This window comes from Vibrio sp. 11986-1-5 (assembly GCF_963878025.1).
GTDB lineage: Bacteria > Pseudomonadota > Gammaproteobacteria > Enterobacterales > Vibrionaceae > Vibrio > Vibrio injensis.
Genome location: NZ_CAWNVW010000011.1, coordinates 1 through 115343, shown reverse-complemented (window position 1 = coordinate 115343; position 115343 = coordinate 1). Strand labels below are relative to the sequence as shown.

103 protein-coding genes, 17 tRNA genes and 2 rRNA genes (1 of these 122 running past the window's edge) are annotated in these 115343 nt (G+C 43.4%); 42 read left to right on the top strand and 80 right to left on the bottom strand.

The genetic code is table 11. The annotated features are described in order from the left end of the window. The 13 genes from AACS00_RS03490 to AACS00_RS03430 form a co-directional block, all read left to right on the top strand. Positions 1 to 10, top strand: a tRNA-Gln gene (locus AACS00_RS03490); it begins 65 nt to the left of the window's first position. Positions 11 to 91: 81 nt separating this feature from the next. After that, positions 92 to 168: transfer RNA gene (locus tag AACS00_RS03485), tRNA-Met, on the top strand. Positions 169 to 211: 43 nt separating this feature from the next. Continuing rightward, positions 212 to 296, top strand: a tRNA-Leu gene (locus AACS00_RS03480). Positions 297 to 322: 26 nt separating this feature from the next. Next, positions 323 to 407, top strand: a tRNA-Leu gene (locus tag AACS00_RS03475). A 37-nt stretch (positions 408 to 444) separates the two neighbouring features. Further along, positions 445 to 519: transfer RNA gene (locus tag AACS00_RS03470), tRNA-Gln, on the top strand. Between the two features lie 43 nt (positions 520 to 562). Further along, positions 563 to 649 (top strand) — tRNA-Leu (locus AACS00_RS03465). A 13-nt stretch (positions 650 to 662) separates the two neighbouring features. Then, a tRNA-Gln gene (locus tag AACS00_RS03460) sits at positions 663 to 737 on the top strand. 45 nt (positions 738 to 782) lie between these two features. Then, positions 783 to 867 (top strand) — tRNA-Leu (locus AACS00_RS03455). Positions 868 to 900: 33 nt separating this feature from the next. After that, a tRNA-Gln gene (locus tag AACS00_RS03450) sits at positions 901 to 975 on the top strand. Between the two features lie 44 nt (positions 976 to 1019). Next, a tRNA-Leu gene (locus tag AACS00_RS03445) sits at positions 1020 to 1104 on the top strand. Between the two features lie 12 nt (positions 1105 to 1116). Further along, positions 1117 to 1193: transfer RNA gene (locus AACS00_RS03440), tRNA-Met, on the top strand. A 66-nt stretch (positions 1194 to 1259) separates the two neighbouring features. Next, positions 1260 to 1334: transfer RNA gene (locus AACS00_RS03435), tRNA-Gln, on the top strand. Between the two features lie 45 nt (positions 1335 to 1379). Then, positions 1380 to 1464: transfer RNA gene (locus AACS00_RS03430), tRNA-Leu, on the top strand. Positions 1465 to 1516: 52 nt separating this feature from the next. On the opposite strand, the gene AACS00_RS03425 is transcribed toward AACS00_RS03430, so the two are convergent. The 15 genes from AACS00_RS03425 to AACS00_RS03355 form a co-directional block, all read right to left on the bottom strand. Next, a complete protein-coding gene (locus AACS00_RS03425; RefSeq protein ID WP_072669952.1) occupies positions 1517 to 2650 on the bottom strand; it encodes a flagellin in 1134 nt (377 codons plus the stop codon). Between the two features lie 487 nt (positions 2651 to 3137). Next, positions 3138 to 4277, bottom strand: a complete 1140-nt coding sequence (locus AACS00_RS03420; RefSeq protein ID WP_072669954.1) for a flagellin — start codon at positions 4275 to 4277, stop codon at positions 3138 to 3140. A gap of 491 nt (positions 4278 to 4768) precedes the next feature. After that, the gene (gene flgL / locus AACS00_RS03415; protein ID WP_004394718.1) at positions 4769 to 5962 is read right to left on the bottom strand and encodes a flagellar hook-associated protein FlgL; all 1194 of its coding nucleotides are present in this window, start codon (positions 5960 to 5962) and stop codon (positions 4769 to 4771) included. A gap of 12 nt (positions 5963 to 5974) precedes the next feature. Beyond that, positions 5975 to 7900 carry a flagellar hook-associated protein FlgK gene (gene flgK / locus AACS00_RS03410; protein ID WP_110166532.1) on the bottom strand — a complete coding sequence of 642 codons (1926 nt, stop codon included), beginning with the start codon at positions 7898 to 7900 and terminating at the stop codon, positions 5975 to 5977. Positions 7901 to 8164: 264 nt separating this feature from the next. Continuing rightward, a complete protein-coding gene (gene flgJ / locus AACS00_RS03405; RefSeq protein ID WP_072669956.1) occupies positions 8165 to 9091 on the bottom strand; it encodes a flagellar assembly peptidoglycan hydrolase FlgJ in 927 nt (308 codons plus the stop codon). Between the two features lie 10 nt (positions 9092 to 9101). Then, positions 9102 to 10187, bottom strand: a complete 1086-nt coding sequence (locus AACS00_RS03400) for a flagellar basal body P-ring protein FlgI (RefSeq protein ID WP_110166531.1) — start codon at positions 10185 to 10187, stop codon at positions 9102 to 9104. An 82-nt stretch (positions 10188 to 10269) separates the two neighbouring features. Next, positions 10270 to 11049: a flagellar basal body L-ring protein FlgH gene (gene flgH, locus AACS00_RS03395; protein WP_110166775.1), complete on the bottom strand. Its 780-nt coding sequence runs from the start codon at positions 11047 to 11049 to the stop codon at positions 10270 to 10272. Positions 11050 to 11076: 27 nt separating this feature from the next. Continuing rightward, positions 11077 to 11865, bottom strand: coding sequence for a flagellar basal-body rod protein FlgG (gene flgG / locus AACS00_RS03390; protein ID WP_040904110.1), 789 nt, complete (start codon positions 11863 to 11865; stop codon positions 11077 to 11079). A 16-nt stretch (positions 11866 to 11881) separates the two neighbouring features. Next, positions 11882 to 12631 (bottom strand): flagellar basal-body rod protein FlgF, encoded by a 750-nt coding sequence (gene flgF, locus AACS00_RS03385; protein ID WP_072669959.1) that lies wholly within the window; start codon positions 12629 to 12631, stop codon positions 11882 to 11884. A gap of 273 nt (positions 12632 to 12904) precedes the next feature. After that, complete coding sequence (gene flgE, locus AACS00_RS03380) at positions 12905 to 14209, bottom strand: flagellar hook protein FlgE (protein ID WP_072669960.1); 1305 nt, start codon at positions 14207 to 14209, stop codon at positions 12905 to 12907. 28 nt (positions 14210 to 14237) lie between these two features. Further along, a complete protein-coding gene (locus tag AACS00_RS03375) occupies positions 14238 to 14945 on the bottom strand; it encodes a flagellar hook assembly protein FlgD (RefSeq protein ID WP_004394710.1) in 708 nt (235 codons plus the stop codon). A 16-nt stretch (positions 14946 to 14961) separates the two neighbouring features. Further along, positions 14962 to 15378, bottom strand: a complete 417-nt coding sequence (gene flgC / locus AACS00_RS03370; RefSeq protein WP_004394709.1) for a flagellar basal body rod protein FlgC — start codon at positions 15376 to 15378, stop codon at positions 14962 to 14964. 4 nt (positions 15379 to 15382) lie between these two features. Further along, entirely contained in the window at positions 15383 to 15778 is a 396-nt protein-coding gene (gene flgB / locus AACS00_RS03365; protein WP_072669961.1) for a flagellar basal body rod protein FlgB, read from the bottom strand. A 377-nt stretch (positions 15779 to 16155) separates the two neighbouring features. Next, entirely contained in the window at positions 16156 to 16983 is an 828-nt protein-coding gene (locus tag AACS00_RS03360; RefSeq protein ID WP_110166530.1) for a protein-glutamate O-methyltransferase, read from the bottom strand. Positions 16984 to 16993: 10 nt separating this feature from the next. Then, on the bottom strand, positions 16994 to 17920 hold the full coding sequence (locus AACS00_RS03355) for a chemotaxis protein CheV (protein ID WP_110166529.1): 927 nt from the start codon (positions 17918 to 17920) through the stop codon (positions 16994 to 16996). Positions 17921 to 17977: 57 nt separating this feature from the next. Here AACS00_RS03355 and flgA point away from each other — a divergent pair, with 57 nt between their 5' ends. The 3 genes from flgA (at position 17978) to AACS00_RS03340 (ending at position 19646) form a co-directional block, all read left to right on the top strand. Beyond that, positions 17978 to 18745 carry a flagellar basal body P-ring formation chaperone FlgA gene (gene flgA, locus AACS00_RS03350; protein WP_072669963.1) on the top strand — a complete coding sequence of 256 codons (768 nt, stop codon included), beginning with the start codon at positions 17978 to 17980 and terminating at the stop codon, positions 18743 to 18745. 103 nt (positions 18746 to 18848) lie between these two features. Further along, complete coding sequence (gene flgM, locus AACS00_RS03345) at positions 18849 to 19172, top strand: flagellar biosynthesis anti-sigma factor FlgM (protein ID WP_072669964.1); 324 nt, start codon at positions 18849 to 18851, stop codon at positions 19170 to 19172. 48 nt (positions 19173 to 19220) lie between these two features. Beyond that, complete coding sequence (locus AACS00_RS03340; protein WP_110166528.1) at positions 19221 to 19646, top strand: flagella synthesis protein FlgN; 426 nt, start codon at positions 19221 to 19223, stop codon at positions 19644 to 19646. Positions 19647 to 19781: 135 nt separating this feature from the next. Here the strand turns inward: AACS00_RS03340 and flgP are convergent, their stop codons facing one another. Together flgP and AACS00_RS03330 are read right to left on the bottom strand one after the other, a co-directional pair. After that, positions 19782 to 20219 carry a flagellar assembly lipoprotein FlgP gene (gene flgP, locus AACS00_RS03335; RefSeq protein WP_110166527.1) on the bottom strand — a complete coding sequence of 146 codons (438 nt, stop codon included), beginning with the start codon at positions 20217 to 20219 and terminating at the stop codon, positions 19782 to 19784. A gap of 9 nt (positions 20220 to 20228) precedes the next feature. Continuing rightward, complete coding sequence (locus tag AACS00_RS03330; protein WP_004394702.1) at positions 20229 to 20864, bottom strand: FlgO family outer membrane protein; 636 nt, start codon at positions 20862 to 20864, stop codon at positions 20229 to 20231. Between the two features lie 160 nt (positions 20865 to 21024). Here AACS00_RS03330 and AACS00_RS03325 point away from each other — a divergent pair, with 160 nt between their 5' ends. The 3 genes from AACS00_RS03325 (at position 21025) to AACS00_RS03315 (ending at position 22999) form a co-directional block, all read left to right on the top strand. Beyond that, entirely contained in the window at positions 21025 to 22170 is a 1146-nt protein-coding gene (locus tag AACS00_RS03325) for a flagellar assembly protein FlgT (RefSeq protein WP_110166526.1), read from the top strand. A gap of 98 nt (positions 22171 to 22268) precedes the next feature. After that, positions 22269 to 22345: transfer RNA gene (locus tag AACS00_RS03320), tRNA-Arg, on the top strand. Positions 22346 to 22492: 147 nt separating this feature from the next. Then, positions 22493 to 22999 (top strand): Fe3+-citrate ABC transporter substrate-binding protein, encoded by a 507-nt coding sequence (locus AACS00_RS03315; protein ID WP_072669968.1) that lies wholly within the window; start codon positions 22493 to 22495, stop codon positions 22997 to 22999. Positions 23000 to 23047: 48 nt separating this feature from the next. Here the strand turns inward: AACS00_RS03315 and AACS00_RS03310 are convergent, their stop codons facing one another. Together AACS00_RS03310 and gltX are read right to left on the bottom strand one after the other, a co-directional pair. Beyond that, complete coding sequence (locus tag AACS00_RS03310) at positions 23048 to 24031, bottom strand: OmpA family protein (protein WP_072669969.1); 984 nt, start codon at positions 24029 to 24031, stop codon at positions 23048 to 23050. A 391-nt stretch (positions 24032 to 24422) separates the two neighbouring features. After that, entirely contained in the window at positions 24423 to 25847 is a 1425-nt protein-coding gene (gltX, locus tag AACS00_RS03305; protein WP_072669970.1) for a glutamate--tRNA ligase, read from the bottom strand. A gap of 176 nt (positions 25848 to 26023) precedes the next feature. On the opposite strand from gltX, the gene AACS00_RS03300 reads away from it, so the two are divergent. Continuing rightward, positions 26024 to 28534, top strand: coding sequence for a heavy metal translocating P-type ATPase (locus tag AACS00_RS03300; RefSeq protein ID WP_110166525.1), 2511 nt, complete (start codon positions 26024 to 26026; stop codon positions 28532 to 28534). Positions 28535 to 28589: 55 nt separating this feature from the next. Here the strand turns inward: AACS00_RS03300 and AACS00_RS03295 are convergent, their stop codons facing one another. Continuing rightward, positions 28590 to 31244 carry a beta-N-acetylhexosaminidase gene (locus AACS00_RS03295; protein ID WP_110166524.1) on the bottom strand — a complete coding sequence of 885 codons (2655 nt, stop codon included), beginning with the start codon at positions 31242 to 31244 and terminating at the stop codon, positions 28590 to 28592. Between the two features lie 431 nt (positions 31245 to 31675). Between AACS00_RS03295 and AACS00_RS03290 the strand changes: the two genes are divergently transcribed. After that, a complete protein-coding gene (locus AACS00_RS03290) occupies positions 31676 to 32563 on the top strand; it encodes a TraB/GumN family protein (RefSeq protein WP_258306831.1) in 888 nt (295 codons plus the stop codon). Between the two features lie 37 nt (positions 32564 to 32600). Here AACS00_RS03290 and AACS00_RS03285 read toward each other — a convergent pair. Further along, a tRNA-Pro gene (locus AACS00_RS03285) sits at positions 32601 to 32677 on the bottom strand. A 712-nt stretch (positions 32678 to 33389) separates the two neighbouring features. On the opposite strand from AACS00_RS03285, the gene smrA reads away from it, so the two are divergent. Then, the gene (gene smrA, locus AACS00_RS03280; RefSeq protein WP_110166522.1) at positions 33390 to 33968 is read left to right on the top strand and encodes a DNA endonuclease SmrA; all 579 of its coding nucleotides are present in this window, start codon (positions 33390 to 33392) and stop codon (positions 33966 to 33968) included. Positions 33969 to 34050: 82 nt separating this feature from the next. Further along, positions 34051 to 35058, top strand: coding sequence for a 23S rRNA pseudouridine(2604) synthase RluF (gene rluF / locus AACS00_RS03275; RefSeq protein WP_110166521.1), 1008 nt, complete (start codon positions 34051 to 34053; stop codon positions 35056 to 35058). 62 nt (positions 35059 to 35120) lie between these two features. On the opposite strand, the gene upp is transcribed toward rluF, so the two are convergent. Further along, complete coding sequence (upp, locus tag AACS00_RS03270; protein WP_072669975.1) at positions 35121 to 35747, bottom strand: uracil phosphoribosyltransferase; 627 nt, start codon at positions 35745 to 35747, stop codon at positions 35121 to 35123. Between the two features lie 167 nt (positions 35748 to 35914). On the opposite strand from upp, the gene purM reads away from it, so the two are divergent. Both purM and purN read left to right on the top strand, forming a co-directional pair. Beyond that, entirely contained in the window at positions 35915 to 36955 is a 1041-nt protein-coding gene (gene purM, locus AACS00_RS03265) for a phosphoribosylformylglycinamidine cyclo-ligase (RefSeq protein WP_110166520.1), read from the top strand. A 3-nt stretch (positions 36956 to 36958) separates the two neighbouring features. Continuing rightward, positions 36959 to 37597 (top strand): phosphoribosylglycinamide formyltransferase, encoded by a 639-nt coding sequence (gene purN, locus AACS00_RS03260; RefSeq protein ID WP_072669977.1) that lies wholly within the window; start codon positions 36959 to 36961, stop codon positions 37595 to 37597. Between the two features lie 56 nt (positions 37598 to 37653). Here purN and AACS00_RS03255 read toward each other — a convergent pair whose 3' ends face one another. Further along, the gene (locus AACS00_RS03255; protein ID WP_072669978.1) at positions 37654 to 38499 is read right to left on the bottom strand and encodes a class II glutamine amidotransferase; all 846 of its coding nucleotides are present in this window, start codon (positions 38497 to 38499) and stop codon (positions 37654 to 37656) included. 65 nt (positions 38500 to 38564) lie between these two features. Next, positions 38565 to 39140: a D-sedoheptulose 7-phosphate isomerase gene (gene lpcA, locus AACS00_RS03250; protein WP_110166519.1), complete on the bottom strand. Its 576-nt coding sequence runs from the start codon at positions 39138 to 39140 to the stop codon at positions 38565 to 38567. Between the two features lie 299 nt (positions 39141 to 39439). On the opposite strand from lpcA, the gene fadE reads away from it, so the two are divergent. After that, positions 39440 to 41884 carry an acyl-CoA dehydrogenase FadE gene (fadE, locus tag AACS00_RS03245; RefSeq protein WP_110166518.1) on the top strand — a complete coding sequence of 815 codons (2445 nt, stop codon included), beginning with the start codon at positions 39440 to 39442 and terminating at the stop codon, positions 41882 to 41884. Between the two features lie 125 nt (positions 41885 to 42009). Here fadE and AACS00_RS03240 read toward each other — a convergent pair whose 3' ends face one another. Continuing rightward, positions 42010 to 43263 carry a TIGR03503 family protein gene (locus AACS00_RS03240; RefSeq protein WP_110166517.1) on the bottom strand — a complete coding sequence of 418 codons (1254 nt, stop codon included), beginning with the start codon at positions 43261 to 43263 and terminating at the stop codon, positions 42010 to 42012. 8 nt (positions 43264 to 43271) lie between these two features. Beyond that, positions 43272 to 44012, bottom strand: a complete 741-nt coding sequence (gene dnaQ / locus AACS00_RS03235; RefSeq protein ID WP_110166516.1) for a DNA polymerase III subunit epsilon — start codon at positions 44010 to 44012, stop codon at positions 43272 to 43274. A 56-nt stretch (positions 44013 to 44068) separates the two neighbouring features. Between dnaQ and rnhA the strand changes: the two genes are divergently transcribed. Beyond that, on the top strand, positions 44069 to 44530 hold the full coding sequence (gene rnhA / locus AACS00_RS03230) for a ribonuclease HI (RefSeq protein ID WP_072669983.1): 462 nt from the start codon (positions 44069 to 44071) through the stop codon (positions 44528 to 44530). Positions 44531 to 44611: 81 nt separating this feature from the next. On the opposite strand, the gene AACS00_RS03225 is transcribed toward rnhA, so the two are convergent. Further along, positions 44612 to 45346, bottom strand: a complete 735-nt coding sequence (locus AACS00_RS03225) for a class I SAM-dependent methyltransferase (RefSeq protein WP_110166515.1) — start codon at positions 45344 to 45346, stop codon at positions 44612 to 44614. Between the two features lie 36 nt (positions 45347 to 45382). On the opposite strand from AACS00_RS03225, the gene gloB reads away from it, so the two are divergent. Together gloB and AACS00_RS03215 are read left to right on the top strand one after the other, a co-directional pair. Continuing rightward, positions 45383 to 46141: a hydroxyacylglutathione hydrolase gene (gene gloB / locus AACS00_RS03220; protein ID WP_110166514.1), complete on the top strand. Its 759-nt coding sequence runs from the start codon at positions 45383 to 45385 to the stop codon at positions 46139 to 46141. A 72-nt stretch (positions 46142 to 46213) separates the two neighbouring features. Further along, a complete protein-coding gene (locus AACS00_RS03215) occupies positions 46214 to 47794 on the top strand; it encodes a LysM peptidoglycan-binding domain-containing protein (protein ID WP_110166513.1) in 1581 nt (526 codons plus the stop codon). Positions 47795 to 47950: 156 nt separating this feature from the next. On the opposite strand, the gene AACS00_RS03210 is transcribed toward AACS00_RS03215, so the two are convergent. Further along, a complete protein-coding gene (locus AACS00_RS03210; protein ID WP_072669987.1) occupies positions 47951 to 48376 on the bottom strand; it encodes a phosphate-starvation-inducible protein PsiE in 426 nt (141 codons plus the stop codon). Between the two features lie 322 nt (positions 48377 to 48698). On the opposite strand from AACS00_RS03210, the gene AACS00_RS03205 reads away from it, so the two are divergent. Continuing rightward, a complete protein-coding gene (locus AACS00_RS03205; protein WP_110166512.1) occupies positions 48699 to 49898 on the top strand; it encodes an acyl-homoserine-lactone synthase in 1200 nt (399 codons plus the stop codon). Continuing rightward, positions 49891 to 52437 (top strand): quorum-sensing autoinducer 1 sensor kinase/phosphatase LuxN, encoded by a 2547-nt coding sequence (gene luxN / locus AACS00_RS03200; RefSeq protein ID WP_110166511.1) that lies wholly within the window; start codon positions 49891 to 49893, stop codon positions 52435 to 52437. Before AACS00_RS03205 ends, luxN begins: the two co-directional genes overlap by 8 nt. Positions 52438 to 52525: 88 nt before the next feature. Here the strand turns inward: luxN and AACS00_RS03195 are convergent, their stop codons facing one another. From AACS00_RS03195 to rpsB, 20 genes are all read right to left on the bottom strand, one after another. Further along, entirely contained in the window at positions 52526 to 53368 is an 843-nt protein-coding gene (locus AACS00_RS03195) for an endonuclease/exonuclease/phosphatase family protein (RefSeq protein ID WP_072669990.1), read from the bottom strand. Positions 53369 to 53460: 92 nt separating this feature from the next. Further along, entirely contained in the window at positions 53461 to 53799 is a 339-nt protein-coding gene (glnB, locus tag AACS00_RS03190; protein WP_004394677.1) for a nitrogen regulatory protein P-II, read from the bottom strand. Between the two features lie 121 nt (positions 53800 to 53920). Further along, a complete protein-coding gene (gene tilS / locus AACS00_RS03185) occupies positions 53921 to 55267 on the bottom strand; it encodes a tRNA lysidine(34) synthetase TilS (RefSeq protein WP_110166509.1) in 1347 nt (448 codons plus the stop codon). A gap of 128 nt (positions 55268 to 55395) precedes the next feature. Next, complete coding sequence (gene accA / locus AACS00_RS03180; protein ID WP_110166508.1) at positions 55396 to 56355, bottom strand: acetyl-CoA carboxylase carboxyl transferase subunit alpha; 960 nt, start codon at positions 56353 to 56355, stop codon at positions 55396 to 55398. Between the two features lie 44 nt (positions 56356 to 56399). Beyond that, complete coding sequence (gene dnaE, locus AACS00_RS03175) at positions 56400 to 59879, bottom strand: DNA polymerase III subunit alpha (protein WP_110166507.1); 3480 nt, start codon at positions 59877 to 59879, stop codon at positions 56400 to 56402. A gap of 96 nt (positions 59880 to 59975) precedes the next feature. After that, entirely contained in the window at positions 59976 to 60593 is a 618-nt protein-coding gene (gene rnhB, locus AACS00_RS03170; protein WP_110166506.1) for a ribonuclease HII, read from the bottom strand. Between the two features lie 4 nt (positions 60594 to 60597). Continuing rightward, a complete protein-coding gene (gene lpxB, locus AACS00_RS03165) occupies positions 60598 to 61740 on the bottom strand; it encodes a lipid-A-disaccharide synthase (protein WP_110166505.1) in 1143 nt (380 codons plus the stop codon). 85 nt (positions 61741 to 61825) lie between these two features. Further along, a complete protein-coding gene (lpxA, locus tag AACS00_RS03160; protein WP_110166504.1) occupies positions 61826 to 62614 on the bottom strand; it encodes an acyl-ACP--UDP-N-acetylglucosamine O-acyltransferase in 789 nt (262 codons plus the stop codon). A 1-nt stretch (position 62615) separates the two neighbouring features. Continuing rightward, positions 62616 to 63047 (bottom strand): 3-hydroxyacyl-ACP dehydratase FabZ, encoded by a 432-nt coding sequence (gene fabZ / locus AACS00_RS03155; protein WP_181397476.1) that lies wholly within the window; start codon positions 63045 to 63047, stop codon positions 62616 to 62618. A 308-nt stretch (positions 63048 to 63355) separates the two neighbouring features. Next, positions 63356 to 64390, bottom strand: a complete 1035-nt coding sequence (lpxD, locus tag AACS00_RS03150; protein ID WP_110166774.1) for a UDP-3-O-(3-hydroxymyristoyl)glucosamine N-acyltransferase — start codon at positions 64388 to 64390, stop codon at positions 63356 to 63358. 12 nt (positions 64391 to 64402) lie between these two features. After that, positions 64403 to 64915 (bottom strand): OmpH family outer membrane protein, encoded by a 513-nt coding sequence (locus AACS00_RS03145; protein ID WP_004394665.1) that lies wholly within the window; start codon positions 64913 to 64915, stop codon positions 64403 to 64405. 12 nt (positions 64916 to 64927) lie between these two features. Continuing rightward, positions 64928 to 67333, bottom strand: a complete 2406-nt coding sequence (gene bamA / locus AACS00_RS03140; protein ID WP_110166503.1) for an outer membrane protein assembly factor BamA — start codon at positions 67331 to 67333, stop codon at positions 64928 to 64930. Positions 67334 to 67381: 48 nt separating this feature from the next. After that, positions 67382 to 68737 carry a sigma E protease regulator RseP gene (rseP, locus tag AACS00_RS03135; protein WP_110166502.1) on the bottom strand — a complete coding sequence of 452 codons (1356 nt, stop codon included), beginning with the start codon at positions 68735 to 68737 and terminating at the stop codon, positions 67382 to 67384. Then, positions 68734 to 69942, bottom strand: coding sequence for a 1-deoxy-D-xylulose-5-phosphate reductoisomerase (ispC, locus tag AACS00_RS03130; RefSeq protein WP_072669999.1), 1209 nt, complete (start codon positions 69940 to 69942; stop codon positions 68734 to 68736). The genes rseP and ispC overlap by 4 nt, the downstream gene beginning before the upstream one ends. A gap of 48 nt (positions 69943 to 69990) precedes the next feature. After that, positions 69991 to 70833 carry a phosphatidate cytidylyltransferase gene (locus AACS00_RS03125; RefSeq protein ID WP_072670000.1) on the bottom strand — a complete coding sequence of 281 codons (843 nt, stop codon included), beginning with the start codon at positions 70831 to 70833 and terminating at the stop codon, positions 69991 to 69993. A 16-nt stretch (positions 70834 to 70849) separates the two neighbouring features. Next, complete coding sequence (gene uppS / locus AACS00_RS03120) at positions 70850 to 71602, bottom strand: polyprenyl diphosphate synthase (RefSeq protein ID WP_072670070.1); 753 nt, start codon at positions 71600 to 71602, stop codon at positions 70850 to 70852. A gap of 92 nt (positions 71603 to 71694) precedes the next feature. Continuing rightward, positions 71695 to 72252 (bottom strand): ribosome recycling factor, encoded by a 558-nt coding sequence (frr, locus tag AACS00_RS03115; protein WP_110166501.1) that lies wholly within the window; start codon positions 72250 to 72252, stop codon positions 71695 to 71697. Positions 72253 to 72288: 36 nt separating this feature from the next. Next, on the bottom strand, positions 72289 to 73020 hold the full coding sequence (gene pyrH, locus AACS00_RS03110) for a UMP kinase (protein WP_072670002.1): 732 nt from the start codon (positions 73018 to 73020) through the stop codon (positions 72289 to 72291). Positions 73021 to 73202: 182 nt separating this feature from the next. Beyond that, positions 73203 to 74045 (bottom strand): translation elongation factor Ts, encoded by an 843-nt coding sequence (gene tsf / locus AACS00_RS03105; RefSeq protein WP_072670003.1) that lies wholly within the window; start codon positions 74043 to 74045, stop codon positions 73203 to 73205. 121 nt (positions 74046 to 74166) lie between these two features. Further along, the gene (gene rpsB / locus AACS00_RS03100; protein WP_004394656.1) at positions 74167 to 74895 is read right to left on the bottom strand and encodes a 30S ribosomal protein S2; all 729 of its coding nucleotides are present in this window, start codon (positions 74893 to 74895) and stop codon (positions 74167 to 74169) included. Between the two features lie 615 nt (positions 74896 to 75510). Here rpsB and map point away from each other — a divergent pair. From map to AACS00_RS03085, 3 genes are all read left to right on the top strand, one after another. Beyond that, positions 75511 to 76353 carry a type I methionyl aminopeptidase gene (gene map, locus AACS00_RS03095; protein ID WP_072670005.1) on the top strand — a complete coding sequence of 281 codons (843 nt, stop codon included), beginning with the start codon at positions 75511 to 75513 and terminating at the stop codon, positions 76351 to 76353. A 101-nt stretch (positions 76354 to 76454) separates the two neighbouring features. Beyond that, on the top strand, positions 76455 to 79091 hold the full coding sequence (glnD, locus tag AACS00_RS03090) for a bifunctional uridylyltransferase/uridylyl-removing protein GlnD (RefSeq protein WP_110166500.1): 2637 nt from the start codon (positions 76455 to 76457) through the stop codon (positions 79089 to 79091). Positions 79092 to 79126: 35 nt separating this feature from the next. Further along, complete coding sequence (locus tag AACS00_RS03085; RefSeq protein ID WP_072670007.1) at positions 79127 to 79519, top strand: DUF3461 family protein; 393 nt, start codon at positions 79127 to 79129, stop codon at positions 79517 to 79519. A 71-nt stretch (positions 79520 to 79590) separates the two neighbouring features. On the opposite strand, the gene pgpA is transcribed toward AACS00_RS03085, so the two are convergent. The 14 genes from pgpA to AACS00_RS03015 all read right to left on the bottom strand — a co-directional run bounded on the left by pgpA (position 79591) and on the right by AACS00_RS03015 (position 92131). Then, on the bottom strand, positions 79591 to 80097 hold the full coding sequence (pgpA, locus tag AACS00_RS03080; RefSeq protein ID WP_110166499.1) for a phosphatidylglycerophosphatase A: 507 nt from the start codon (positions 80095 to 80097) through the stop codon (positions 79591 to 79593). Next, positions 80094 to 81068 carry a thiamine-phosphate kinase gene (gene thiL, locus AACS00_RS03075; RefSeq protein ID WP_110166498.1) on the bottom strand — a complete coding sequence of 325 codons (975 nt, stop codon included), beginning with the start codon at positions 81066 to 81068 and terminating at the stop codon, positions 80094 to 80096. The genes pgpA and thiL overlap by 4 nt, the downstream gene beginning before the upstream one ends. A gap of 176 nt (positions 81069 to 81244) precedes the next feature. Beyond that, positions 81245 to 81715 (bottom strand): transcription antitermination factor NusB, encoded by a 471-nt coding sequence (gene nusB / locus AACS00_RS03070; protein WP_004394650.1) that lies wholly within the window; start codon positions 81713 to 81715, stop codon positions 81245 to 81247. After that, entirely contained in the window at positions 81715 to 82185 is a 471-nt protein-coding gene (gene ribH, locus AACS00_RS03065) for a 6,7-dimethyl-8-ribityllumazine synthase (RefSeq protein ID WP_004394649.1), read from the bottom strand. Before ribH ends, nusB begins: the two co-directional genes overlap by 1 nt. Positions 82186 to 82324: 139 nt before the next feature. Further along, positions 82325 to 83434 carry a bifunctional 3,4-dihydroxy-2-butanone-4-phosphate synthase/GTP cyclohydrolase II gene (ribBA, locus tag AACS00_RS03060; RefSeq protein WP_110166497.1) on the bottom strand — a complete coding sequence of 370 codons (1110 nt, stop codon included), beginning with the start codon at positions 83432 to 83434 and terminating at the stop codon, positions 82325 to 82327. 40 nt (positions 83435 to 83474) lie between these two features. Beyond that, positions 83475 to 84131 (bottom strand): riboflavin synthase, encoded by a 657-nt coding sequence (locus AACS00_RS03055; RefSeq protein WP_072670011.1) that lies wholly within the window; start codon positions 84129 to 84131, stop codon positions 83475 to 83477. Positions 84132 to 84142: 11 nt separating this feature from the next. After that, positions 84143 to 85249, bottom strand: a complete 1107-nt coding sequence (gene ribD, locus AACS00_RS03050; RefSeq protein ID WP_110166773.1) for a bifunctional diaminohydroxyphosphoribosylaminopyrimidine deaminase/5-amino-6-(5-phosphoribosylamino)uracil reductase RibD — start codon at positions 85247 to 85249, stop codon at positions 84143 to 84145. Positions 85250 to 85263: 14 nt separating this feature from the next. After that, entirely contained in the window at positions 85264 to 85713 is a 450-nt protein-coding gene (gene nrdR / locus AACS00_RS03045) for a transcriptional regulator NrdR (RefSeq protein ID WP_072670012.1), read from the bottom strand. Between the two features lie 156 nt (positions 85714 to 85869). Next, on the bottom strand, positions 85870 to 87120 hold the full coding sequence (locus AACS00_RS03040) for a glutamate-5-semialdehyde dehydrogenase (protein ID WP_110166496.1): 1251 nt from the start codon (positions 87118 to 87120) through the stop codon (positions 85870 to 85872). Positions 87121 to 87131: 11 nt separating this feature from the next. Continuing rightward, positions 87132 to 88265: a glutamate 5-kinase gene (proB, locus tag AACS00_RS03035; RefSeq protein ID WP_110166772.1), complete on the bottom strand. Its 1134-nt coding sequence runs from the start codon at positions 88263 to 88265 to the stop codon at positions 87132 to 87134. A 229-nt stretch (positions 88266 to 88494) separates the two neighbouring features. Beyond that, the gene (gene crl, locus AACS00_RS03030; RefSeq protein WP_072670014.1) at positions 88495 to 88884 is read right to left on the bottom strand and encodes a sigma factor-binding protein Crl; all 390 of its coding nucleotides are present in this window, start codon (positions 88882 to 88884) and stop codon (positions 88495 to 88497) included. A 92-nt stretch (positions 88885 to 88976) separates the two neighbouring features. Further along, on the bottom strand, positions 88977 to 90224 hold the full coding sequence (frsA, locus tag AACS00_RS03025; protein ID WP_004394642.1) for an esterase FrsA: 1248 nt from the start codon (positions 90222 to 90224) through the stop codon (positions 88977 to 88979). 113 nt (positions 90225 to 90337) lie between these two features. Continuing rightward, positions 90338 to 90802, bottom strand: a complete 465-nt coding sequence (gene gpt / locus AACS00_RS03020) for a xanthine phosphoribosyltransferase (RefSeq protein WP_072670015.1) — start codon at positions 90800 to 90802, stop codon at positions 90338 to 90340. Between the two features lie 36 nt (positions 90803 to 90838). Then, positions 90839 to 92131 carry an NCS2 family permease gene (locus tag AACS00_RS03015; protein WP_072670016.1) on the bottom strand — a complete coding sequence of 431 codons (1293 nt, stop codon included), beginning with the start codon at positions 92129 to 92131 and terminating at the stop codon, positions 90839 to 90841. A gap of 1028 nt (positions 92132 to 93159) precedes the next feature. Here AACS00_RS03015 and AACS00_RS03010 point away from each other — a divergent pair. The 4 genes from AACS00_RS03010 (at position 93160) to AACS00_RS02995 (ending at position 97457) form a co-directional block, all read left to right on the top strand. Further along, entirely contained in the window at positions 93160 to 94638 is a 1479-nt protein-coding gene (locus AACS00_RS03010) for an aminoacyl-histidine dipeptidase (protein WP_110166495.1), read from the top strand. 416 nt (positions 94639 to 95054) lie between these two features. Next, positions 95055 to 95495, top strand: a complete 441-nt coding sequence (locus tag AACS00_RS03005) for an ATP-dependent zinc protease family protein (protein WP_072670018.1) — start codon at positions 95055 to 95057, stop codon at positions 95493 to 95495. After that, positions 95495 to 96400: a 30S ribosomal protein S6--L-glutamate ligase gene (gene rimK / locus AACS00_RS03000; protein WP_072670019.1), complete on the top strand. Its 906-nt coding sequence runs from the start codon at positions 95495 to 95497 to the stop codon at positions 96398 to 96400. Before AACS00_RS03005 ends, rimK begins: the two co-directional genes overlap by 1 nt. Next, positions 96360 to 97457: a succinylglutamate desuccinylase/aspartoacylase family protein gene (locus AACS00_RS02995; protein WP_110166494.1), complete on the top strand. Its 1098-nt coding sequence runs from the start codon at positions 96360 to 96362 to the stop codon at positions 97455 to 97457. Before rimK ends, AACS00_RS02995 begins: the two co-directional genes overlap by 41 nt. Before the next feature lie 68 nt (positions 97458 to 97525). Here the strand turns inward: AACS00_RS02995 and AACS00_RS02990 are convergent, their stop codons facing one another. The 12 genes from AACS00_RS02990 to bolA all read right to left on the bottom strand — a co-directional run bounded on the left by AACS00_RS02990 (position 97526) and on the right by bolA (position 109170). Beyond that, entirely contained in the window at positions 97526 to 98881 is a 1356-nt protein-coding gene (locus AACS00_RS02990) for a sodium-dependent transporter (RefSeq protein ID WP_072670020.1), read from the bottom strand. Positions 98882 to 98952: 71 nt separating this feature from the next. Beyond that, positions 98953 to 99696 (bottom strand): DUF2884 family protein, encoded by a 744-nt coding sequence (locus AACS00_RS02985; RefSeq protein ID WP_181397446.1) that lies wholly within the window; start codon positions 99694 to 99696, stop codon positions 98953 to 98955. A 114-nt stretch (positions 99697 to 99810) separates the two neighbouring features. Next, positions 99811 to 100878 carry a DNA polymerase IV gene (gene dinB / locus AACS00_RS02980; RefSeq protein ID WP_072670022.1) on the bottom strand — a complete coding sequence of 356 codons (1068 nt, stop codon included), beginning with the start codon at positions 100876 to 100878 and terminating at the stop codon, positions 99811 to 99813. A gap of 146 nt (positions 100879 to 101024) precedes the next feature. Continuing rightward, positions 101025 to 101258 (bottom strand): (Na+)-NQR maturation NqrM, encoded by a 234-nt coding sequence (nqrM, locus tag AACS00_RS02975; protein ID WP_072670023.1) that lies wholly within the window; start codon positions 101256 to 101258, stop codon positions 101025 to 101027. 17 nt (positions 101259 to 101275) lie between these two features. Further along, positions 101276 to 102286, bottom strand: a complete 1011-nt coding sequence (locus AACS00_RS02970; protein ID WP_072670024.1) for an FAD:protein FMN transferase — start codon at positions 102284 to 102286, stop codon at positions 101276 to 101278. A 257-nt stretch (positions 102287 to 102543) separates the two neighbouring features. Next, complete coding sequence (gene nqrF, locus AACS00_RS02965; protein WP_072670025.1) at positions 102544 to 103770, bottom strand: NADH:ubiquinone reductase (Na(+)-transporting) subunit F; 1227 nt, start codon at positions 103768 to 103770, stop codon at positions 102544 to 102546. 33 nt (positions 103771 to 103803) lie between these two features. Then, the gene (gene nqrE, locus AACS00_RS02960) at positions 103804 to 104400 is read right to left on the bottom strand and encodes an NADH:ubiquinone reductase (Na(+)-transporting) subunit E (RefSeq protein ID WP_004394628.1); all 597 of its coding nucleotides are present in this window, start codon (positions 104398 to 104400) and stop codon (positions 103804 to 103806) included. Between the two features lie 7 nt (positions 104401 to 104407). Then, positions 104408 to 105040, bottom strand: coding sequence for an NADH:ubiquinone reductase (Na(+)-transporting) subunit D (locus AACS00_RS02955; RefSeq protein ID WP_072670026.1), 633 nt, complete (start codon positions 105038 to 105040; stop codon positions 104408 to 104410). Then, a complete protein-coding gene (locus AACS00_RS02950; protein WP_072670027.1) occupies positions 105040 to 105813 on the bottom strand; it encodes a Na(+)-translocating NADH-quinone reductase subunit C in 774 nt (257 codons plus the stop codon). Before AACS00_RS02950 ends, AACS00_RS02955 begins: the two co-directional genes overlap by 1 nt. After that, positions 105803 to 107053, bottom strand: coding sequence for an NADH:ubiquinone reductase (Na(+)-transporting) subunit B (locus AACS00_RS02945; protein WP_004394623.1), 1251 nt, complete (start codon positions 107051 to 107053; stop codon positions 105803 to 105805). The genes AACS00_RS02950 and AACS00_RS02945 overlap by 11 nt, the downstream gene beginning before the upstream one ends. A 5-nt stretch (positions 107054 to 107058) precedes the next feature. After that, positions 107059 to 108399 carry a Na(+)-translocating NADH-quinone reductase subunit A gene (locus AACS00_RS02940; RefSeq protein ID WP_072670074.1) on the bottom strand — a complete coding sequence of 447 codons (1341 nt, stop codon included), beginning with the start codon at positions 108397 to 108399 and terminating at the stop codon, positions 107059 to 107061. Positions 108400 to 108849: 450 nt separating this feature from the next. After that, on the bottom strand, positions 108850 to 109170 hold the full coding sequence (gene bolA, locus AACS00_RS02935) for a transcriptional regulator BolA (RefSeq protein WP_072670028.1): 321 nt from the start codon (positions 109168 to 109170) through the stop codon (positions 108850 to 108852). 146 nt (positions 109171 to 109316) lie between these two features. Here bolA and AACS00_RS02930 point away from each other — a divergent pair, with 146 nt between their 5' ends. Genes AACS00_RS02930 through AACS00_RS02915 form a run of 4 tightly spaced genes read left to right on the top strand, consistent with a single transcriptional unit; the run spans position 109317 to position 113043 of the window. After that, positions 109317 to 110450 carry a methyltransferase gene (locus AACS00_RS02930; RefSeq protein ID WP_110166771.1) on the top strand — a complete coding sequence of 378 codons (1134 nt, stop codon included), beginning with the start codon at positions 109317 to 109319 and terminating at the stop codon, positions 110448 to 110450. Positions 110451 to 110483: 33 nt separating this feature from the next. Next, a complete protein-coding gene (locus tag AACS00_RS02925) occupies positions 110484 to 111059 on the top strand; it encodes a YajG family lipoprotein (protein ID WP_072670029.1) in 576 nt (191 codons plus the stop codon). Beyond that, a complete protein-coding gene (locus tag AACS00_RS02920; protein ID WP_110166492.1) occupies positions 111052 to 111600 on the top strand; it encodes a peptidylprolyl isomerase in 549 nt (182 codons plus the stop codon). The genes AACS00_RS02925 and AACS00_RS02920 overlap by 8 nt, the downstream gene beginning before the upstream one ends. A 51-nt stretch (positions 111601 to 111651) precedes the next feature. Next, on the top strand, positions 111652 to 113043 hold the full coding sequence (locus AACS00_RS02915) for an AmpG family muropeptide MFS transporter (protein WP_072670031.1): 1392 nt from the start codon (positions 111652 to 111654) through the stop codon (positions 113041 to 113043). Positions 113044 to 113142: 99 nt separating this feature from the next. Here AACS00_RS02915 and nfsA read toward each other — a convergent pair whose 3' ends face one another. The 6 genes from nfsA to AACS00_RS02885 all read right to left on the bottom strand — a co-directional run. Beyond that, entirely contained in the window at positions 113143 to 113865 is a 723-nt protein-coding gene (gene nfsA, locus AACS00_RS02910; RefSeq protein ID WP_110166491.1) for an oxygen-insensitive NADPH nitroreductase, read from the bottom strand. 9 nt (positions 113866 to 113874) lie between these two features. Continuing rightward, entirely contained in the window at positions 113875 to 114207 is a 333-nt protein-coding gene (locus tag AACS00_RS02905) for a DUF1904 domain-containing protein (protein ID WP_110166490.1), read from the bottom strand. 462 nt (positions 114208 to 114669) lie between these two features. Continuing rightward, positions 114670 to 114746: transfer RNA gene (locus AACS00_RS02900), tRNA-Trp, on the bottom strand. Between the two features lie 49 nt (positions 114747 to 114795). Then, a tRNA-Asp gene (locus tag AACS00_RS02895) sits at positions 114796 to 114872 on the bottom strand. A gap of 86 nt (positions 114873 to 114958) precedes the next feature. After that, positions 114959 to 115074, bottom strand: a 5S ribosomal RNA gene (rrf, locus tag AACS00_RS02890). A gap of 162 nt (positions 115075 to 115236) precedes the next feature. Further along, positions 115237 to 115343, bottom strand: a 23S ribosomal RNA gene (locus AACS00_RS02885); the annotation flags it as partial.

Sequence of the window (115343 nt, the reverse complement as noted above, 5' to 3'; positions counted from 1 at the left end):
AGACCTGCCATTATTTCTTTAAGTTTCAATATATAAAAACTATTGGAACTGATAGCGAGAATAGATTATAGTTTCTCGCTCTATAAAAGATGGCTACGTAGCTCAGCTGGTTAGAGCACATCACTCATAATGATGGGGTCACAGGTTCGAATCCCGTCGTAGCCACCACTTATTTTACCTACTCCTCAAGGATAAGGTACGATAGCGAGATGCGGAAGTGGCGAAATTGGTAGACGCACCAGATTTAGGTTCTGGCGCCGTAAGGTGTGAGAGTTCAAGTCTCTCCTTCCGCACCATTATCTCGTTATAAAAATAAAGTTTTGCGGAAATGGCGAAATTGGTAGACGCACCAGATTTAGGTTCTGGCGCCGCAAGGTGTGAGAGTTCAAGTCTCTCTTTCCGCACCATATTAGAGGTCAACAGTAGATAACTGTTCGCCGATGTAGGTCTATCGCCAAGCGGTAAGGCAGCGGCTTTTGATGCCGCCATTCCCTGGTTCGAATCCAGGTAGACCTGCCAACTATTTAGTTCCATCAATACTGTATCAGCATTCACTGAATTTGCGGTGGTGGCGAAATTGGTAGACGCGCTAGCTTCAGGTGCTAGTGTCCGTTAGGACGTGAGGGTTCAAGTCCCTCCCTCCGCACCAAGTTCAGTATTACAGGTCTATCGCCAAGCGGTAAGGCAGCGGCTTTTGATGCCGCCATTCCCTGGTTCGAATCCAGGTAGACCTGCCAATTACAACGATAATTTGAGTTAATCAAATTATCTACAAAATTAGTGCGGAAGTGGCGAAATTGGTAGACGCACCAGATTTAGGTTCTGGCGCCGCAAGGTGTGAGAGTTCAAGTCTCTCCTTCCGCACCATTAATTAAGTTAGCATAGCCTGCTATCACCTACAGGTCTATCGCCAAGCGGTAAGGCAGCGGCTTTTGATGCCGCCATTCCCTGGTTCGAATCCAGGTAGACCTGCCAGTTACAACGATGATTTGAATTAATCAGATTATCTACAAATTTGTGCGGAAGTGGCGAAATTGGTAGACGCACCAGATTTAGGTTCTGGCGCCGCAAGGTGTGAGAGTTCAAGTCTCTCCTTCCGCACCATTAATTAGTCGTGGCTACGTAGCTCAGCTGGTTAGAGCACATCACTCATAATGATGGGGTCACAGGTTCGAATCCCGTCGTAGCCACCATTTATCGTTAGTTACTGTTAGACAGTTGATTTAACGATAAACCTGTTATTAAATTAACAGTATTACAGGTCTATCGCCAAGCGGTAAGGCAGCGGCTTTTGATGCCGCCATTCCCTGGTTCGAATCCAGGTAGACCTGCCAATTATAACGATGATTTGAGTCAATTAGATTATCGACAAAATTTGTGCGGAAGTGGCGAAATTGGTAGACGCACCAGATTTAGGTTCTGGCGCCGCAAGGTGTGAGAGTTCAAGTCTCTCCTTCCGCACCATTAATTAAAAAACCCAGCTTTAGCTGGGTTTTTTATTATTACTCAATCTAAATTATCCCAATAGCGCAAGTGCTGCCGTTGGTGCTTGTTTCGCTTGAGCTAAGACAGAGCTTGAGGCTTGGCCTAAAATCTGTGATTTAGTCAATGCCGTCGTTTCTTTCGCAAAGTCGGTATCCTTGATCCGGCTCTTAGACGCATTAACATTTTCATTAATGTTATCCAAGTTATTAATTGCATGGCCGAATCGATTCTGGAACGCACCTAGCTCTGCACGATGACTATCAACATATTTAAGCGCAGCATCGACCACCGCCACTGATTTTTGCGCCCCGCCAACGGTCGTCACATCAATTGTATCGATAGTGATCGCTTGCCCCGTTTGCATGTCTAACTCGGTAGCTAATGCACCACTAAAAGCGACTGCACCAGTGACATCATTATTTCCCGTAAAGATCTGTAGTTGCCCCTTCTCATTCACTGAGGCTTGCACTAAGTCTGTTTGACCATTGATGTAAGTCGCCACTTCTTCAATATCATCACCAACTTTGGCGGTAATATTAATGATTTGCTCATCACCATTGATATCGGTCAGGGTTAATGTTAAATCGTTACTACCGTCACTAACCGTCCAATCTTTATCCGCTTCAGTCGCCGCAACGTAACTGGTTCCTCCCATCATCGCGTTATCACTACGCATGTCTTTCATGGTCAGCATTACAGCTTCACCGCTCTGAGATCCAATTTGGAACGACTTCGTTTGGAAAGTACCGTTCAATAGACGATTACCCGCAAATGAGGTGGTCTCTGCGATACGATTCAATTCATCATTAAGTGCCGTGACTTCTTCTTGAATCGCAACACGCTCAGATTTTGAGTTTGAACCATTCGCAGATTGTAAAGAAAGATCCCGCATCCGTTGCAAAATGTTGGTGGTCTCATTCATGGCGCCTTCGGCGGTTTGTGCCATGGAAATACCATCATTCGCGTTACGAACAGCAACATCTAAGCCACGACTTTGCACATTCAAACGGTTTGAGATCTGCAAACCTGCAGCATCATCTTTTGCACTATTAATTTTAAAACCTGAAGACAAACGTTCCATTGACGTTTGCTGTGCACTGGTTGCACTGTTCAGGTACCTCTGTGCCGTCATCGCTGACACGTTAGTGTTTACATTTACCGCCATAATTGGTCTCCTATTAATATTAGACGTAGCGGAACTTGCCGAACGGTTTCCGACGTCTCGGATACCACGTAGTTCTCTCAAAGTATCTTTAATAGCGACTTAGGGAACCATTCCTTTAGAAGATTTACTGAGCAAGATGAATTAAATCATTTAGAAAGAGAGATATGAGGTATAGAACACAAAACCAATTGAAAACGACATAAATCGCTCAAGATTTAGCAGTAATGGCCGGGGGGATATGAGAAATGGATTGGCAGAAAAAAGAAAAGCCCCTTTTCCTTTGAGAGAACTGGGGCTATGGTTGGCAGCCATTGCCAATGTGGAGATCAAGAGAAATGAACACATTATGGCTAACCATAATGTATGGTTATTTTCCGAGTATAAACAGGCGTATCTGAGAGAGCTTATACTGTTCTAACAACCATACCTTGCCAAGGTTGCGGTATTGCATACTCACGTCTGAGCTTATTAATGCCGCCTCCCAGGACTACTGCAATAGTGATATTGCAGAGTTTGGCAACTGTTTTGCTTGAGCAAGAATTGACGTTCCTGCTTGTTGCAATATTTGTGACTTAGTCAACTGAGTCGTCTCTTTCGCAAAGTCGGTATCTTTAATCCGGCTCTTCGATGCTTCGACGTTCTCTTGGATGTTGGCCAAGTTATTAATGCTGTGGTTGAGTCGGTTCTGTTTAGCACCTAAATCCGCGCGTTGTGAGTCAATGTATTTGAGCGCTGCATCTAAAATACCGACCGCGTTTTGCGAGCCACCGACAGTGCGCATATCAATATTTTGCACGGTCGTTTTTTCGCCAGGGCCACCAGTTAAACCAAGTTCAGTTGCCAGCCCACCAGAGATGGTTAGATCACCTTCAATATGTGGTTCAGCAACGAAAATCTGCAACTTACCATCTTCGTCAACGGAGGCTTTGAGCAAATCAGTCTGACCATTGATGTAAGTCGCGAGCTCTTCAATATCGTCACCGGTTTTGGCTAAGATATCGAGTGTCACTTCTTGACCATCTTTTTTGGTGAACTCTAATTTCAAATCGTTTGCCGTCGAATCAACGCCCCAATCTTTGGTTTTGCCTTCAGTAGCAATAAAAGATTGGCCGCCCATCCGATAGTCATCGGCACGAATACTGGTTAATCCCATGATAATAGCTTCACCAGAGCTAGAACCAATTTGGAATGATGCTTCACCAAATGAACCGTTGAGCAATCGACGACCACCGAAAGAGGTTGTTTCGGCAATTCGGTTTAACTCATCTTGCAGAGCAACCGACTCTTCGTTCAATGCTTGACGCTCGGCATCTGAGTTGGTGCCGTTGGCTGATTGTAGGGCCAAATCACGCATACGCTGCAGAATGCTGGTTGACTCATTCATTGCTCCCTCAGCGGTTTGAGCAATCGAAATACCATCGTTAGCATTACGCATTGCCACATCAAGACCACGAGATTGAGCGATCAATCGGTTTGAAATTTGCAAACCTGCCGCATCATCCTTGGCACTATTAATACGGTTACCAGAAGAAAGACGCTCCATTGAGGTATTCAAATCATTGGACGACTTGGTCAAGTAACGCTGAGCGGTCATTGCCGACACGTTGGTATTTACATTAATGGTCATATTTTGCTCTCCTATCGAGTCCGCAAGTCTTTTGCGAAGCGGTCAGCTTTACTCTCTTGGAAGCACTGACCGTAAATCACTTGCCAAATACACCCTAAGGTATATTTAAGATCGGGTGGTATTCACTCTGTTTAAATTAATCCAATAAACATGCCAACTTTTCAAATAGACTCAATAAAAAAATTAATTATTTATAATCAGCAACTTAATTGACAATGTTGGCGATATTTCTTTTCCATCGACATCCATGAAATGCAGTTGCCGCTTTTTTTGCCGCTCCACCTGCAATCAGCTGGCAAAGAAAAGCCGACCGAAAAAAAAATGAGATTTAAGACAAAAAGCCCCTCTATTTTCGCACTTATGGCATGGCACATAAGGCACAAAGATAGGAACAAATTCACCTTTGAGACTAAGCTTTGCTCGCAAAAATAAGGTTAATCACGAACCCCAAACGACGATTTAATAACGAAGTCGACGATGGTTACTCATCTTTAAAGGTAATTAAACAAGGTTAAATCTTTCGCTTTCCCAAACGCTAACTGAGAGGCTTGCAGCGCTCTCGAGTTTTCATTAAATTCAATCACTGCTTGTGAGTAATCGAGATCCTCAAACTGACTTTTAGAGCGAGCCAGACTGATTTTAAAATCTTCATGTTGATCTTCTTGTAGATCTAAGGTACTCAATCGAGCACCGACATCCGAACGAACTTGGTTTAAATGAATAAAGGCTGTGTGTAATTCTTCAGTGATTTGATGAAGCTTGCCTGTGGTTGAGGCATCAGAAACAGAACCTTTGGAGTATTCAATGGCTTTTTTAAAACTATCAAATACTGTAAATGTTTTACGTGGATTCAGAGTGATGCTATCTCCGGCCGTGATACTGCCTTTGATATTAATAGTAAGACCTTGATACTGAACCCCTGTTCTTGGATCGAAATCATTAACCTCGACAACTTCACCGTCGCGTTCTAACTGATAAGCAAAACCGCCATTGAGCATATCAACAAACGTTACCGTATAGCTGGCATTATCACCGTCATCACTGTTCGTTGCCCGCTCAAGCAATAATTCAGAGCCTTCTTGTAATGCATACTCTGGTTCAAAATCACCAAATGGATTATTAATATCCATAAACATTTGATTGCCGGGGGTATTAAAAGGCATTTCTAAATTATTGGAGATACGCATTTTTCGCTGATAATCATCACCGTAATAGGTCACATTGCCTTGATTATCTCGAAAAAAAGGTTGGTTCTTCGGCCGAGTTCCCGCAAAAATAAAATTACCCGTTTCGTCTTGTACATTGGCAAGATTCAAAAAGTTATTGGCAATTTCTTGAATTTGCCGCGCCTGAGTTTCACGATCTTCAGGAGATAATGAACCGTTGATCATTTCCATGACCATACGCTTCGCTTTATCAGTAAACTCTTCAGCGTTAGAAATGATCACTTCTTGATGTTCAAGGCGATTGCGAACCAGAACTATCGCATCAAGATATTGACGTAACTGCTCTTCTTGTTGTGTTACATTTTGAATGTAATGCGTCGCGAGGGGGTTATCCCCGGCAGACAAAAGCTTTTTGCCCGAAGCTAATTGCGCTTGGTTGTGATGAACTTTATTTTCTTGGCGACGTAAATCGTTTTGCACCGACTGATAGTTATGGAAGCTAGAAATTCGATTTAACATTTACTTGTCCCTCTACCTGAGCTGCAAAATAGTGTTAAACGTGTCATTTGCAGCCTGCATAATGCGCGAAGAGGCCATATAGGCATGCTGAAACTTCATCATATTTGCCGCTTCTTCATCCAAATTAACCCCAGATACTGAACCAATACGCGATTCCGCCGCCTCTTTTTCTAAGCGAGCAACATCCGCCAATCGAGTTGAAGTCGAGAGTTTTAAACCGAAATCGGTGTTCAAGTTATGATAGAGGCCAATAATGGTTGACTCATTGTCATTCATTTTTTTCGTCGTTTGCAGATGAATCATCTTGCGTAAATTACCGTTATCACCTTCCGCAGGATTTAAATTGGCGGTAAACTTATCATTCTCAATCGCCCCTCGAGTCAGAGTAAAGACGGTCGGTTGGCCACCGGCCTGTTGAGCAGGAATCACGATCGGTAACTTTGATTGGTCGTCATTGAATAAATAAGGTTGTGTCGCGAGCAACTGGCCATTCTTATCCACTACACGAATTTGCATCTCATGATCCCCTGCGCCTGTATTGGGGACCAGATAAGCTTCAAACTCTTTGATATCACCAACTTGGTCAATTTGAAATTGAGCACGCCCTTGAGCAAAGGAGGTCGAGGCTTGATAGCTTTGAGCGGCAATTTTTGTCGGATCATTGGTTGCCATCTGAATCTGAGCGGCACCATCACGGGTTGGGCGGACGATCACTCGCTCACCAATTTCTGGTGGAGTATTAACCTGAATACGCAGCCCATCTAAATAAAGATTGCCTTGATTCAATGCGAGGATCTGTTGTTTACCATCTGGTAGTGTCGCCACATAATGGCTGCCAGTATAAGACAGAGCAAACTCGCCACCTTTTAACTGACTGAGATCATCGATATACACTCGAATATCAGCATTCGAATCACTGGCTGTGGCAATACGTGAACGAGCATTGACTTCAGAGTTAACATCGGAAAAAAGCAGCCCACCAACATTACCACGTAGATCTAAGCCTTGGCTTTGTAACTCGTTGACTTGATGAGCAAAAGAAATGGAGAGACGACCAATTTCATCCAGTAATCCTGGAATATGTTGATCACGCATTTCAAATAGCGCAGCCATCTTTCCGCCAATCTCTTTTTCAGAAATAGATTTTAATGTATTACCTTCAACGACCGCTAAGCGACGCTGTTTGACATCGGGATAACCGTCAATCATTTTTAATTGACTCGCTTCCGTTCCCGAAACGAGGGTATGCCCGCTACCAATATGGATATTGAAACCTTCAGCACTGGTACGGGGTGTTACCGTTACTTTAGTATATTGGGAAAGTTCAGCGACTAATTTTTCATGCTGATCCATCAAATCGTTATGCGGTCCAGGTACACGCATCATTAAACGCTGTAAGTCACGTATTTCTAACGCTAACTGGTTGATTCGTTCAATACCAACGTCGAGCCCTTTATTGGTAATATCAAACTGGCGTCGCACAGTTTCATGGAAATCATTCAGATTTTGCGTAACAAGATTCGCTTTTTCGAGCACAACTTTACGTACCCCTACATCGTTGGGGGTATCGGCTAAACTTTTTACTGAATCAAACCATTCGTTAAGGTTTTCAGGGATTTTCTTAGAGGCAACAGAAGATAATAACTTAGAAAGCATATCTAAATTTTCTTCTGTATCGCTATTAAAAGCGTGATTGGTTGTGGCAAGATTCAACTCTTTAACGGCAAACTGATCCCAAGAGCGGCGAACATTTTCCACATGTACACCCATCCCATAGGTTTGACCACCGAGTTGGCGAGGCGCATTGGTCCCTTGAATCACAGACTGACGACTGTAACCCTCTGTATTAACATTCGCAATGTTATGACCCGTGGTATTGAGTTGTCTCTGAGCCGTTAATACGCTCTGCGCACCAAGATTCAGAAGATCAGACGCCATACTTGCCCCCAAAAAACCAATTAACGCCAGTCATTACTGACCCCATTACTACTTATAAAAGCAATAAATGTGCCAATGAAGGGAGTTAGCTAACTCGAGGAAATATAAAAGATAAATCTGCAACACTAGAAGAAACTGATTGCGGATCCAACCAGCCAAAGCCTATTTATATCTTCAGTAAGCGACGAAATGAAAGGATTGTTATCACAGGAAGCAATGACCACAGAGTCAAAAACAAATAACGGCAATCTAAACCCTATCGATTTAACTGTTATCCATTTGATCGATCTGCGCTTTTACTCGTAGTACTTTGTCTGCATATTGAGGATCTGTCGCATAACCTGCTTGATGAATTCCATGAATAAACGCTTCATTACTTCCACCATGCTCTAACGCGGTGCTGTAGCGAGGATTATTTTCTAAAAAGCGCAAATAGTCATCAAAACTGTCTTGAAAACTTGGGTAAGCGCGAAAAGCGGCTTTTTCCATAACCGGAGTTTGATCGTAATATTCTAAGGTTTGAGTGGCAACACGCTGCCCCTGCCAGCTTCTATCGGCCTTAATATTAAATAAATTATTACTGCTTCCACGAGCATTACTGACCATTTTTTGTCCCCAGCCAGTTTCTAAAGCAGCTTGAGCAAGCAGTAAAGAAGCATCAATACCTAATGCTTGTGCCGCTTTATCGGCGTAGGGTTTGAGTGAGGTTACAAAAGACTGTGGTGAATCAAAGCGGTATTCATGAGTCGGCGCTGAAGATGCTACTACTACGGCACTATTAGGCCGCTCGGCTGCCACCGCTCGCGCTTGTTGAACTCGATTCATCGCCTCTTGGAAACGGTCGTTATCTTGATTGTTAGCAGCGACATTGTCTGCCGCCGTTAACTGCGCAACAATCATATCGGCTAAGCCTAGCGAGCCCGAAGCACTTAATTGACTGACCATTTGCTCGTCTTGCATTTGTCGATAAAAATCTTCGTTATTACTACTGAATAAATCCGATTTAAATGCGGAGTTCGCATCACGCATCGACTTCAGCATCATCGACGTAAAAATAGCCTCAAACTGCCTTGCAGCAGCGGTCAGTGCTTCTTTTTCCGCACCACTGTCGCCATTCAGAGCTTGTTGACGTAATTTATCTAGGCTGGCGATATCATGAATAAAGCCGATATCATTAGGGTTATTCACCATCACGAACTCCTTAGATAATAATTAACTGGCCTTGAATAGCACCCGCTTGTTTTAATGCTTGTAAAATTGCCATTAAATCTGACGGAGCAGCGCCGACTTCATTCACTGCTCGGACCAACTCATCTAAAGTTGTTCCGGTTTCTAACTTGAACATTTTTCCTTGCTGCTCAACGACTTCAATATCAGTATCGGGAATAATCGCCGTCTCTCCTCCAGCAAAAGGATTCGGTTGATCAACGCCCCAGTTTTCTTTGATAGCAACGGTCATTCCGCCATGAGTTACAGCCGCAGGTCTTAAACGTACATGCTGACCAATCACAATCGTTCCAGTTCGTGAGTTGACAATAATCTTTGCCGCCATATCCGCAGGTTCAAACTCTAGGTTTTCGATAGCAGAAAGAAAAGCCACTCTTTGCGAGACTTCTCGTGGCGCACGAACACGTACTGAGGTTGCATCTATCGCCGAGGCCATATCAGGACCTAAAAATTGGTTAACGGTATCGGCCATTCGTTGAGCGGTCGTAAAATCCGATTGGAAAAGATTAAAAGTGATAAAATCACCACGACCAAAAGGGGTAGGAATCTCTCTCTCAACAATCGCCCCATTAGAAATCATGCCAACCGTAGGATTATTACCAACCAAACTTGAACCATCCGCCCCTGTCGCGCTAAAGCCACTGACCACTAAATTGCCTTGAGCCACGGCATACACTTGGCCATCTAAGCCTTTCAAGAAGGTTTGTGTCAATGTGCCACCACGTAAACTACTCGCTGAGCCTATCGATGAAACCGTCACATCAATCGTCTGCCCTTGCTTTGTAAAAGGCGGCAACTCAGCGGTCAACATTACCGCGGCAACATTTTTCGTGTTGGTTCGCGTACCAGGAGGCAATTGAATGCCAAAGTTTTGCAACATGGCACGAAAACTTTGATCAGTAAACGGGTTCGATTCCCCTGTACCAGGTAACCCCGTTACTAAACCATACCCGACTAATTGGTTACTACGCACACCGGCTACTTGTGCAACATCTTTAATTCGCGTGGCATGAGCACTGCTTGCCATGAACACCATTAAGAGCAATAAAATTTTTTTCATCATCGTTAACCTTCTCTCAATGTGGATACGCATTGCCGTGTGATCATTTTATCGTGTCAAAAAATCGACTTATACCGTCCGATTACAAAGAGACATTAAAAAATCGTGCCAAGAATCCAGGCTCTTGCATATCTTGATTCGATCCGGTACTGGAGTATTGAATTCGAGTATTAGAGATACGGTTAGAAGCAATCGTATTATCATAACCGATGTCATCAGGGCGAACGGTACCACTTAAGCGAATGTATTCATCGCCAGTATTAAGCATCAGCCACTTCTCGCCTCGAACCACTAAATTCCCATTAGATAAAACGTCAATAACTTCAACAGTAATCGAACCTTGTAGATTATTATTTTGGTTTGCTTGCGCACTGCCAGAAAATTGATTGTTATTTTTCAAAGCGTAAGAGAAGTTATAATCACCAATAGTAAGCTCCTGCCCGCCCACACTGAGTGGATCCATAGAGGCATCATTATTTTTGGTTAACTTAGCATCTGCACTTTTGGTCGCTTTGGTATTTTCGTTTAAAGTCACGGTAATAATGTCACCAATTCCTCGTGGCTTCGCATCACTGTATAAGCTCACCGCTCGTGCGAGATTAAATAATGATCCCGTCTCAGCAGCATAATGCTCAGGCTTAGCTTTGGGATGAATAGGAGCCCAAGCAGGGTCGCCAGCAACCGGGTCATTTCGGTTACGTAAGGTATCGAGTAACCCAGAACTGCTGTCAGACGATCTGTCACCTTCAACAGCATCGACTACGGTTGTGCCTTGTACTACATCAGCTGTTTCAATGGGTTCGGGTAATAAACTGCATCCTGAAAGTAATGTCACAAAGGCTAAACTGAGTATACGTTTCATCATCATAGTCTCTTAGTTAGTCAGTGATTAGAGTTGTTGATTAACAAAGCTCATCATTTGATCCACGGAGGAGATCACTTTAGAGTTCATCTCATAAACTCGCTGCGCTTCAATCATATTAACCAGCTCTTCAGTCACATTAACATTCGAGCTTTCCAGCATGGATTGGCGGATATTGCCAAGCCCATCCAGACCGGGAACGCCTTCTTGAGGGTCACCACTGGCTCCTGTCGGTAAGTACAGGTTTTGTCCAACAGGTTCTAAACCACCTGGGTTAATGAAATCAACGATAGTGATTTGTCCTAAGACTTGGTTCTCTTGCTGACCACGTAAGCGCACTGAAACCTCACCGTCATTACCAACGGTTATTGAAATAGCATCTTCTGGAACAACAATTTCTGGCTGAACTAAATACCCAGCACCAGAAGTGACAATCGCACCTTCCGCATTCAACGTAAATTGACCATTACGGCTATAGCCGATATTGCCATCCGGCATGAGGATCTGGAAAAAACCATCGCCTTCAATCATCATATCTAGGCTGTTATTGGTGGTCTGGACGTTACCGTTGGTGTGCACTTTCTGCGTTGCCACAACCTTCGCCCCAGCTCCGAGCATTAATCCACTCGGCAGCTCAGTATTTTGTGAAGATTGACCACCAGGTTGATTAATATTTTGGTAAAAAAGATCCTCAAATACCGCCCGACTCTTTTTAAACCCAACGGTTGAGGCGTTAGCTAAGTTATTTGAGATGGTGGCAATATTGGTTTGCTGCGCATCTAAACCAGTTTTACTTATCCATAATGCAGGTTGCATACTAAATTCCTCTCACTTAGCTCGTACGCAGCAAAGAGTCAGACGCTTTGTCCATTTCTTCTGCTGTGCTCATCATTTTGACTTGCATTTCAAACTGACGCTGTAAATCAATTAAGTTGGTCATCTCCCCGACAGCATTGACGTTGCTACCTTCAAGAGCACCAGTTAATACTTTTACTGTGGCATCGGCTGGATAGTCTGCAGCGGGATCTTTGGCTCGGAATAAGCCATTAATATCTTTAAAAAGCGAGCGATTGTCAGGTTTGACTAATTTGATACGATCAACGACTTCCATCGCGTCAGCGGGCGCTCCCTGTGGGCGAACTGAAATAGTACCGTCATTGCCAATCTCTACTTTATTTAACGGGATTGGTAACGTGATCGGTGCACCTAATTCACCTAACACTAAATGGCCATTACCATTTACCAGTAAACCGTTTTGGTCAATGCGTAGATTGCCGCTGCGCGTTAAGCCTTCATTGCCAGTTTTATCTAACACAGCAATCCAACCATCTCCCTGAATAGTGATATCTAAGTCACGTCCAGTGGTGATCACGCTACCTTGGTCAAAACGGTGTCCAGGACGCTCTGTCATACTAAATACGCGACTAGGAAGACCATCACCATACGCCTGCATTGAACGCGCTTGTTCTAAATCCGCTCGAAAACCAGTGGTACTGACGTTAGCAAGGTTGTTGGCTCTTAACTGCATCGCCTGCATATTTTGTTTAGCGCCACTCATGGCAAGGAACAGTGCGCGATCCATCAGACGTTCTCCACAATCATTAATTAATCATAAAAAGCAATTAACGTGCCATTATTTTTATAATTATTAATCAGAGAGTTAAAGTTGATGAGGTGATAATTGTACAATAAGAAGCGGCAATTTAACGGCAAGAGAAGACTGAGGATGCCATGTGGCATGCCGTTCTACCTAAAGATCACTAGTGAAGGTCAAACGAAGAGAAAAAACGAAGAAAGAAGTACATGCCTAAGTAGACAAAGCAACTTAGGCATATTGAACGGTATAAAACTAGAGTTAACGAATTTGTAAAATCGTTTGTTGTAATCCAGTATGCACTTCTAAAGCACGTGAGTTAGCTTGGAAGTTACGCTGCGCAGAAATTAGATCTACCAGCTCTTGAGTCATATCAATGTTTGACTGTTCTAGCACACCATTACTGATGGTACCAAATGAGCCTTTGCTTGATTCACCCCAAATTTTAACACCAGATTGCTGGGTAGAATCCCATTGTGTGCCACCTTTTTTATCCAAACCTTGCTCATTAGCCACTCGAACTAAAGCGACTCGACCTAAGGTCACGTTTTGTCCATTCGAATAAGTGGCAAGTACACTGCCATACTCATCAAAATCGATTTTCGTTAAAAAGCCTGTCGTCGCACCGTCTTGATCAAACTTCGTTAATTCAAATGGCGCAGCAAACTGTGTTGCTCCATTGAGGTTAAAAGCCAAAGTCTGCGTGCCATCAGCGCCATTCATATCAATCGGATTATCCCCTTCTCCAAAAGCAACAGAGACTATGGGATTACCACTATTGATACTAGATAGCGTACCATCATTATTAAAGCGCAATGTATGACCTACATGGCCATTTGGAGATGCAGCATCCCCACCAGCGATATTGAGTGGTTTTTCACCGGTTTTATCCGTAACCGTATAGTAGGTATTCCACTTATTATTTTCATTTTGATCTTTCAAATAATAGGTAGTCAGCTTGTAAGGTTGCCCCATTGAGTCATAAATGGTCGATGAGGTGGTACGGTTGTAAGTATCAGGGTCAGTAAAATCAAACAGCGCTGGATCTTTTAAATCACCGTTTGCGGGTAAGTTAGCGGATAATTCGATATTACCGGTTTGCTTTGGTTTACCAAACTGAGCTGGAATGTTGATCGGCTTAGGCTCATACGATAAAACCTCTCCATTATCAGGATTTACTTCATAACCGAGTAAATATTGATCGTTTGAGGTCACCATATAGTTATTCTTATCAAGGTGAAATGCGCCGTTACGAGTGAGCTCATTTTGCTGAGGAATTAAGCGATCTTTAGCGACTGCAAAAAATCCAGTACCAGCAATGCGTAAATCCATCGGGTTATTAGTATAAATACTTGACCCTTCATGAAATTGTTGTGCGACCTTACTGGCTTGAACACCTTGACCAGGGGTGGTTTTTGAATTGGTAAATAGCGACGTTGAATACACATCACCAAACTCTGCTCGCGACTCTTTAAAGCCGTAAGTATTGGCGTTAGCAATATTATTACTGGTGGTATTCAAATCTAATTGAGCAGCAGAAAGACCGCTTAACGATATATATGACATAACAAATTCTCCTGTTTGGCGAGCATAATTATGCTTTGCCAACTCCTAGTACTTCAGCAAGTCGTACTGGTGATTCAAAACCAGCAAGATTGAGCAGTACATTACCGTCGCCTTTACCGAGTAGAACACTATTGACATTCGCGTAGGTTGACACGCCAAATTCGGCATTTTCACCACCGAGCAAACCGGATGCTCTGACTCTATATCGACCTTCAGGCAATGGATTTCCATTTTCATCATTACCATCCCATTCGACACGATTATCACCGCCAGGTTTTGCACCAACGTCAAAGGTACGCACTAATTGGCCAGCTTCGTTTTCAATACGAATGAACAAATTTTGTACCGCTTGAGGCAATTTGACCATTGCCGCCATGCCGCCAACATCCGACTTCATTCCAGCAGAACCGGGAACCAGAACATCTCGTCCTACTAGAGACGAAGCCTGTAGTGCCTGATTAGAAGTCATTGCCGAGTTTAAACTTTCAAATTGACCGTTCATTTTGCCAATGCCATCAACGGTGGCAAAAGAGGCCATTTGAGCAATCATTTGATCGTTACTCACGGGTTTAAATGGATCTTGTTGTGCCAACTGCTTTGTTAATAACGAGAGGAAGTCCTCTTGTTTTAATTCTTGTTGCCCAGTCGTTTCCGTAGGCTTTTTCTGCTCTTGTAATGCTTTCAGTTGGTCTATATAGGACAAGCCGCTTTGACCAAGGTTATTTATGCCAGCCATTTGCTACCTCCTACCCTTATTGACCCATCTGCAGCGTACGCAGCAGCATCTGTTTACTTGCATCGGCCACTTGAACGTTGGTTTGATAAGAACGTGAAGCAGAGATCATATTGGCCATTTCTTCCATAACATTCACATTGGGTTTATAAATAAAGCCTTCGTCGTTAGCCAAAGGATGATCGGGATTGTATTCCGCATTTAGCGGTTTATTACTTTCGACAATCCCTAGTACTTTTACTGGGACATTGGGATCACGATGATAACGGGCTTTATTTAATTCTGCCCCGAACACGGCGTGACGGGCTTTATACGTCTCTTTCGCCGAACTACTAACACTATCTGCGTTCGCTAAGTTACTGGATGTCGTATTTAGACGAACAGATTCAGCACTCATTGCAGAACCAGTCACATTGAATACATTAAATAAGCTCATCTAATTAATCCCCTTTAATCGCTTTTGTTAGGTTCTTAAACTTACCACCTAAGAACTCTAGGGAGGCTTGATGACGCAGTTGATTTTGCATAAATAAGTTACGCTCTAGATCAACATCAACCGTATTGCCATCTCCGGTATCCGGTTGAGTCGGGACGCGGTAAAGCATTTCCCCTGTCACCGTTTTTGAGGCAGGAATATGCCGACCATCCGTACGGCTAAGACTAATGCTTGCCCCTGAACTTGCCGCCTTTAATGCTCGATCAAAGTCCATTCCTTTTGCTTTAAAGCCCGGAGTGTTCGATTGTGCAATATTAGTCGCAATCACTTCCGCATTGCGTGCACGAACACCAACCGTGTGTTGATGGATACCGAGTGCTTTATCAAAAGAAATAGTCATGTTTTGCCTCTTTGCTAAGAACCGACCGCTACTCCATTTAAAAAGCAAATTACGTACCAAGTTTTAGATGCTTTAAAAAATTAGCGATTCATCATGCGTTGCAATACTTCAGTCTGTCTTACTATCATAGAACATGCAGCAAAAAGAAAAGGCCAATAGTGCGACGTTAAACCAAAGCAAGAATTTAGCCATATTGAGATTGGCTATAAACAAAACCCGACATACAGTCGGGTCTAAAAGGATAAAACGATAACTAAACCGCTTTCAGTTGTAGGTTGGCGGTAAATAGTAAGTCCCATCAGCATAGACAGGCTATGTGATTGGGGTGAAAATGCACCAACATCGCTGCCGCTTCAAGTACGAAGGAGACACAGCGCTTATTTAAGCTTGTAAATGATGCCGGGATTACAGCGAACCATGTCAAAGCGATCAGTCAGTCCGGTCAGTGACTCTGATGCTCCGAGTAATAAATAACCACCAGGATTCAAGCTATTCGCCATTTGATTAAGTACTTTTGATTTCATGTCTGGTGAAAAATAGATCAAAACATTACGACAAAAAATAATATCAAACTTACCTAATAGAGCGTAACTTTCCATTAAGTTTTGGGGACGAAAGTTAACTAATTTTTTTACGTTATCTTTGACTCGCATTCGACCATCACCGTTCTCTTCAAAGAAAGCTCGACGACGCTCTGGCGATAAACCTCTGCCGAGCGCTAAATTGTCGTAAATGCCAGCTCGACACATATCTAGCATGCTACTGGAAATATCCGTCGCAGTAATGGCCACACTCGATAACATACCAGGACGCTTTTGCTGTACCTCTAGAACCGTCATTGCCATCGAGTAAGGCTCTTGGCCTGAAGAGCTCGCCGCAGACCAAATTTTAATTGGCCTTTTGCTTTTCGCAACTTCCGGTAATAAACGTTCAGCCAATACAGTAAAAGGGTACGAATCTCGAAACCATAACGTTTCGTTCGTAGTCATCGCATCGACCGCAGCGACACGCAACTCACGATTTCGGCCCGTCACTACATCGCGCAGCAGATCAGACAGTGAACTGAGCTTGAACTTGTTAACCAGTGGACTAAGACGACTTCTCACTAGGTATTGTTTACTGTCGCCCAGCACGATACCGCACTGAGACTCTAAAAACCGACAAAAATCGCGATACTCTTGATCGCTGATAGTAATAGCAGTCATGTAGTTCTCTTTATTCTACTAGCGCAGCTTTCACCGCGTTGCCAAGCTCATCGGGATTGAATTTAGCGATGAAAGAGTTGGCACCCACCCTTTCAACCATTGCTTGGTTAAATACCCCACTCAATGATGAATGAAGGATAACGTATAAATTTTTTAATTCGTTATGACGTCGAATCTCTGCTGTTAAGGTATAGCCATCCATCTCCGGCATTTCAATATCCGAAATCACTAAACAGATTTGCTCATAGATACTGCCTTCTTTCGCCATACTTAATAGTTTTTCATAAGCGTCTTTACCATCTTTGGTTAGAATACACTCAAAACCAATTGACTCAATCGCTCTTTGTACCTGTTTACGCGCCACACTAGAATCATCGGCAATAAGAATTCGACGCACAATCGCTTTCTCTTGCTCAGCATGAGCAATCTCTTCTCCAATCGACGCATTCATAATTTCGTTCACTGGAGCAATTTCAGCGAGGATTTTTTCCACATCAAGAATTTCAACCAATTCATTATCGATATTGGTGACGGCAGTGAGGTAATTGCTTTTACCTGCCGCTTCGGGTGGCGGCAATATGGCCTCCCAGCGCATATTGATAATACGTTCAACAGAACTAACTAAGAAAGCTTGAATGGTACGGTTAAACTCAGCAATCACCACAAAACTCTTATCAACATCCACGGTTGGACGGCCACCAACGGCTAAGCTAAGATCGATCACAGAGACCGTTTGACCGCGGATGTGAGCAACACCTTTAACTAGGCGATGTAAGTTTGGCATGGCAGTGAGCTTCGGGCATTGCAGAACCTCTTTAACCTTAAATACGTTAATACCATAACGTTGACGCCCGTTAAGACGGAAAGTCAATAATTCTAGTCGGTTTTGACCAACAAGTTGCGTACGCTGATTCACAGAATCAAGAATACCCGTCATAAGCTCATCTCCATCTCAAACTTTTATAGGAAAAAAGTGGTAGTCTAAAATCAGGCCATGAAGAAATCAGAGAAACGAACTATGAATTCGAAGACCCGTTTATTTTCCCATTCCCCAACTAAGTGTAGAGGGTTCTACCATTTTTTTTATAACTCTATCGGCTTTTTATTATATTTCTTTAGTCTCTCGGCTTTTTCTGCAACGCCAGAGCAAATCGAACAGATTCAGCGAGCAGCCGAAAGTCATGTCATCAACACCGTCGATAAGCCGATAGGCGGTGAACTGGTTGTCAATGCGGCCAACATTGATCCTAGAATCTTTGCTACCGATTGTCCCAATGAGCTACAGACCTCATCCTCATCTCATAGCGGCTCTGCTAGTAATATCACTGTATTGGTTGAATGCCCAGCGGATAACTGGCGAATTTATGTTCCCGTGAGACTAACGATGACGGTTCCGATGGTCACAACCCTTAATGCGTTATCAAGAGGACAAACGATTACGCAAAATGATATTACTCTTAGTATGGTAGATCTGCTTCGCTTTCGACGGCAAGGATTTTCCTCACAAGATATGGTAATTGGAGCAAAAACGAAAAGAAACTTACAATTAGGGGATGTGATCAATCGTAACGATATCTGTGTCGTTTGTCGAAATGAAAGCGTGTTGATCCGAGCTGTTAGTAACGGGATGAACATCACAACTAGAGGGACGGCTCTCTCTGATGGTAACCTAGGCGAGCAGATAAAAGTGAAAAATGATCGTTCAAACCGTATAATAGATGCACAAGTGAGCGGAATGGGGGAAGTTACCGTGCAATTTTAAGCCCTTTACGATCATTTTTTATTGATGAGTAAACAAAGCACTAAAGTTTTCTCTCTCTCCGTCGATATGACGGTACCCATGGATCAATTTTAAAGGCTCATTTATGGCAGGTATTGATAACATACGTTCAGGTCAGTCGTTAGTAACAACGAATCGCTCACCTGCTCGTTCAGATACAAATTCAACAGCGGCATCATCGACATCGAATGCTGCTCGCTCCCAATCCTCTCAACAAGATGCGGTATCTCTAAGTACCCAAGGCAGAGCGATTGGTGAAATGCACAGTGAAATGGCGGCAACGCCAAGCTTTGATACGGCAAAAGTTGCGGCGATTAAAGAAGCCATAGCAAATGGCTCTTATGTCGTTGATGCTGAAAAGCTCGCAGATAATATGATTAAGTTTGAAAAAGAGTTAGGCGGTTTTTAACCATCACCTCACTTTCAAGTCAGACCGATGCATAAAGGTGGTTGATTTATGGCAGCATTAAACGATTTAGTTGCATTCCAATTGAAAAATGCTCAAGAGCTTTCAGCGGTATTGGAACAAGAAAAAATAGCCATCACTAGCCGCGTTTCTGCCGATATCGAGTCAACAGCGAAACAAAAAATAGCCTTAATTACTCGATTACAGCAAACCGATCAACGCATCGCGAGTCATCCCCATCTTAATCAGCTCACTGAAGATGAACATTTACACAACCTACTGGCTCAAATTCGTTCGATTATTAACGACTGCCAACAAGCCAACCTAGTGAATGGTGAAGCCCTGGCAAGAGCACAAGTCAGTTTTAATAAGCTCAACAACTTGATGCAGCAAAGTCACGGAAAAATCGGCATGACTTATAATGCAACAGGTCAAACTCATACCGTTTCTACCTTAGGTACTAACCTTAAAGCTTGATGGTTTTCGCTCCATTTTTGCTGGTTATTGTCCGCTTTTCACTGTTCGATAGCTTCTCAACTCAAACCCCTTAGCATAAAAAAAAGCGGCTACATTATCTGCCGCCACTTCTGTGTATTCTGGAGAAAAAAAGAGTTAAAATAAGGTTTGCTGGCGTTTCTCTGGCACCTGTTGAACTTCGCCATAACTACGTAATCGATCCATTTTACGGATATCTAACCGCAGTTCAGTTACATAGCTATCGCCAACTTTATAACTGCGAACCACTTCTGCTCCTCGAATCACACCATCCACCGCACCTGAGGTAAGTTCAGTACCTAAACGTTGATCATGCAAATCAGCACGGCCACTGACCCGCATACCATAAACTTGCTCAGCTAATTCACGATAAGCATCTATTTTCGAGGCGCGCATTGCACGCACTTGTTTTTCTTCATCATCACGCCCTCGTTGCTCACTGATGCTGGCGTAGCCAACAGCGGTTAACCAATCATCTTCACGCATCGCCTGTAATGGTTGGCATCCTGTGATCAGTATGATGATGGCCAGAAAAAAAAGGAATTGTGATCTCATCATATTCTCCTAAGGACGCAGGATGACACTGTAAGGGCGAGTCATCGTTGGATCAGAACGAATAAGTACACCATCTTGAGTGCGAATGGTATTCAAGGTATCTAGGTCACGTCCTATACGATCGGCTGGTAAAAATCCCTGAGCGGTAGCAACCACGATTCGTGATTGCATGCCAACGACCCGAGCATTAACCAATACCCCCCCTTCTTGACGGAGCATTGTGCCGGTTAATACGTATTGAATTTCTTGCTCTTGAGCCAAATCTTTCCAGTCTCGACTAAAAGCAAAATCGCCTTGACGGGTGACTTGAATTGTCCCTGTGGTTTTAAAATCTACTACTTTGAAACCACGACGTTGAAACTGGTGGATTAACCCTTCAGAAACAGAGTTACCTAACCAATTGGTGGTATCCATATCTTGTAGATCCACAAACGAAGTGACCGCGATCGGGGTACGAGCCGTCACACTAGTATTGGATTGAACGAGATCTTCTGTCAAACTATCAATAAAGAAATCCAACGTATGGCGTGGACTTTCAATCAACATAAATTGTGAGCCAGAATAGGGCTCTTTACCATTATAAATTGGCGCATAAGCACACGCCGTCAAAAAGACTACAGGTACTAAACCAAGCCATTTTTTCATTTTCTTCATCTCCAGATATACTAAGGCTATCGTCCCGTTCACCCGTTTTGACAAAACTGGAACGCTCTTTGCTTTTCTCAATCTGTCTTTGATTCAGAATTGCGCACCTACATCAGCTAACACTTACTAAGCAAGATTTATACCCAACTGGTAACTAATAATGAAAAAAAATATTTCTTTTTTAATTTCAATACTTTTCATGGCTTTTGTTGCCACCAAAAGTCATGCCGCTTGGTACGAAGTGACTGGCACTGCGACGATCGTCTCCTCTGAAGAAGTGGCTAGGTTACATGCTTTGGAAGATGCACTGTATAAAGCGGTGAATTTTGCCGGTGCAGATATTGGTAGTATTAGTAATTTAATGCCTTTACTGGAAACCGATAGAAAGGAATATTTGTTTAATAACCATGAAGTTCGTTATATCTCCGTTGAAAATCGTAAAGTTCGCGGCAATGTCATGAAGGTTACGGCTCGTATCGACATTTATCCATCGGCAAGGGCTTGCCACAAAGAACAATACAAAAAGACCTTTTTAGTCGGCAATATTGATCTTGCTTCGCCACAACAAGCGGTAATGGGGCAAATTTATACTATTGGTGATGATTTTGCTGATATCCTCGATAGACAAATAGCGCAACAATCTCATAGTTTTGTCTCCGTTGGAACGACCGATTACGATATCAATCATCGCAATCCAACTCGCATACAAATGATCGCACAAGATACGGGTGCTCACTATATTATCGGTGGGGTGATTAATGATTTAACAGCTACGATTGAACAAAAGGTTTTGCGAGATGATGTTATTAATCGTCAGTTTGCTCTCGAGATGCAAGTCTTTGATGGTAAAACAGGGAGTGAAATCTTGAGAAGAAATTATCGAGAAGTCGCGAGTTGGCCGTTTGCAAAAACCAGTCAGGTCGATACTCGTAGCGCCCGTTTTTGGGCATCCACTTATGGTCAAATGTTGTTACGAGTAAGCCGGAACATTATGCTGGACCTCGAATCTGAAATTTCTTGTAAAATCACGTTGCCGGAAGTCGTCGCTAAGTTCGGTCAAACGGTCAGTATCGATCTAGGCCGTATTCATGGCGTAAAAGAAGGGGACAAATTGCAACTTTGGCATACAGGATCGTTTATCGATCAAAACGGTTTACCTCGTAATAAAGTATCACAAAGCGATATCACCTTAACTGTCTCGCGCGTCTATGAGAAAAACGCCGAGTTAACCGTTGATCAGCCAGAACTAGCATCAAGCATTCAAATTGGTGATGTTATGCATAAACAAGTGTCATTTTTAGAATAGTCTCGTGACTAACTGGTTATTGAATCAGCAAATACCATCAAAAAAATGCACAATTTGGCGTATTGATGAGATACAATTAACACGCCAAATTAATCAAAGCTCCCGTAGCTCAGTAGGATAGAGCGGTCCCCTCCTAAGGGACAGGCCACTGGTTCGACTCCAGTCGGGAGCGCCATGATGATTAAGTCTCCCCCCTCCTTTTTCGCACAATGTTGACCTGACGTTGATGAAGCATTTTTTTATTCCTCTAGACTAAACTTACTATCTCCATTATTTTTGGCCTAATCTTGTTATTAACAAAAAACTCTATAGCGTGATCGGCATGATAAAAAGTAATCTACAAACGAATACTGGCCATCGTTTTATCTCAAAAGCGAAAACGGCTTATAAAGTTCACATTCATACCCCTGATGATACTGTACTGCATCGGTCAGTAGGCTATATCCGTTTAGGAGAAGAAAAAGGCTTAAAAAAAGCCATTAAACTACGTAATGAGCTAGGACGTGAAATGTGGGGAAAACACTGGCGACGAATTCTTAAAGATCCTTATCTCATGACTCGGTTGCCGCATAGTTTGGAACCGAAAATCATCTATAAGCCCAGACCAACTAAAGAGAACCCAGATTATCGTGATGCCTGCTATATCGCTGCTTGGCGTGATTACAATGAGCACGGTGAATGTACCTTTAGAAGTGTCGTTTGTTCAATCAGTAAGCATGGTAAATTGGCCGCTTATACAAAGACCAAAAAAGCCTTACTCGATGCTTATAAAGATTGTCTTGATATTCTCATCTTTATGGGCCGCTTAAATAGTATCGACTTAAAATAATAAAGCTCACCGAAGTGAGCTTTATTGCTGTATGAATCGATTAAACCACTATTGTTTAACTTGATAATCAAACTCTGGAATGGTGATATCAACTCGACGGTTAAGCTCACGTCCTTCCGCTGTACTATTAGAAGCGATAGGATTAGTCTCGCCCTCTCCTCGCCAAGTTATACGAGAGCGCTGGATTCCCTGCTCAACTAGTGCATCAGCAACGGCTTTTGCTCGTTTTTCTGACAACGTTTGGTTATAAGCCGCAGGACCAGTAGAATCCGTATGACCAGTAATCACGACTTTAGCTTGTGGATATTGATTTAAAAAACGAACCAGTTCAGTCAATTGCTGTTTACTTTCTTGATTTAAACTCGCGCTATTGAAAGCAAAACTACTGCTATCAAGCCTCTGAAAATCATAGGTTTTATTAACAAAAACAGGGCGAGTATCTACCACCTCTTCAATAACAACCACCTCTTCAACTACTGTGACGGGACGACTTTCAACCACTTGAGCTGGTTGAGCTGAAGCGCCAAAGCGGTAACTTACGCCAAGTGATACCGTATTGGCTTCCGCTCTGGTTTGATCATTATTAATATCCGTGAGAACTTGATACTCTGTACGCAAAGACACATTTGGACTAACGTTAAATTCTAGACCTGCAGCGGCAAGAAATGAGTAGTCGCTTTCATCACCATAATCGACATAAGCGCCACCGAACTTACCGTAAGCACCCACACTGGGTGATAAGGCAAGAGTGAATTTAGGCGCCAAAGTAATCGCCTTCACTCTATCATCGGTTAATCCGATGCCAGTAAACTTACCGAGCATGTCATAACCTGCTTCCACAGCTAGCCATTCATTTATGTTATAACCAAGAAAGGCTCCCATACTGGTATCTCTATCTTCACAAAGTTCACCAGCTCGACAGGAATCATTCAGCCAGGTTTGCCCTAATTTGCCGCCTAAATACACATCTGCCATTGCAGAAGAAGAAGCCGCCATTAAAGACATTGATATCATCGCCACTAACTTTTTCATTATCATTTCCCTTTTGACTCGTTGTTATCATTAGTAGACCCAACCGGATTGCATAAAAACGATAAGGCCTCCGTTACCAAACGGACCACTACTGTATGATTTATCTAAAGATGCTATGGAGCATCCAAGAGTTTAATGTCTATCAACCTAGATCAATCTAGGCTATTTATCAACCACCCGACTTATATTATCTAAAGAATGTTAAACCAATGTCATGAGAGTTAAAAATAAGTAATGGCTTACATAAAAAAGAGTGATTGACCACATCAAATACAACGTAGCCTGATTAGTTCGTTCTTAATTAACTAGCAAAAAAAACCGCAGCCTTAATTAGCTACGGTTTTATCAATAAGATTAGTTTTTAATTAATCATTCATTTAAATAAATAGTACTATGCGTTTGCTTCACGCTCAGTAATAAAATCTAATGCCATTTGAATACGCTGCACAACTCGATCTTTACCAATCAAATACATGACCGCATCAACTGAAGGCGATTGACCACCACCGGTAACCGCAACTCGTAATGGCATGCCAATTTTACCCATACCAATCGCTAGTTCTTCACACACTTGAGCAATCACTTGATGCAATGCATCAACACTCCATTCTGATAATGCATTAATCTTGGTTAATGCTAATGCCAGTGGATCTTTGGCAACGCCTCGTAAATGTTTTTTCGCTGCATCGGCATCAAACTCAGTAAAATCTTGGTAGAAATAGCGCGATTGTTCTGCTAGCTCAACCAAGGTATGGCAGCGCTCTCCAACTAATTTAACTACTTCAGATAGTGCGGGACCTTGCTGCTTATCAATACCTTGCTGAGTAAAATGCCACTCTAAATGTTTAGCGACGTACTCAGGATCTGACGTTTTGATATAGTGGTTGTTCAGCCATAATAATTTGTCGGTATTAAAAGCTGAAGCCGATTTAGAAATAGCATTAAGACTAAACAAATCGATCATTTCTTGACGAGAAAAAATCTCTTGATCGCCATGTCCCCATCCTAAACGCACTAAGTAGTTGATTAGTGCTTCTGGCAAATAACCTTCATCACGATATTGCATCACCGACACCGCACCGTGGCGTTTGGATAATTTGGCACCATCATCGCCCAAAATCATCGCACAATGAGCAAATGTTGGAATTGTCGCTCCCATCGCCTGATAAATATTAATCTGACGAGGCGTATTATTGATGTGGTCTTCACCACGAATTACATGGGTAATCCCCATATCGACATCATCAACCACGACACAGAAATTATACGTCGGCGAACCATCGGTACGACGAATAATTAAATCGTCCAATTGATCATTACGAATTTCAATTCGACCACGGATTTTATCATCAAAAATTACGCTGCCTTCTTTTGGGTTGCGAAAACGAATCACGCAAGGATCACCCTCTTTTGCCGCATCATTCACCGCTTTGATTTTAGGATGATTGGCATCATAGCGAGGCATCTCTTTATTGGCTTCTTGCTCGGCGCGAATTTCATCAAGCAACTCTTTAGAGGCATAACACTTATAAGCTTTATTCTCAGCCAATAGCTGTTCAACCACTTGGTTGTAACGGTCAAAACGCTTCGTTTGATAGTAAGGGCCCTCATCCCATTCGAGGCCTAACCATGTCATCCCCTCGAGAATAGCATCGACTGCCGCTTGAGTAGAACGCTCTAAATCGGTATCTTCAATACGTAGAACAAATTCACCACCTTGGCTCTTCGCATATAGCCAAGAATACAGAGCGGTACGAGCGCCCCCGACATGTAGATAGCCTGTTGGGCTTGGAGCAAAACGAGTTTTAACCGTCATTATTGATTACCTTTTTCATAAACTTCAGCCAAAGCTTGGCATGAGCGAAATTTTGCGCGCCATTCTATCACTCCCACCGCACAGACCCAAGAAACTTCAAAAAGTCATGATCATTCGCTTGACCTTACCTTAAGGTCAAGGTTTATCCTACTTCTAATCAGTTAGGAGAGATAACCATGAATCATTACGCTTTATCTTTATCAGGCTTAAATTGTATGGGCTGTGCGCGCAAACTAGAGCGCCAATTAAACAGTGAATTTACCCTGCACATCCATTCGTTGTCACCCACGTTTATTGAACTCGATGTGGAAACCTCGCTTGATAATGTATTGCGTTGTATTGAGTCTTTAGGCTATCAAGCGACATTAAGTCAACCTCGCTCTCAAGAGGAAACGCTCGTCCCGACGCCAACAGCCATTGATGAAACCATAAAAGAGCAGATAACCGTCAAACCAGCGACAGTTAGCACACATCTATTGATTGAAGGGATGACTTGTGCCAGTTGCGTAGCCTCGGTAGAAAAGGCTCTCGCGGCTCTTCCCGGAGTGAATAAAGTACAAGTCAATTTAGCCGAGCAAAGTGCATTAGTGCTCAGTCAACAATCAATCACTGAGCAGCTATTAAGCGCGGTAAGGCAAGCGGGTTATCAAGCCCAATCTGTCGATGACCCCCTTGAACAGCAAACCAAACAGCAACAACACTTGGCAAAAACGCAGCGATTACATCGACGCAATGCGCTGATTGGCCTTGTACTTGGTGGCTCGATGATGCTGTGGGGAATGGCTGGCGGCAGCATGATGATCGATAATCGCTATGATCAAATTGGTTGGGGGTTGATTGGCATAGCATGCTTAGCAATGCTCTCAACTGCTGGGTATCATTTTTTTGTCAACGCTTGGCAAGCACTGCTTCATCGCCGCGCCACCATGGATAGTCTAGTCGCTTTAGGAACAGGGGCCGCTTGGTTTTACTCTATGTTGGTGGTTATTTTTCCTGAATGGTTTCCCACCGCAGCGCGACATGTCTATTTTGAAGCTTCAGCGATGATCATTGGCCTCATCTCTTTAGGTCATTATATTGAGACAAAAGCCAAATCAACAACCACACAATCACTGCAAGCTCTAATCAATCTTCAGCCACAACAAGCCATCCTAGTTACCGAACGGGGTGAGCAAGTCATTACTCTTGCTCATATACAACAAGGCATGATATTGCGCATTAAACCTGGAGCAAAAATCCCAGTCGATGGTGTCGTCATTGAAGGCGATTCCTATGTTGATGAAGCGATGCTGACTGGTGAGCCGATTCCCGCCCATAAAATGCAGGGCAATACCGTTGCCGCAGGCACCCTCAATCAAGATGGCAGTTTATTAATTGAAGCCACAGGGATCGGTTCACAAACCATGTTGGCTCGTATTATTCAAATGGTACGTCAAGCACAAAGCAGCAAACCTGCCATTGCCAAATTAGCCGACCGAATCTCGGCTGTATTTGTCCCTATCGTGGTGCTGATAGCTTGTATTGCAGCGGCAATCTGGTTCTGGTTCGGCCCTGATCCTAAAGCCAGTTATATGCTCGTAGTCGCGACCACCGTGTTGATCATCGCTTGCCCATGCGCTCTCGGTTTGGCAACACCACTTTCCGTTACGGTTGGTATCGGTAAGGCGGCAGAAATGGGCATACTGATTCGTGACGCCAACGTTTTACAGTTGGCCAGTAAAATCGATACTGTGGTTTTTGACAAAACGGGGACCTTAACACAAGGAAAACCAAGCGTTCAACACGTCGTGAGCTTTCAAAATGATGAATCGGCATTACTCAGTTTAGCTTTTGGATTAGAACAGCATTCTGAACACCCCTTAGCGAAAGCCATTTGTGAATACGCGCAGCAGCACAATCGAGCAGCGGTAAGTATTGAACGCTTTGAGAATCAGCGTGGTAAAGGAGTTCAAGCTTCTTATCAAGGTGATACGGTACATTTAGGCTCATTAAGCTACATGCAAGAGCTCGCTATCGACACTAGAGAGGCACAAAGTACCATTCAATATTTTGCAGATCAGGCATGGACTCCAGTCGCTATCGCTCGACAACAGCAGTTGATTGGGATGATAGCCATCGCTGATCCCATCAAAGCTAGCGCAACCAAAGCCGTTCAAGCACTACAACAAATGGGGATTTACACGGTGATGCTGACTGGCGATCAGTCTAGCGTCGCTGATTCAATCGCTAAGCAGTTAGGTATTGATCAAGTTATTGCGCAGGTGCTACCAGAACAAAAAGCGCAACATATTGAACAATTGCAGCAACAAGGCCGACAAGTTGCCATGGTCGGAGATGGCATTAATGATGCTCCAGCATTAGCTCAAGCGAACATCGGTATCGCAATGGGTAGCGGCAGTGATGTTGCAATAGAAAGTGCACAAATGACGCTGCTGAACTCTTCACCTTTAGCCGTCGTCAATGCTATCGACCTGTCTAAAGCGACCTTAAGAAATATGCAGCAAAATCTATTTGGTGCTTTCATTTATAATACGCTCGGTATCCCAATTGCTGCTGGTGTGCTCTATCCTGCATTTGGCTTTTTGCTCAGCCCTGTGGTGGCTGGCGCGGCAATGGCTTTATCGTCAATTACTGTCGTAACCAATGCTAACCGCCTTCGTTTTAGCAAAGTACGCTACCATGATTGATGGCTAAACACTCAGAAGATAAAAAAGCCTCTCGATAGAGAGGCTTGAGTGTATATCATTCGTTTATAACAGTAACCCGACTGAATCGTATTCCGCTTGCCGACGTCGAACGAAGCGCGACTTCGCCACTGACTTGAGGAGGATTACTGGCATCAAAATCCAGCCACTGTTGTCCATCCAATGAATATTGCAGGCTCACACCTGGAAATTGAACATTCATCGCTAAATAGCCATTATCGATACGCGCTCCTGGGACTGGTAGACGATAATCGATGCCCGCTTTTTCAAGCTTCGCCAATTCACGCTGACCCAGCACATTGGCAAAGCGGTTGTAATCTTGGTTAAGCGCAGATTGGTTGACCAGTTGGCTGCCTTGCGAATACTCAACACCTACTTTGTAGTTATTTTCCCACTCAGCTCGGTGCCACGCACGTTCAGCCGCAGCTAATACGCGAGGAAATACCATGTATTCATATTGCTCATCATTGCGCACCGTCTCAGACCAAAGCTGTGCCGATAGACCATAGAAGGGTTTGCCTTGCACTTCACCTTTGCCCGTAAAACCATTCCCGTCGCGATCGAGTGACGTTTCTGCGTTTTGTGGCATGTTCTCAGGTGAAAAACTGAACATCTTACGCGTATCGGTAGCACGTGTTGCCCAATAGTAGCCGCGCTCTTTTGGATCGGCTTCGTACGGCATATCCATATAAACGTAATCTGGGTTAGAAACAATCACGTCATAGCCTTGCTGAGCCCAATCATAAACCGATGCGCTTCCTCCCCAATACAACGGATCCCAGAAATTAACGCGTTTATTTGTGGTGGCGAAAGCTTCTGGACCTTCACTGTACTTGAGGCCATCTTGCCACGCTTGAAAATTTGGGATTCCTTTATCAGCGACCATCTTAGAGACTTGTTCTGCAAAAAAACTCGGCAGGTGACCGAAGTCACTCACGGTACCGTCAGCAATCAACGTCTGACATTGTGGCGACTGTGCAAATGGCTTATCTTGTTTAGAGAGATCTATCGTGCCTTTCCAGTCAACTTTATCCTGAGCTTTTACGTCTTGAAAGCCTGCGCCAAGCTTGATGTTTTTCGCTTCATCACCGCCAAAATGCCATGTGGTTAACGGTGCACCAGCTTCGATATGCATGGCCGCCACTTCGGAAATCACTTTGTCGACAAAGCGCCTTGAGGATTCCATACAAGGGTTAATGAAGCTTTGTTTATCGTAGAACTGAACCGTGGTCACATTTGAAGTATCTTGCGGATCCATCAAACGGTATTCATTCGCTTGTATTGGCTTACCTTGTGCCATTAGTCGATCGTAACGAGCTTCCATTGACACTACCGCTGCACGAGCGTGCGCAGGCATATCTATTTCAGGAATAACTTCGATATGGCGCGCTTTGGCGTGCTTTACAATATCGATATAATCGGCTTTGCTAAAATACCCCGAACCAAAGTTATCCGATGTCGGACCGGAGCCAAGCTGAGGCAACAAACAGCGTTTCTCTTCCAAGTCAAAACAACGCTTAGCCCCTATTTCAGTCAATTCTGGCAAGCCGGGGATTTCTAGCCGCCATCCTTCGTCATCGGTTAAATGAAGATGAAGTTTATTCATTTTGTACGCAGCCATTTGGTCTAGCGTAGCTAAAATGGCTTGTTTAGAATGAAAATTACGTGCGACATCAACCATTACGCCGCGATATTCAAAGCGAGGGGCATCTTGGATAATCAATTGTGGCAAAGAGTCTATCTGTTGGCTGTCGATAAGGCCAAAGATAGATTGGACAGCATAAAACACACCCGCTTGGTCAAACGCTTTGATCGTAATACCATCGTTTTCAATGCTTAACTGATAGGCTCCTGATGTAGCCAGTTCTTCTCTAAAATCAGCAGGTTGAACTAAAATCATCACTGGAAGATCACCAGCAACATCCACACCAATCACGGCGGCACGGTCTCGAATTGCACTGTATTGAGCGCTATCGAATGCTTCTTTAGGCAATGCGATACCTGCTGTAATATCGACCGTACCTTGACCAGCTTCAACGTGCATTGGCGTTGGGATCAAGGTTGTGGAAACCTCTTGTTTTGCTAAATCAGCATTCTGCTCAAAACGTGATATCGCGTTAGCAAAAACGTTGTTATCAGCAGGAGTCCGTTTGAGGTTATCGCCCTCAATACCTGTAACAAACGAAGCAATATCTTCAGTATTCAATGATGCAATAATTCTCGGCTCTGCATTAGGAGCGACCACAAATGCGCCAGGCATAAAATCGGTATCAAATAACGTCCAGTATTCACCGATAAGTGGTAAAACAACTTCTTCACCCGCCGCAAAACCGGCAAATTTCTCTGTTGGTTCTAGTTTATGTAAATCGCCAGTGACACGAGAAATTTTAAACTGGTCATTCTCTACATCCAAAATCAAGCGAATACTGTGAAAGTAGATAGCCCAGTCTTTCGATTTTATCGCCTCACCTTGATTAAAAAGCGTCATGTTCACTTTATTACATGACGCCCATTCCGCCCCAAGAGCTTCACAGGCCAATCCCTCGTTAGCACCGTGATTTGTGACGACGTGATATTGAATACCTAAATTGTCCGCCAGTGAATTGACTAGCGTTTGATTAGACGAGCTCATCATTGAACATCCCGCTAATATTGCGGTGACTGAAATGGCGATTACACTCTTGTTCAACATAGAATTACCTTCTTTCGATTGGAAATACAGGAAGGAGTAAACTCTTTTTCTTCCCTTAATGACGGCATTATCCGATGATTGCCATGATTCATCTTCCAACCATAACGCGAGTTATTTTGCAGCGTAAAATTAATCATACTAAGCAGTGATCACGTTCAAATTTTAGGTTTTATAAAAATAAAAAATAATTATTTATCAATGAGTTAAATTTAACGTCAAAATCGACACTTCTATTTTGACGAGATTACTGCGATCTCAATCACGTCAATATCATAATTCCATTTACTTATTGAGATAATGATCACTTTTCGTAAGAGCAATCACTGATCATCATCTGAAAAATAAAAGTAAATTTGTGATTAAGATCTTAAGTTTATAGCCATTCTCATTATGTTATTTACGCTAAAGTATCTGTTTAACTCAAGTTTAAGGTGAACGCTATTTTGTTGAATTCTCGATTGCTCTCTTATTTGGCCCTTTTTTTCGCCCTAGGCCTTCATGCAGAGCCACTCCACTGGCAAGCAACAAAAGGAAATTTGTCTTTTGATATCGTTGGGTCTATCCATGTGGGTAAATCATCCATGTACCCTTTATCAAGTACTCTTTATGAACGTCTCGTAACCAGTAACGGCTTAATTATTGAAGTCGATCTGAGCAACTCGCAAGCAGTCACCTATCCACCGCCTTCGGTAACCAGTCAACAAGTACTGACCACACAACAATATCGTCAACTGGTCAACGCAGCGCAATTACTCAAACAAGACATCAATCGATTGGCAAAGCTGCCGCCATGGAGTACCGCTCTACAACTGCAGTTTTTACATCTCCAGCAGTTGGGTTATTTTGCAGAACAAGGGGTTGACCTACATTTTATTCGCCAAGCCGAGCAAATCGGTATCGCGCTGCTTCCTTTAGAAACCGTACAATATCAAATCGATGTGTTAACGAATTTACCTAATGACGGACAAGAGCTATTGATAGCGCTACTCGATGAATGGGAAAACCAACACGGCATCACTGAATGTCTGATCGAAAGCTGGCAAAGAGGCGATAGCGTAAAGCTAGAACAGCTTTTAAAACAGACGGAGATGTCAGCTGAGATGGAAGATTCATTGATTACCAAGCGCAATCATCAATGGGTAGATAAGCTAATTTCGCCAGACTTTCTGCCTTCATTATCAGGCCACTATCTCGTTGTTGTGGGGACACTTCATTTGGTAGGGAAAGATAGTGTGTTAACGTTATTACAAGACCAAGGTTTTGATGTCATTCAACGTAATCAAAGCCAACAAGCAACTTGTTTTCCAGCTAAGCAATAACGAAAAAGCCCCAGCACAATGGCTGAGGCCTTAAATATGGTCGGTGAAGAGGGATTCGAACCCCCGACCCTCTGGTCCCAAACCAGATGCGCTACCAAGCTGCGCTATTCACCGAATTGATTTTTTACTTTAGATTAGCGAAAGAAGAAACTTCTCTGGTCCGCTATTCCTAAACCCAGAGATGCACTACCAAACTGAACTATTCACTGAGTTTATTTTTACTCTAAACTAGCTAACGAGGAAATCTCTCTGGTCCGCTATTCCTAAACTCAGAGATGCACTACAAAACTGTGCTATTCACTGTTCTATGGCGAGTATGTTACCGATTCTTTTTTGTGAAGCAAGTCCTTTTCGACGCTTTTCAATTTTCCAGATGACGTTCGAACAAAACTTAAACAAAGCGAACAAAACGTGACTCAATGCACGCAAGCTTAAACATAAATGCAACCAATTAACTACATTTGATCCAGATCAGCATCCAACTTTAGACACTATTTTAAGCTACCAACGTCTTTAAACACGTTGTAAGAGACTGAAACGATCAAACTCAAGCAATAATTGGGTAATGCAATCAGCTTAGTTTGGCAGACAGTTAGCACTATCGCTGTCAGTTTTAAGCTATTATTAGCCGGTTTCTTGGTTTACAAAGTGATCAAGGACAAATCTCCTCACTAGATCGCTTAGCTTCGATTGTTAAATAGTCTCACGCTATGCACCGAAGTAGATAATTTGTCTACTTCGGTTTTTTTAATAACAAACTGATCAACGCTTTCTCTTCATCGGTATAATCAACTTACAAAGCCAATTGCGAATTTAAGGTGTGATGATGCCTAACGATGATTTAGAACTATTTCAGCAAATGATGGATGATGTGAAACCACTGGCTCACGATATCGCACAACTTAACAAACCGCATACTATCACCGAAGCACAACTCGCCAAACGCCAAGCAGCCATCACGTTATCGACGCAAGAACCGGATTATCTTTCCATCGATTGCGCCCCCATGCTCAAACCTGATGACATCATTGAATATAAAAAAGCAGGCATTCAGGATGGGGTGTATAAGAAACTCCGCTTAGGTAAATACCCCTTACAAGCACGACTAGACTTGCATCGCAAGACCCTAAAACAAGCTCGCGACGAAGTGATTCACTTTATCGCTCAATGCATAAAAATGGACTTGCGAACCGTGCTTATCGTCCATGGTCGAGGGGAGAGATCTACGCCACAAGCTTTAATGAAAAGCTTTGTCGCTAGCTGGTTAACTCAAATTGATGAAGTACAATGCGCGCATAGTGCACAACGCTTTCACGGTGGAAGTGGTGCGGTTTATCTACTGTTAAAAAAAAGTAAAAATCAGAAAAGTGAGAATCGAGAACGTCATCAAAAACGGCTTGGTTAAAGTGTAATAACTGGTAAAATGATCCGTTCATCTACTTCATTTCATTTTTTCACCATTCCGTTGAGAAACGTCAGGAGTTTTCATGTCATCGTTAATCGAAAAACGCTTAAATAAATACATTAGTGAAACGGGCTTTTGTTCGCGCCGTGAGGCCGACAAACTGATTGAGCAAGGTCGTGTAACCATTAATGGGCAACTGCCACCAATGGGCAGCAAAGTCACTGAACACGACCAAGTATGTATTGATGGCAAACCGGTCGGCTATAAAGAAAAACCTATTTATATTGCGTTAAATAAACCGACTGGCATCACCTGTACCACCGAACGAGATGTCCCTGGTAATATTGTCGATTTTATTGGACACAGTAAACGTATATTCCCCATCGGTCGCCTAGATAAACCCTCTGATGGGTTGATTTTTTTGACTAATGACGGCGATATCGTTAATAAAATTTTACGTGCCGGTAATAACCACGAAAAGGAATACGTGGTACGGGTCAATAAACCCATTAGTGCAGAATTTATTCGTCAAATGTCTGCGGGGGTCAATATTCTTGATACCGTTACCCTGCCATGTAAAGTCGTTCAAGAGACCCAGTACTCATTTAGAATAATCCTTACCCAAGGATTAAATAGACAGATTCGTCGCATGTGTGAAGCATTGGGCTATGAAGTATTTAAATTGCGCCGTGTACGTATTATGAATATCACACTAGATGGCATACCGAATGGTCAATGGCGCTATTTAACCGATACGGAAGTCAATGAGATACTCGCGATGTGCGAAGGTTCAGTCAGTACCGAAGAAGCCTCAAAAACCGATAGTTCAGGCCAACAGATCCGCAAAGCCACCGATGCAAAATTGTTTGATAGTCGACTGGCGCAATCCAAAACCACCTCCGAAGCTCCCCATAAAACTTATCAGGGTCGTCAAGCCAATGAGTTTCGTCATGTGCCAAACTCAAAGAAAGGCCGAGAACAGCGTAAGCAACACGGTAACGAGAAACAAAACAATAATACCGATCGCGCTGCACGCCGTAATCCAACCAGAAAAACTGGCACGCTGAGCTTAAAAAACAGCCAAAGCTGAAACATGATGAGGAGCCTTAGCTCCTCATCATGTTTATATTACTTAGCGAATGAAAAACGCGGTTATTTAGTACCAAAAATCTTATCGCCAGCATCGCCTAAACCAGGCACGATGTAGCCTTTGTCATTGAGTTTCTCATCAATGGCGGCGGTGTACAGTTCAACATCTGGATGAACTTTTTGTAACGCTTCAATGCCTTCTGGCGCAGCGACCAAAACGAGCACTTTTATTTGATTACATCCTTTCTCTTTGAGAAGATCAATCGTTGCAATCATCGAGCCACCAGTCGCCAACATAGGATCAACCACCAGCGCAATACGCTCTTCAATATTCGATGCCAGTTTATTAAAGTAAGGCACTGGTTCAAGAGTTTCTTCATCACGGTAAATACCGACAACGCTAATTCTTGCACTAGGAATATGTTCTAATACTCCATCCATCATACCAAGACCCGCGCGTAGAATAGGCACCACGGTGACTTTCTTACCTTTAATTTGATCAACAGCAACAGGACCATCCCAACCTTCGATGATCACTTTTTCTGTTTCAAAATCTGAGGTCGCTTCATAAGTTAATAAACTGGCAACCTCAGTCGCTAGCTCACGAAAACGTTTAGTGCTGATTTCACCTTCTCGCATTAGACCCAATTTATGTTTGACTAGAGGGTGTTTCACTTCAACAACTTTCATTTTCATCTCCGGCATAATTTAAATAAACTTTTCGATTATACACGCATTTCTACCTATTTTAAGCGTTTAAAGCTGGATAAAAAAACTGACGCAAACGTTTTCCTTTTTGATTTAAGCCCTGTAGAATAGCGGCGTTTTCATATCCAATTAGATCGAGGACTTCCCCCGTGAGCGGTAACAACACTTCTCTTAGCTACAAAGATGCTGGCGTAGATATTGATGCAGGCAACGCACTGGTTGAACGAATTAAAGGCGCAGTAAAGCGTACTCGTCGTCCTGAAGTTATGGGTGGCCTTGGTGGCTTTGGTGCCCTATGTGAACTTCCAAGCAAATACAAGCATCCCGTTTTGGTTTCCGGCACTGACGGCGTAGGCACTAAACTGCGCTTAGCTTTGGATATGAAAAAACACGACACCATCGGTATCGATTTAGTGGCGATGTGCGTCAATGATTTGATTGTACAAGGTGCAGAACCCCTGTTCTTTCTTGATTACTATGCGACCGGAAAACTGGACGTCGATACAGCAGCAGATGTCGTCTCTGGGATTGCCGATGGCTGTGTCCAGGCAGGATGCGCGTTAATCGGCGGAGAAACAGCAGAAATGCCCGGCATGTACGAAGGTGAAGACTATGATGTAGCCGGATTCTGTGTTGGTGTGGTTGAAAAAGAAGCGATTATCGATGGTTCAAAAGTGGCTGTGGGTGATGCACTTATCGCTGTCGGTTCGAGCGGTCCTCATTCTAATGGCTATTCACTGATCCGTAAAATTCTTGAAGTCTCTGGAGCTGATAAGAATGAACTCTTAGCGGGTAAAACCATTGGCGAACATCTACTAGAGCCAACTCGGATTTATATTAAATCAGGCTTAAAGTTGATTGCAGAGCATGATATTCACGCCATTTCTCATATTACTGGTGGCGGTTTCTGGGAGAATATCCCTCGTGTATTACCACAAGGTACTAAAGCGATTATTGATGGTAGTAGTTGGCAATGGCCAGCGATTTTCACTTGGCTACAAGAGAAAGGTAATGTGGCAACGCGTGAAATGTATCGTACGTTTAACTGTGGTGTCGGCTTAGTGATTGCTCTGCCTCAAGACCAAGCACAAGCAGCGGTTCAACTGCTACAGCAAGAAGGTGAAACGGCATGGGTTATCGGTGAGATAGCTCAAGCACAAACCAATGAAGAGCAAGTAGAGATCAAATAATTCATGAAAAGTATTGTTGTTTTAGTTTCAGGAAATGGTTCCAATTTACAAGCGATCATCGATGCTTGTGAGACAAGTATCCATAATGGCAAAGTAACGGCTGTTTTTTCAAACAAAGCAACAGCATACGCTTTAGAGCGAGCGAAAAAAGCGGGAGCCGCAGCGCACTTTATCGATCCTAAAGCCTATGATACTCGTGATGCATTTGACGCTGATTTAATGAAATGGATGGATGAATATTCGCCAGATTTGGTCGTACTCGCTGGCTATATGCGTATCTTAAGTAGTGATTTTGTTCGTCATTACTTGGGGCGGATGATCAACATTCATCCCTCATTACTGCCTAAGTATCCGGGATTAAATACTTACCAAAGAGCGATTCATGCTGGTGATGAAGAACACGGCACTAGCGTCCACTTTGTTACCGAGCAATTGGATGGCGGCCCGGTGATTTTACAAGCCAAAGTGCCTATTTTTGATAACGATACGGTAGAAAGCCTGACTGCTCGAGTACAATCTCAGGAATATCGGATCTATCCCTTAGTCGTACAGTGGTTTGTCGAAGGACGCTTAGCCATGACAAACGGCAAAGCCCTTTTGGATGGTCATATTTTAGGAATTCATGGCTACGCGGATCAGTAGCTCACGCCACGAAATAGTAAGGGGAGTATCGACTCCCCTTTGTTTTGATGAAACTCTTAGCCTAACGGCTCACTAGGGGCCTGGTTACCCGGCTTGGCTTGGGCAAAGGCGACCGCTGTCAATTGATCAACATTCGTCGCCACTCGCTCACCTAAATGGAACAAATTAAATTCGCCTGGTTTCATACGTTGCCATATTTCATTGCCAGTCAAAGGTTGAGTAGCAATCACCGAGACCACATCATTAGGCGTCGTCTCTTCTTGAAAGTTCACTTCAACATCTTCATCAATCAATGCTGCATGACCAAATGGTGCACGACGAGTGATCCAGTACAGATGGTTAGTACAATAACTCATCAGATAATCGCCATCAGACAAAAGCATATTAAATACACCTTTATCACGCAGTTGATCGCATAATTGACTAACATACTGGAATACCGACAGCATATTGTCAGGGATCTGCGGGTAACGCTGTTCTAACTTATCCAGTAACCAACAGAATGCCGCTTCACTATCGGTTTGACCAACTGGACGATGACGCCCTTGCGCCAAACTCTGGTAATCAACCAGTTGACCATTATGCGCAAAAGTCCAATAGCGTCCCCATAATTCACGCGTGAATGGGTGAGTATTTTCTAAATTAACCGCCCCGCGATTGGCTTGGCGAATATGACTAATCACTGCACAGCTTTTTATCGGATAATTTTGTACCAATTGAGCGATTTGTGACTGACAACTTGGTGCTGGGTCTTTAAACGTCCGAAAACCACGACCTTCATAAAAGGTAATGCCCCACCCATCACGATGTGGACCCGTTTTACCGCCGCGTTGCATCAAGCCTGTAAAACTAAAACAGATATCGGTCGGAACATTGGCACTCATACCAAGTAATTCACACATGGTTTATATCACTCCTAATAAACCATCGGCAATAAGATTGACATACCGTCAATCCATCACTCGATTTATGCCATCTCTTTTTCAATCAATTGGATAACAATGTGAATAATTTTTATGTGCACTTCTTGAATACGATCAGCATAACCAAAATGTGGCACACGAATTTCCACATCAGCAAGACCTGCCATTTTTCCGCCATCTTTTCCAGTAAGAGCGATCGTCTTCATCCCTTTCGCTTTCGCCGCTTCAATCGCTTTTAAAATGTTGCCTGAGTTACCCGAAGTGGAAAGACCAAACAGCACATCGCCTTTACTTCCTACCGCTTCTACATAACGTGAAAAGACATAATCGTAACCAAAATCATTACTTACACAAGAAAGATGACTGGGATCTGAAATCGCAATTCCAGGATAGCCCGGACGATTGTCACGATAGCGCCCCGTTAACTCTTCAGCAAAATGCATCGCATCACAATGTGAACCGCCATTTCCGCAAGACAGTACTTTCCCGCCTTGCTTGAAAGAATCGGCAATCATTTTGGCGGCAGCTTCGATTTGCGCGATATTGTTTTCATCGCTTAAAAAGGCATTCAATACTTCGGCAGCTTCGTTAAGTTCACGGCGAATTAAATCATGATACATAATCTGGTCTCTTGGTTATTCTGCTGACAGGTAAGCTTCAACTAAGGAAACTTAGGTATGCCGTTGAGTTTACCCAAACGAGGCTATCTGTCGAGAGTCAGCACTCAACAAATTGACCTAATCTGATGTTATTTCCACTCCAAAATTGACGCTTGACGCACAATTTACAGTTTTCTTTTCACTGAGATCACTTTTTGACCGATTTGACGTTTTACATTTCATTAATATATTGATTACAATCCAACTGGTTAGACCACCCAACCAATCAGGTCTCATTGAGTCTGTAAAAGGAAATAATTATGGATATCTTGCTCTCTATACTTGGAGTCTTGTTGGTCTTAAGCGCTTGCTTATACCATCGCACTTCACTCTTTACTGGATTAGTCGCTTTAACCTTAACCATGTTTGGCTTAACTTTGTTTGGTCCAATAGGCTTCTTTGGCTGGGTTATCTATTTAACAGCAATCGCTATTTTTGCGGTACCATCCGTTCGCCAAAGTTTAATCAGTGGTAAAGCTCTACGTGTCTTTAAAAAAGTTTTACCTGCTATGTCACAAACAGAGAAAGAGGCCCTCGAAGCTGGAACTGTATGGTGGGAAGCCGAACTATTTAAAGGTAAACCAGACTGGCAACAACTGAAAAATATCAAAGCTCCAACACTGAGTGCGGAAGAACAGGCTTTCTTAGATGGCCCGGTTAACGAAGTCTGCGCAATGGTTAATGACTATCAAGTCACTCATGAACTGGCCGATCTTCCCCCTGAAGTCTGGCAATATCTTAAAGATCATAAATTTTTCGCGATGATCATTAAGAAAAAGTACGGCGGTTTAGAATTTTCAGCTTATGCGCAATCTCTGGTACTGCAAAAATTAACTGGTGTATCGGGAGTACTTTCCTCCACCGTTGGTGTTCCAAACTCTTTAGGCCCAGGTGAGCTGTTGCAACATTATGGTACCCAAGAGCAGAAAGACTACTATTTACCTCGCCTCGCGGAAGGTAAAGAGATCCCCTGCTTTGCACTTACCAGCCCAGAAGCAGGCTCAGATGCTGGCTCTATTCCAGATTTTGGCGTGGTCTGCAAAGGCGAATGGGAAGGAAAAGAAGTACTTGGTATGCGTCTCACCTGGAACAAGCGTTATATCACTTTAGCGCCCGTCGCTACGGTACTTGGCTTAGCTTTTAAACTACGAGATCCTGATGGCTTATTAGGTGATACACCTGAGCTAGGTATTACCTGTGCTTTGATCCCAACTCACTTAAAAGGAGTTGAGATTGGTAATCGTCATTTCCCGCTCAATGTCCCTTTCCAAAATGGTCCGACCCGAGCGACCGATCTCTTTGTGCCCCTTGATTTCATCATTGGTGGGCCAAAAATGGCGGGGCAAGGTTGGCGTATGTTGGTGGAGTGTCTATCGGTTGGTCGTGGTATCACTCTTCCCTCAAACTCAACGGGTGGCCTAAAAACTGCGGCGTTAGCAACCGGAGCTTATGCACGTATACGTCGCCAGTTTAAACAGCCTATCGGCCAGATGGAAGGCATTGAAGAACCACTCGCTCGCTTAGGCGGTAACGCTTATGTGATGGATGCAGCGAGTAATTTAACCGTGGCAGGCATCGATTTAGGCGAAAAACCGTCGGTTATTTCAGCGATTGTTAAATATCACTGTACTCATCGTGGTCAACGCTCAATTATCGATGCGATGGATATTGTCGGCGGTAAAGGGATCTGCTTAGGCCCAGCCAACTTTTTGGCACGCGGTTACCAAGGTTCACCGATTGCCATTACCGTTGAGGGCGCGAATATTTTAACCCGCTCCATGATCATCTTTGGTCAGGGTGCAATCCGCTGCCATCCTTATGTGCTAAAAGAGATGGAAGCCGCATACTCAGACCGTTCAGATGCCGTTGAGCAGTTTGACCAAGCTCTTGCCGGCCATGTTTCCTTCACGTTAAGTAACTTGGTGCGCAGTATTTGGTTTGGGATTACCGATGGCTATGGCTCGGCAGCGCCAAACAAAGGCCCCACCAAGCGTTATTACCAAAAACTTAATCGTTACAGTGCCAACTTAGCATTACTGGCCGATATTTCGATGGCGGTTCTGGGTGGTTCTCTCAAACGTAGAGAGCGCTTATCCGCCCGTCTTGGAGACATATTAAGTCAATTGTACTTAAGCTCTGCGACTCTAAAACGCTTTGAAAATGATGGACGACCAAGTGAAGATTTACCGTTTGTCCATTGGGGACTGCAAGATAGCTTGAAGCAAACTGAACTAGCGATTGATGAGTTCTTAGCTAACTTCCCTAATCCTATTATTGGTAAGTTACTTCGCGTTCTGATTATGCCTATTGGACGAGTTCGTAAAGCGCCCAATGACCATTTAGATAGTCAGGTTGCTCAGATCTTGCAAACCCCTAGTGCTGCACGTTCACGCTTAGGACGTAATCAATACTTATTGCCAACCGAACACAACCCAGCAGGTAAGATAGAACAAGCGTTGAGTATTATTCTCCAAGCTGAGCCAATCTTTACTAAGATGTGTGACGCGCTCAATCAGCGTCGCCCCTTTACTCAGTTAGATCAGCTAGCGAAAATCGGTTTAGAGAAGCAGTTGCTTACTCAGTGGGAAGCAGATCTATTGATTGAAGCTGAGGCCCATCGTCTATACACGATTAACGTAGATGATTTTGACCCGCAGGAACTTGCCGCAAAAAAGTCTCACCCCAAACTCGAAGAAGTCGCGTAACTTCAAACGAGAAAAAGGGGACAACTCAATCAGAAAAAACGAGCGTTTAGCGTTTGCTCAATAAACAAAAAGGAGGCTAGCCTCCTTTTTTGTTGCGGTTATTTTCTCTTCTTAGCAATGGTAGTTTACGGTTTTTTCGGAATATTTAGATTCATTTCTTGCGTAGCAACCGCTTTCGCTTTCAGCTTACGATGAATAAACCATCCAGCAAGTGCAACAACAATAACAAAAAGATTACCAAAAATAATGTACATCATCGTACGCCGACGCGCTTGCTCTCGCATGTGTTGAATGAGCTTTTCTTGCTCTAAACGACGAAGATTTTCTAACTCAGCTTCTTGCATACGCCGAGTCGTCGCTAAATCAATTTCACTGACCACGCCATAAGTTTGTTCTCGAATGGGAAAGATGAGCGGCCTTTGCGTGGATAAATCCGTTGCATATACTTGCCCATTCCATGCAAAATTACCAAATTGCTTCTCATTAGGGACCGTTAGAACAACACCTAAAGCAGAAGGATCGGCTTGTCCTTGGGCAAGGAATGGTGGCTGCCCTAACTCTCGATGCTCGATATGAGCGACCATTGAGCCTGGCTCTATCATCCCTCGCTCACCATTAAAACTGATTTGGTGGGCGACACCTTGGGTACGAGATTGAATAAAGGTGGCCACGACAGGAGTGGGATAAACCAAAATCACCTGCTCTTGAGCGCGTAAAAAGACGCCATTGCCTGATGTAATACGCACACGATACTTACCCGGTTCAGGAGTTATCGGTAAAGCAACGGTAAAAACACCATCACCCGGCTTTTCATCTAATCCTCGACCATCATCGGTAAATTGACCAATGACTTCCGGAATTGGTCGCATTTCTTGAGGTAACTGTTGTTCATCGTCGACATAACGAGTAAAGGTCACGGTAAGCTTAACCCGATCAAGGAAATCTCTTAATAACAGCGGCTCACCGTCCGAGGTTAAACGCGCGGTAAATTTAATTGTTTCATCTTGATATAAGCGATGTGGTAATTGATCAGTTTCCAATTGCAAATGCGAAATCAAACGCACGTGGTTATTGGGCGAAATCTGTCCGATAGCTTGCCATGGTCCCGGCATCGGTTTATCAATCGAAACAATGTCCATTGATGACTCTTGATACCATCGAACGTAATCAGGGTGACGAGAAGCATAATACTTAAAGCCATCCGGGCGAACTAATACCACAGGACGGGAGTTTTGCTCTCGATAAATGACAAAGGTAATTTGTGAAATCGTAGGATCCACCCGAAAACGGTTATCAAGCAAGGTAAGCGATGATTCATTGCTGGCAAAACTTCCTATACTGCATAACAAACTCAGTATCACTATTCCTAGCCGTAACATACTCTCTCCTACTGACGCCAGAGGCAAATTCCACTTTTTTCAACCACATCCAAACGTTGTTGGTGAGCTTCTATTTCATCGGCTGATGCACGCAAAACCTTAAGGTTTTTCCTCTCACCTTGTACGCGCTGCACAAAACTACCAGCCGGCTCGCCACTTTGTGAACTGGCAGAAAACTGTAATGATGTCTGCCCCCCGGTCATTAATAAATAAACATCCGCGAGGATTTCCGCATCAAGCAAAGCGCCGTGCAAGGTTCGATGCGAATTATCTATCCCGTAACGATCACAAAGAATATCTAGGTTATTGCGCTTACCGGGGAAGATTTTCTTCGCCATCGCCAAGGTATCGGTAATTTTGCAATACTGCTCAGTTTTGCCGATCGCAGGGTTTATTTTGGCAAACTCATAATCCATAAAGCCGACGTCAAATGACGCGTTATGAGCCACTAATTCAGCCCCTTTGATAAAATCCAAAAACTCCTGATGGACTTCTTTATATTGTGGCTTATCGACTAAGAAGGCATCGGTAATACCATGAACTTCAATTGCTTGAGGTTGAATCTCACGATCCGGTTTTAAATAAACATGGAAATGCCGTCCAGTTAACTTGCGATTGATAATTTCAACCGCGCCGATCTCAATAATTCGGTGCCCTTCATAATGAGGTCCACCTTCAAAGTTCATACCCGTCGTTTCGGTATCAAGCACCACAATACGATTGTGTTGCGAATTGCTGCTAGTATTCATAAGGATATCTATGTCAGACTATGCCAATTGTGTGAATAATCCAATAGTATCAAATCATGAACAAACAAGTGGAAATTTTCACTGATGGGTCGTGCTTAGGTAATCCAGGCCCCGGTGGTTATGGCGTAGTGCTACGCTATAAACAAACCGAAAAAACCTTATCAAAAGGCTATCGTCTCACCACGAATAACCGAATGGAAATGCTCGCAGCAGTCATCGCACTGCAAAGCTTAAAAGAACCTTGCAATGTGATCCTAACCACCGACAGCCAATATGTTCGTCAAGGCATCACTCAATGGATTCATAACTGGAAGCAACGAGGCTGGAAAACGGCAGATAAAAAACCCGTGAAAAATGCCGATTTATGGCAAGCCTTAGAAAAAGAAACCGCAAGACATAAAGTAGACTGGCGCTGGGTAAAAGGCCACGCCGGTCACCGTGAAAATGAAATGTGTGATCAATTGGCACGTAGCGCGGCGGAAAACCCAACGGAAGACGATGTCGGTTATCAACCCTAAATTCATGACTACCAAGTCAACTTAGAATGGCACATAGGCTCGCTATCGTCTGGATCAACAAGCGCTTGGAAATAACATCAACTATTGATCTTCTGACTTGACCCGATAGTTAAAACCGACTGGCGAGAAACGCCGCTTCAAACGCCAGTGCGGTTTGATCGGTTTAAGTGGATAGGTTCGTTTACGAGCAACAATGAAATATAAGCTTCCTAACGGACTCGCCCAGCCACCCATGGCATTTTCTAACCAAGCCCACAGCGGACGATATTTTTGCATCGGAAAAAGCGCGTATTGATCACATTCTAACACTTGATAGTTCAGCACACTGAGCCAATCTTTAATGCGGCTCGAGGTAAACATTCGTCCACTCCAAGGAAGATTATGTTTGCGCCAAGGCATCATACTAGCAAGACCAGTTAAACTGATCGGATTAAAACCCGTAATAATCACATAACCATCATCAATTAAAACTCGGTCTACTTCACGCAATATTCGGTGTGGATCGTTACAGTAATCTAATTGATGAGCAATAATCGCGACATCAATACTCTTTTCCAAAAAGGGTAAATCATAAGCATCGGCGATAACCGTATGAAGTGGATTATGGATATCCAGATGAACTTGATGTTGAATAGTACAATTACTACTGGACAGCTCACAGCTCAAACCACCCAATTTTAGCATGTGATAACCGAAAAGCTTAGGACACCACTCGTCAAGCCGGGTTTGAATAGATTCGCACACCCACTGGCCATTTTTGAGTTGGGACCAAGAATGCGGACTCTCAATTTTTTTTTGACTGCGTGCTGGTTTCATTGCTAAATCGCTTTACCACGTGACTGGAGATAACTCATGTTACACATCAAAAGCATACCTGCATTTAATGACAATTACATCTGGCTGATTGAAAATAGCGATCGCCGTTGTGCCGTCGTTGATCCTGGAGATGCTCAACCTGTTTTAGCTTACTTACAACAACAAAAATTAACCTTAGAAGCCATTCTGATCACTCATCACCATCACGATCATATTGGTGGTGTCGCCGAATTAGTCCGCCAATATCCTCATGTAGACGTTGTTGGGCCCGCTCAAGAACCGATCCCCACTCTCACTCATCCTGTTGAAGATGGTGACCAAATTGAGTTGTTCAATGAACGTTTTATGGTCTTAGGCCTCCCCGGGCATACATTAGGTCATATCGGATACGTAGGCGACAGCAAGCTTTTTTGTGGCGATGTTCTGTTTTCTGCAGGCTGTGGTCGCGTATTTGAGGGCACAATGGAGCAAATGTTTTCCTCACTCAATAAATTACTGAGTCTACCGGAAGAAACCGAAATCTATTGTGCTCATGAATACACAGCCAGTAATGTCGCTTTTGCGATGGCAGTGGAGCCCGATAACGAACAGTTACAAATTTATCGAGATACGGTTATTCGTATGCGCGCACAAGGCCAACCTACACTCCCTACTACCTTACAACGTGAAAAATGGGTCAATCCTTTCTTACGTACCGAGGTTCCGAGCGTGATTAAGTCCGTCGCTAATCGAACGACACAGCATGATCCACTCGCTATTTTTAGCGCCTTGCGTGAGTGGAAGAATGAATTTTAACGATTTGCTACTTGTCATCCGCTCAATACGACAAGTATTATCAGCAGCCAATTTATGACAAGGCTGTGTGATATGCGAGTACAATTCAGCTGGGTAATTGCACTGCTATTGGCAGGTTGCCAGCTTACCCAGCCAGAGATAGAGACCAGTTCAGAAACCAATGAAGGGAAGGTAAAAACCAACCATCAGCAGGTTCAAGTGCAAAAAGCACCTAAGAAAGCCGTTAAACCTCACGTGACGACGCCTAAAATTGAAGTTCGCTCACCGCAAGAACAAGATGATGTATGGCAACGTATAGCCATGCAACTAAGCTTACCAATCGCTGACGACCCCACGGTCGATTATTATCGTAATTGGTATCTTAATCATCCCAATCATCTCGTCACTGTTGCCAAACGTGCCGAACCATTTTTGTACTTAATCACTGAAAAGATTGAACAACGAGAGCTGCCGTTAGAGCTGGCTTTACTGCCGATCGTAGAAAGCTCATTCGATGCCTTTGCCTACTCTCATGGTCGAGCCGCCGGATTATGGCAATTTGTGCCCGCCACAGGCAATATGTTTGGTTTGGAGCAAAACTTTTGGTATGACGGACGTCGAGATGTGGTTGCCGCGACCGATGCTGCCCTCGAATACTTAGCTCGTTTGAATCAGCGTTTTGACGGTGATTGGTATTTAGCCATTGCAGCCTATAATAGCGGTGGTGGCCGAGTCTCGAGTGCAATAAGAAAAAATACTCGACTCGGTAAAGATACCGACTTTTTCTCTTTAGATTTGCCAAAAGAAACCAGTAGTTATGTGCCTAGACTACTCGCCTTGGCAGATATTGTTGCTAATCAAGAGCAATATGGGATCAGCATTCCTAGTATTCGTAATCAACCAGTATTAGCCTTGGTTGACCCTCAAGAGCAGTTAGATTTAGCCATTGCGGCCAATTATGCAGGGATCAGCGTTAAAGAATTACAAAGCTATAATCCCGCCTATAATCAGTGGGCGACTGCGCCAGAAGGTCCGCATCAACTATTAATACCCATCGATAAAGTGGATGAGTTTAGTGAGCAAGTCGAATCCAACCGTGGTAAAGGGATGAAGTTGGTTCGCTATCAAGTACAAGCCGGTGATAGCCTAAGTGTGATAGCTCAGCGGCACAACACCACCACACAAATTATTCAAACCGCTAACAATCTCACCAGTCATACGATTCGTGTCGGGCAACATTTAATGATCCCAACCTCAGTCACGGATGAAGAAGCTTACGCATTAAGCGCTAATAACCGCCTAGCAAGAACACAATCTTTAGCGCGAGGTCAATACAAACTGAATCACACCGTACGCAGTGGTGAAAGCCTATGGACAATCGCTCGCGCGCACAATGTTTCTTATCAAGCCCTAGCGCGTTGGAATGCAATGAGCCCACAAGATACTCTACGAGTGGGTCAACAATTGGTCATTTGGAAACAAAGCAGTGAAGGGGCGATCATCCGCACTGTATTTTATCAAGTGCGTAGTGGCGATACCTTAAGCGATATTGCTTCGCGCTTTAAGATCAATACCCAAGATATCATCAAATGGAATGAGCTTGCCAATCAACGATACTTACAACCGGGGCAACGCTTAAAACTGTACGTGGATGTAACGCAAGTGAGCGTGTGAATCGGGTCAAAGAGTGATACGCAACGTATCACTCTTTTTTCGTGTATTAAAAAGACAAACACTTACCTTGTGATGATTGACCCTAAAGTGGCAACCTTGGTCTCAATCAGCCCACTTTGAGTATCAATAACGTTCTCATCAGCTTTGCTAAATTAACTATTCGTCTTTATCTTGAGTATGTCTATCGATGTACGGCCAATAGTGATGTCCAGCACGAATGAGCAGTGTTGCCGCTGCTAAAATAAACGCCGCAAAAGAGAGCCAAACAACAGGGATTGCATCCAAATCTTTCATACCTAAGGTAATATAACGGGCAATGGCCATTATCGCGATGTAGATAGGATAACGGACAGGAATTTTGCCATTAACGACAAATTGCTGCACCATCGCCAACACCTCGAGATAAATGAACATCAACAGGATATCCGTCAGTAATACTTGTTTTTCAACAAAAATATGTATGAACTCGTGTCCAATGGCATATACCGTTGCCAAAGTGATGGCAATAAGTAGTACCGCTTCCAATAGATGAAACATTTTTAAAAATGGACGGCTAAACGATTTAGGTAAATTTGACGGCATAATGGTTTATCCCAATAAATCTAAATAGATAGACATTGAGTTTATCATGCTTACGCTCAGATTGATTAAGGGATTCAATACCTACTTAAACAAGGTTTATCGCTCAATCATCAGCCTCCCCCTCAGTCATTCTTCAATATTCTCATTTAACCACGTCACATTTTTTGAGCTATCCAAAACTAAGTTGTGAACGAACAACGCAAGTAGTAGACTTGCCATCGGATATGCTACTAGTTTTCAATATGTTATCGTTAATTAACTGAATATTACTAATGCTTTCCTCAATAAAAATAATTAAATAAACCTAGGCTAGGTTCACTCGATGCAATTAATATTATCTTTACGTTCACTGTTGACGGGCGATATGCCTGTTGACCAAAAACAACAAATGCTCATCGCGTTGGTAATCAACACCTATCCATCGCAACAGCGTTCCGAGCTATTCCTCTCGGTGACAGAGCATCGTAAACAGCAATTAGTCACTCTTTTTCCTGAGCATCGTAATAAAAGTTTCTCTGTATTATTTGAGCAGATCGACTATCGCGAACTCATTCAGAATTATCCAAGCACCTTATCTGAAGAGATAGCACTACTTGAGCAAGTAGTGAGCGAGTGTTACCGACATTGGCTGGACTTTTGGTGTGAATGTGAGATAGCAGCCATCAAAGCGAACTCCGTCATTGATACTGCCGCTGGTGATGGTGATATTGAGCTGCCACTGGAAGATCAGGCTTACTATGGCTTATTGATCGACAACATAGAAAATTCCGATCTTCTCGTCACGACGCCAAGTCATCCGCAAAAAATGCTCATCAAAGAGGCCATCACCTTAAGCAATCTTGAGCTGTTTATCCAAGGTGAGAAGTGGTACGAGATGTTGCCTCTATTGTCATTATCACAAACGGGCAAACACTTCGTGTTGCTCAAACACCCTAATGATGGAAAGGTACCTATTTTAGTCGCTTCAATGTTAGTACAAGATTGGTCATCGCGTCAGACGTGGCTCAGTTATGCGCCGCAATTTAGCAATAAACAGTGGCAATTTTGTTTACCCGATCAAGGGTATGATGTTTTCGCTGCCTTGCCTATTTTCCAGCCAACATTGTCAAAATGCGACTCTCTACCAGAATTCGATCGGCAATTTCAATTACGATTGTCCGTCAAAAGCGCCGTCTGCGAAATACTACGCTTGACAGTCAGTGGTAATACTCAACAAAAGCTCTATTTTCTCTATCTTGCTCAAAAAAAACTTGTTCGAATATTACATCTGGTTGGATACAAAGTCAGTTTTACTATTATCGAACAACCTTTCATACTTAACTTTTATAAAACTATTGAGCCCAAAGCGTATTTTCATTCTGGATATTGTAATTTAAATAACGACCATAAAAGGACATTCCGCGGATTCTGGATTATTGAAATGTTGGACAAAGCCTTTAGTAATAATGACTTTTATGACTATAAACAAGCAGTCCGTCAAAGTAAGCAGGATACTATAATGAAAAGGAGAGAGTATGCTTGATATCAATTTAGGAGCAATTCTCTATACTAAAGCAATTACACTTCTTACTAGCGTAGCGATAGTGTTAATCTGGTTAACTTACTACTTTTATCGCCTTAAACAAAAAAATAAAGTGGTATTCGGTACATATCATGCTTCTTATATCGCCTATTCCTGTTGTATCATTGCTTGGATAATAAGCAATTCGTATTTTCATACTGATTGGCTCGTTGAACTTGGTACAGATAGCGCTATTTTTATGGCAGAGCTTGCCAATATTGCTGCATCACTAGCTTTTGTTTTTGCCTACTATTTTTCATGTCAGCTCTCTGCCGAACAAAGAAAAGGTAAAATATATCTTTGGCAACGACTAATATTCATTACTATCGCGGCCTATTCGATAATCATTAATTCACAATCTAACCTTACGATAAAGCATGTTGAGATAATAGGGCCAAGCGAGTTTATTATTGAGTTTGGATCACATACGCCATACTTCTTTAGTGCAATGCTATGTTCAGTGATACTAACATTATTTAACTTGGTCGCAATGCGAACCAATAGTAGTAAACTAACATTAGCCAAAACTAACTATATGATTGCAGGTATCTTAGTATACATGCTGTCAACATTAGTACTCCATGTAGGCTTTACCTTTTTCCTTCAAAATTTTTCACTCACTTGGCTACCGCCAGCGCTCTCGATCAGTGAAATGTTATTTGTAGGCTATGCCCTATTAACATCACGCTTCTACAGCGTCGAATACCTTACTTACCTAGGCCTTAATACTCTGTTGGTGTGTGGTGTTTTGACTATCCCTTTAGGTGCCATTTTTATTCCTATCACCGATAGTCATCAGTGGCTGTTTGTCATTCCATTTTGCGCGCTGATCGGTATTACTTGGCAGCCACTTTATAAAAAAGTAAGTCGTTATGCCTCATTACTGATTTATGGCAATCGACAGACACCCGTTGAGCAAATTCTCGCTTTAGAAGAAGATTTTAAACTGTCCATCGATAATGCAATGCGCCGTTTGGGAGAATTATTACAAATACCAAGTGATAAGCTGCGTCTGGTTAGCAGTAACCACAGTGAGTCTGTTTACGCATGTTACCTTTCCTCTAAACAAACGGCCCTAGTCTTTGATGAACTGTTTGAAAAACTGGATGATAAAAACGCCGAAAAAAGTCCAGTCAAAGCGCTCTATGATAAAATGAGCGCCAACAATACCGCATTAGTGATGCCACTATTCGGTCATGGTAAATCAGTGACACATTTATTAATATCACCGCATAAGATCAATAATCAGATGTTTTCTCACGAAGAAATCTCTGCTCTTCAAACCTTATTAACCCGAATACAAAGTATTATTGAAGCTGATCGTCGCATTCATCAAAGCCGTGCACTGGCCAATTCGATCGCTCATGAAATGCGCAATCCACTGTCTCAAGTTCAATTGTGTTTTGAGATTTTAAAGAAGCATGTTGAACGTCAATCTTCTGCTCAACAGATAAAATTAGAGATAGAGAATGGCCAAGCTGCCATTCAACGTGGACGCCAACTCATAGATATCATCTTACGTGAAGTGAGCGATACTTCGCCAGAACACGAACCGGTGACAATGACTTCTATTCACAAAGCGGTCGATCAAGCAGTCAGCCAGTACGGTTTTGAGAATGAGAAAGTGATTGAGCGAATTCACTTACCACAACAAGACGACTTTGTCGTAAAACTCAATGAAACCTTATTCAACTTTGTTATTTTCAACCTGATTCGTAATGCCATCTATTATTTTGACTCCTACCCTGATAGTCAAATTGAAATAACAACCCAAATAGGCAGTTATGAACACGTATTAATATTTAAAGACACGGGGCCAGGTATTGATGAGGCTATTGCTGATAAGATTTTCGAGGACTTTTTCTCTTACCAAAAAAGTGGCGGGAGTGGTTTAGGGCTCGGCTACTGCCAACGCGTCATGCGTTCATTTGGTGGTCGGATTGAATGTAAATCTAAATTGGGGGAGTTTACGGAATTTCATTTGTACTTTCCGATTGTGCCCAATGCACCACGAGCAGATTCGCTGCGAACCCCTTATTTCAACGATTGGCACTCAAATCAAACGGCTAAGGAAGATAGCCTCCCCAATCCACAGCCGTTATCAAACCCTAATCCAACCCCGACCATACTGATTGTCGATGATAAAGAGATACAGCGTACATTAGTTAAACTGTATTTAGATCAACTAGGGATTGATAGCGTGCAAGCCAACAACGGTGAAAGTGCGGTAAATATCGTTAAAACACAGCCTATTGATTTGATTTTAATGGATATTCAAATGCCGGTTATGAATGGCTTTGAGGCTAGTCAAATCATCAAAGCGCATACGCCTAACACTCCAATCATCGCACTATCCGGAGAATCAGGTAACCATGAGCTAAAGATGATCAGCCTATTGATGGATGGCCGCCTAGAAAAACCGACCTCCTTACCGGCATTACAAGATCTGATTCGATATTGGTTTGGTAAAAATGTGCTATCGAATACTGAATATCAATAAGCCAACATAGCCAAGCTACCATCAACAGGCTGACACTGCGAGGTACAAACAAGCTGTATTGCGGCTTAAAGTGCCTATTTATCAAGGCCTATAAACGAAAAGACACCAACATTGGATTATGATCAGAGGCATCAGATTCTGGCGCTTGAGCTTGTTCTAAGGTTAATCCTTTATAAAAGACGTGATCCAAAGGTAACCCCTTCATAAACCTTAGCCGCTGATCAGGAGAAAATTCGACTTCCTTCATGTGCAGTGATAACAATGCCGACTTTAAAAATCGCGCTCGCTGTTGATTCCAGCTATTAAAATCACCAGCAACAATCATCGGCCCATTATGTTTCCTTAACGCACTAAGCAGAGATTCAAGTTGCTCACGATAAGCTTTTTGCCCATAGGTAAAGTTAACTGCATGCAAATTAACCACGGCCAAGGTTTGACCATCACTCAGCGCATAATGAGCAAAAATACCCGATTTAGGTAGGCGCAACCAAGGTTCTAGTTGCGTATAGGCACAAGCTAAACGTGGCATATGATAGCTAAGATTGAGTACCCCAGAAGAGGCACCAAAGACACGAAACGCATCAACATAAGCACCGTCCCAAGCTTGTTGACTGATCCACTGACGTAGCTCAGCAGTCATATTCGCTTCTTGCAGCAAAAGTAATTGAGCATGTTCACTGTATCGGGTCAGTTCACTCGACCAGTTTTCACGATTTTGTTTGTAGATATTCCACACCAATACCGTTAACTGACCATCATGATCAATCGGTTCAGCGTGAGGGTTTTGATAACAAACTAAATCTCTCCCCAGCGTATCTTGACCTAAGGTGAGCAGTTGTGGCTGTTTAGAAATAGAGAATATAAGATGAAAAATAATCGTGACCGTCAGTGTTATCATTACTGGTAAAAGTAAAAGATAGCGTTTTTTCATTAGACTCACCAGAATAGAAAACAAACGGTTTCACTTCTTATCACTTAACGTCTAAGAAGCGAAACAACTTTTAATCTCTTAAGTGGTAATGATTAAATCGCATCTTCATCTTCTTCACCAGTACGAATACGTACCACTCGCTGAATATCACTGACGAAGATTTTTCCATCACCAATTTTTCCCGTTTGCGCCGTTTCAATGATGGTATCCACACACTGATCGGCCATCTCTTCACTGACGACAATTTCTAATTTTACTTTAGGTAAAAAATCCACCATGTACTCGGCACCACGATAGAGTTCAGTATGCCCTTTTTGGCGACCAAACCCCTTCACTTCAGAGACCGTCATCCCCGTGATCCCGACTTCTGCCAACGCTTCACGGACATCATCCAGTTTAAATGGTTTGATAATCGCTTCGATCTTTTTCATGTTCATCCCTTACACGGTTTCGTTATCAGAGTATTGTTGAGCCAATCCAAACATCACCTTGAATTCACCTAACTTATGCTGCGTATTATCGGTTAGCGATAGGTAACAATCAATACAAAGCCTAAGTATTACTCTGCTTAGGCTCATTTCTGTGCAAAGAAATCATCGGCGACTTATCCCAGATCAGTTGGCACTCTTGCCCAACAAAATCACGATCGACAAATAAATCTGCGATAGCGACGACCCTATTGTGCTCGAGTAAAATCGGCATACGACGTCGTTGCCAGCTGGGTATGGCGTATTCTTGGAATAGCTTCTTCAATTTACGAGATCCAGCTCGACCCACTGGACAGGCACTTAGCCCTGTCGGATCAAAGACCACTTGCAAAGCCTCAGGCTCATCCGGTAAACGGATATTGCCTTGTCGATTTAACGATAAAGTTAACTCGCCAAGTCGATCGGGAAGTATAAGGGGGGTATCTAAGCGGATCTTTTGCCGCCACTCACTGATATCGGCGACGGAATTAACACAAAAAAGAAGATCATTAAAACGACGAATATCATACGCTTTGAGATGTAAAATCGGGTTAGCGCCCGCCTCTGCCAGTGCCACTTGACTCCAGATCATCTCGGTATGCTGGCGACTGGGTAGCGCACGCTGCTGCTTGGCTAGCCACGCACGGATCAGTTGTCGCCGCATGGCATCGCTACATTCTTTTAGTCCTTGAATCGATAAAGCACCGTCAGAGTTAATCATCTTCGCCAGTTTTTCCGCCAACAACTCTTCAATTAACGTTTCTTGTTCTGCACATAATTCGGCACTGCGTTGTACGGCTTGACGAAAAGAGGACCAACGCTGAGTAAGAATTGGCGCAACTTGGTGTCGTAAAAAGTTACGGTCATAGCGCAGATCAGCATTGCTTTCATCATTGACTGACGATAATTGATGAGATTGGGCAAATTGTTCAATCTGTTGTCGAGTGACGGTTAACAGTGGCCGAAGTAATTGACCTTGACTAAAGGAAGCACAGGCGGCCATAGCAGACAACCCCTTAGGGCCACTTCCTCGCTTCAAAGCCAAAAAAAAAGTCTCTAGTTGGTCATCGGCATGATGGCCCAATAATAAGGTATCTTGCTGGTTGACGTATTGCGCTAATACCCGATAGCGCTCATCGCGTGCTAATTTTTCAAGACTTTCACCGCTATTGCGATCGAGTGTGACATATTCAACATCAAAGAGGATATGGTTTTGATGACACCAAGTTCGGCATTGCTCAACCCAATGATCGGCATTACGACTCAATCCATGATGGACATGCACCGCACGCACATTAACCGCATACTGATCTCGATATTGAGCCAGTAAATGCAACAGCACTCGTGAGTCGACACCGCCACTAAACGCCAAAACCAAATCTTTCGTATCATGGGCTTGCAGTTGATGAGAAAAATGCTGGTACAAATCCATACTGATCTTCTTAGGTCGAGATAAATAATGCTCAGTGTATCGCTGGAGACAGAAAAGCAAAAGGGCTGGATTCTCTCCAGCCCTTTTAATCAGATTCAGTGAATCATCATCAAACGATTAATGGCCATTTAGCAGTAACCGTAGCTCATTAAACGTTGGTAACGACGAGCTAACAACGCATCATGCTGCAAACCTTGTAGATCGGCGAGCTGGCGCAGCAAAGTGACCTTCAGATTATTAGCCATTTGTAAAGGATTACGATGTGCACCACCAAGAGGCTCTTCAACCACTTCGTCAATCAAGGCTAACTCTTTTAAACGAGGCGCAGTGAGTCCCATCGCATCGGCCGCTTGCGGCGCTTTGTCAGAATCACGCCATAAAATTGAAGCACAGCCTTCCGGAGAAATAACCGAATAGGTTGAATACTGTAACATATTGACGTAATCACCGACGCCAATCGCTAACGCACCACCAGAGCCGCCTTCACCAACAACGTTACAAATAATCGGCACTTTTAAACCGGACATCACTTTCAAGTTCGTGGCAATCGCTTCTGACTGGCCACGCTCTTCAGCTCCAACACCTGGATAAGCACCCGCCGTATCAATAAAGGTAATGATAGGCATATTGAAACGCTCAGCCATTTCCATTAAACGCAGCGCTTTACGATAACCTTCTGGTTTTGGCATACCAAAGTTACGTCTGACTTTTTCGCGTGTTTCACGACCTTTTTGATGGCCAATGATCATCACAGGTTGATCATCTAAACGGGCAATGCCACCGACAATGGCTTTATCATCGGCATACGCTCGATCACCGGCCAATTCATCGAATTCAGTAAAGATATGATTGATATAATCAAGAGTGTAAGGGCGCTGAGGATGGCGTGCCAATTGAGCGACCTGCCATGCACCTAAATCACCAAAAATTTTCTTTTTTAGCTCTAAACTTTTCTTCTCTAATTGTTCGATCTCTTTTTCAAGATCAACCGAAGAACTTGCACCATGACGAGAGACATCGCGTAGCGCCTGAATTTTCGCTTCAAGCTCGACAATAGGTTTTTCAAAATCTAAAAAATTTAGGCTCATCTACCGATCCTTTTTTACTCAGCTCGTCAATTGCGCAGCTGAATTTAGTTAAATTCGAGTTCTACTTGGTCTTTACCAAGTAACTGTTGTAATTCATCTAGCAATGTATCACTCGGCGTAACCCGCCACTCCGTACCCAACGTCAAACGCGCCCTCGCATCTGAGCGTTGATAGTATACATTGACAGGAACAGTCCCTGCTCGGTGAGGCTCTAAGATTTGACTAAAGCGCTCAAAAAATTGCTCATCGATTTGCGATTGTGCAATCGACACCGATAAACCACGGGCATATTTTTCACGCGCGCTACCCAAGTCCATGACTTCGCGCGCAGACATTTTAAGGCCACCATTGAAGTCATCAAAGCTGACCTGTCCGGAAACAACCAGAATTTTATCTTTTTCTAACAATTCTGCATACCTATCTAAGGCATCAGAATAAAGCATCACCTCAATGCGTCCAGAGCGATCATCCAAAGTCATTAAGCCAATTCGACTACCACGTTTGGTGGTCATGACTCGAGCAGCAATCACCAAACCCGCTAATGTTAACGATTGATCTCGTCGTGTCGGCGTCGCTTCATTTAAGCGACAACTGGTATATTTAGGTAATTCTTTTAAATACTGATTAATCGGGTGACCCGTTAAGTACAACCCTAACGTTTCTCTCTCCCCTTCTAACCAGACTTTTTCCGGCCAAGGAGGAACTTGAGTATACTTTTGTTCCACCTCTTCAGGAGCATCGGTCAGAACACCAAACATATCAGCTTGGCCAAAGGCCTCTGCTTGATGATGTTGGCTGGCGGCTTTTACCGCATCATCCAACGAGGCCATCATTGCCGCCCGATGGGGACCTAACCTATCCAATGCTCCGGCAAGGATTAATTTCTCAATCACCCGTTTATTAACTTTTTTAAGGTCGATTCGAGCACAAAAATCAAACAAGTCTTTAAAATAGCCGTTTTTACTGCGCGAGTCTAAAATTGCTTCGATTGGCCCTTCACCAACACCTTTGATCGCTCCAATACCGTACACAATCGCCCCGTTCTCATCAACATTAAAACGGTATAAACCAGAGTTAATGTCCGGCGGTAACACGGTCAATCCCATACGTTGGCACTCATCAACCAAACCAACCACTTTCTCGGTATTATCCATATCCGCGGTCATTACCGCCGCCATAAATTCAGCAGGATAATGGGTTTTTAACCATAACGTTTGATAAGACACCAAAGCATAGGCCGCAGAGTGAGATTTATTAAATCCATAACCGGCAAATTTCTCTACCAAGTCAAAGATTTTCATCGCCAACTCGCCATCAATACCGTTGTTCTCAGCACCCTCTTTAAATACAGCGCGCTGCTTAGCCATCTCTTCTGGTTTTTTCTTACCCATCGCACGGCGTAGCATATCCGCACCGCCTAAGGTATAACCAGCTAGCACCTGAGCAATCTGCATGACTTGCTCTTGATAGAGGATGATGCCGTAAGTCGGTTCTAGAATTTCTTTTAATGACTCATGTTGCCATTTTTCATCTGGGTAAGAGATCACTTCACGACCATGTTTACGGTCAATAAAGTTATCTACCATGCCGGACTGCAAAGGCCCAGGACGAAACAGCGCCACCAAAGCGATAATATCTTCAAAACAGTCCGGTTTTAGACGTTTGATAAGCTCTTTCATTCCGCGCGATTCCAACTGGAATACGGCGGTCGTTTCAGATTTTTGTAGCAATCGGAATGAAGCTTCATCTTGCAGCGGAATCGCTTCAATTCGTAGTGGCGCTTCACCAAGAGCCGCACGACGTGGATTAATTAACCCCAATGCCCAGTCAATGATGGTTAACGTACGCAGACCTAAGAAATCGAATTTTACTAATCCGGCGTATTCAACATCGTTTTTATCAAATTGAGTAACAGGATGATGGCCTTCAGCATCACAATACAGCGGCGCAAAATCGGTGATCGTGGTCGGCGAAATCACTACGCCTCCGGCGTGTTTACCGGCATTTCGAGTACACCCTTCGAGGATCCGACACTTATCGATCAGCTCTCTGACTTCTTCATCAGCGTCATACAACTCTTGCAGTGCAGGCTCAGCTTTGAACGCTTTTTCAAGCGTCATGCCGGGATCGGGGGGGATCAACTTAGAGATACGGTCAACAAATCCAAAAGGATGCCCTAATACCCGTCCCACATCACGGATCACCGCTTTCGCCGCCATGGTGCCGAAGGTAATGATCTGGGATACAGCATCACGACCGTATAATTCAGCCACGTGATCAATCACCTGATCTCGCTTGTCCATACAAAAATCGACATCAAAGTCAGGCATCGAGACCCGTTCAGGGTTAAGAAAGCGCTCAAATAGTAGGTCATATTCAAGGGGATCAAGATCGGTGATTTTCAGCGCATAAGCGACTAAAGAACCAGCACCTGAACCACGACCGGGACCAACCGGAATATCATTATCTTTTGACCATTGGATAAACTCCATAACGATCAAGAAGTAACCCGGAAATCCCATTTGGTTAATCACTTGCAGCTCAATATCCAAACGCTCATCGTATTCAGGGCGACGCTCGGCACGAACTTGTGGATCGGGAAACAAAAACTCTAGGCGCTCTTCTAATCCTTGTTTGGATTTCACGACCAAAAATTCTTCAATCGCTAATCCGCCCGTCGGAAAGTTAGGTAGGAAATACTCACCTAAGCGAACGGTCACATTACAGCGTTTGGCAATTTCAACACTATTCTCGAGCGCTTGTGGAATATCGGCAAACAACTCGCACATCTCTTGCTCGGTGCGTAAATATTGCTGAGGGCTGTAATTTTTAGGCCGTCTTGGGTCCTCTAAGGTATAACCGTCATGAATGGCAACGCGAATTTCATGGGCATCAAATTGCTCCGCGTTTAAAAAAACCACTTCATTGGTCGCCACAACCGGTAATTGCGTTTGCTCTGCTAAGTCGAGAGCAAAATGTAAGTAGCTCTCTTCATCCGCTCGCCCTGTGCGCACTAGCTCTAAATAGAAATGATCGGCGAAATAGGTTTGATAAAACTCTACGCACTTTTCCGCTAACGCTTGATTGCCTTTTAATAACGCTCGGCCGATTTCACCATTTTTACCACCAGAAAGAATAATCAAACCTTCGGCATGCTTGACCAACCATTGTTTATCAATCACTGGTTGATGTTGGATATGACCACGCAAATACGCTTCTGAAATCAATAAGGTAAGATTTTTATAACCAAGATTATTTTTGGCTAAAATAGTGATTTTGGTCAGTTCATCAGCAAACTCTTCTGAACGCAGCGTAAAATCAGCACCAATAATCGGTTTGATGCCACAATTATGCGCAGTACCATAAAATTTCACCAATCCACATAAGTTAGTAAAATCGGTCAGGGCCATGGCTGGCATCCCCATCGCCGCCACTTGCTTAACCAGAGGGGGGACTTTGGACAAACCATCCACCATGGAAAAATCACTGTGAACACGTAAGTGGATAAACTTTGGGTCTGACATTCAATTGAATCCTAGGGGCTTCGAAGGCTAGATCGGGTAATCGTACTATTCTACGTTAATCCGTAGACGCGTAAAACCATCAGGGGAAATCTGAGGCTATAAACCTAATGCGCGCTTGACGGGAGCAAAACTACGTCGATGTTGATCAATCACTCCATGTTGTTCGATAGCAGCAAAATGCGCTTTGGTCGGATAACCTTTATGCTGTGCAAAACCAAACTGCGGGTAAAGCAGATCGAGCTCAGCCATTTCTTGATCGCGTACCACCTTCGCAATGATCGATGCCGCACTGATCTGCGCGACTCGTAAATCACCCTTCACTACGGCTTCAGCAGCCATCGGTAAGTTAGGCACTTTATTACCATCAACTAAAACGAAATCAGGTTGAATCGCTAAACCCGTTACCGCACGCTGCATAGCCAGCATCGTTGCTTGGAAAATATTCAATTGATCAATTTCCCTTGGTGAACAACGCCCTATCGACCATGCTAACGCTTTCGCTTGAATTTCTGGTAGTAACGCGAGGCGCTTTTTTTCTGACAGTTTTTTAGAGTCATTCAGACCATTAATCGGTTGCGTTGGGTCTAGAATGACCGCAGCCGTGACCACATCCCCAACCAGTGGCCCGCGTCCGACTTCATCAACACCGGCAATACAGTGATAGCCAGCCGGAAGAATAAAAGGGGGCAGATCGTTATTGGCTTTTATGGTCACGCGGTTATTTTCCTATTAATGTCAGTACCGCTTGCGCGGCTTGTTGATCCGCATCTTTGCGGATCCAATGATGCATCTCTGTGAATTTATCTACTAATGCTTGGTTATCATTTTGCAACAACCGAGTTAACTCGTGATACAGGTTATCAACGTTGCACTCTTGTTGTAAAAACTCTTTCACCAGTTCTTGCCCAGCGAGAATATTCGGCAGTGAAACATAAGGGGTTTTGAGTAAGCGTCTTGCTAAAAAAGCGGTAATGGCATTGACTTTATAACCGACCACCATCGGCCGTTTGAGTAACATGCACTCTAATGCGACCGTACCGGACGCCAGCATCACCACATCCGATGCCGTAATCACATGACGAGCGGTATCATCAACTAAGGTAAAATCCAGCTCAGGAGCCACTTGTTGCCAAATCGTTTCAAACTGCTCGCGCCGCTGCGCGTTGACCAGCGCAACAACAAACCCTAATTCTGGATAAGTTTGATGCAGTCGTTGACACGTTTCAATAAACGGCTTAGCTAGCAGCTTCATTTCTCCGCTACGACTGCCTGGCAACACCGCAAGCCAGCGCTTCTGTTCATCTAACCCTAATAAACGCTGAGCCGCTTGCTTATCGGGCTGAAGTGGTAAAGCATCGGCCAAGGTATGGCCAATGAACTCACACGGTACGTTAAACCGATCATAAAACGCTTTTTCAAACGGTAAAAAAGCGAGCACCAGATCCGTGGCTGCAGCAATTTTAAAGATTCGCTTTTGACGCCAAGCCCATACAGAAGGGCTGACATAATGCACCGTTTTAATTCCCGCTTGCTTTAAATCTCGCTCCAAGCGTAAATTAAAATCTGGCGCATCAATCCCAATAAAGACATCCGGTGGATTTTGCGTAAAATACTGGACCAACTCGGCTTTCACTTTGAGCAAACGAGGCAAGCGTCCGAGCACTTCCACCAAGCCCATGACGGCTAACTCTTCCATATCAAACAGAGAATGGCAGCCTTGAGCCATCATTTTCGGGCCGCCAATCCCGACAAACTCAGCATTAGGATAACGGGTTTTGATCGCTTTAATAAAGCCTTCACCGAGGGTATCCCCCGACAATTCCCCCGCAACAATACCAATACGTAAAGGTTGTTGTTCCATTCCTCAATACCTCTGATAGGTAATCGCATAAAATGCAAAAGATCGCCGATAAATGGCGATCTTTTGTCTAACGCCAAGTCTAAAACTAACGGATGATACCGCGAGCTGAGTCTGCTAAGAAATCTAGGAAACGCTGAACCGCAGGGAAACTCGCCGCTTCTTTGGCAATTTCTACTTTGGCTTCTTCCAAAGTGAGTCCATTACGATACAACGCCTTATAAGCACGGCGAATCGCATGTATTTCCGCTTTTTCAAAACCACGACGCTTTAAACCTTCGACGTTAATGCCAAAAGGGGCACAGTGGTTACCTTGCGCCATCACAAAAGGCGGCACATCTTGTACAACGATCGATCCACCACCTAGCATACAATGATCGCCAATGTGGCAGAATTGATGAATTGCTGACATGCCACCAATGATGGCTTGATTACCGACTTTGACATGTCCAGCTAAGGTTGCATTATTGGCAAAAATACAGCGATCACCAATCACACAATCATGGGCTACGTGTGCATTAATCATAAACAAGTTATCACTGCCTACAACGGTGATACCTTTATCTTGCACGGTACCACGATGCATAGTGACGCTTTCACGAATCGTATTGCGATCTCCAACAATCAGTTGAGTATCTTCACCCGCATATTTGAGATCCTGACAAGCTTCACCAATTGAGGCGAATTGAAAAATGCGATTGTCTTTACCAAGCTTAGTCGGCCCTTTGACAACAACGTGTGATAACAGCTCAGTACCTTCACCAATCTCCACTTTGCCATCGACATAACAAAATGGACCAATTCTGACATTAGCGCCAATCACTGCGCCATCTTCGACCACCGCGGTTGGGTGGATTTGTGCCGTTGGATGAATCATCTTAAAACTCTCTGCGTGCACATTTAAGTTCGGCGGAACAAACCACGTCGCCATCGACTTTGGCTACTCCGTTAAAAAGAGCAATACCTCGGCGCTCTTTGATAAATTCCACTTCAATCATTAATTGATCGCCAGGGCCAACTGGTTTACGAAACTTTGCATTATCAATGCTTGCAAAATAGTACAGCTCGTTTTCTTTTGGTGCACCAAAGGTTTTAAATGCCAACAACCCAGTCGCTTGAGCCATGGCTTCTAAAATTAGCACGCCTGGGAAAACTGGCAACTGAGGGAAATGACCAGTAAACTGAGGTTCATTCACTGAAACATTCTTTAGCCCAACAAGGTATTTACCTTCTTCATAATCGGTCACTCGATCGATCAACAAAAAAGGGTACCGGTGTGGAAGCAGGCTCTGAATTTCAGTGATATTCATCATTTTCTTTTCAGTAGTCAAAGTCATATTCCTATCAATAAATAGATTAAATGCTGCGCCCTACTCTTTAAGATAGGAAAACTGTTCCGCTTAAATCATCACGAAAACAGGCCCAAAGCAGAGCAAATAAGTTGGCTTGTATTATATACTCAAACCGCTGAGAGTGGCAGGCAACGGGGCAATCAATCTGACTAAAGCTTAGATCCTAAACAGCAGACCATAGCAGCCGATATACCAACCATGATTAAACCAGAACATAGAGATAAAAAAGACTCGCGTACGGCGAGCCTTTTTAGCAAATCAAGCCATTATGAGTGGCTGATTTGCTCAAATTGCTTTTCTAAGGCTTTTAATCGCTTATTCATCTCTTCAATTCGATGCACGCGTGCGGCGGTTTTACGCCACTCTTTATTCGGCTGCAGCGGAATGCCGGATGAATACATACCTTTCTCTTCAATACTACGCATCACCATCCCCATACCGGTAATCGTGACTCCATCGGCAATGGTAATGTGACCATTAATGACCGTCGCCCCGCCAATAATGCAGTATTTACCAATATGAGTACTGCCAGCAATCACTGTACCACCAGCAAGAGCACTGCCATATCCGATGTGTACGTTATGAGCAATTTGTAGCTGATTATCAATAATCACATTATCTTCAATCACAGTGTCATCCAGTGCACCACGATCAATGGTTGTCGAGGCACCAATTTCAACGCGATTACCAATCCGTACTGTGCCCATTTGTGGAATTTTTACCCATTCGCCACGTTCATTAGCATAGCCAAAACCGTCAGAGCCGATCACGGTACCAGATTGAATTAAGCAGTCATCACCGATTTGTACACTGTGATAGACCGTAACATTAGCCCACAGCTTAGTGTTATGGCCTAATCGTGCGTTATGACCAATAAAGCATCCTGCACCAACCACTACGTTATCACCGAGAACCACTCCCGACTCAATCACTGCGTTGGCGCCAATCGCTACATTCTTACCGAGTTGGACATCTGTCGCGACAACCGCACTCGGTGCTATGCCGACCAACGCTGGTTTAGGTGTTTTATCTAATGCCTGAGCTACCTTAGCAAAGGCAATATAAGGGTCAGCGACCACTAATACGTTCGATGGACACAACTCTCGTTCCGACTCTTTCACCATCACTACTGACGCTTGGCACAACTTAAGGTGTTTAGCGTATTTAGTATTAGAAAGAAAGGTGACATCCCCTTCCTTGGCCCTATCCATTGGCGCGACCGCGCTTACTTTCACGTTAGCATCACCGTATAGGGTGCCGCCGGTTATGGTTGCCAAATCGGCTAAAGTTAGTGTCATCATAGTCATCGAATATTATTTAATTGCTTTAATTACTTGCTCAGAAATATTGTACTGTGGTTTACCGTATTGCATAGCACTAACATCAACAATCAGGTCATAACCTTCTTTTTCCGCGACTTTTTGCACAGCGTCTTGGATAATTTTAAACAGTTTTTGTTTTTCTTCTGCTTCGCGACGTGCAGAAGCTCGCTCTAACGCTTGCGCTTTCATTTGGTACATATTATCCAATTGTCCAATTTCCATACGCAATTTTTCAACGTCATCTTGGCTCATCAGCTCAGCATCACGTCTTAATTTTTCAATTTTCGTTTTGGCTTGAGCTTGAAGACTTTGTAGCTCTGCAGCTTTATCTTTAAACTCATCCTGCATTTTCTGCAAAACCACTTCACGTTGTGGCAATGCTTGAAATACTTGTGCAGTGTTGATGAAACCTACTTTTTGCGCGGCCTCAGCAGCGTTGGCAAAAAAAGCAGAACTAAGAATAATCAGGCTAACACTGGCCGCTTTAACGGTATTTTTTAACATACTTTCCTCTATTTAGAAGGTTCGTCCGATAGTAAAAGTGAAGAACTCTTCATTATCACCATCGTATTTTTTAATAGGTTTCGCCAACGAGAAGACTAATGGCCCCATCGGTGACATCCATTGCAGTGCAACACCATAAGATGCGCGATATTTGCTTGGGTCGGAGTAATCATAGTAATACTGATTACCAAACGAGGCATTGGAGCGATAATCGAACTCTGTATCCCATACACTAGCGACATCAACAAAGACACTGGTGCGGACTTGACTGCGTGCTTCATCAGATGCAAAAGGCGTCGGCACAATTAATTCTAAACTGGCAAGGGCAATTGCGTTACCACCGACTGAATCTTTGGTCGCCGTATCTTGACCATTACCTGAACTGGAATAGTCACGATATACCGCTTTAGGGCCCGCCGAGTTAGAGCCAAATCCACGTAAGGTGGTAAAACCACCAGCATAAAAGTTTTCATAAAACGGATAAAGATTATCTTTACCGTCCGTTTGACCATAACCGTTACCATAACCTAAACGACCACGCAGTAGCAGGGTAAATTCATGTTTTCTGGTTAATGGGAAATATTGACGCACATCGTATTGCAACTTGAAAAACTGCGCATCGGAACCCGGAGTGGTCATTTTAGCAAACGCACGCTGATGGTTACCGGCGGTTGGGAAAAAACCTCGGTTAAGGTTATTTCGAGTCCAAGCAACGTTGACATCAAAATCATCGGTGATCAACTCTTTCGGATCACAATCGCCTAAGTTGCACAGGAACTGCTCAACTTGTAAATAAGGCGATAAATTACCAATTTTGTTATGGGTATAACCAACACCAAACTCAAAACGATTGAGTTCATCAAACGGGAATCCCCAAGTCAAACTGGTACCATAACTTTGGTTGGTATAATCGACAATCCCGGCTTCTGAGGCTTCAAACTTGTTGTAGAAGACGCGGCCGCCAAGGCTGACGCCATCAATATTCCAATAAGGATCACGGTATTCCAGCGTAATATTTTGTTGATAATCGTTAGTGGTTGCAGTGACACCGACACGGTTACCGGTTCCTAAGAAGTTATCTTGGGTTAATCCGACGGTAAAACTCACCCCCGATTCGGTACCATAACCAACACCAAAGTTAATACTTCCCGAGTTAGCCTCTTTGACGGTATAGACCAAATCAACTTGATCGTCTGAACCAGGAACACGAACCGTTTGTACATCAACCGTTTCAAAAAAGCCCAAGCGGTTTAAACGCGTTTTTCCAGTATCAATCGCACGCGAATTCAACCAACTGCCTTCCATTTGACGCATTTCTCGGCGTAAAACTTCATCACGAGTGGCATTGTTACCGATAAAACGAATGTCACGAACATAAATACGCTTACCAGCTTCAACATGCACGATGAGAGAAACCTGTTGTGTTTCATCATCAAATTCAGGGATCGTACGCACTTGAGGATAAGCATAACCGGCTTCACCAAGAACACGTTTAACACTTTCTTCCAACTGTGTGACTGCCGAGCCCTGATAAGTCTCACCTAACTCAAAGGGAACCTGAGCCTTAAACTCGTCTTCTTTACCAATTAACTCTCCGCGAAATTGGACATCTTTTACCGTGTACGGTAAACCTTCATTCAGATTCAAGGTGATGTAGACACCTTTTTTATCTGGAGAGATAGAAACGTGGCTCGATTCAACTTGGAACTTCAAATAACCACGGTCCAAGTAAAAAGTGCGTAGTGCTTCAATATCCGCTGCTAGAACCTGTTTTTGATACTTATCATCAGAGAGGAAGTTCCACCATGACAAATCGACGTTCAGATTGAAGCGAGATAAAAGATCTTCATTACTGAACACTTCATTACCGATAAAGTTAATTTGCTGAATTTTTGCCGAGACACCTTCAGTAAAAATAAACTTCAAATCAGCTCGATTGCGCGGTAAAGGCGTCACCACTGCTTTTACGCTGGCGTTATACTTACCGACACTGTAATAAAAATCTTCTAAACCTTTTTCGATATTGCTCAGCTTGGTGCGATCCAAAGCCTCACCGACTCGAATACCCGAAGCTTCAAGGTTTTGTTGTAGTTGCTCTTGTTTAATCGCTTTGTTGCCAGAGAAAGAGACACTGGCAATGGTTGGACGCTCTTGAACTTGTACGATCAACGAGGAACCATCGCGCAGAACTTTCACGTTTTCAAAGTTACCCGAGGCATACAACGCTTGGATAATTTGTGCAACATCTTGAGAATCAACGGTATCGCCAATTCGCACAGGCATTCTCAATAACGCAGCACCGAGAGCCACTCGCTGCAGTCCTTGAATCTGAATGTCCTGTACTACAAAATTTTCGGCACCACTAACGGATACACTTGTTGCGAGCAGTGTCGCGAACAGGATTTTTTTCATCGCCATATTTGTTTTAGTTAGTCCTTACTACAACCATTGCCTAATGCGAATCAATCACAGGCGAGTAAAATCATTAAATATTGCTACCGCCATTAAGGAGAAAATGATCACGCCTCCGAGTCGATAGCCAATTTCTTGTATTTTTTCCGGAACAGGGCGTCGAATCACAGCCTCAATCGCGAAGAACAGTAAGTGCCCGCCATCAAGCATTGGCAGCGGAACTAAATTAATAATCCCCAAGTTTATACTGATCAAGGCTAAGAAACCGAGAAAATAAACCAAGCCATAATCAGCCGTGGTCCCAGCCCCTTTAGCAATGGAGATCGGCCCACTGAGATTATTCAGCCCCACATCACCGACAATCAGCTTTTTCAGCATACTGATGGTTAAGTCGATCACTTGTCCCGTTTTTTCAAACGCTTTACCGATTGAGTCGACCACGCCAAACTGTAAGTCAAAGCGGTATCCCGGAGGCCATTCAGCCACTTGTGGCGAAATACCAGCAAAACCTATCATCTGTCCAGACACACTTCGAGCCTCTGGAACCAAAGTGAGCGTCAATCGTTGCTGTGCACGCTCTATACCAATGTCTAACGCTTGATTTGGATTGGCCTGAATCTCAGTAACCGCCTGTTGCCAAGATGAAATCACTTGACCATTAATATGAGTCAAACGGTCTCCCACTTGCAGTCCAGCTTTAGCACCAGCGCCACCAGTAGAAATTGTCGCGAGTACCGTAGAGACTTCAGGGACAAAAGGTTTAAATCCTAGCGCTCCCATAGCAGACTCTGTTTCTGGGTTAAAGTTCCATGACGCCAAGTTAAAAGTCTTGATTTGCTCAATGCCAATCTCATCTGGAGAAGAGACCGTCAATGTGAGGCTTTGGTTACCAATATGGCGAATTAATCCCATATTCACCGACTCCCAATCAAGAGTCTTAACACCTGAAACGGCCTTAATTTCCATACCAGGTTTTACCCCTGCATCGGCAGCAATCGAGTATGGTGCGACTTCACCAATCACCGGTTTGACCGCCGGTACACCGATAATAAAGACCAACCAATAAGCGAAGAGAGCAAATAAAAAGTTAAAAGCTGGCCCTGCGGCAACGATGGCCGTACGCTGCCACAATGATTTTTTATCAAAAGCGAATGGGTACTGCTCGCGAGGAATATCATCTACTCGACTGTCGAGCATTTTGACGTATCCGCCAAGTGGAATAACAGAAATGCTGTACTCAGTTCCGTCCTTGCCTAGGCGTTTCCAAATCGCTCGTCCAAAGCCAATCGAAAACTTTTCTACTTTAACGCCACACTTTCTTGCCACCCAAAAATGCCCGTACTCATGTACCGCGACTAAAATGCCTAAGGCGACAATAAAGGCAACAAAGTTCCATAAAACGCCACTCATAACATACGCTCTTTCAAGTGTTGATTAGCCAGACTGCGCGCCATTGTATCCAGCTCGAGTAGGCTTTCCAAGTGATAGGAATGTAACGGACTGTTTGTCCCACATACGCTCGACAATACCTTTTCATTAATCACGGCAATGTCAGTAAAGCGAATCTGTCCTCGTAAAAATGCCTCAACGGCCACTTCATTGGCAGCATTGAGTGAAGTTGTTGCATGCTGACCGATATAACACGCATCTATCGCCAATTGCAAACAAGGGTAGCGCTGATAATCTACTGCCATAAAGGTCAACTCGCTCATATGGGTAAAATCTAGCGACTTAACACCGGCACTTATCCGTCTTGGATAAGCCAGCGCTTGTGCAATCGGCGTCGCCATATCTGGTTCGCCGAGCTGTGCAATCACCGAACCATCCCGATATTGAACCATTGAGTGGATGACTGATTGCGGGTGGATCAAAACCTTAAGCTGTTCACGAGACGCGTTAAATAGCCACTTAGCCTCAATATACTCAAGCCCTTTATTCATCATGGTCGCAGAATCAACCGATATTTTGGGTCCCATCGACCAATTAGGATGCGCAATCGCTTGTTCTGGAGTAACTTGAGCTAAGGTCTCGATATCGGCATAACGAAATGGCCCGCCTGAGCCAGTCAACAGAATATGAGACACTCCTTGCTCTTGTAAATGGCAGCGCCCGAGCTGAGTTTGAATATCAACAGGTAAACATTGAAAAATCGCATTATGTTCACTGTCAACAGGCAATAATTCGGCGCCATATTGCTCAACAGCGTCAATAAAGAGCTGCCCAGACATGACCAAAGCTTCTTTATTCGCCAATAAGACGCGCTTACCAGCCTTAACCGCAGCCATCGTCGGTAACAAACCGGCGGCGCCGACAATCGCCGCCATCACAGTGTCAACCTCATCGCTAGAAGCAACATGGCACATTGCCTCTTCGCCATACAACACTTCAGTTGCCAGTGAAAGTCCAGCCAATTGAGAGGATAATAACTGCGCCGCTTGTGGCGTAGCCATCACTGCATATTTCGGACGCCATGTTTGGCAAAGCTCGCGCATTTTGCTGACATTGCTGCCCGCCACCAAAGCCACCACACTGAAGTGCTCAGGATTCTCGGCCACCACTTTAAGGGTGCTCGCGCCAATAGAGCCAGTAGCTCCGAGAATGGTTAATTTACGCATTACAAAAACCGTCATGGTTTATGCCGATAAAAGCTTGTTTCACCAGCATTAAAATAAGAAATAACATAAAGCAAATACCGGGAAAGCGGCCGTAAGGCTATCCACTCGGTCCAAAATACCACCGTGGCCAGGAATGATCTTACTGCTGTCTTTAATGCCAGACACCCGCTTAAACATACTTTCTACCAGATCGCCCAACACAGAAATCACGACGGTGACTAAAATGGTCAACAACATAATAACGGTGGAAGCAAATTGAATATTAAACCAACTGGCGCATAACCAACCCACCAACATGGCAGCGATTACGCCACCAATTAATCCTTCAATGGTTTTATTTGGACTGACAGCCGGAGCCATTTTTCGCTTACCAAAACTCTTGCCAGAAAAGTAAGCACCACTATCTGCGGCCCAGACAATCAAACAGACATACAGTACCAATTTTGCACCGTGATAACTGTCAGCGGTAATGTATTCCGAGCGTAAAAAAATCACACTCCAAAAAAAAGGCAATAATGTCAGCACTCCGAATAAATGGCGTACTGAGTTGGAGTTTTCCCAGCAAGATCGTGATTTGGGATAAGTAATAGCGAGACCGCTAGCGATAATCCACCACAGTGAACCGATCACTAAGATGCCGTAATGCATTGGTTGCAAAGCACTTAATACAGAAAGCTGAGGAACAAGCAACCAATAGCTTAGCGCTCCGACCACAATACCGGGCAATAAAGCAAGATAACGAGAGGAAGAAGAAACAAATTGTGTCCACTCCCATAGCCCCAATAACGTGACGACCGCCAACGCTAAAATAAAGCCAGATTGCGGGAGCCAAAAAATGCCAGCAATCACTAAAGGGGCAAGTAAAAGCGCAGTAATAATTCTTTGCTTCAAACTGAGAAGTCCTATTTTATGGTGTCATTAACGCTTTGACTTGCTCACCGGTACAACCAAATCGGCGCTCACGATTAACAAACCAAGTCACAGCTTCAATTAAACTGTCTTCACCAAACTCAGGCCAATAGACCGGAGTAAAATACATTTCTGCATAAGCCAACTGCCAAAGAAGAAAGTTACTGATTCGGCATTCACCACTGGTACGAATCAATAAATCGACTTCTGGAAGATCAGCCATCGTTAAATGCTCAGCGATCAAGGCTTCATTTATATCCGTCACATTGATCTCATTACGACTGATTTTAAGAGCAATATGGCGCATCGCCTGAGTGATGTCCCATTTTCCACCGTAGTTCGCCGCGATATTAATCACCATACCGGTATTATGCTGAGTCAACGCCTCAGCTTGGGCGATTTTACTCTGTAATCGCTCACTGAACCGACTGGTATCGCCAATAACACGTAAACGCAGATTATTTTTGTGCAGTTTTTTGACCTCGGTCGATAAGACACGAAGAAATAACTCCATCAATACGCCGACCTCTTCCTCTGGGCGTCGCCAATTTTCACTGCTAAAAGCAAATAAAGTCACGGCTCGAATCCCCAGTTTTGCTGCGGTAGAAACCGTTTTACGCACCGCAGCAACCCCATTTTTATGACCAAAGATCCGAGGTTTACCTTGTGCTTTTGCCCAACGACCATTGCCATCCATAATGATGGCGATATGTTGAGGGAGAACATCTAACGAGAGCTGCGAATTTTGCATAGAAACGTAATAAAGAAAAAAGATGGTGAAGAGTAGCATAAAAAAACGCTGTGCTGTGAGCACAGCGTTTTTCTGTTAGGGTTTTGTAGAAATTAAACTTCCATAAGTTCTTTTTCTTTTACCGCTAAGACGTCATCGATTTTCTTGACGGCTGTATCGGTCAATTTTTGAATTTCATCTTGAGCCTTACGCTCTTCATCTTCTGAAATTTCTTTGTCTTTCAATAACGCTTTTAGATCGTTGTTAGCATCACGACGAATATTACGCACGGCTACTCGACCACCTTCCGCTTCACCACGGACGATTTTAACGAGATCACGACGACGCTCTTCCGTTAATGGTGGTAGTGGAACACGAATAACCGTACCCGCTGACATTGGGTTTAACCCCAAATCAGACATTAGGATCGCTTTTTCAACTTTTGGCGTAAGTTCTTTATCAAATACCGTAATCGCTAATGTACGTGCATCTTCAGCAACTACGTTGGCAATTTGGCTTAGAGGCGTTGATGCACCGTAGTACTCAACAGAGAGGCCAGATAGTAGGCTTGGGTGAGCGCGGCCAGTGCGAATCTTTGATAGATTGTTCTTTAGCGCTTCTACACTTTTATCCATACGCTCTTGAGCGTCTTTTTTGATCTCATTAATCACAATATCACCTTAATTCTTATTTCATTTCGAGAGTGATTATACAGCGGAGCTGATCAGCGTCCCTTCCGCTTCACCCATAACCACACGGCGTAGCGCGCCTGGCTTATTCATATTAAAGACACGGATTGGCATGTTATGATCACGAGCCAGAGTAAAGGCTGCCAAATCCATCACTTTAAGTTCTTTTTCCAGCACATCGTTGTAAACCAGCTTATCATACAGTTGCGCATCCGGATTGGCTACAGGGTCAGCACTGTAGACGCCGTCTACTTTTGTCGCTTTGAGAACCACGTCAGCTTCAATTTCGATACCACGTAAACAAGCAGCAGAATCGGTTGTGAAGAATGGGTTGCCAGTACCAGCAGAAAAAATTACTACACGACCTTGGCGCAATTGACTGATCGCGTCAGCCCAGTTGTAGTCATCACACACCCCTTTAAGTGGAATGGCCGACATAACACGTGCGTTCACGTAAGCTCGATGTAGGGCGTCACGCATCGCAAGGCCATTCATCACTGTTGCCAACATGCCCATATGGTCACCGACAACACGGTTCATTCCCGCAGCCGCTAAACCTGCACCACGAAACAAGTTGCCACCACCAATGACGACACCAACTTGAACACCCAACTCAACGAGTTCTTTCACTTCTTGTGCCATACGATCAAGCACCGTTGGATCGATACCAAAACCTTCTTCACCTTGAAGCGCTTCACCGCTCAATTTTAATAAAATACGTTGATATGCGGGTTTAGGGTTTGTTGTCATGGACTTTACCTTTCAAAAAGTATCGTTAGTTAACAGTCATAAATAAACTTACTGCGTAAATGTATTGATGATCATTACCATCGTGAGTTCGAAAACCGCTCTCTTTAACCGTCGAGGGAGTGATATTCGTAAAAAGACCGCAGCCATGGCCACGGTCTTTATCTTGGTCATCAAAAAGGCAATTAACCTTTCTGAGCCATAGCCACTTCTTCAGCGAAGCTCAGGCCTTCTTGTTTTTCGATACCTTCACCTACTTCTAGGCGAACGAAAGTCGATACTGAAGCACCTTTTTCTTTCAAAATTTCACCAACAGTTTTCTTTGGCTCCATAACGAAAGGTTGACCAGTTAGAGAAACTTCACCGGTGAATTTCTTCATACGGCCTTCAACCATTTTCTCTGCGATCTCTTTTGGCTTACCTTCGTTCATTGCGATTTCAACTTGAACTTCACGCTCTTTCGCAACAACATCAGCCGGTACATCTTCAGGATTTACGTATTCAGGGCGAGAAGCCGCTACGTGCATCGCGATGTGTTTTAGAGTTTCAGCATCGGCATCACCAGCAACCACAACACCAATACGAGAACCATGGCTGTATGCAGCCAAAGCTTTGCCTTCAGCGTATTGAACGCGACGGATGTTGATGTTTTCGCCAATTTTAGCAATAAGAGTCACACGAGCATCTTCAAACTGTGCTTGTAGATCTTCTAGGCTTGGTTTTGATGCTAACGCCGCTTCAGCGACTTCGTTAGCGAATGCTAGGAAGTTACCATCTTTAGCAACGAAATCGGTTTGACAGTTGATTTCAACCAAAGCGGCGGAACCTTCTGCTTCTTTGATGATGATCGCGCCTTCAGCAGCGATATTACCTGCTTTTTTAGCCGCTTTTGCAGCACCGCTTTTACGCATATTTTCGATGGCAAGTTCGATGTCACCGTTGGTTTCAACGAGTGCTTTCTTACATTCCATCATACCTGCGCCAGTACGTTCACGCAGTTCTTTTACTAGAGCAGCAGTAACAGCCATTCTCTATTCCTCAGTTGATTCAGGATTAAAAATTGGGGGCCTAATAATTTGGCCCCCAATACTAACTATGACTTAGCCTCGTGGTATTCCACAAAAGGCTAAGTATGACTAAGAGCCGCTCTTATTCCGCTTCTACAAAGCCGTCTTTTTCAGCAACTGCCGCTACGTCTTTGTTACGACCTTCGTTTACTGATTCAGCTGCAGCATTCAGGTATAGTTGAACGGCACGGATCGCATCGTCGTTACCTGGGATGATGTAATCAATACCATCTGGGTTAGAGTTAGTATCAACAACAGCAAACACTGGAATACCTAGGTTGTTTGCTTCTTTAACTGCAATGTGCTCGTGATCAGCATCGATAACGAATAGAGCGTCAGGTAGACCGCCCATGTCTTTGATACCACCAAGAGATTTCTCAAGCTTGTCCATTTCACGAGTACGCATTAGCGCTTCTTTCTTGGTTAGCTTGTCGAAGGTGCCATCAGTCGCTTGAACTTCAAGTTCTTTTAGACGCTTGATTGATTGACGAACGGTTTTCCAGTTAGTTAGCATACCACCTAACCAACGGTTGTTTACGTAGTATTGATTGCTTGCAATCGCTGCTTCTTTTACTGCTTCAGAGGCTGCGCGCTTAGTACCTACGAAAAGTACCTTACCTTTTTTGTCACCGATTTTCACAAGCTCAGCCAGTGCTTCGTTGAACATTGGTACTGTTTTTTCTAGGTTGATGATATGAACCTTGTTACGAGCACCAAAAATGAATGGTTTCATTTTTGGGTTCCAGTAACGAGTCTGGTGACCGAAGTGAACACCAGCTTTCAGCATATCGCGCATTGATACAGTTGCCATTAAATAATCCTCTATGGGGTTAGGCCTCCACATCCCCCATGTCGCCGACCTCTCAACGCTACAACGCTGGAAGCACCCCGGAACATGTGTCGGAATGTGTGTGATTTAAAGATAAATGTGTGTGGATTCTGCCTGCTTCGCCTTAACAGAAGAAATCAGGCCGATGTTCCGGCGCGTTTTATACCATATTTAGCACTAATCTGACTAGCAAAAATTGCGGCACCGCCTCTGCTCCTGCTTTATCGACAGACAGACTAAGTGAGAAGATCTCGCTACCGTTTCTATTCTTTCTATATCCAAACAACTGAGAGTTGCCGGCAGGCGGGAAATGAATGACCAACTTGAACAGCCGTAGGCTAGCCTTTGGTGAGATCCAGAGATGGTTCTCATCATCTCCATAATCATAGACAGACCATGTGACTGGGCTGAATAAATTTAGCCATCACTACTGTAGCTTCAAGTGTGAAGAATATCCCCCATTTATGAGGTTGGTAACATAACCGCCATCGCCACAGCTTAACCATTCTTATTTACACCACTTCTTGCGCTTCCTTCTCTCACTGTTACAATATTGCGATTAGCACCCAGTGCCTAAAATTTGAATAGAGAAAGCCGATGTCTGTAAAAATTAAAAATGCTCAAGAAATAGAAAAAATGCGTGTAGCGGGGCGATTGGCTGCGCAAGTTTTAGAAATGATTGAACCTCACGTCAAAGCTGGCGTGACCACTGAACACCTTAACCAACTTTGCCACGATTATATTACCGAAGTTCAAGGCGCTATTCCTGCCCCTCTTAACTATCATGGCTTCCCAAAATCCATTTGCACATCGATTAACCATATCGTTTGTCATGGCATTCCAGCTGAACAAGACTCGCAATTTGGTCAACTACTTCGCCCTGCCGTCTTAAAAGATGGTGATATTATGAACATCGATATTACTGTCATTAAAGATGGTTATCACGGTGATACCTCAAAGATGTTCTTAATTGGCGATGTACAGCCAGCCGACAAACGTTTATGTCTGGTGGCTCAAGAGTGTCTCTATTTAGCCTTAAAAAAAGTGAAACCAGGCGTACAACTCGGCGAAATTGGTACTGCGATAGAGAAGTACATCAAAACCAATAATAAAAATAACCCGCGATCAAAATTCTCGATTGTTCGTGACTACTGCGGTCATGGTATCGGCGCAGAGTTTCATGAAGAGCCTCAAGTGGTGCACTACAAAAATAGTGACCGCACACTGCTTCGTGAAGGGATGATTTTTACCATTGAGCCAATGATCAATGCGGGTAAATTTGGTTGCCGTCTGGATGATGAAGATAACTGGACCGTCTATACCGCCGATAGTAAAAACTCGGCTCAATGGGAACACACCATTTTGGTTACCGCGGATGGCTGTGAAATTCTCACGCTACGCGAAGAAGAGACTATCCCTCGTATTTTTCACAATGCCTAATCCGACCCTATAGTCGGTAAAGGGAGCTTGAGCTCAGCGCTTGATTTCTGTTAGATTGAGCGTTCATACTGAGTTCACTCCCTTGCATGGACCGCACTGTTATGGCTTATTTATCCCCACTAAATTACACCGACCAACAGCTCACGGTTGAGCAATTAAAACAGCAACTCGATCTTTTCTCCGCTCATCAACGTCAAGCGTTTCTCTCTCGCCATCCGGTCAGTGATCTCGTGGTTGGTCGTGCCGATTATATGGATATGCTCCTTAATCGTCTTTGGCAATATTTTGGTTTTGACAAACTCAATGACCTCTGTCTGGCCGCTGTTGGCGGATATGGAAGAGCTGAATTACACCCTTTATCTGACATTGATATTTTAGTCGTTTCCACAACACGATTAGCCGAAGATATTGGCAGTAAAGTCAGCCAATTCATTACCTTATTATGGGACTTACGCCTAGAAGTAGGCCATGCTGTGCGTACCGTAGAAGAGTGTATTGAGATTGGCAAAGCAGATTTAACCGTTGCAACTAATTTGCAAGAAGCACGTTTACTGTGCGGTAGTGACCGTATTTTCCAGCGTTTACAATCAGCCATTCATAGTGAATCTTTTTGGCCAAGTGAATGTTTCTACCAAGCTAAAATTCAAGAACAGCGTGAGCGTCATGCCCGTTATCACGATACGGCCTATAATCTTGAGCCAGATATTAAATCTACCCCTGGCGGGCTTAGAGATATTCACACCTTGAGCTGGGTTGCTCGTCGCCATTTTGGAGCAACATCACTGTATGAAATGAGCCGCTTCGGCTTTCTTACTGACGCTGAATTTCGCGAATTGGCCGAGTGCCAAGATTTTTTGTGGCGAGTTCGCTTCGCTCTGCATCTTGAACTGAAACGTTATGACAATCGACTCGGTTTTGCTCATCAAGCTCAAGTCGCCGAACATCTTGGATTTACTGGCGAAGGTAACCGAGCGGTTGAAAAAATGATGAAGGAGTTCTATCGCACCTTACGCCGCGTATCCGAACTCAATAAAATGCTCTTGAAGTTGTTTGATCAAGCGATCTTAAACCGTGGTGAAGAAATCAAAGCAGAGATCATGAACCACGACTTTCAGCGCCGTGGTTCATTAATTGAAGCTCGAAAACCCGCTCTTTTTCAAGCTCGACCTGAAACCATTCTCGACATGTTTTTGCTCATGGCCAATGACTCGAGTATTGATGGGGTTGCCCCTTCTACGATGCGTCAATTAAGAACCGCGCGGCGACGATTGAATAAATTTTTGCATACGATTCCTGCTGCACGCGAAAAGTTTCTCGCGCTGACCCGTCACCCCAATGCACTTCACAAAGCGTTTGGACAAATGCATAAATTGGGCGTGTTGGCCGCCTATTTGCCGCAATGGAGTCAGATAGTTGGGCAGATGCAATTTGACTTGTTTCATGTCTATACCGTTGATGAGCACAGCATCCGTCTACTCAAACATATTCATCTGTTCAATGACCCTAAAAATCATCAACGTCATCCTATCTGCTGTGAGATTTTCCCGAAAATACAAAAAAAAGAGCTGCTGATCCTTGCAGCTATTTTTCATGATATTGCCAAAGGCCGCGGCGGCGATCATTCAGAAATAGGTGCGACCGAAGCTTACGATTTTTGTATCGAACACGGTCTTTCTAAGCCAGAAGCTAAATTAGTCGCTTGGTTAGTTCAAAATCACTTATTAATGTCCGTCACAGCTCAACGGCGCGATATTTATGATCCAGACGTGATCATCGAATTTGCTAAAAAAGTTCGCGATGAAGAGTATCTGGAATACTTAGTCTGTTTAACGGTAGCTGATATTTGCGCCACTAATCCCGACCTATGGAACAGTTGGAAGCGAACCTTACTGGCTGAACTCTTTTATTCAACACAAAGAGCCTTAAGACGCGGACTTGAACATCCTGTTGATGTCAGGGAGCGAATTCGCCATAACCAACAAATGGCTTCTGCACAGCTACGTAAAGAAGGCTTCCATAGCCGTGAAATAGAGCAATTATGGCAACGCTTTAAGGCCGATTACTTTTTACGCCATACTCACAAACAAATAGCATGGCATGGTATGCACATTTTAACGCACTCATCGCCCACTGAGCCTTTAGTCTTGATCAGTAAAAAAGCCACGCGCGGTGGTACCGAAGTGTTTGTGTATACTAAAGATCAGCCCGCATTGTTTGCAACGGTGGTCGCCGAATTAGACCGTCGAAATCTTAACGTTCATGACGCGCAAATCATGACCAGTAAAGACGGCTATGTTTTGGATACCTTTATGGTTTTGGATCATAACGGCCAAGCGATTGAAGAAAACCGTCATCATGCGTTAATTAAGCATTTAATCCATGTATTGAACGATGGCCGCCCAACAAGACTTAAAACGCGTCGTATTCCACGTAATCTGCAACATTTCACGGTTCGAACTCAGGTCGATTTCTTACCAACAAAAAGCAAAAAACGCACCTTAATGGAACTGGTTGCTCTCGATACGCCGGGATTACTGGCCACCATAGGAGCGACGTTTGCTGAATTAAACTTAGATTTACATGGAGCAAAAATCACCACGTTAGGGGAACGTGCGGAGGACTTATTTATTTTAACCAATCAACAAGGTGCTAAACTCACAGACCAAGAGCAAAGTGCCCTACGTGAACGATTAATTGAGACTATTGCTCAGCTCTCTTCTTCGCACCAAGAAGCTTGATAGCCCTATCAACTAAAACTATGCAGAGGATGCTTATGTTTCCACAACTCACCAGCTTGGGAATCGATCAACCCCATACGATTGAACGTTACTCATTGCGCCAAGAAGCGCAAAAAGATGTACTAAAAATCTATTTCAAGAAACAGAAAGGTGAGTTTTTTGCTAAAAGTGTCAAATTTAAATACCCAAGACAGATCAAAACGGTTTTGGTCGATGGGGGGACGCATCAATACCGAGAAATCAGCGAAATCAATCGTACTCTTACCTTAGTCATTGATGAGTTGAATCAACTCACGCGTAATGAGAATACTGGAGAAAACGTCACTGAGATAGATATCAAACAAAAAATCTTGAGTGATTTAAGACACTTAGAAAAAGTAGTCGCCAGCAAAATTGCTGAAATTGAAGCGGATCTGAACAAACTGTAGTTTGGCTTACCCATAAGGGAGCCTCTGCTCCCTTATTGATGAGTGTTCAGCACAACCTAACTATGCTTAGTTTAGTTGAGCCATCCCGCCCAATGCCCAACAAAAAACAGCATAATAGCCGCCATGATGCCAGCAACGATATCATCGAGCATAATCCCAACACCACCTTCGACTTGCTTATCTAACCATCCAATTGGCCATGGTTTGACCATATCAAAAAAGCGAAAGAGAACGAATCCTGTGACAATCCATTGCCAATCAAAAATTGGCAGTTGCAGTAACGGAACAATAGACATGGTGATCCAAAAACCAGCAAATTCATCCCAAACAATTGAACCATGATCGTGAACCTGCATATCCGTTGACGTTACTTGGCAAATTTTCACACCGAGGATGCACGCCATTAAGACGACGAAAAGATAGGCAAACAAGGGCAGTTGTACTAGAAGTAGATACAGAGGAATAGAAGCTAATGTTCCCATTGTTCCAGGGATGATCGGCGATAAACCACTACCAAATCCGGTCGCCAGTAAATGCCATGGATTGCGTAGTGAAAGACGAGAAAGAGGCTGACTCATGCGGATTCCTTAAAATGATCATAACCGGTCAACGACCAGTCGACTTTTTGTCCATGATTGAGTAAGTCAAACACGCCATGAGGACGAATTTGACCAATGCAGGTGATAGGCGTCGCGGTATGTGCCAGAGCGCTTGCTAACGATCCCTTATTCTCTTCAGGCACCGTAAAGCAGAGCTCGTACTCTTCACCACTGGTTAACGCATACTGCTGCGCAATAAGCGGATCTCCCGTGAACTGCACTAACGCTTCTGATAACGGCAAAGTATGCAAATCAAGGCTCGCTCCCACTTGAGAAGCACTTAAAATATGGTTTAAATCCGCGACTAGGCCATCAGAAATATCAATCGCTGATGAGGCCAAATTGAGCAAGGCTTGTCCGGCGAGTACTCGCGGGGTCGACAAATAATGACGTGACTCTAGCACTGATGCACAAGGTAAAGCTCGTTTGTTCACATCGAGTATCACCTCTAGCCCTGCTTTGCTATCGCCGAGTTGTCCTGTGACATAAATCCAATCCCCGACTTTCGCACCAGAACGCAATAACGCTTTATCTTGTGGAACAAAACCTTGCACTGTGAGAGTGATGCTCAACGGACCTTTAGTCGTATCACCGCCAATTAATTGTACATTGTAGTAATTCGCTAAATCAAAAAAGGCGTCACAAAATGGAGTAAGCCAATCTGGGGTAATCTCAGGTAGGGTGAGCGCCATCGAAACCCAAGCAGGGGTTGCTCCCATCGCGGCTAAATCACTGATATTAGAAGCAAGGGCTTTATGTGCCACCCAAGCTGGATTCGCATCCATTACAAAATGGGTTCCTGCAACTAAGGTATCGGTACTGATTGCGAGTCGAACATTCTCTGGTACATTGACGATCGCACAATCATCCCCCAAAGCCAAATGAACATCTTTACGCTGTGGTTGACGTGCCGCCAAATAGTGTTCAATAAAATTAAATTCACCTAACATGGATGATTCTCTAGCCAGACCAACGAACCCACCGAATGATTCATTCATACGATGTGAATGCGGTTAGTAAAACTAAGCCCATCAATAACACTCGCTCAACCGTTGTAGACGGACTCATTGGTCGATTTTATCGATAAAAAAGGCCAGCGAATGCTGACCTTTTATGCCAAAACTAATTACGCTTTTTTGCGTACATGAGGAGCGGCTTTATCAAGCACGCCATTCACAAACTTATGGCTATCTTCTGCTGCAAACACTTTTGCTAGCTCAATGGCCTCATTAATCACGACCTTATAAGGAACATCTTCGCGTCGAGTCATTTCATACATCGCTAGACGAAGTAGTGCAAGCTCCATCATATCAAGATCTTGCATAGGACGAGAAACGAAAGGACGTAGTTTGCTATCTAGCTCGGTATGATTAAGCACAACGCCGACAAGCAGATCACGGAAATAAGTCACATCAGTTTGTGGGGCAGAGAGTGCAGGCTCTGCCGCATGATGTTCTTCTTCATCATACTTACCACCGGATAAGAACTGCTCTTCAATAGTCGCCACATTCTCTTTAGTGATTTGCCAAGAATAAATAGCTTGTAGCGCAAATTGACGTGCATTACGACGTGCGGCTGGTTTCACACTGGCCCCCATTAGGAATCGATTTCAGAAAGAACGTTTATCATCTCAAGTGCGCTAAGTGCTGCTTCTGCACCTTTATTACCAGCCTTGGTTCCTGCGCGTTCAATAGCTTGATCGATAGTATCAACAGTTAATACACCAAACGCGACTGGAATGCTGAACTCCATCGACACTTGAGCTAACCCTTTATTCATTTCACTGCAAACATAGTCAAAGTGTGGTGTACCACCACGAATAACCGAACCCAGTGACACTATCGCATCAAATTTGCCTGTTTTGGCAACGCGTTGAGCCACTAGCGGCAGTTCAACCGCACCAGGACAACGAACAACGGTAATATTCTCGTCGCTAACTTGACCATGACGCTTTAAAGTATCGATGGCACCAGACAGCAGACTTTCGTTAATAAAACTGTTGAAACGAGAAATCACAATCGCAACTTTGGCATGGGGGGCTGGGAAACCACCTTCGATCACTTTCATAAGCTTTCCTTTAACTCTGTTCATCAAGTGAGAATCGCCGGATTCTAGCACAAATTTGTGAACGATATCTAATAGTAATTTGCCGCCACAAGGGCGGCTTATCGTGCAGACTTAACGAGACAAACACGAAATAACGGGCTTATTCGCTGATATACTCGACCACGTTCAAACCAAATCCACCTAAGGCATGGTATTTCTTATTGGCTGAAGAGAGTAAACGCATATCACTGATCCCTAAATCAGCGAGGATCTGTGAACCGACACCAACTCGTCGTGATGTCCCTTGCTTTTTCGCCATTGTTGGGGCTGCGCCTTTATCTTGCTGTTCAAACATTTTAACTCGATGAATAAGCAGCTCTGTAGACTCTTCATTACCAAGAATCACCAGCACCCCCCCTTCTTGACCAATACGTTGCATGGCTTTATCCAACGTCCAACTACGATCAGCACTGCGATCACTGCGTAATAGATCAGTAAAGGTATCTTGTAGATGAACACGCACCAGAGGCGCTTGCTGAGTAGTCTTCTCTTTTCGCAAAGCAAAATGAATTTGGTTATCAATGATATCGCGATAGGTTACCAGCTCAAACTCACCAAACTCGGTTGGTAATTGGCATTGCGCGACACGCTCAATGGTGGTTTCTGTGTTATTGCGATACTCAATTAAATCGGCAATGGTACCTAATTTGATATCGTGCTTTTTAGCAAAGACTTCCAGATCAGGACGACGAGCCATACTGCCATCGTCATTAAGAATCTCAACGATGACCGACGCAGGCTCAAGCCCTGCGAGACGGGCTAAATCACAACCAGCTTCAGTATGACCTGCGCGGGTAAGTACGCCGCCATCTTGCGCCGCTAATGGGAAAATATGTCCAGGTTGAACTAAATCAGCCGCTTTAGCGTCTTTTGCCACCGCAGCTTGCACCGTACGTGCGCGATCAGCCGCTGAAATCCCCGTCGTTACCCCTTCCGCCGCTTCAATCGATACCGTAAAGTTAGTGGTATACTGTGCGTTATTGTCTTGCACCATCGGTGCTAACCCTAAGTGCTGGCAACGACTTTTAGTCATGGTTAAACAAATCAATCCGCGCCCATGAGTCGCCATAAAATTGATCGCTTCTGGCGTGATATGCTCAGCGGCCATGATTAAATCGCCTTCATTTTCGCGATCTTCATCGTCCATCAAGATAACCATTTTGCCTAAGCGAATATCTTCGATAATGTCTTGTGGGGTACTAATTGACATGACTCTTGTCCTATATTTTGTCTTATTGCGTCACGTATGATTACGCAAAACCATTTTGTTGTAAGAATTCCATTGTCATCCGAGAGGGCGATTCAGGCTCACTCTGACCGCCTACCAATAAGCGTTCTAGATATCGAGCGAGCACATCCACTTCGAGGTTCACCTTGCGCCCAGGTTTAAAGCCGTCAATGGTCGTTTCTGACGTAGTATGCGGTACGATAGTCAGCTTAAAGGCATTCTTTCGTAGCCCATTCACGGTTAAGCTAATTCCATCCATGGTGATCGAACCTTTTTCAGCGACATACTTAATTAACTCGTTCGGCAAACTCACCCATAACTCAATGGCTCGCCCAACCCATTGGCGTTCAATTATTTCACCGACTCCATCAACGTGCCCCGACACGATATGACCACCAAAACGTGTTGTAGGCAGCATGGCTTTCTCTAAATTGAGCGGTTCTCCAATTTGATAGTGAGCAAACGCTGATTTATGAAGTGTCTCTAATGATAAATCAGCACGATAATGCTGTGAACTGACATCAATAACGGTCAAACATACCCCATTGGTAGCAATACTATCACCGAGTTTAACATCACTCATATCGAGTTTTCCCGTAGCAACGGTAATGGTGACGTCTTCCCCTTGACGGGTCATGTCAACCAAGGTCCCTACGGCTTCTATAATTCCGGTAAACATAATCAGTTATCTTATTGTTGTGAGGTTAGAGTTGCGGTTAAACGAAGGTCTGGCCCGATCATACGGCAATCTTGAATCACTAATCCTAACGTTTGATCCATATGAGTAAAACCCAGCGAACCAAATAAGCCTCGGCCATCACTGCCCATGATTTTCGGCGCAAGGTAAATGATCAATTCATCAACCAGTTGCTGATCGATTAAGCTTTTCGCTAACGTAGGCCCAGCTTCTACCCAAAGATGATTGATCTGATACTGTTCAGCTAAAGCGGTTAAGGTATGACGCAGATCGAGCTGTTGATGCTGATTTAATGGCACACACAGATCGGCCTCTTGCTCTGCTACACGAATAATCGGTGCAGAGGTTGCATAAAGTGCTAATCCAGGGTGCAACTGATGCTGACGGTCAAGTATCACACGCGTAGGTTGACGAAGTTCAGCATGAGGGTATTGCTGTTGCACATCGACGGGTAATTCAGGCCAACGTACCGTTAATGAGGCGTTATCGGCTAGCACGGTTTGACTGGTTGATAACACCGCTCCTGCTTGTGCTCGATACACTTGAACATCTTGACGCGCTTGTGCTGAGGTTATCCATTGGCTTTCACCATTAGCCAGTGCCGTTTGTCCATCCAAACTGGCCGCTAACTTTAACTGGATATAAGGCATTCCGGTTTGCATTCGTTTAATAAATGCCGGATTAAGCGCCTTGGCATCCGCTTCCAATAAACCCACTTCCACTTCAATTCCTGCTTCTCGCAACATAGCAATACCGCGTCCAGATACTTGTGGATTAGGGTCTTGCATCGCGCAAATCACCTTTGTCACTCCGGCTTGAATTAACCCTTCAGCGCAAGGAGGCGTTCGTCCATAATGAGAACAAGGCTCAAGCGTAACATAAGCGGTCGCACCACGAGCCTGCTCTTTAGCCATTCGTAATGCATAAACCTCAGCATGGGGTTGACCTGCTCGATAATGGAAGCCTTCACCAACAATGCGGCCTTGTTGAGTAATTACGCACCCTACCCTAGGATTCGGTGCCGTAGTGAAGCGTCCGCGCTGAGCAAGTTGGATGGCTCGCGCCATCATTTGATAATCGGCAGCAGAAAAGTTTGACATCATCGGACTCACGTTCAATTTTCTAATTTAGCAATCTCTTCACCAAACTCGCGAATATCTTCAAAACTACGATAAACCGAGGCAAAGCGAATATATGCCACCTTATCTAAATCTTTCAGTTGTTCCATGACTAAGTTACCAATCAATTCACTAGGCACTTCCCGCTCTCCGGTAGCACGTAATTTAGATTTTATCGTACTGATCGCTAACTCAATCGCATCGGCGCTAACAGGGCGTTTTTCTAAAGCGCGCTGCATCCCACCAATCATTTTTTCTTCATCAAACGGCTCTCGATTACCGTTAGATTTGATGACTCTAGGCATCACTAGCTCTGCCGTTTCAAACGTGGTGAAACGTTCGCTGCAAGTCAAACATTGCCGACGACGGCGCACTTGGTGACCATCAGCCACTAGACGAGAATCGATAACTTTTGTTTCGTTTTCAGAGCAAAAAGGACAATGCATATTACCTCCCTAGCAAGGTGATCAGTGTACCGGAAATGGACATATGAACAAAAGGAAAAGGGGCCAATAAGCCCCTTTTCCTGATTGATTTAGTCAAATTTGTTAAGCGCCTCTATCGATAAACAGCAGCTCATCATATTCACTAGTTAAATGGCTTTAACTGCGCAATAAATAATTTCCTTTACCAACCCATTTGTAACTGGTCAACTCCTCAAGACCCATTGGACCTCGAGCATGCAGTTTTTGGGTCGACACCGCAACCTCTGCCCCTAAACCAAATTGCGCTCCATCAGTAAAACGAGTCGAGGCATTGACATAGACAGCAGCGGATCCCGCTGAATTAATGAATCGCTCAGCATTGAACAGATCATTTGTCATGATGGCATCAGAATGGCTGGCATTATGCTCACGCATATGCTCAATGGCCTGCTCAACTCCACTGACAACTTTAACGCCTAAGGTGTAACTTAACCATTCGCTATCAAAGTCTCCTGCTTGTGCGAGGCGAATATTATTTGCCTCCGGAAGCAGTGCTTTGGCATGTTCATCGACGACTAACGTCAGTTTATCGTGCAATTGATGCTGCAGTTTTTCTAACAAAGGTTGAGCAATCGCTTGATGAACCAGTAAGGTATCTAATGCATTACAAGCTGATGGACGCTGCATTTTTGCGTTTTCAATCACCGCAAGCGACTTATCAAGGTCGGCACTCTCATCAACAAAAATATGGCTGATACCAAAACCGCCAATGATCACGGGAATGGTGCTGTTTTCCTTACACATTTTATGTAATCCAGCACCACCTCGCGGAATGATCATATCGACATACTGATCCAGTGTTAATAATTGAGTAACGTATTCACGCTCAGGTTGACGCATATATTGAACGGAAGCCATTGGAAGATCGGCTTTACTCAAGGCTAACTGAATGACATTAACCAGCTCAAGATTAGAGAAAAAGGTTTCTTTACCACCACGTAAAATGGCTGCATTACCCGTTTTCAAACATAATGCGGCGATATCAATCGTTACATTAGGGCGCGCTTCATAAATAACACCCACCACACCAAGCGGAACACGACGGCGAGCTAATGACATGCCATTTTCAAGGACTTTACTGTCGATTTCACTGCCGACAGGATCAGGTAAACGAATGACATTACGCACATCATGAGCAATAGCCTGTAAACGTGATTCTGTAAGCAAAAGTCGATCGAGTAACGCTTCACTTAACCCAGCTTCTTGTCCCAAAGCAATATCTTTCGCATTGGCCGCTAAAATAGCGCCCATATTGGCTTCCAGTTCATTTGCTATTATTGCAAGTGCTTGGTTTTTCTGCGCGGTCGAGGCGGTAGCAAGTTGAAACGAAGCTAATTTCGCCGCCTTACCCATTTCGATTAAATCCACAATTCTTCTCCCTATTCTTGAATAACGACCATATTATCACGGTGAATGACTTCAGCGCCGTAATCATAACCAAGAATATCGATGATCATGGTGCTGTGTTGGCCGGCAATTTTACTCAAATCGCGACTGGAATAAGTGCTGATGCCACGAGCAATCAGATGCTGCTGTTGATCTTTCACGCAAATGACCTCGCCGCGCGCAAATTCGCCCACAACTTTGATAACCCCTTTAGCCAACAAACTACTGCCTTTAGCTAGTAAGGCATTAACCGCTCCTTGATCAATATACACATCGCCAGAAGCAGCAGGACCCGCTAAAATCCAACGTTTACGATTTTCTAGAGCTTCTTCCAGAGCTAAAAAGCGTGTGCCTTGTGGCGTGTCGCTTAATGCATCAAAAATGACATTGGGCGCTCGGCCGGCAGCAATAATCACTTCAATCCCCGCTCGACGAGCAATATCAGCCGCTTGCAATTTAGTCGCCATACCTCCGGTACCTAATGTTGTACCACTTCCACCCGCGATTTTTCGCAGCGTGTCATCAATGGTTTTAACCTCTTTGATTAACTCTGCGCTAGGATCTTTACGCGGATCGGCGGTGAACAAACCTTTTTGATCGGTTAGTAATAAGAGCTTATCCGCTGCACACAAAATACCGACTAAGGCCGAGAGATTATCGTTATCACCAACTTTAATTTCATTGGTTGCAACCGCATCGTTTTCATTGACCACTGGAATAATGCCGTGTTCGATCAGGGCATTGATCGTATCTCGCGCATTCAAAAAACGCTCTCGATCTTCCAAATCAGCACGAGTTAATAACATTTGACCAATTTTTATGCCATAAAGCGCAAATAACGACTCCCACGCTTGAATCAACTGACTTTGACCAACGGCAGCCAATAATTGTTTACTTGATATGGCTTGGGGCAATGCGGGATAACCTAGATGCTCTCGACCTGCGGCAATTGCTCCTGAAGAGACAATCACCACACTGTGGCCTTGTTTTTTTAATTCAGCACATTGACGGACTAACTCAACCATATGTGCGCGATCAAGTGCTAACGTTCCACCGGTAAGAACACTGGTTCCTAGCTTCACAACGATGGTTTGTAACGCTGTTTGGCTCTGTTGATTCATTGTCATGATTTTGTCTGTTGAAGAAAACATTTAAGAGGTGATGTTTTAGCAATCCAGCGCCTCTTACACAAGCAGAAAAGGTGCTAAAGAGCACCTTTTTTTAGTGGGAATTATTTCTTACTCTGCTAAGCACTCAGTGAGCAGTAAAGGAAGTGTTCTTATTGACACGATAAAATACAACAAGCCAATGATTAAGTGATAACGCTGTCATACTTAGCAAGCAGGCAACCTAGAATTAAGCAAACGCTGTCGATTGTTGATGCAAGGACAGACTTAATTCAAAACGTTGCTGCAAAGTTTGAGCTAACTTTTTATGAAAATCTTCTTGGGTACGAATCACTTCAGGCAGCGCCGCCGCCGTTGGCTTACTCTCTTCCCATTGACCTGCGAGGTTATAGCGGCCGATACGATAATTGGCTTCAAAGCCAGTTTCGGTCGTCGTCAACTCCATCCACCAGCCCCAAAACTCCCGTTTTTCAGGCGATTTTTTATCATTAATACAAAAAGCTAAACAATCAAACCAATAAATGCCTTCCTGGCACTGCCCTTCCCGTAAATAAGGACCAATCGCTTTTAACGTCGATAATAAACGATAATGTGTCGGATATTTTGCTGCCTCTGACATGTAGACTCTCCTTGTTAAGAATGATTATTGCTTTTAATAATCATACGCTTAAAAACGCAGACAATTCACTCTTAACTAATTTAAGCCAAAAGTCATTCGCAAAGTTGTTCTTCCAGCCACTTTATCGCTAAATCGAGGGATTGCTCATATCCTCGTGTAAGACTTTCACTCTTTATCTGTTTTGATTGCCCGCCTTGACTAAAAGTCGCAATCAAATGATTATCGCTGGCAGGTGAAACCGGATCACCTTCCATCGCTAACGCCAAAATAGGAACTTTAGTACGTCGAGTCGCGAGGAAGCCTTGCACTTTCAGTGACCATGCCATCAGTTGAGCCGATAAACTCGGAATATCAACCGCATGCTTACCAATTCGCGACGCTAACACATCCATATACATTTTCGACATCAGTTTCATTTTTTGCTGAGAAACAAAAATATCATGCACCGGAGCGCCGATAGCGACACACGCTTTAATTTTATCTGATTCAATAAACGATAATCTGACCATGGCGTTACCACCAAAGCGAAAGCCAATCAAACCAACTCGACGATGATCAACCCAAGGCAAGGGGGCTAATTGATTAAGTACCGCTTGGTGTAAACAAGAAGAATCTTGCGTTAATGACCAATGATTACTGTGACCAACAGAAGGCATATCAATCGTTAACATCGCAATATTTCGTTTAGCTAGATAATCACGAAAGAGACGCCACATATCGGTTTGCAAACTATCAAGACCAGCACTAACGATCACCACCGGTTGTGGCTCATCAGTGTGTGACAAATGCAGGTGACCAAGAATTTTCTTACCTTGATAATCAAACTCTAATGGCTTAATCGTATACTGCGTCAGTTCAGAGGCTTGTTTATAAGCAGCATTGGCCAACACTCGCGCTTGAATGGCCAAGGTATCATTTTTTAAATGGGGATAACCGGCAATACTGTAGCAAAGGGAAGCACTAAACATACGCTCGGCTGCGGCTTCTCCCGTTAAGGCTTCACTTTGCTTATGGTAACGTCCACCGAGCTTTGTCCATTCATACGTCCAATTGCCACTATGATAACCAATCACGGTATCTAACCACTTTTCATGACTTCGAGAATGCTCAGATGAAGCCATGTTGGCGAGAACCTCTTCTTGATCGATAGGATTAATTCCTAACCAAGCCCACTGTAAACGACGTAAATTTCGATACCACGAAAAAGGATCTTGCTCCATTTTCTGTTCAAAAAATTCACTACTACTCGGCATGTATTGCGTGAGAGAGGAAGTCTCTTTCGCCTCTTTATGCTGTTGAAAGAGCGTTTCTGATAGGTTGATATTGCTTGATTCAGACATGATGCATCTCATTGTTAAACCGCTTAGGCCTTATAGTAATCAAAAAAAAGGCCCTTTGCAGGGCCATATGTCGATTAATTGCGGGAAACTGGTGATTGAATCAATAATTGTCGTTATTTTTGCTTACGATTCACTGGCTCAACGTAAGCTAAAGTCATATCCCAAGGTTGTTCAATCCAAGTATCTTGTTCAATATCAACCACGTATTCATCCACTAAATCTTTACCTGCTGGTTTAGCACAAACAGTCACAAACTTAGCTTTCGGATACATTTCGCGAATTTTACGAGCTGTATCACCGCTGTCGACCAAATCATCGACAATAAGAAATCCCTCACCATCATGCTCAGGTGCTTTCAGTACGGTCATATCACGTTGATGATCATGATCGTAACTTGAGATACAAACGGTATCAACATAACGAATGCCAAGTTCACGAGCCAAAATAGCCGCAGGAACCAGTCCACCTCGACTTACACCTAGGATACCTTTCCATTGCTCAGCAGGCATTTGACGCTGGGCTAATTCACGGCAAAAATTTTGCATGTTGTCCCAAGTGATTACGAATTTTTTACTCATTGTGATTGAACCTAATTGTTTAAAAATAGAATCTATTTACGCTTCAAGAATAAACTTAATAACAAAGATGATCGCCATGACCCAAACACTAAGCGAAACGTGTCGACCTTTACCACTCAGTAGTTTAATCACTGCGTAAGAGATAAAGCCAAGTGCGATACCTTCAGCAATCGAGAAGGTTAAAGGCATTAATAAGCAAGTCACTACTGTCGGTGCTGCTTCAGTAAGATCTCGCCAATCGATACTTACCAAGCCAGACATCATTAGAATCGCGACATAAAATAATGCACCTGCAGTCGCATAAGCAGGGATCATTCCCGCTAATGGCGAGAAGAATAATGCAAGTATAAATAAAATGCCAACAACTACCGCTGTTAAGCCTGTGCGACCGCCTGCAGCCACACCTGAAACACTTTCGACATAAGATGTGGTATTCGAGGTGCCCAATAATGCACCAACAGACGTCGCTGTCGAGTCAGCAAGTAGCGCACGGTTTAAGCGTGGAATTTTACCATCTTTACCAATGAAACCCGCTTTGTTTGCTACGCCGACCAGCGTTCCAGCGGTATCAAAAAGGTCAACAAACAAGAAAGCAAATACAACTGAAATCATACCGATTTCAAATACGGCTGAAAAATCAAGCTGCATGAAAGTTGGGGCAATACTTGGCGGCGTAGACATAATGCCCCCCCAAGTGACATCGCCAACAATCAATCCTAAAATAGTTACCGCTAAAATAGCAATCATCACCGCGCCTTTAACACCGCGATGCACTAAAGCAATGGTAAAGAAAAAGCTCAATGCGCCCAATACCGCAGGTAAAGAGGTAATCGCTCCCATTGACACCAACGTTGCCGGGTTATCGACCACAATTCCTGCATTTTTTAGCGCGATAAATGCCAAAAACAAGCCAATACCAGCAGAGATTCCCGTGCGTAACGACATTGGAATCGAATTAATAATCCATTCACGAATCTTAAATAGACTCAATAGGATAAATAAAATACCTGAGCAAAATACCGCCGCTAAAGCGACTTGCCACGTATACCCCATGCCAAGCACTACAACATAGGTAAAGAAAGCGTTTAATCCCATACCTGGTGCTTGCGCTATCGGATAGTTAGCCACAAAGCCCATAATAAAACAGCCAATCGCTGCCGCTAAGCAAGTGGCAACAAAAACAGCTCCACGGTCCATTCCTGCATCCGCTAAAATCGTCGGATTCACAAAAATAATATAAGCCATGGTCAGAAACGTCGTGATCCCGGCAATGATCTCAGTGCGCACAGTTGTGCCATTTTCACTGAGTTTAAACAGTTTTTCCAACATGGTAGAATCCTAATACAGACAAAGTAAACGGTTGCGTAATCGATTGGCGGGAATTATAAAGTTATCAACTGATAATTTCCATACACAACTACTATCAATCTGTAGGAAAAAAACCACTTTATCTATCTATATAGAATCCACTACAAAGACGGATAAATACTCGCAAAGTGCTACCAGTGAAGAAAAATCATACCAGTAACCAAAGGTTGTGATTGATCGTTGAGCATAAAAAAACGCCATCTGAGAACAGATGGCGGTGAATTATTTTAATCACTGTAGATTAACAATAGATTCTAATATAGGGGTGAACAAAAACATATAACTTTCAAGTGGTTAATTTAATAACCAAAGCTTGACGGATAAGTAAAGTTGCTAGTAAAAACAGAGTTGCTTTTCCAGAACATTACGCAAGATAAACCTTTATTCATAACTATCACCTTTAAAATCAAACGTCATTAAGTTGATTTCTCAGTTCCTTGGAGGCGATAAATCGGACTCATCCTTTGAGCATTTTTTCTTCACTAGGGAAGTTGGTTATAAATATACCACTAGGAAAATTAATTACAACACTTTTGGTGATTAAAATCACAAAAAAGACAAAAAACGCTAAAATAAGCTATCTTTTGGTAATTTAATTACACAAATATCAGTAATAAAGCCTTAGCTTCTCGCTTAACGGGAATCGAACACTTCACTCCTAAAAAACAAATGATTGAATAAGACACGGCATCATTAATACCCATCCGTTTGGTAAGTATCATGCCACGCAGTCAACATGAAGACATGTGTTACATTCTATCGACTGAGCAACCATTAAGAAGAGTGTGACTAAATTAACGAAAGCGATAAACGGCTCGATAACAATAATCGTAAAACTCCGGAAGGATAATAAATCCACTACTCCCCGATCCTGCATAGTGGTATGCTGTTGTTCATTATCACTTCAGCTCCGATCTCAGCTTATTTCACTGCAAAACATCCATAAGTGTGCACATTGATCGGGGTATAATCAAAAAAAGGAGTTATCTGTGTCTGAGTTCCATTCTGAAATCAGTAATTTATCACCTAGCCCTGTTTGGCAGTTTTTTGACAAGATTTGTTCTATCCCTCATCCATCTAAACATGAAGAAGCACTCGCTCAATACATTATTGATTGGGCGAATCAGCAAGGCTTAGAGGTTCGTCGCGATCCGATCGGCAATGTGTTTATTAAAAAACCGGCCACAGTCGGGATGGAAGACAAAAAAGGGGTCGTACTCCAAGCACACATTGATATGGTTCCGCAAAAAAATGAAGAAACCCAACATGATTTTACGACTGACCCTATTCAGCCGTATATTGATGGTGAATGGGTAACAGCCAAAGGAACCACGTTAGGCGCGGATAATGGTATTGGTATGGCTACCTGTTTAGCCGTACTAGCCTCAAATGATATCAAACATGGTCCTCTTGAAGTTTTATTAACTATCGATGAAGAAGCTGGCATGACTGGTGCGTTTGGTCTACAAGCTGGCTGGCTGGAAGGTGATATTCTTCTCAATACCGATTCTGAGCAAGAAGGTGAAGTCTACATGGGCTGTGCTGGTGGCGTTGATGGTGCACTTACCTTCAATATTACTCGTGAAACGATCCCGACAGGTTTTGTCACCCGACAATTAACCTTAAAAGGCTTAAAAGGTGGTCATTCAGGATGTGATATTCACACCGGTCGCGGTAATGCCAATAAATTACTGGGCCGTTTTCTAGCCACTTACGCTCAAGCATTCGATCTGCGTTTAATTGAGTTTAGAGGTGGTAGCTTACGTAATGCGATTCCACGAGAAGCGTTTATCACTGTCGCTATTCCTGCTGAAATGGAGACTCAACTAGAGCAAGTGTTTAATGATTACCAACAATTATTAGTCGCTGAACTAGGTAAAGTAGAAACCAGTATCACCACCTTTAATCAAGCGAAAGAAACCACCCAAGGCGTATTTTCAAGTGCCGATCAGCAACGCTTCATTGCTGCACTGAATGCTTGTCCGAACGGAGTGATCCGCATGAGTGACGAGATTGAAGGGGTGGTAGAAACCTCACTTAATGTCGGCGTGATCACAACCGAAACAGACAAAGTAAACATGCTATGTTTGATCCGTTCATTGATTGATTCTGGACGTAGTCAAGTCGAAGGAATGCTCACTTCTATCGCTGAATTGGCGGGGGCCGACGTTCGTTTTTCTGGAGCTTATCCGGGGTGGAAACCCGATGCCGACTCAGAAATCATGGCTATCTTCCGTGATATGTATGAAGGTATTTATGGCCATAAGCCCAATATCATGGTCATTCATGCCGGATTAGAGTGCGGGCTATTCAAAAAGCCATACCCTCATATGGACATGCTTTCCTTTGGTCCAACAATTAAGTTCCCTCACTCGCCAGATGAAAAAGTGAAAATAGATACTGTCGAGCTATTTTGGCAACAAATGGTCGCTTTATTGGAGCATATTCCAACAAAACAGCCAGCTTAATCACTGATGACGGTAGGCTTTGCTAAAGATGAGCAAGGCCTATCGTCGAAGATAAACTGATTTCTATTTAATCAATATGCAGGTTTGATGGCTGAAACCATCATAAACTTGACGAGATCGCATCATCAAACGTATTGATTGAACCAGTGAATCATTCAGTGATAGAACAAAATACAAGGTATATTAATTTTTTTTGTCGATACGAATAATTTTATTCATTAGCTGCGGATTTTATCTACTGCTAGAGTTCGCTCCCTTGAATTTCCCCGAGTTATTCACCAGACTCGATTCAAGCTGATGACTCGATAAATATCGTATCGAGATGCTGCTAATTTTCTCCCCTTATGGGCCATTCCTGAGCAGCATCAACCGTGCTCAAATACACAACCATATTCAAAAACACAAATAAAATGACCATGACACAAAAAATGATTGTTGGGTGGAGAGAAACTCTTAGCCTTCCTGATTTAGGCATTGAAAAAATAAAAGCCAAAATCGATACTGGCGCAAGAACCTCTTGTCTGCATGCTTTTAAAGTAGAAACCTTTAGCAAAGATGACGCACTCTGGGTAAGATTTTGGATTCATCCATTGCAGCATAATGTTGATAAAGTCACCATTTGTGAAGCCGAAGTGATTGATGAACGCATCGTGCGCGATTCCGGTGGGCATGAAGAATCTCGCTATGTGATCAAATCTGATCTTTGTCTCGGAGCTCATCGCTGGCCGATCGAAATAACACTAACCAATCGTGAAAATATGGCGTTTCGCATGTTACTCGGCAGAACCGCTATGCATCACAAACTGATTGTCGATCCTACACAATCTTTTTTAATCCCTTTCGAGGAAAACAAATAATGAAAATTGGTATTCTATCGCGTAACGCTTCTTTGTACTCGACGAAGCGCTTGATTGAAGCATGTAAACAGCGCGGTCATGAGGTAAAAGTGATTGATGCCTTACGCTGTTATATGAATATCAATTCGGATCAACCCGAGATTCATTTCAAAGGCGAAGAACTCGGCGGGTTTGATGCCGTCATCCCAAGGATCGGAGCCTCCGTTACTTTCTACGGCACGGCGGTATTACGTCAGTTTGAAATGATGGGCGTTTATCCAGTCAATGAATCTGTTGCCATCAGCCGCTCACGTGACAAGTTACGTTCGATGCAGCTACTTTCTCGTAAAGGTATTGGTATGCCGATCACTGGCTTTGCCAGCAAACCTGATGATGTCAAAGACTTGTTAGATATGGTCGGAGGAGCTCCTGTAGTCATTAAATTGCTTGAAGGTACTCAAGGCATCGGTGTAGTGTTAGCGGAAACACGAAAAGCGGCTGAAAGTGTCATTGAAGCCTTTATGGGCCTGAAAGCTAACATTATGGTGCAGGAGTACATTAAAGAAGCGGGTGGCGCTGATATTCGTTGCTTTGTTATCGGTGATAAAGTGATTGCCGCTATGAAGCGTCAGGGTGCTGAAGGCGAATTTCGTTCTAATTTACATCGTGGAGGAACGGCATCATTAGTAAAAATTACACCTCTAGAACGTAAAACAGCGATTGATGCTGCTAAAATTATGGGACTGAATGTTGCGGGAGTAGATTTACTTCGCTCAGAACGAGGCCCACTGGTGATGGAAGTTAACTCATCACCAGGCTTAGAAGGCATTGAAGCCGCGACAGGGAAAGACATTGCCAGCTTGATTATCGAGTTCATCGAGAAAAATGCGGCTAGTAGAAGGACAAAAACACGTGGTAAAGGCTAATCGAAATACAGATTATCACTTTCTGGGGGAGTCAATTCCCCCTGCAAGTAAGCGAGTCATTGAGCTCGAAGCAGCAAAACTTTATACCCACTCTCCTCTATCTATTCCTATAGAAATCATCCATGGCATCTCGAAAGGTCCAGTATTAATGGTTAATGCCGCGATCCATGGTGATGAACTCAATGGGGTCGAGATCGTTCGACAGCTGATTAACTCGCTTGATCCGAAGAAATTAAAAGGAACATTAATCACCGTCCCAATCGTGAATGTGTTTGGCTTTATCCATAAATCTCGTTACCTTCCTGATCGACGAGATCTTAATCGTTGTTTCCCTGGTAGCGAAAAAGGCTCACTCGCCTCTCGAATGGCGCATAACTTCTTCTCTCAAGTTGCCCTTAATTGTGATTACATCATCGACTTACATACAGGTGCAATACATCGAACTAATTTACCGCAAATTCGAGCTGACTTGAGTAATAGTCAAACCTTACGCATTGCAGAAGCATTTGCTACCCCAGTCATTTTAGATTCGCCACTGCGCAATGGCTCGTTACGCAGCGAAGCCGAAAAAGCCGGTATTACCGTATTGACCTATGAAGCAGGTGAAGCATTACGCTTTGATCCTATCGCTATCCACGCAGGGATTGTCGGTGTAAAACGCGTCATGCAAGAAATCGGAATGCTGCGCCCTAGTCGTAAAAAACGTCCTGTTTCCGTGATCGCCAAATCAACAAGCTGGCAACGAGCTGAAGCCGATGGCATTTTACGAACCCTAGTTTCTCTTGGTGATAAAGTCGAAAAAGGCCAAGTATTGGCTTATATCAATTCACCTTTAGGCAATGTAGAAGTTGAAATAAGAGCCAATAAAGGCGGAATCGTGATTGGCCAACAAACATTACCCTTAGTCAATGAAGGCGATGCAGTCTTCCATTTGGCCTACTTTAGCCAAAGTGACGAGATGGTTGAGCAGGTTGTCGGTGATTTTATTGAGGAAGTCGCTGATAGCGATTTAGAGCCATTAACGACGGGACAAATCATGCCTCCTTCCCCCGTTTGAACGAAATAGTGCCCTTGTGGGTTTATCAACAAGGGCACTATGTTGTATATAATGCGATTGATTATCGACTAAGCAAAAGAAGCCCAAATCACAGTTGTGACCAAAATAGGACAGACAAACTTAACATACCACGGCCAGATTTTCGCAAACCAACTACCCGCGAACTCAGGATAGCCTTGTTGCAATTCTTTGAACTTAGCATGACGACTCCATACCCAGCCACCAAATAAGCAGAACATCAATGCTGCTGTCGGTTGTAGATATTGAGTTGCCGCCATAGCAACTAAGCCAAATAGACTGGAAAAGTTATACACAATCACAACACTAAATAAGGCAATTAAACCACCCAATACCCAACTGGTCTTCCCTCGTGGCGTATTAAAACGCTCACTCACCAAAGCGACGGGGCATTCCAGCATCGAAATCGACGAGGTCAATGCGGCGATCGTTAATAATGAGAAAAACACTACCGCAAAGAGCTGTCCAAGCAGGCCAAGGCTATCAAACATTAACGGTAAAACAGTAAACACTAAAGTATCCGAGCTCAGTAACGAGCCATCTTGAGCATAAATTTGCACACCATTATGCATCGCCACAAACATGGCAGGCATCACCACTAAACCAGCAATAAACGCGACACTGGTATCAACCAAAGTGACGCTCATCGCCATCTTTGGCAAATTCTCTTTTTTGCTTAAGTAAGAGCCATAAATCAACATAGAACAACCGCCGATCGTTAAAGAGAAAAAGCCTTGTCCCATCGCCGCTAAAATGAGTTTTCTATCCCACACCTTTTCAAAATCAGGTACTAAGTAGTGTTTTAAACCATCCATTGCCCCCTGTTGCATCATGATATAAACAAACAGCACGGCAAATAAAATAAATAACGCTGGCATCAAACGTGTTGACCACTTCTCAATACCTTGTTTAACTCCGCTACGAACAATCAAAATGGTTAATAAGTAAAAAATTAATGTACCTAGCAGATTACGTTCGACGGAAAAACCTTTAAGCCACGAGCTAATATTGGTCAATCCCAACAGATCGGTAATCGCAGCGAATAAAAAACAGATAATCCAACCACCGACAATACTATAAAACGCTAATACCGCGCTGGGTACACTTAATCCTACCCAACCAACGAAAGCACCAACCTTTTTAGCTAAAGGATGATTAGTTAGTGAGCGCATACTATCGACAGGGTTAGCTTGACCTGATCGACCAATTGCCATTTCAACCACTAACATAGGAAAAGCGACAACAAAAATAAGTACCAAATAAACAAAAAGGAAAGCGCCACCACCATTGCTGGCCGCTTGAGTCGGAAATCCCCAAATATTCCCAAGCCCCACCGCTGCTCCTGCAGCCGCTAAAACAAAACCAAGTCGAGAACCAAAGGTTTCCCGCGAACTACTTTGTGTCATAACCACTCACACATCATCAAACTAGTAAGCTAGTACAATAATCGAAAATCAATCCATCGACAATCGTTATCTTATAATTCATTCAGTAATGAGAAGTTTTTTAATCTAGGGATAGATTGATGTAATACTTGCTCTTGTTGCTGCAATTGCGTTAGCGAGCTGCACAGCGCAGTTACTTCACTGGTCAATTGTTGTGAGTAATCATTTAAACGTTGCGTGATATGGATTTTAAGATCATCCATTTGCCGAGTGAGTTCAGCCAGATTCATCCCTCCTTGGCGCTGCATTTTTTGCGCAATCACCATAAAAGCATCCGATAAAAATTGCTGGCTAATGATTTGCTGAGCTCGTTCAAGTTCTTGTTGCCACTCTTTCTGGGTAGCTAAAAAGTTTTGTGCCGGAAATACCCATTGTTCTTGATGATGATAGCGAGCCTCCATCTCTTTAAATAAAGCTTCTATCTTATTTTGTACACTATCAAAAGCTCTCGGAGCATCTAAACGAGCGGCGACATCTTGTAATATATCATCACTACGCTGTAAGTTTTTTCTGGTTACTTGTTGAGCATCATCCAGAAGCGAATCAATTTGTTGTCGATAATCTCTTAACACTGTTTGTTGTCGATTATTTAGTCTTATTGGCTGCCCCAAAATGAACAATTCATTCTGCTGATTGATCACTGCATGCTGATCAGCATGATGAATTTCTATCTGCTGTGTCGTAATACGCAGCTCATTGTGCAATTCAACAGGACAGGTGATTGCCCACAAAGAGGGGCTAACCGTAAGCCCACACAATAACAATAATTTTTTCATATTTTCCCCAACCTTAGTCGTGAGCATCTTATCCTAACGAAGTTTCATTCCGGTTAGTGGATTGTCATAATCCAATCTTGCAAGATTAAAATAACAATATAACGTCAATATCGATTAATTAAAAAAGCTTAATTGAACGAAAGGCTCTGGTGGTTTTAAGGTGACATTTAATCCCAGTAAACGTATATCTCGACCTTTTTGACGCTGGAGCACATCGGCTAATAACGACTTAAAATCGTTACACTCAAGCTGAGTTTGTCCATGTTCAATCGTCGTGAGTTGAAAATCAGCAAACTTAACCTTAATCCCCTGTTTGATGATTCCTCGTTGTGGACAAGAGCGGTGCAGCCGTCGTTCAAGCTCAGGAAATAGAGTCTGCTCAATAAGTTGCCAACATTGTTCATAAGTTTGAATATTTTCACTCAAGGTACGCTCAACCCCGACCGACTTTCTTTCGCGTTCTACAATCACTGACCTTTCATCAATACCATGACTTTTTTTCCACAGTGAGGCTCCCAAGCGACCAAATTTAATCAACAGTTGTCGATAATCACTATTTTTGATGTCTTCACATAGATAAAAACCAGCTTGATTCAGCTTCTCTAAACTGACTTTACCAACACCAGGAATCTTACCTAAAGGTAGGGAATCGATAATGTCTTGAACTTGCTCAGGTGTTATCACACACAGCCCATTTGGCTTATTGATGTCTGACGCAATTTTGGCAAGAAACTTAAGAGGTGCAACACCGGCAGAGGCCGTTAATTGCAGCTCATTCCAAATATCACGTCGAATCGCTTCGGCTATTAAGGTTGCACTACCATAATAGGTCTGAGCATCACTGACATCTAAAAACGCCTCATCTAAGGATAAAGGCTCAATTATCGAGGTATAACGCTGAAAAATCTGTTGGATATGTTGCGAGATGGTTTTATAGACTGGCATTCTGCCCGGTACCACTAACAAATGAGGACAGAGTTTAAGCGCTTGAGCCGTTGGCATCGCAGAATGAATACCAAAACGTCGCGCTTCATAATTACACGTACTGATCACACCTCGCTGCTTCTCATTCCCTCCTACCGCTAATGGTCGATCTCGATAGGTAGGATTATCACGCATTTCTACTGCGGCGAAAAAACAGTCCATATCAATATGAATAATTTTACGAATCGATTTACTCATCACGCATCACGAACAAAACTGTATATATAAACAGTATAGAGATTTCGTTATGAAATGAACATAAAAAACACCTCGCACTAGCGGCGAGGTGTAAGTTATTCGAATGTAAAAATCGTTAATGATTCATTCATGATGTATAAAAAAGACTAAGCAATCCGATCTTTTTCCCATGAAGCCAATCGTTCAGCGCGAGCAGCCGCACGAGCTTCTCGCTTTTTACGAGCATCACAAGGTTCAGGGCAATTGCAGACTTTTTCAATGCCGACCGCACCAAGACCACCGCAACTGCCTTTCACGACTTTCTTTTGAAAAATATAGCCTACTGCCATTGCAGCGATAACTGCCATGAAGACAGCAAATGTTATAAAAAAAGTACTCATCGTTACTGACTCACTCTTTATTTTGATCGATTAAGATAAGGCTGAAATGCACTAGAAGCCACCTCTCTAAATCCATCATCTGTTTTAATAATCATAAATACGGGGATTTGATTTAACTCAGCTACTGCCATCGCCTTTTCTTCACCTAACACCATAAGTCCAGTTGAAAGACCATCAGCCGTCATACTCGATTTATCCAGCACGGTTACTGAAACGACTTTATTGTCAATAGGATAGCCAGTTTTTGGGTTTATAATGTGCGAATAACGCATACCATCGCGTTCAAAATAGTTCCGATAATCACCAGAAGTGGCAATAGCCATATCACCAGGTTCAATTATCTCTTGAACTGAGCGCTCTTGTACAGACGGTTTTTCAATCGCGATTCGCCAAGGAATACCTTGAGCATTACGTCCTTTAAGGCGCATTTCTCCGCCCACTTCAACCATGTAATTCTCAATCCCTTGTGATTCGATAAAATCGGCCACAACGTCAACCCCCCACCCCTTAGCAATAGTTGACAAATCAACGTATAAGTTAGGGAGAGTTTTACTTAAAAAATCACCAGAAACAGATAAATATTCAATACCCGTTTTTGCTTTTCGCTCAGCTAATTCTTGCTCAGTTGGTACAGTATCTCGACGAGCTTCAGGACCAAAGCCCCATAAATTCACCAAAGGCCCCACCGTTACATCCAGTGCACCTAAAGTGAGTGAGTTTAAACGAATCGCCTCTTTCACTACTGTTGCTGTTTGCTCTGAAACCTGAAAAGGATCACTGCCTTGATATTGGTTAAAGCGGCTGAGTTCAGAATCAACACGGTACGTTGACATCTGATCATTAACTTGCTCTAACAAACGATCAATCTCTGTTTGTAAATGAGAGGAGTCAGGAATACCTGCCTGTTGAGTGTACTTTATATTGTAGGTTGTCCCCATTGTTGGCCCGCTTAAATGAACCAACTCAACCGATTTTTCACATCCAGCCATAAAAATTAGCGATGCGAATGCAACAAGCCATTTTTTCACTTATTAATACCTCATTAGATCATGAACCCATAGGTGTGTTTTATCCCCTCATACTTTTAGTAACAGTAATATGCGTAACCGTCTTTGATTCCGATTCGTTATCTTAACGTATTGAAATCACCTACGAGTTATCGACGTACCACCTAAAATTGTTTGGGTATATAGAAACCAACAGACCTATTTTCTCACTTTATCGTCCCGTAGAAAAATAATGGCTGACTCATCAGAGCCAGCCATTGGGTTACGATAATTAGCGATTAACCGCCAAAATCATCCAGTAGAATGTTTTCATCTTCTACACCGAGATCTTTCAACATGCCAATAACCGCAGCATTCATCATCGGTGGACCACACATATAGTATTCACAATCTTCTGGCGCTTCGTGATCACGCAGATAGTTCTCATAAAGTACATTATGAATAAAGCCAGTATAGCCATCCCAATTGTCTTCCGGCATTGGATCCGACAGTGCACAGTGCCAAACGAAATTAGGGTTCTCTGCTGCTAGACCATCAAAATCTTCAACATAGAACATTTCACGCTTAGAACGCGCTCCGTACCAAAAAGACATCTTACGTTTTGACTTCAAACGCTTAAGCTGATCAAAGATGTGCGACCGCATTGGAGCCATACCAGCACCACCACCAATAAACACCATTTCCGCGTCAGTATCTTTAGCGAAGAACTCGCCAAATGGACCAGAAATAGTACATTTATCACCAGCTTTCAGTGACCAAATATACGATGACATTTGACCAGGTGGCACATCAGGATTATTTGGCGGCGGCGTTGCAATACGCACGTTGAGCATAATAATCCCAAACTCTTCAGGGTAGTTAGCCATTGAGTAAGCGCGAATAATATCCTCATCGACCTTCGACTCATAGCGGAACAAGTTAAACTTGTCCCAGTCACCACGATACTCTTCTGGAACATCAAAATCAGAGTATTTAATATGATGTGCCGGTGCTTCAATCTGAATATAGCCACCCGCTCTAAACGGTACTGATTCACCATCTGGGATCTGTAGCTTGAGCTCTTTAATGAAGGTTGCTTTGTTATCATTAGAGATAACTTCACATTCCCAACGTTTAACTCCAAAAATTTCTTCTGGTAGCTCAATATCCATATCAGTCTTCACTGCAACCTGACAAGCAAGACGCTCGCCCTCTCGCGCTTCACCTTTACTGATATGATCGAGCTCGGTAGGCAGAATATCACCACCACCCGATTTAATTTTCACTCGGCACTGTCCACAAGAACCACCGCCACCACAAGCTGAAGAAACAAAAATTCCTGAGCCCGCTAAGGCGCTGAGTAACTTGCCACCAGGCTGAGTTAAGATGGCCTTGTCTGGCTCACCATTGATTGAGATGGTAATGTCACCTGAAGGTACTAGCTTGGACTTAGCGAATAAAATCACTAATACCAACGCTAGAACGATAATGGTAAACATCACGACACCAAGGATAATACTTAGCATTGACTATTCCTTTATTGTTGCGGCCTACCCGACTTACAGTTGAACACCAGAGAAAGACATAAAGCCTAACGCCATTAAACCTACCGTAATAAACGTGATACCTAAACCACGTAATCCTGGAGGAACGTCTGAATATTTCATTTTCTCGCGAATACCCGCAAGTGCAACAATCGCTAACATCCAACCGACACCAGAACCAAAGCCATAAACAATCGACTCTGTGAAGTTGTAATCGCGCTGCACCATGAAAGACACACCACCAAAGATGGCACAGTTCACCGTAATCAAGGGTAAGAAAATACCTAGCGCGTTATATAGCGGTGGGAAGAATCGGTCCAACACCATCTCTAAAATCTGAACTAAGGCAGCAATTACTCCAATAAAGGTGATGAAGTTCAAAAAGCTCAGGTCAACTCCGTCGACTAACGCACTGTCTTTCAACACCAAGTTATAGAGTAAATTGTTCACCGGCACGGCAATGGTTAGTACCACAATCACCGCGACGCCTAAGCCAAAAGAGGTTTTTACTTTCTTCGATACCGCCAAGAAAGTACACATCCCTAAGAAAAACGATAGCGCTAAGTTCTCGATAAAGATCGAACGAACAAGCAAACTAATATAATGTTCCATTGCAGTTTTACTCCTTCGCTTCGACTTGTGCTGGTTTCAGCGTACGGATAGCCCAAATCAAGAAACCGATCAAGAAGAAGGCCGATGGAGCGAGCAGCATCATACCGTTTGGCTGATACCATCCGCCGTTACTCACCAGAGGCAAGACTTCTAAACCAAACAGTTGACCAGAGCCAAGCAGTTCGCGGAAAAAAGCAACCGTGATCAGGACAAAACCGTAACCCAATCCATTACCGATACCGTCAATCAATGAGGGTAAAGGCGCTGATTTCATCGCAAACGCTTCTGCGCGTCCCATAACGATACAGTTAGTAATGATCAAGCCAACAAATACGGATAACTGTTTAGAAATATCGTATAAGAAAGCTTTTAGGAACTGGTCAACCACGATAACCAACGAAGCGATAATCGCCATTTGCACGATAATCCGCACACTATTAGGAATGTGGTTACGAATAATAGAAACAAATAAGTTAGAAAATGCAGTTACAAAGATAACTGCAAGTGTCATAACAAAAGCAGTTTCGAGCTTAGTCGTTACCGCTAATGCAGAACATACACCAAGCACTTGTAGTGCAATGGGGTTGTTATCCAACACTGGCGCTAACAAGCTTTTTTTCATTTCTTTTGCGTTAGCCATTAGTTCAGGCCTCCGTCACGAACTTTTGCAAGGAATGGACCAAAGCCCATATCACCCAACCAGAAGTCAAACGTATGTTGTACACCATTAGCCGTCAATGTTGCTCCAGATAGTCCATCAACACCGTGAATGGACCCTTCAGGGGCTCCACCTTTATAGACGCGAAGCGCTGGACGATTATTTTCATCAAACAATTGCTTGCCTACAAATTGTTGACGCCATCTTGGGTTTTCTACTTCACCACCAAGCCCCGGAGTTTCACCTTGCTCGTAGTAAGTAATGCCCGCAACAGTATTACCATCCATTTCTACAGCAACAAAAGCGTACATCATCGACCATAAGCCATTACCGTGCATCGGTAAAATAACTTTGGAGTACCCTTCATCGCCTTTGACTAAATAGACAACACCAAGATTAGAGCGACGCAGGATTTTAGCTGGGTCTTGATCGGCTGGTAGACGAATAGACTCACTAGGATTGCGCGACGCGGCTCGTTGATCAAAGTTTGCCGCATCTCCCTCAACAAAATTACCGGTACTAAAATCGACCAAACGAGGCACGATATTTGAGCGGAACTGTGTTTGAATTTCTTGCGGATTACGAGCTTCTAAGCCCGCCACCGAGACAATATTACTTTGCATATCAAGCAAAGCATTATTGGTTTGGCGGTCTTTTAAAATGATCGCTGAAGCAGAAACCACAATCGAGCACACTAGGCTCAATGCGATAACAACCAACAGCGTTTTTTTAATGCTATCGTTATTACTTGCCATAGCGGGCTTCTCTCCGTTTGATATTTCTCTCTACAACCAAATTGTCGAACAGAGGTGCAAACAAGTTTGCAAACAGGATAGCCAACATCATCCCTTCAGGATACGCTGGGTTAACCACACGAATGAGGACACACATAGCACCAATTAAGATACCATAAGCCCACTTACCGTTATTGGTAAACGCGGCGGAAACAGGATCAGTCGCCATGAAAATCATACCGAATGCAAATCCGCCCAACACTAAATGCCAATGCCAAGGCATACTAAATAGAGGGTTAGTATCTGAACCGATCACATTAAATAAGGTTGCCAACGCCACCATACCGATCATTACACCAGCAATAATACGCCATGAGGCGATGCCCATATAGACGATAAATATACCGCCTAATATCAGTGCCAGTGTAGATACTTCACCAATCGAGCCTGGAATATTACCAATAAAGGCATCCATCCAAGTGATCGTCTCACCAGTTACCGTATGTACAAGACTGCCTGAACCACCTTGTGCCCACTGGCTCAATGCCGTTGCACCCGAGTAACCATCAGCAGCCGTCCACACGGTATCCCCTGATATTTGTGCTGGATAAGCAAAAAACAGGAAAGCACGACCGGCTAACGCAGGGTTTAGGAAGTTGCGCCCTGTACCACCGAAAATTTCTTTCGCAACCACAACACCAAAAGTAATACCTAGCGCTGCTTGCCAAAGTGGTAACGTTGGTGGAACAATCAGAGCAAACAAAATTGAAGTAACAAAGAAACCTTCGTTCACTTCATGCTTGCGTACCATACAGAACAATACTTCCCAGAAACCACCAACAATAAAGACGGTTGCATAAATAGGTAGGAAGTAAGTTGCCCCGAGCAGCATTTTGGATCCCCAACCTGCCTCAGCAGAAATGGTACCACCCAGCATTTCGGTCAACCAGTAGTGCCAGTTACCCGCGATAGCGGCTGCTAGATCCAATTGACCAGATGCAGACATGTGCAATAGGGCAGAAATGGCTTGGCCGCCAGCGTTATACATTCCCCAGAAAGTAGCAGGGAATACCGCAAACCAAACCATGATCATGATGCGTTTTAAATCGACGCTATCGCGCACATGTGAGCTTTTTTTCGTCACTAGGCCTGGTGTATAAAACAGCGTTGCAGCAGCTTCATATAACGCAAACCACTTCTCATGTTTTCCACCAGGCTCAAAATGAGGCTCGATGTCTTCAAGAAACTTTTTAAGGCCCATGAAAATTACCCTTCCTTCTCAATCTTGTCGAGGCAATCGCGCAGCAAGGCGCCATATTCATATTTGCCTGGACATACAAAGGTACACAACGCGAGATCTTCTTCGTCTAACTCGAGAGCCCCTAAACGCTGAGCGTTATCGGTATCACCCGCACATAAATCGCGCAGCAGTAATGTTGGTTCCATATCAAGCGGCATTACTTTTTCGTAGTTGCCAATAGGAACCATTGCTCTATCACTACCATTGGTGGTGGTAGTCATATTAAACAACTGACCTTTAAAGAAATGACCTAAGAATGCTCGAGTCACAGAGAAGCGGTTTTTACCCGGCATCGCCCAACCAAACAATTCTTTTTCTCGACCTTCACGCAATACAGAGACTTGCTTATGATAACGACCAAGGTAAGCATGAGGACCAGAAGCCTTAGTACCAGACAACACAGAGCCTGAAATGACTCGAACATCGCCTTGCATCAATTCACTGTGAGTGAGTTCATCCAAACTGGCCCCAATCTCAGTACGTAGCAAACGAGGATTATTCACCACTGGGCCCGCCAACGAAATCACTCGTTCATTGTATAGCTCACCGGTTAAAAACAGCTTACCGATGGCAATCACGTCTTGATAATCGATGCTCCATGCCACATTTTGCGCATTAACAGGATACAAGAAATGCATGTGCGTCCCGGCCAAGCCAGCTGGGTGTGGGCCATCAAAGACATGCTCATGCACATTCTGCTGAGCTGAACGAGGCAGGCTAACATTCGCCTTACAAACGTAGACTTTATCGTCAGTAAGTACTGAAAGCACATCTAGACCTGCAGTGAACGCCTCAGGCTGATCATTAATGATAACACTTGGCTCTGCGGCTAATGGGTTAGTATCCATAGCCGTAACAAAAATCGCTTTAGTGTGAGAATTAATGGCCGGAACCTTGCTAAACGGACGAGTTCGTAGCGCTGTCCACAAACCAGAATCAACGAGTTGAGAGGTTACCGCAGCACGGTCCAGACTCGCTAACTGATTAGCATCAAACTTATTGAAGGTGATTTGCTCATCGCCCATTTTTTCAATCACTACGGATTGAAGGACTCGCTTAGCACCACGATTAACTTCAATAACTTTGCCACAGACAGGAGAAGTAAAAACCACACCAGGGTTCTTCTTATCTTCAAAAAGAACTTGTGCTTTTTTTACTTCATCACCCACGCGAACATGCATCGTTGGACGCATACCCACGTACTCTTCGCCAAGCAAGGCGACTTTAGTGATGGCTTTGCCATCATGAATCACCTGGGAAGGAGCTCCAGCAATGGGAAGGTCCAAACCCTTTTTTATTGTAATCATACGCACTTGCACTACTTTTTTATTGGGAAAAAGATTCTTTCATTGCGTAAAATCGAGAACAAGACAGGCTAATTGACTTACATGCCAGTCAACACGATCTAACGCTCTCTAGACACGACATTGATAGTGTCCGTTTTCGGCAGTTGTTAATGCCAAAACCGCAACATCCTTCTTAAAATCCAATTACAAGTCTGTAATGAGATTTGTCAGGTGCAATAGTTTAGCATCTTTTAGGAACCGGATGCCATGACCAATCCCCGCTTCATTCGCTTTATTTATCAAGAAATAGCTAGCAGGGAATGATAAATAATCATAAATATGACCTATCGCACAGTTAACATTAGTCAGTTATCTTATGAACAGAATTACTTGATTAATGATAGATAAAATGCACTACGATAATCAGCCTAACCATACAATACGCAATGGGCCACAACCGCGATCACTCGCTCATTTAAGCTCATTTTTAGACCCGCCCATACACATAGGGCTATCAGGTGCCTCTCCTTGCAATTGCTGCCATTCTTGTGGAGTGTAAGTATGGATCGCTAGAGCATGGATACGGTGGGCAAGCTCGTCTTTTAACACTTGGTTAACTTGTCGATGACGAGTAATTAAGCGCTGTTCGATAAAAGTATCGCTAACAATAATGACTTTAAAGTGGCTCTCTGAACCGGCAGGAACATTGTGCATATAGCTTTCATTGAACACTTGTAAATGCTCGGGTTGAAAAGCCTGTTGTAATTTCATTTCGATGGTTTCTTGAAGCATGACGAGTCCTCAACAAGACAATGTTCATTTATACGATGCCGCGATTCTACTCTTGCTTCATGAGAAGGAAAAGGTTTTGGTTTCTTGTTCCCTCTGCATTTGAGACAATGATGTGGCCTTTCTTTAATCGACATTTAACGAATAAGATGAAAACAGAATTAACCTTGGATAAGCGAACTTTAACGCTTCATCGATTTCCCATTCGCAACAATGAAACGCTACAAGCTTGGGATGCTGGTGATGAATATTTACTCTCTCACCTTAAGACGCTCAATCTACAACCCAATCGGCATATTCTGGTTCTGAATGATCATTTCGGTGCGCTAAGCTGCTATTTATCTTTCGAACATCAAATCACTATGCTGAGTGATTCATTTATTGCCCAACAAGCTACAGTAGCAAATTTGCAAGCCAATGCTTGCCCCGCTATTCATATCGATAATACGATGGTATCAATACCAGATAACATCGACCTTGTGTTGATGCAAATTCCCCGCAACAACCGTCATTTAATTTGGCAATTGAGCCAATTAAGGACCGCCTTACCCGCTCATTGTCCTGTGATTGCCGTCAATAAAGCAAAAGAAATTCATACTTCAACATTACAACTTTTTGAACAATATTTAGGTCAAACACACACCTCTTTGGCGTGGAAGAAACACCGTCTCGTCTTTTCTCAGCCCGATGTTTACCCCATTCCCTCGATTGAAGACAACATTTGCTGGAGCATTGATGATAAAACCATTGAATTAAATAATCTGCCTAATGTCTATTCTGCTGAACGTTTAGATCAAGGTGCGCGTTTACTCTTGGACTATTTACCTCAAGATGACACCCTAGAGAGTATTATTGATTTAGGATGTGGCAATGGCGTTTTATCGGTGAAACTTGGGCAACTGAATCCGCAAGCCAAAATAATCGCTGTTGATGAAAGCTTTATGGCGGTAGAGTCAGCAAAACGGAATCTTGCGAAAAATTTATCACCACAACATCGTTTTGAATGTTTAGCGAATAATTGTTTAGATGGCTTTCCTGATCACAGCACACAGTTTATTGTTTGTAATCCACCTTTCCATCAACAACAAACGATCACCGATCATATTGCATGGCAGATGTTTTGTGATGCTAAACGCGTTCTATCTAAGCAAGGAAAGTTATTAGTGATTGGTAATCGTCATCTCGGTTACGATATCAAGTTAAAACGATTATTTGGTAGTGCGCAGGTGAAAACTATCGCTAGTAACGCAAAATTTGTTATCTTACAGGCTATTAAGCCATAAGCATTATTGTTCACTACAGCAAAGGATTTGATCATGAAGAAATTGGTTATCGCTGCTTCAATTGCACTTTTGACCGCTTGTGCCGCTCCAAAGCAAGAGCAAATTAATTTTATGCCTCAACCCGTATTGAGTAGCAGCAACATTGTTAACAACATTAGCTTTACTTTAGTCAGTAAAGACGTTCGCTCCGCTCAATATGTAGCATTAGTTGATAGCGGGCGTAATCATATTGAACCTGTACATACTAAACAAAATGTACGAATTACCTTAGAAAACGCTTTAGCTGAACAGTTTGCTTCGCAGGGCTTCCGTTTAACGGTGAATAGTGAAAACAATCTGGCGTTAGAAATTCAAGAGGCCTTAGTCACCGTCAAGCACTCCATCACCTCACATGAAATGAACGCCAGTGTCACTCTGGAGTTAACTGCCGAGACGCCTAAAGGTAAGCTAGTAAAAAGTTATAATGGTACAGCTAAACGAAGCGCCGCTTTAAGTGCGTCAAATCAAGACATTGAAAGAGTATTAAATGATGTCGTTAATTTAGTACTAAAAGAAATTGCTAACGATAGCGAGTTACAAAGCTACATGAAGGATCGTTTCAATGGTTAAAAAAATAGCCGCCGTCATCCTAACGATGTTCAGTATTGCTGTATGGGCAGAACCACAGGTTAAATTTGAAACCTCTATCGGTGATTTCATCGTAGAACTTGATTCACAGTTAGCTCCTGTTACCAGTGAAAATTTCTTACACTATGTAGAAGACGGTAGCTATATCGGCAGTCAATTCCATCGTGTTATCCCTGGGTTTATGGCTCAAGGCGGAGGCTTTGATACCCAACTGAAGCCATTAACAACTAGCCCACCGATCATCAATGAAGCTCGTAACGGGTTACGCAATAGCACCGCGACAATTGCGATGGCAAGAACCGCTGATCCTAATTCTGCCACACGACAGTTTTTTATTAATCTTGCTGATAATCAATTCTTAAATCCTACTCAACATCAAGAAGGCTATGCCGTTTTTGGTAAAGTGATCAGTGGTTTTGAAACTGTCCAAATGATGGCCAAACAACCGACTCACACAGTAGGCCATATGAGTGATGTCCCCGTTACCCCAATTATCATTACCAATGTAACAATCATTGATTAATCTCTCCCCCCTAACTCAAGTTAGGGGATGAACTCTGTAAGGATAAAGCTCATGCCGAGCGGAACTCAATATCTCACTTGGTCACAAACCATTAAAAGTTATCTTGATCGTCGTCTTTTATGGGTATTTCTACTCGGTTGCTCTAGCGGTTTCCCTTGGGTATTAATCGGCTCAAACATGTCTGGATGGCTTAAAGATGCAGGTCTATCGTTAGCTGCCATAGGATACTTCGGTAGCGTATTTTCTGTCTACGCCATCAATTTCCTTTGGGCCCCTTTAGTCGACAGAGTAAAAATTCCTTTCTTATACAAAAAATTAGGGCAAAGACGAAGTTGGATCTTATTTTGCCAACTTCTGGTTTTTATTTTTACCTTACTGATCGCAGGTGTTAATCCGGCCACCAATCTTATTTTAACGTCAATGTTCGCTCTGGCAATCGCCACTGCATCGGCAACACAGGATATTGCTATCGATGCTTTTCGCATTGACACCTTTCCCAAGTCAGAACAATCAAAGCTACCCCAAGCCTCCGCAATGGCTGTTATTGGATGGTGGACAGGATATTCCTTACCAGGATACTTTGCTTTTATTAATGCAGATAGCGTAGGCTGGAACCAAGTCTATTACGGAATGGCGGCTATCGTATTATTGTTGATGCTGTTCACTTTATTTGTCGGCGAACCGACATCTCACCGAGATCGTTTGCAACAACAAGCTGAATTACGGCATGGTGAAGTCATTCAATCGAAAGCTGCAACATGGCTCACCGTGACATTATTTGAACCCTTCATTGATTTTTTTCGCCAAAATGGAACTCGAGTTGCGATAACTCTATTGCTGTTTGTTTTCCTATTCAAAATTGGAGAAGCGTTTCTAGGCCGAATGTCGATTGCTTTTTATAAAGATGTCGGATTTACCAATGAACAAATCGGATACTACTCCAAGTTGATTGGTTGGGGTTTAACTATGCTATTTACATTTATCGGTAGCATGTTTAACGTCAGATTTGGGATTATTAAAGGATTAATGATCGGCGGAATAGCGATGTCAGCAAGTAATCTTATGTTCTCTTGGATTGCAGAAGTCGGTCCGAACGAGCACCTTCTGCTCGCGACAATTATTGTTGATAACTTTACTACTGCTTTTTCTACAGTCGCTTTCGTCTCTTTCTTAACGGTAATGACAGGACAAGCTTTTTCCGCTACCCAATATGCTTTACTAGCATCGCTAGGTAACTTTGGTCGAACGACGCTTGCCTCATTTAGCGGACAAGTTGCTGATTATCTTGATAATTGGTCATTATTTTTTGCACTAACCGCAGTTATGGTCGTACCTAGTTTACTTATGCTTTATTCATTACGTCATTATTTCAATAACATGCTTAACACCGCAAGAAAACATCAATTATCTGAGCTTAACTCACTCGATAGCCCAGAGAAATAATTCAAGTTCTAAAACTAGCTCCCTTAGAATATAAACTTCGAAAGGGAGCGATAGCCGATAACTTTTATAATATCATTGCAATAATCAACATTGCGCGACTTACTTTTTTGCCAATCCCTTATGATGAAGATAGTCCTGCATATAAGGCCTCGATTCCTGAGCTAATTTATTACAAGTTTGCTCAGACCAACCTTGCTGCTTAGTATTACTTGAACGAGTTTGATAGTAATCAAGCATAATTTCATCGTACTGTTTAATACGTTCCACCTCTAAAGGCTGATAAGTATTTTCATGTACTATCACTTCTGGACTTAATCTTGGCTTTAATTGTGGATGTTGATCGGGATGACCTAAACATAATCCAAAGAGCACTGCGCAATAAGGGGGTAATTCTAATAACAGATCAACTTCGTAAGGTGCATTTCTTAACCCTCCGATGTAAACGCCACCTAATTGCAATGACTCGGCTGCGAGTAAACAATTTTGCGCCATTATGCCGGCATCAATTGCACCAATCAGGGTCAGTTCCATAAATTCAGGATGCACGTTATTATCAAGCGTGTAATGACGTTGATAATCAATACAAAATACTAAAAATTCGGCTGCGCTAGCGACATAAGGTTGGTTACCAGCAAGTTCGGCGAGTTGAATACGCTTATCTTGCTCAGTCACACGTATAACGGAAACCGCTTGTAATAAACTAGAAGAAGACGCAGCGATACCTGATGCAATAATGGCATCCAACTGTATTTTACTGATTGGTTGATCTTTAAAAGCACGGATAGAACGGTGTGAGATGATGGTATCAATAACTTGATTCATGGGCGTCTCTTAATAATGCTGAGCATTATCATAATATTGATTCGGTTTTAATGCGGTAAATATCACTGCAACGTCAACTTGACTGTTCAAAACTTGACGTACTTGATCGGTAATTACCGATGCAACTTGGTCTTGGACATTTTGTCCTCTATCAAACCAGAGCACTTCAACGAAAGGATAAGCTTGACTGACAGTACCATCAAAGAAAAAGGTACTGTAGATATATTCAAAGGTAAAGTCCTCACGAGAGGCATTTATTAGAGGTTGTAACTCGTTGATTAATGTCGCTGATAAAGCTTGCACTGTTTGTGGTTCTAATGCTCGAAATCGAATATGTGGCATAACTTACTCCTTTTTATTATTCATCATAACAGCTTATAAATTGAACTTCGATAGATTACCATTGATTTACCGTTGTGGAATAAAAGGAAAGCATCTGAATTACTTTCAACTTTCAAGTGTGAATCTTTGTGTTCGAATAAAGCTAATAGCCAAAAATAAAAAGCCCTAACGTAAGTTAAGGCTTTTTATTTTTATAACACTCAACACCAGTGTTCATCAGGGAGTAGTGGAATAGTCAGCTTCGGGACCAACTAAGCTAACAACGGTAGGGCTCTTAAATCAAAAAAGGTCTTAGCCAAACGACTAAGGCCTTCTTAAAATATGGCGGGATGGAGAGATTCGAACTCCCAACACGCCGTCTTTTTGGTATCAGCGGGATCCGCTGCTCTGCCGCTTCCTCGTTGATAATATTATACCTAGATCAAAAAAGGTCTTAGTCAAACGACTAAGACCTTTTGAATCTGGCAGGGGTGGAGAGATTCGAACTCCCAACACGCGGATTTGGAATCCGCTGCTCTACCAATTGGAGCTACACCCCTAAATTATCTTACAACTAAAGCCTTGCTGTTTAGCAAAGCTCTTTATCAGTGGCGGAGCGGACGGGACTCGAACCCGCGACCCCCGGCGTGACAGGCCGGTATTCTAACCAACTGAACTACCGCTCCACATTGTCTTGTTACTCAATAAAGTCTGATTGGCTGCTTTATTGAGCTTTTGTCTTCAGACCTTAAGTCTAAAAACCAGTATTAAAGCCTGGCGATGTTCTACTCTCACATGGGGAGACCCCACACTACCATCGACGCTGTTTCGTTTCACTTCTGAGTTCGGCATGGAATCAGGTGGGTCCAAAACGCTATGGTCGCCAAGCAAAATTTTGTCTGGAACAAAATTTAACGCACTTTAGTGCGCCCGTAGGGTCAACTACAGGGATGTAGTTGATAAATTCAATTCCTAAATCTAGAAAGCTGTTCTTTGTTCTCTACACATTCAATGCACTCAATTGAGCCCACAAAACCCCTTCGGTGTTGTATGGTTAAGCCTCACGGGCAATTAGTACAGGTTAGCTCAACGCCTCACAGCGCTTACACACCCTGCCTATCAACGTTCTAGTCTCGAACAACCCTTTAGGACACTTA

Coding starts and splice junctions, on each gene's coding strand:
- AACS00_RS03425 (WP_072669952.1), bottom strand. CDS start 2,650: ATGGCGGTAAATGTAAACACTAACGTGTCAGCGATGACGGCACAGAGG.
- AACS00_RS03420 (WP_072669954.1), bottom strand. CDS start 4,277: ATGACCATTAATGTAAATACCAACGTGTCGGCAATGACCGCTCAGCGT.
- flgL (WP_004394718.1), bottom strand. CDS start 5,962: ATGTTAAATCGAATTTCTAGCTTCCATAACTATCAGTCGGTGCAAAAC.
- flgK (WP_110166532.1), bottom strand. CDS start 7,900: ATGGCGTCTGATCTTCTGAATCTTGGTGCGCAGAGCGTATTAACGGCT.
- flgJ (WP_072669956.1), bottom strand. CDS start 9,091: ATGGTGAATAACCCTAATGATATCGGCTTTATTCATGATATCGCCAGC.
- AACS00_RS03400 (WP_110166531.1), bottom strand. CDS start 10,187: ATGAAAAAAATTTTATTGCTCTTAATGGTGTTCATGGCAAGCAGTGCT.
- flgH (WP_110166775.1), bottom strand. CDS start 11,049: ATGAAACGTATACTCAGTTTAGCCTTTGTGACATTACTTTCAGGATGC.
- flgG (WP_040904110.1), bottom strand. CDS start 11,865: ATGCAACCTGCATTATGGATAAGTAAAACTGGTTTAGATGCGCAGCAA.
- flgF (WP_072669959.1), bottom strand. CDS start 12,631: ATGGATCGCGCACTGTTCCTTGCCATGAGTGGCGCTAAACAAAATATG.
- flgE (WP_072669960.1), bottom strand. CDS start 14,209: ATGTCATATATATCGTTAAGCGGTCTTTCTGCTGCTCAATTAGATTTG.
- AACS00_RS03375 (WP_004394710.1), bottom strand. CDS start 14,945: ATGGCTGGCATAAATAACCTTGGTCAAAGCGGCTTGTCCTATATAGAC.
- flgC (WP_004394709.1), bottom strand. CDS start 15,378: ATGAGCTTATTTAATGTATTCAATGTGACTGGTTCTGCAATGAGTGCT.
- flgB (WP_072669961.1), bottom strand. CDS start 15,778: ATGACTATTTCTTTTGATAAAGCACTCGGTATCCATCAACACACGGTT.
- AACS00_RS03360 (WP_110166530.1), bottom strand. CDS start 16,983: ATGACTGCTATTACTATCAGCGATCAAGAGTATCGCGATTTTTGTCGG.
- AACS00_RS03355 (WP_110166529.1), bottom strand. CDS start 17,920: ATGACGGGTATTCTTGATTCTGTGAATCAGCGTACGCAACTTGTTGGT.
- flgA (WP_072669963.1), top strand. CDS start 17,978: ATGAAGAAATCAGAGAAACGAACTATGAATTCGAAGACCCGTTTATTT.
- flgM (WP_072669964.1), top strand. CDS start 18,849: ATGGCAGGTATTGATAACATACGTTCAGGTCAGTCGTTAGTAACAACG.
- AACS00_RS03340 (WP_110166528.1), top strand. CDS start 19,221: ATGGCAGCATTAAACGATTTAGTTGCATTCCAATTGAAAAATGCTCAA.
- flgP (WP_110166527.1), bottom strand. CDS start 20,219: ATGAGATCACAATTCCTTTTTTTTCTGGCCATCATCATACTGATCACA.
- AACS00_RS03330 (WP_004394702.1), bottom strand. CDS start 20,864: ATGAAAAAATGGCTTGGTTTAGTACCTGTAGTCTTTTTGACGGCGTGT.
- AACS00_RS03325 (WP_110166526.1), top strand. CDS start 21,025: ATGAAAAAAAATATTTCTTTTTTAATTTCAATACTTTTCATGGCTTTT.
- AACS00_RS03315 (WP_072669968.1), top strand. CDS start 22,493: ATGATAAAAAGTAATCTACAAACGAATACTGGCCATCGTTTTATCTCA.
- AACS00_RS03310 (WP_072669969.1), bottom strand. CDS start 24,031: ATGAAAAAGTTAGTGGCGATGATATCAATGTCTTTAATGGCGGCTTCT.
- gltX (WP_072669970.1), bottom strand. CDS start 25,847: ATGACGGTTAAAACTCGTTTTGCTCCAAGCCCAACAGGCTATCTACAT.
- AACS00_RS03300 (WP_110166525.1), top strand. CDS start 26,024: ATGAATCATTACGCTTTATCTTTATCAGGCTTAAATTGTATGGGCTGT.
- AACS00_RS03295 (WP_110166524.1), bottom strand. CDS start 31,244: ATGTTGAACAAGAGTGTAATCGCCATTTCAGTCACCGCAATATTAGCG.
- smrA (WP_110166522.1), top strand. CDS start 33,390: ATGCCTAACGATGATTTAGAACTATTTCAGCAAATGATGGATGATGTG.
- rluF (WP_110166521.1), top strand. CDS start 34,051: ATGTCATCGTTAATCGAAAAACGCTTAAATAAATACATTAGTGAAACG.
- upp (WP_072669975.1), bottom strand. CDS start 35,747: ATGAAAGTTGTTGAAGTGAAACACCCTCTAGTCAAACATAAATTGGGT.
- purN (WP_072669977.1), top strand. CDS start 36,959: ATGAAAAGTATTGTTGTTTTAGTTTCAGGAAATGGTTCCAATTTACAA.
- AACS00_RS03255 (WP_072669978.1), bottom strand. CDS start 38,499: ATGTGTGAATTACTTGGTATGAGTGCCAATGTTCCGACCGATATCTGT.
- lpcA (WP_110166519.1), bottom strand. CDS start 39,140: ATGTATCATGATTTAATTCGCCGTGAACTTAACGAAGCTGCCGAAGTA.
- fadE (WP_110166518.1), top strand. CDS start 39,440: ATGGATATCTTGCTCTCTATACTTGGAGTCTTGTTGGTCTTAAGCGCT.
- AACS00_RS03240 (WP_110166517.1), bottom strand. CDS start 43,263: ATGTTACGGCTAGGAATAGTGATACTGAGTTTGTTATGCAGTATAGGA.
- dnaQ (WP_110166516.1), bottom strand. CDS start 44,012: ATGAATACTAGCAGCAATTCGCAACACAATCGTATTGTGGTGCTTGAT.
- rnhA (WP_072669983.1), top strand. CDS start 44,069: ATGAACAAACAAGTGGAAATTTTCACTGATGGGTCGTGCTTAGGTAAT.
- AACS00_RS03225 (WP_110166515.1), bottom strand. CDS start 45,346: ATGAAACCAGCACGCAGTCAAAAAAAAATTGAGAGTCCGCATTCTTGG.
- gloB (WP_110166514.1), top strand. CDS start 45,383: ATGTTACACATCAAAAGCATACCTGCATTTAATGACAATTACATCTGG.
- AACS00_RS03215 (WP_110166513.1), top strand. CDS start 46,214: ATGCGAGTACAATTCAGCTGGGTAATTGCACTGCTATTGGCAGGTTGC.
- AACS00_RS03210 (WP_072669987.1), bottom strand. CDS start 48,376: ATGCCGTCAAATTTACCTAAATCGTTTAGCCGTCCATTTTTAAAAATG.
- AACS00_RS03205 (WP_110166512.1), top strand. CDS start 48,699: ATGCAATTAATATTATCTTTACGTTCACTGTTGACGGGCGATATGCCT.
- luxN (WP_110166511.1), top strand. CDS start 49,891: ATGCTTGATATCAATTTAGGAGCAATTCTCTATACTAAAGCAATTACA.
- AACS00_RS03195 (WP_072669990.1), bottom strand. CDS start 53,368: ATGAAAAAACGCTATCTTTTACTTTTACCAGTAATGATAACACTGACG.
- glnB (WP_004394677.1), bottom strand. CDS start 53,799: ATGAAAAAGATCGAAGCGATTATCAAACCATTTAAACTGGATGATGTC.
- tilS (WP_110166509.1), bottom strand. CDS start 55,267: ATGGATTTGTACCAGCATTTTTCTCATCAACTGCAAGCCCATGATACG.
- accA (WP_110166508.1), bottom strand. CDS start 56,355: ATGAGCCTAAATTTTTTAGATTTTGAAAAACCTATTGTCGAGCTTGAA.
- dnaE (WP_110166507.1), bottom strand. CDS start 59,879: ATGTCAGACCCAAAGTTTATCCACTTACGTGTTCACAGTGATTTTTCC.
- lpxB (WP_110166505.1), bottom strand. CDS start 61,740: ATGGAACAACAACCTTTACGTATTGGTATTGTTGCGGGGGAATTGTCG.
- lpxA (WP_110166504.1), bottom strand. CDS start 62,614: ATGATTCATCCAACGGCACAAATCCACCCAACCGCGGTGGTCGAAGAT.
- fabZ (WP_181397476.1), bottom strand. CDS start 63,047: ATGAATATCACTGAAATTCAGAGCCTGCTTCCACACCGGTACCCTTTT.
- lpxD (WP_110166774.1), bottom strand. CDS start 64,390: ATGATGACACTAACTTTAGCCGATTTGGCAACCATAACCGGCGGCACC.
- AACS00_RS03145 (WP_004394665.1), bottom strand. CDS start 64,915: ATGTTAAAAAATACCGTTAAAGCGGCCAGTGTTAGCCTGATTATTCTT.
- bamA (WP_110166503.1), bottom strand. CDS start 67,333: ATGGCGATGAAAAAAATCCTGTTCGCGACACTGCTCGCAACAAGTGTA.
- rseP (WP_110166502.1), bottom strand. CDS start 68,737: ATGAGTGGCGTTTTATGGAACTTTGTTGCCTTTATTGTCGCCTTAGGC.
- ispC (WP_072669999.1), bottom strand. CDS start 69,942: ATGCGTAAATTAACCATTCTCGGAGCTACTGGCTCTATTGGCGCGAGC.
- uppS (WP_072670070.1), bottom strand. CDS start 71,602: ATGCAAAATTCGCAGCTCTCGTTAGATGTTCTCCCTCAACATATCGCC.
- pyrH (WP_072670002.1), bottom strand. CDS start 73,020: ATGACAACAAACCCTAAACCCGCATATCAACGTATTTTATTAAAATTG.
- tsf (WP_072670003.1), bottom strand. CDS start 74,045: ATGGCTGTTACTGCTGCTCTAGTAAAAGAACTGCGTGAACGTACTGGC.
- rpsB (WP_004394656.1), bottom strand. CDS start 74,895: ATGGCAACTGTATCAATGCGCGATATGCTGAAAGCTGGTGTTCACTTC.
- map (WP_072670005.1), top strand. CDS start 75,511: ATGTCTGTAAAAATTAAAAATGCTCAAGAAATAGAAAAAATGCGTGTA.
- glnD (WP_110166500.1), top strand. CDS start 76,455: ATGGCTTATTTATCCCCACTAAATTACACCGACCAACAGCTCACGGTT.
- AACS00_RS03085 (WP_072670007.1), top strand. CDS start 79,127: ATGTTTCCACAACTCACCAGCTTGGGAATCGATCAACCCCATACGATT.
- pgpA (WP_110166499.1), bottom strand. CDS start 80,097: ATGAGTCAGCCTCTTTCTCGTCTTTCACTACGCAATCCATGGCATTTA.
- thiL (WP_110166498.1), bottom strand. CDS start 81,068: ATGTTAGGTGAATTTAATTTTATTGAACACTATTTGGCGGCACGTCAA.
- nusB (WP_004394650.1), bottom strand. CDS start 81,715: ATGGGGGCCAGTGTGAAACCAGCCGCACGTCGTAATGCACGTCAATTT.
- ribH (WP_004394649.1), bottom strand. CDS start 82,185: ATGAAAGTGATCGAAGGTGGTTTCCCAGCCCCCCATGCCAAAGTTGCG.
- ribBA (WP_110166497.1), bottom strand. CDS start 83,434: ATGTCAATTAGTACCCCACAAGACATTATCGAAGATATTCGCTTAGGC.
- AACS00_RS03055 (WP_072670011.1), bottom strand. CDS start 84,131: ATGTTTACCGGAATTATAGAAGCCGTAGGGACCTTGGTTGACATGACC.
- ribD (WP_110166773.1), bottom strand. CDS start 85,249: ATGTCAAACTTTTCTGCTGCCGATTATCAAATGATGGCGCGAGCCATC.
- nrdR (WP_072670012.1), bottom strand. CDS start 85,713: ATGCATTGTCCTTTTTGCTCTGAAAACGAAACAAAAGTTATCGATTCT.
- proB (WP_110166772.1), bottom strand. CDS start 88,265: ATGACAATGAATCAACAGAGCCAAACAGCGTTACAAACCATCGTTGTG.
- crl (WP_072670014.1), bottom strand. CDS start 88,884: ATGTCAGAGGCAGCAAAATATCCGACACATTATCGTTTATTATCGACG.
- frsA (WP_004394642.1), bottom strand. CDS start 90,224: ATGTCTGAATCAAGCAATATCAACCTATCAGAAACGCTCTTTCAACAG.
- gpt (WP_072670015.1), bottom strand. CDS start 90,802: ATGAGTAAAAAATTCGTAATCACTTGGGACAACATGCAAAATTTTTGC.
- AACS00_RS03015 (WP_072670016.1), bottom strand. CDS start 92,131: ATGTTGGAAAAACTGTTTAAACTCAGTGAAAATGGCACAACTGTGCGC.
- AACS00_RS03005 (WP_072670018.1), top strand. CDS start 95,055: ATGACACAAAAAATGATTGTTGGGTGGAGAGAAACTCTTAGCCTTCCT.
- rimK (WP_072670019.1), top strand. CDS start 95,495: ATGAAAATTGGTATTCTATCGCGTAACGCTTCTTTGTACTCGACGAAG.
- AACS00_RS02995 (WP_110166494.1), top strand. CDS start 96,360: ATGCGGCTAGTAGAAGGACAAAAACACGTGGTAAAGGCTAATCGAAAT.
- AACS00_RS02990 (WP_072670020.1), bottom strand. CDS start 98,881: ATGACACAAAGTAGTTCGCGGGAAACCTTTGGTTCTCGACTTGGTTTT.
- AACS00_RS02985 (WP_181397446.1), bottom strand. CDS start 99,696: ATGAAAAAATTATTGTTATTGTGTGGGCTTACGGTTAGCCCCTCTTTG.
- dinB (WP_072670022.1), bottom strand. CDS start 100,878: ATGAGTAAATCGATTCGTAAAATTATTCATATTGATATGGACTGTTTT.
- nqrM (WP_072670023.1), bottom strand. CDS start 101,258: ATGAGTACTTTTTTTATAACATTTGCTGTCTTCATGGCAGTTATCGCT.
- nqrF (WP_072670025.1), bottom strand. CDS start 103,770: ATGCTAAGTATTATCCTTGGTGTCGTGATGTTTACCATTATCGTTCTA.
- nqrE (WP_004394628.1), bottom strand. CDS start 104,400: ATGGAACATTATATTAGTTTGCTTGTTCGTTCGATCTTTATCGAGAAC.
- AACS00_RS02955 (WP_072670026.1), bottom strand. CDS start 105,040: ATGGCTAACGCAAAAGAAATGAAAAAAAGCTTGTTAGCGCCAGTGTTG.
- AACS00_RS02950 (WP_072670027.1), bottom strand. CDS start 105,813: ATGGCAAGTAATAACGATAGCATTAAAAAAACGCTGTTGGTTGTTATC.
- AACS00_RS02945 (WP_004394623.1), bottom strand. CDS start 107,053: ATGGGCCTTAAAAAGTTTCTTGAAGACATCGAGCCTCATTTTGAGCCT.
- AACS00_RS02940 (WP_072670074.1), bottom strand. CDS start 108,399: ATGATTACAATAAAAAAGGGTTTGGACCTTCCCATTGCTGGAGCTCCT.
- bolA (WP_072670028.1), bottom strand. CDS start 109,170: ATGCTTCAAGAAACCATCGAAATGAAATTACAACAGGCTTTTCAACCC.
- AACS00_RS02930 (WP_110166771.1), top strand. CDS start 109,317: ATGAAAACAGAATTAACCTTGGATAAGCGAACTTTAACGCTTCATCGA.
- AACS00_RS02925 (WP_072670029.1), top strand. CDS start 110,484: ATGAAGAAATTGGTTATCGCTGCTTCAATTGCACTTTTGACCGCTTGT.
- AACS00_RS02920 (WP_110166492.1), top strand. CDS start 111,052: ATGGTTAAAAAAATAGCCGCCGTCATCCTAACGATGTTCAGTATTGCT.
- AACS00_RS02915 (WP_072670031.1), top strand. CDS start 111,652: ATGCCGAGCGGAACTCAATATCTCACTTGGTCACAAACCATTAAAAGT.
- nfsA (WP_110166491.1), bottom strand. CDS start 113,865: ATGAATCAAGTTATTGATACCATCATCTCACACCGTTCTATCCGTGCT.
- AACS00_RS02905 (WP_110166490.1), bottom strand. CDS start 114,207: ATGCCACATATTCGATTTCGAGCATTAGAACCACAAACAGTGCAAGCT.